Source organism: Pseudomonas sp. UBA3149, assembly GCF_002364655.1.
Lineage (GTDB): Bacteria > Pseudomonadota > Gammaproteobacteria > Pseudomonadales > Pseudomonadaceae > Chryseomonas > Chryseomonas luteola.
Genome location: NZ_DEYV01000005.1, coordinates 112655 through 226043 on the forward strand (window position 1 = coordinate 112655; position 113389 = coordinate 226043).

107 protein-coding genes, 1 tRNA gene and 1 pseudogene (2 of these 109 cut by a window edge) are annotated in these 113389 nt (G+C 55.7%); 67 read left to right on the top strand and 42 right to left on the bottom strand.

Features of this window, described 5'->3' with window-relative positions:
• The 3 genes in view from dapC to map are tightly spaced (at most 45 nt apart) and all read right to left on the bottom strand, a layout consistent with a single transcriptional unit that may run on beyond the window.
• A protein-coding gene (dapC, locus tag B3729_RS02295) for a succinyldiaminopimelate transaminase (RefSeq protein WP_286786938.1) crosses the window boundary here: on the bottom strand, positions 1-277 show its 5' portion. Its footprint begins 917 nt before the window's first position; only the first 277 of its 1194 coding nucleotides appear in the window; its start codon is at positions 275-277; its stop codon lies off the left edge, out of view.
• 45 nt (positions 278-322) lie between these two features.
• Positions 323-3022, bottom strand: coding sequence for a [protein-PII] uridylyltransferase (locus tag B3729_RS02300; RefSeq protein ID WP_286786939.1), 2700 nt, complete (start codon positions 3020-3022; stop codon positions 323-325).
• A 12-nt stretch (positions 3023-3034) separates the two neighbouring features.
• On the bottom strand, positions 3035-3817 hold the full coding sequence (gene map, locus B3729_RS02305; protein ID WP_010797376.1) for a type I methionyl aminopeptidase: 783 nt from the start codon (positions 3815-3817) through the stop codon (positions 3035-3037).
• Positions 3818-4097: 280 nt separating this feature from the next.
• On the opposite strand from map, the gene rpsB reads away from it, so the two are divergent.
• From rpsB to ispD, 23 genes are all read left to right on the top strand, one after another.
• Complete coding sequence (gene rpsB / locus B3729_RS02310; RefSeq protein ID WP_010797377.1) at positions 4098-4838, top strand: 30S ribosomal protein S2; 741 nt, start codon at positions 4098-4100, stop codon at positions 4836-4838.
• 123 nt (positions 4839-4961) lie between these two features.
• A complete protein-coding gene (tsf, locus tag B3729_RS02315; RefSeq protein ID WP_010797378.1) occupies positions 4962-5831 on the top strand; it encodes a translation elongation factor Ts in 870 nt (289 codons plus the stop codon).
• A gap of 190 nt (positions 5832-6021) precedes the next feature.
• On the top strand, positions 6022-6765 hold the full coding sequence (pyrH, locus tag B3729_RS02320; RefSeq protein ID WP_010797379.1) for a UMP kinase: 744 nt from the start codon (positions 6022-6024) through the stop codon (positions 6763-6765).
• Entirely contained in the window at positions 6762-7319 is a 558-nt protein-coding gene (gene frr / locus B3729_RS02325; RefSeq protein WP_010797380.1) for a ribosome recycling factor, read from the top strand. Before pyrH ends, frr begins: the two co-directional genes overlap by 4 nt.
• A 15-nt stretch (positions 7320-7334) precedes the next feature.
• A complete protein-coding gene (gene uppS, locus B3729_RS02330; RefSeq protein WP_010797381.1) occupies positions 7335-8090 on the top strand; it encodes a polyprenyl diphosphate synthase in 756 nt (251 codons plus the stop codon).
• Complete coding sequence (locus B3729_RS02335) at positions 8084-8899, top strand: phosphatidate cytidylyltransferase (protein WP_010797382.1); 816 nt, start codon at positions 8084-8086, stop codon at positions 8897-8899. Before uppS ends, B3729_RS02335 begins: the two co-directional genes overlap by 7 nt.
• Positions 8896-10086, top strand: coding sequence for a 1-deoxy-D-xylulose-5-phosphate reductoisomerase (gene ispC, locus B3729_RS02340; RefSeq protein WP_286786940.1), 1191 nt, complete (start codon positions 8896-8898; stop codon positions 10084-10086). Before B3729_RS02335 ends, ispC begins: the two co-directional genes overlap by 4 nt.
• A gap of 15 nt (positions 10087-10101) precedes the next feature.
• A complete protein-coding gene (rseP, locus tag B3729_RS02345; protein WP_286786941.1) occupies positions 10102-11454 on the top strand; it encodes an RIP metalloprotease RseP in 1353 nt (450 codons plus the stop codon).
• A 74-nt stretch (positions 11455-11528) separates the two neighbouring features.
• Complete coding sequence (bamA, locus tag B3729_RS02350) at positions 11529-13895, top strand: outer membrane protein assembly factor BamA (protein WP_286786942.1); 2367 nt, start codon at positions 11529-11531, stop codon at positions 13893-13895.
• Between the two features lie 41 nt (positions 13896-13936).
• The gene (locus tag B3729_RS02355; protein WP_074828089.1) at positions 13937-14440 is read left to right on the top strand and encodes an OmpH family outer membrane protein; all 504 of its coding nucleotides are present in this window, start codon (positions 13937-13939) and stop codon (positions 14438-14440) included.
• Complete coding sequence (gene lpxD, locus B3729_RS02360) at positions 14440-15504, top strand: UDP-3-O-(3-hydroxymyristoyl)glucosamine N-acyltransferase (protein ID WP_286786943.1); 1065 nt, start codon at positions 14440-14442, stop codon at positions 15502-15504. The genes B3729_RS02355 and lpxD overlap by 1 nt, the downstream gene beginning before the upstream one ends.
• Positions 15505-15546: 42 nt before the next feature.
• Positions 15547-15987: a 3-hydroxyacyl-ACP dehydratase FabZ gene (gene fabZ, locus B3729_RS02365; protein ID WP_010797388.1), complete on the top strand. Its 441-nt coding sequence runs from the start codon at positions 15547-15549 to the stop codon at positions 15985-15987.
• On the top strand, positions 15984-16760 hold the full coding sequence (lpxA, locus tag B3729_RS02370; protein ID WP_010797389.1) for an acyl-ACP--UDP-N-acetylglucosamine O-acyltransferase: 777 nt from the start codon (positions 15984-15986) through the stop codon (positions 16758-16760). Before fabZ ends, lpxA begins: the two co-directional genes overlap by 4 nt.
• Positions 16761-16828: 68 nt before the next feature.
• The gene (gene lpxB / locus B3729_RS02375; protein WP_286787080.1) at positions 16829-17962 is read left to right on the top strand and encodes a lipid-A-disaccharide synthase; all 1134 of its coding nucleotides are present in this window, start codon (positions 16829-16831) and stop codon (positions 17960-17962) included.
• Positions 17962-18600 carry a ribonuclease HII gene (gene rnhB, locus B3729_RS02380; protein ID WP_286786944.1) on the top strand — a complete coding sequence of 213 codons (639 nt, stop codon included), beginning with the start codon at positions 17962-17964 and terminating at the stop codon, positions 18598-18600. Before lpxB ends, rnhB begins: the two co-directional genes overlap by 1 nt.
• A gap of 176 nt (positions 18601-18776) precedes the next feature.
• Entirely contained in the window at positions 18777-22295 is a 3519-nt protein-coding gene (gene dnaE / locus B3729_RS02385) for a DNA polymerase III subunit alpha (protein ID WP_286786945.1), read from the top strand.
• 162 nt (positions 22296-22457) lie between these two features.
• Positions 22458-23408: an acetyl-CoA carboxylase carboxyltransferase subunit alpha gene (locus B3729_RS02390; protein WP_286786946.1), complete on the top strand. Its 951-nt coding sequence runs from the start codon at positions 22458-22460 to the stop codon at positions 23406-23408.
• A gap of 83 nt (positions 23409-23491) precedes the next feature.
• Positions 23492-24829, top strand: a complete 1338-nt coding sequence (gene tilS / locus B3729_RS02395; RefSeq protein ID WP_286786947.1) for a tRNA lysidine(34) synthetase TilS — start codon at positions 23492-23494, stop codon at positions 24827-24829.
• Between the two features lie 165 nt (positions 24830-24994).
• Positions 24995-26623: a CTP synthase gene (locus B3729_RS02400; protein ID WP_019364449.1), complete on the top strand. Its 1629-nt coding sequence runs from the start codon at positions 24995-24997 to the stop codon at positions 26621-26623.
• A 5-nt stretch (positions 26624-26628) separates the two neighbouring features.
• The gene (gene kdsA / locus B3729_RS02405) at positions 26629-27474 is read left to right on the top strand and encodes a 3-deoxy-8-phosphooctulonate synthase (RefSeq protein ID WP_019364450.1); all 846 of its coding nucleotides are present in this window, start codon (positions 26629-26631) and stop codon (positions 27472-27474) included.
• A gap of 79 nt (positions 27475-27553) precedes the next feature.
• Positions 27554-28843, top strand: a complete 1290-nt coding sequence (gene eno / locus B3729_RS02410; protein WP_010797397.1) for a phosphopyruvate hydratase — start codon at positions 27554-27556, stop codon at positions 28841-28843.
• Between the two features lie 163 nt (positions 28844-29006).
• A complete protein-coding gene (locus B3729_RS02415; RefSeq protein WP_010797398.1) occupies positions 29007-29285 on the top strand; it encodes a septum formation initiator family protein in 279 nt (92 codons plus the stop codon).
• Positions 29282-30013, top strand: coding sequence for a 2-C-methyl-D-erythritol 4-phosphate cytidylyltransferase (gene ispD / locus B3729_RS02420; RefSeq protein ID WP_074828112.1), 732 nt, complete (start codon positions 29282-29284; stop codon positions 30011-30013). The genes B3729_RS02415 and ispD overlap by 4 nt, the downstream gene beginning before the upstream one ends.
• Positions 30014-30017: 4 nt before the next feature.
• Here ispD and B3729_RS02425 read toward each other — a convergent pair whose 3' ends face one another.
• Positions 30018-31184, bottom strand: a complete 1167-nt coding sequence (locus tag B3729_RS02425; RefSeq protein WP_286786948.1) for a hypothetical protein — start codon at positions 31182-31184, stop codon at positions 30018-30020.
• Positions 31185-31482: 298 nt separating this feature from the next.
• The gene (locus B3729_RS02430) at positions 31483-32367 is read right to left on the bottom strand and encodes a LysR substrate-binding domain-containing protein (RefSeq protein WP_083397954.1); all 885 of its coding nucleotides are present in this window, start codon (positions 32365-32367) and stop codon (positions 31483-31485) included.
• Positions 32368-32471: 104 nt separating this feature from the next.
• Here B3729_RS02430 and B3729_RS02435 point away from each other — a divergent pair, with 104 nt between their 5' ends.
• The 8 genes from B3729_RS02435 (at position 32472) to rpoS (ending at position 39612) form a co-directional block, all read left to right on the top strand.
• Positions 32472-33584, top strand: coding sequence for an S-(hydroxymethyl)glutathione dehydrogenase/class III alcohol dehydrogenase (locus B3729_RS02435; protein WP_286786949.1), 1113 nt, complete (start codon positions 32472-32474; stop codon positions 33582-33584).
• A 60-nt stretch (positions 33585-33644) separates the two neighbouring features.
• The gene (gene fghA / locus B3729_RS02440; protein ID WP_286786950.1) at positions 33645-34496 is read left to right on the top strand and encodes an S-formylglutathione hydrolase; all 852 of its coding nucleotides are present in this window, start codon (positions 33645-33647) and stop codon (positions 34494-34496) included.
• Positions 34497-34580: 84 nt separating this feature from the next.
• On the top strand, positions 34581-35054 hold the full coding sequence (ispF, locus tag B3729_RS02445; protein ID WP_125889472.1) for a 2-C-methyl-D-erythritol 2,4-cyclodiphosphate synthase: 474 nt from the start codon (positions 34581-34583) through the stop codon (positions 35052-35054).
• Positions 35051-36109, top strand: coding sequence for a tRNA pseudouridine(13) synthase TruD (gene truD, locus B3729_RS02450; RefSeq protein ID WP_286786951.1), 1059 nt, complete (start codon positions 35051-35053; stop codon positions 36107-36109). The genes ispF and truD overlap by 4 nt, the downstream gene beginning before the upstream one ends.
• The gene (gene surE, locus B3729_RS02455; RefSeq protein ID WP_010797406.1) at positions 36097-36846 is read left to right on the top strand and encodes a 5'/3'-nucleotidase SurE; all 750 of its coding nucleotides are present in this window, start codon (positions 36097-36099) and stop codon (positions 36844-36846) included. The genes truD and surE overlap by 13 nt, the downstream gene beginning before the upstream one ends.
• A gap of 38 nt (positions 36847-36884) precedes the next feature.
• Positions 36885-37520, top strand: coding sequence for a protein-L-isoaspartate(D-aspartate) O-methyltransferase (locus tag B3729_RS02460; protein ID WP_167517287.1), 636 nt, complete (start codon positions 36885-36887; stop codon positions 37518-37520).
• A gap of 160 nt (positions 37521-37680) precedes the next feature.
• Complete coding sequence (locus B3729_RS02465) at positions 37681-38502, top strand: peptidoglycan DD-metalloendopeptidase family protein (protein ID WP_286787081.1); 822 nt, start codon at positions 37681-37683, stop codon at positions 38500-38502.
• A gap of 105 nt (positions 38503-38607) precedes the next feature.
• A complete protein-coding gene (gene rpoS / locus B3729_RS02470) occupies positions 38608-39612 on the top strand; it encodes an RNA polymerase sigma factor RpoS (RefSeq protein WP_010797411.1) in 1005 nt (334 codons plus the stop codon).
• Positions 39613-39864: 252 nt separating this feature from the next.
• Here the strand turns inward: rpoS and fdxA are convergent, their stop codons facing one another.
• Complete coding sequence (fdxA, locus tag B3729_RS02475; RefSeq protein ID WP_010797412.1) at positions 39865-40188, bottom strand: ferredoxin FdxA; 324 nt, start codon at positions 40186-40188, stop codon at positions 39865-39867.
• A 69-nt stretch (positions 40189-40257) separates the two neighbouring features.
• Positions 40258-42822 (bottom strand): DNA mismatch repair protein MutS, encoded by a 2565-nt coding sequence (mutS, locus tag B3729_RS02480; RefSeq protein WP_286786952.1) that lies wholly within the window; start codon positions 42820-42822, stop codon positions 40258-40260.
• 274 nt (positions 42823-43096) lie between these two features.
• On the opposite strand from mutS, the gene B3729_RS02485 reads away from it, so the two are divergent.
• A complete protein-coding gene (locus B3729_RS02485; protein WP_010797414.1) occupies positions 43097-43468 on the top strand; it encodes a YkgJ family cysteine cluster protein in 372 nt (123 codons plus the stop codon).
• Positions 43469-43480: 12 nt separating this feature from the next.
• Here the strand turns inward: B3729_RS02485 and B3729_RS02490 are convergent, their stop codons facing one another.
• The 8 genes from B3729_RS02490 to B3729_RS02525 all read right to left on the bottom strand — a co-directional run bounded on the left by B3729_RS02490 (position 43481) and on the right by B3729_RS02525 (position 49704).
• Positions 43481-43678 carry a hypothetical protein gene (locus B3729_RS02490; protein ID WP_010797415.1) on the bottom strand — a complete coding sequence of 66 codons (198 nt, stop codon included), beginning with the start codon at positions 43676-43678 and terminating at the stop codon, positions 43481-43483.
• A 131-nt stretch (positions 43679-43809) separates the two neighbouring features.
• Positions 43810-44046, bottom strand: a complete 237-nt coding sequence (locus B3729_RS02495) for a DUF2171 domain-containing protein (protein WP_010797416.1) — start codon at positions 44044-44046, stop codon at positions 43810-43812.
• 238 nt (positions 44047-44284) lie between these two features.
• A complete protein-coding gene (locus B3729_RS02500) occupies positions 44285-44497 on the bottom strand; it encodes a hypothetical protein (RefSeq protein WP_286786953.1) in 213 nt (70 codons plus the stop codon).
• Between the two features lie 60 nt (positions 44498-44557).
• A complete protein-coding gene (locus B3729_RS02505) occupies positions 44558-45544 on the bottom strand; it encodes a 2-hydroxyacid dehydrogenase (RefSeq protein WP_286786954.1) in 987 nt (328 codons plus the stop codon).
• Positions 45545-45556: 12 nt separating this feature from the next.
• A complete protein-coding gene (locus B3729_RS02510; RefSeq protein WP_286786955.1) occupies positions 45557-46861 on the bottom strand; it encodes an MFS transporter in 1305 nt (434 codons plus the stop codon).
• Between the two features lie 49 nt (positions 46862-46910).
• On the bottom strand, positions 46911-47840 hold the full coding sequence (locus B3729_RS02515; RefSeq protein ID WP_286786956.1) for a sugar kinase: 930 nt from the start codon (positions 47838-47840) through the stop codon (positions 46911-46913).
• A complete protein-coding gene (locus B3729_RS02520; protein ID WP_286786957.1) occupies positions 47833-48612 on the bottom strand; it encodes a sugar phosphate isomerase/epimerase family protein in 780 nt (259 codons plus the stop codon). Before B3729_RS02520 ends, B3729_RS02515 begins: the two co-directional genes overlap by 8 nt.
• Before the next feature lie 63 nt (positions 48613-48675).
• The gene (locus B3729_RS02525) at positions 48676-49704 is read right to left on the bottom strand and encodes a LacI family DNA-binding transcriptional regulator (protein ID WP_019364466.1); all 1029 of its coding nucleotides are present in this window, start codon (positions 49702-49704) and stop codon (positions 48676-48678) included.
• Positions 49705-49904: 200 nt separating this feature from the next.
• On the opposite strand from B3729_RS02525, the gene B3729_RS02530 reads away from it, so the two are divergent.
• The 3 genes from B3729_RS02530 (at position 49905) to recX (ending at position 52076) form a co-directional block, all read left to right on the top strand.
• Complete coding sequence (locus B3729_RS02530; RefSeq protein ID WP_286786958.1) at positions 49905-50381, top strand: CinA family protein; 477 nt, start codon at positions 49905-49907, stop codon at positions 50379-50381.
• Between the two features lie 109 nt (positions 50382-50490).
• Positions 50491-51537: a recombinase RecA gene (recA, locus tag B3729_RS02535; RefSeq protein ID WP_010797425.1), complete on the top strand. Its 1047-nt coding sequence runs from the start codon at positions 50491-50493 to the stop codon at positions 51535-51537.
• 74 nt (positions 51538-51611) lie between these two features.
• Positions 51612-52076 (top strand): recombination regulator RecX, encoded by a 465-nt coding sequence (gene recX, locus B3729_RS02540; RefSeq protein WP_286786959.1) that lies wholly within the window; start codon positions 51612-51614, stop codon positions 52074-52076.
• Between the two features lie 28 nt (positions 52077-52104).
• On the opposite strand, the gene B3729_RS02545 is transcribed toward recX, so the two are convergent.
• Together B3729_RS02545 and B3729_RS02550 are read right to left on the bottom strand one after the other, a co-directional pair.
• Complete coding sequence (locus B3729_RS02545; RefSeq protein ID WP_286786960.1) at positions 52105-53181, bottom strand: TIGR00730 family Rossman fold protein; 1077 nt, start codon at positions 53179-53181, stop codon at positions 52105-52107.
• Positions 53182-53328: 147 nt separating this feature from the next.
• A complete protein-coding gene (locus tag B3729_RS02550; protein ID WP_010797428.1) occupies positions 53329-53733 on the bottom strand; it encodes a quorum-sensing-regulated virulence factor family protein in 405 nt (134 codons plus the stop codon).
• 175 nt (positions 53734-53908) lie between these two features.
• On the opposite strand from B3729_RS02550, the gene B3729_RS02555 reads away from it, so the two are divergent.
• Positions 53909-54667: a tRNA-uridine aminocarboxypropyltransferase gene (locus B3729_RS02555; protein ID WP_286786961.1), complete on the top strand. Its 759-nt coding sequence runs from the start codon at positions 53909-53911 to the stop codon at positions 54665-54667.
• On the opposite strand, the gene B3729_RS02560 is transcribed toward B3729_RS02555, so the two are convergent.
• The gene (locus B3729_RS02560; RefSeq protein WP_286786962.1) at positions 54668-55567 is read right to left on the bottom strand and encodes a DMT family transporter; all 900 of its coding nucleotides are present in this window, start codon (positions 55565-55567) and stop codon (positions 54668-54670) included.
• A gap of 153 nt (positions 55568-55720) precedes the next feature.
• Between B3729_RS02560 and erdR the strand changes: the two genes are divergently transcribed.
• Positions 55721-56368: a response regulator transcription factor ErdR gene (gene erdR / locus B3729_RS02565; RefSeq protein ID WP_286786963.1), complete on the top strand. Its 648-nt coding sequence runs from the start codon at positions 55721-55723 to the stop codon at positions 56366-56368.
• Positions 56369-56423: 55 nt separating this feature from the next.
• Positions 56424-56804 carry a diacylglycerol kinase gene (locus tag B3729_RS02570; RefSeq protein ID WP_010797432.1) on the top strand — a complete coding sequence of 127 codons (381 nt, stop codon included), beginning with the start codon at positions 56424-56426 and terminating at the stop codon, positions 56802-56804.
• Here B3729_RS02570 and B3729_RS02575 read toward each other — a convergent pair.
• On the bottom strand, positions 56788-57735 hold the full coding sequence (locus tag B3729_RS02575) for a LysR family transcriptional regulator (RefSeq protein WP_010797433.1): 948 nt from the start codon (positions 57733-57735) through the stop codon (positions 56788-56790). The genes B3729_RS02570 and B3729_RS02575 overlap by 17 nt on opposite strands.
• A 197-nt stretch (positions 57736-57932) precedes the next feature.
• Between B3729_RS02575 and fpr the strand changes: the two genes are divergently transcribed.
• Positions 57933-58712 carry a ferredoxin-NADP reductase gene (gene fpr, locus B3729_RS02580; RefSeq protein WP_019364473.1) on the top strand — a complete coding sequence of 260 codons (780 nt, stop codon included), beginning with the start codon at positions 57933-57935 and terminating at the stop codon, positions 58710-58712.
• Positions 58713-58806: 94 nt separating this feature from the next.
• Here the strand turns inward: fpr and tsaA are convergent, their stop codons facing one another.
• The 3 genes from tsaA to B3729_RS02595 form a co-directional block, all read right to left on the bottom strand.
• Positions 58807-59508, bottom strand: a complete 702-nt coding sequence (gene tsaA, locus B3729_RS02585) for a tRNA (N6-threonylcarbamoyladenosine(37)-N6)-methyltransferase TrmO (protein ID WP_286786964.1) — start codon at positions 59506-59508, stop codon at positions 58807-58809.
• A 47-nt stretch (positions 59509-59555) separates the two neighbouring features.
• Complete coding sequence (locus B3729_RS02590; RefSeq protein ID WP_010797436.1) at positions 59556-59819, bottom strand: hypothetical protein; 264 nt, start codon at positions 59817-59819, stop codon at positions 59556-59558.
• Positions 59820-59897: 78 nt separating this feature from the next.
• On the bottom strand, positions 59898-62135 hold the full coding sequence (locus tag B3729_RS02595) for a heavy metal translocating P-type ATPase (protein ID WP_286786965.1): 2238 nt from the start codon (positions 62133-62135) through the stop codon (positions 59898-59900).
• Positions 62136-62203: 68 nt separating this feature from the next.
• On the opposite strand from B3729_RS02595, the gene cadR reads away from it, so the two are divergent.
• Positions 62204-62668: a Cd(II)/Pb(II)-responsive transcriptional regulator gene (gene cadR, locus B3729_RS02600; RefSeq protein ID WP_286786966.1), complete on the top strand. Its 465-nt coding sequence runs from the start codon at positions 62204-62206 to the stop codon at positions 62666-62668.
• A 73-nt stretch (positions 62669-62741) separates the two neighbouring features.
• Here the strand turns inward: cadR and rimO are convergent, their stop codons facing one another.
• Positions 62742-64067 (bottom strand): 30S ribosomal protein S12 methylthiotransferase RimO, encoded by a 1326-nt coding sequence (gene rimO / locus B3729_RS02605; protein WP_010797439.1) that lies wholly within the window; start codon positions 64065-64067, stop codon positions 62742-62744.
• Positions 64068-64289: 222 nt separating this feature from the next.
• Here rimO and B3729_RS02610 point away from each other — a divergent pair, with 222 nt between their 5' ends.
• The 6 genes from B3729_RS02610 to B3729_RS02635 all read left to right on the top strand — a co-directional run bounded on the left by B3729_RS02610 (position 64290) and on the right by B3729_RS02635 (position 70015).
• Positions 64290-64421 carry a hypothetical protein gene (locus B3729_RS02610; RefSeq protein ID WP_010797440.1) on the top strand — a complete coding sequence of 44 codons (132 nt, stop codon included), beginning with the start codon at positions 64290-64292 and terminating at the stop codon, positions 64419-64421.
• Positions 64418-65164, top strand: a complete 747-nt coding sequence (locus B3729_RS02615) for a metal ABC transporter ATP-binding protein (protein ID WP_010797441.1) — start codon at positions 64418-64420, stop codon at positions 65162-65164. Before B3729_RS02610 ends, B3729_RS02615 begins: the two co-directional genes overlap by 4 nt.
• A complete protein-coding gene (locus tag B3729_RS02620) occupies positions 65161-66030 on the top strand; it encodes a metal ABC transporter permease (RefSeq protein WP_286786967.1) in 870 nt (289 codons plus the stop codon). Before B3729_RS02615 ends, B3729_RS02620 begins: the two co-directional genes overlap by 4 nt.
• Before the next feature lie 13 nt (positions 66031-66043).
• Positions 66044-66934, top strand: coding sequence for a metal ABC transporter substrate-binding protein (locus tag B3729_RS02625; protein ID WP_286786968.1), 891 nt, complete (start codon positions 66044-66046; stop codon positions 66932-66934).
• 105 nt (positions 66935-67039) lie between these two features.
• Positions 67040-67951 carry an aldo/keto reductase gene (locus B3729_RS02630; RefSeq protein ID WP_286786969.1) on the top strand — a complete coding sequence of 304 codons (912 nt, stop codon included), beginning with the start codon at positions 67040-67042 and terminating at the stop codon, positions 67949-67951.
• A 165-nt stretch (positions 67952-68116) separates the two neighbouring features.
• Positions 68117-70015 carry a potassium transporter Kup gene (locus B3729_RS02635; RefSeq protein WP_122043222.1) on the top strand — a complete coding sequence of 633 codons (1899 nt, stop codon included), beginning with the start codon at positions 68117-68119 and terminating at the stop codon, positions 70013-70015.
• A gap of 53 nt (positions 70016-70068) precedes the next feature.
• Here B3729_RS02635 and B3729_RS02640 read toward each other — a convergent pair whose 3' ends face one another.
• From B3729_RS02640 to B3729_RS02655, 4 genes are all read right to left on the bottom strand, one after another.
• Positions 70069-70374 carry a hypothetical protein gene (locus B3729_RS02640; protein WP_010797446.1) on the bottom strand — a complete coding sequence of 102 codons (306 nt, stop codon included), beginning with the start codon at positions 70372-70374 and terminating at the stop codon, positions 70069-70071.
• 107 nt (positions 70375-70481) lie between these two features.
• Entirely contained in the window at positions 70482-71759 is a 1278-nt protein-coding gene (locus tag B3729_RS02645) for a virulence factor family protein (protein WP_286786970.1), read from the bottom strand.
• A complete protein-coding gene (mprF, locus tag B3729_RS02650; protein ID WP_286786971.1) occupies positions 71759-74422 on the bottom strand; it encodes a bifunctional lysylphosphatidylglycerol flippase/synthetase MprF in 2664 nt (887 codons plus the stop codon). The genes B3729_RS02645 and mprF overlap by 1 nt, the downstream gene beginning before the upstream one ends.
• A gap of 160 nt (positions 74423-74582) precedes the next feature.
• Positions 74583-74659: transfer RNA gene (locus tag B3729_RS02655), tRNA-Met, on the bottom strand.
• Positions 74660-74814: 155 nt separating this feature from the next.
• On the opposite strand from B3729_RS02655, the gene B3729_RS02660 reads away from it, so the two are divergent.
• The 4 genes and pseudogenes from B3729_RS02660 to B3729_RS02670 all read left to right on the top strand — a co-directional run bounded on the left by B3729_RS02660 (position 74815) and on the right by B3729_RS02670 (position 77745).
• A complete protein-coding gene (locus B3729_RS02660; protein ID WP_286786972.1) occupies positions 74815-75105 on the top strand; it encodes a hypothetical protein in 291 nt (96 codons plus the stop codon).
• Between the two features lie 359 nt (positions 75106-75464).
• Positions 75465-76418: pseudogene (locus B3729_RS24680) on the top strand (HAMP domain-containing protein); the annotation flags it as partial.
• Between the two features lie 132 nt (positions 76419-76550).
• A complete protein-coding gene (locus tag B3729_RS24685; RefSeq protein ID WP_409438609.1) occupies positions 76551-77276 on the top strand; it encodes a methyl-accepting chemotaxis protein in 726 nt (241 codons plus the stop codon).
• A 160-nt stretch (positions 77277-77436) separates the two neighbouring features.
• A complete protein-coding gene (locus B3729_RS02670; protein WP_286786974.1) occupies positions 77437-77745 on the top strand; it encodes a hypothetical protein in 309 nt (102 codons plus the stop codon).
• 3 nt (positions 77746-77748) lie between these two features.
• On the opposite strand, the gene B3729_RS02675 is transcribed toward B3729_RS02670, so the two are convergent.
• Entirely contained in the window at positions 77749-77988 is a 240-nt protein-coding gene (locus B3729_RS02675) for a hypothetical protein (RefSeq protein WP_010797452.1), read from the bottom strand.
• 141 nt (positions 77989-78129) lie between these two features.
• Between B3729_RS02675 and dinB the strand changes: the two genes are divergently transcribed.
• Positions 78130-79191 carry a DNA polymerase IV gene (gene dinB, locus B3729_RS02680; protein ID WP_286786975.1) on the top strand — a complete coding sequence of 354 codons (1062 nt, stop codon included), beginning with the start codon at positions 78130-78132 and terminating at the stop codon, positions 79189-79191.
• On the opposite strand, the gene B3729_RS02685 is transcribed toward dinB, so the two are convergent.
• Positions 79174-81429, bottom strand: a complete 2256-nt coding sequence (locus tag B3729_RS02685; protein ID WP_286786976.1) for a putative bifunctional diguanylate cyclase/phosphodiesterase — start codon at positions 81427-81429, stop codon at positions 79174-79176. The two genes, dinB and B3729_RS02685, sit on opposite strands and share 18 nt — an antisense overlap.
• 176 nt (positions 81430-81605) lie before the next feature.
• Positions 81606-84374, bottom strand: coding sequence for an ATP-binding protein (locus B3729_RS02690; RefSeq protein WP_286786977.1), 2769 nt, complete (start codon positions 84372-84374; stop codon positions 81606-81608).
• Positions 84375-84645: 271 nt separating this feature from the next.
• On the opposite strand from B3729_RS02690, the gene cysM reads away from it, so the two are divergent.
• From cysM to mazG, 4 genes are all read left to right on the top strand, one after another.
• Positions 84646-85545, top strand: coding sequence for a cysteine synthase CysM (gene cysM, locus B3729_RS02695; protein WP_010797456.1), 900 nt, complete (start codon positions 84646-84648; stop codon positions 85543-85545).
• 26 nt (positions 85546-85571) lie between these two features.
• A complete protein-coding gene (gene rlmD / locus B3729_RS02700; protein ID WP_286786978.1) occupies positions 85572-86918 on the top strand; it encodes a 23S rRNA (uracil(1939)-C(5))-methyltransferase RlmD in 1347 nt (448 codons plus the stop codon).
• A gap of 194 nt (positions 86919-87112) precedes the next feature.
• The gene (gene relA / locus B3729_RS02705; protein ID WP_010797458.1) at positions 87113-89356 is read left to right on the top strand and encodes a GTP diphosphokinase; all 2244 of its coding nucleotides are present in this window, start codon (positions 87113-87115) and stop codon (positions 89354-89356) included.
• 86 nt (positions 89357-89442) lie between these two features.
• The gene (gene mazG, locus B3729_RS02710) at positions 89443-90276 is read left to right on the top strand and encodes a nucleoside triphosphate pyrophosphohydrolase (RefSeq protein WP_074827801.1); all 834 of its coding nucleotides are present in this window, start codon (positions 89443-89445) and stop codon (positions 90274-90276) included.
• Positions 90277-90295: 19 nt separating this feature from the next.
• Here mazG and B3729_RS02715 read toward each other — a convergent pair whose 3' ends face one another.
• Positions 90296-91219, bottom strand: coding sequence for an aspartyl/asparaginyl beta-hydroxylase domain-containing protein (locus tag B3729_RS02715; protein WP_074827799.1), 924 nt, complete (start codon positions 91217-91219; stop codon positions 90296-90298).
• A gap of 259 nt (positions 91220-91478) precedes the next feature.
• Between B3729_RS02715 and B3729_RS02720 the strand changes: the two genes are divergently transcribed.
• A complete protein-coding gene (locus B3729_RS02720; protein ID WP_010797461.1) occupies positions 91479-92018 on the top strand; it encodes a DUF2058 domain-containing protein in 540 nt (179 codons plus the stop codon).
• 16 nt (positions 92019-92034) lie between these two features.
• Here B3729_RS02720 and B3729_RS02725 read toward each other — a convergent pair whose 3' ends face one another.
• From B3729_RS02725 to B3729_RS02735, 3 genes are all read right to left on the bottom strand, one after another.
• Complete coding sequence (locus B3729_RS02725) at positions 92035-93378, bottom strand: HD domain-containing phosphohydrolase (protein WP_286786979.1); 1344 nt, start codon at positions 93376-93378, stop codon at positions 92035-92037.
• A gap of 118 nt (positions 93379-93496) precedes the next feature.
• The gene (locus B3729_RS02730) at positions 93497-94141 is read right to left on the bottom strand and encodes a YciC family protein (protein ID WP_219652852.1); all 645 of its coding nucleotides are present in this window, start codon (positions 94139-94141) and stop codon (positions 93497-93499) included.
• A 35-nt stretch (positions 94142-94176) separates the two neighbouring features.
• Positions 94177-94755, bottom strand: coding sequence for a cysteine hydrolase family protein (locus tag B3729_RS02735; RefSeq protein ID WP_286786980.1), 579 nt, complete (start codon positions 94753-94755; stop codon positions 94177-94179).
• Between the two features lie 132 nt (positions 94756-94887).
• Between B3729_RS02735 and B3729_RS02740 the strand changes: the two genes are divergently transcribed.
• The 3 genes from B3729_RS02740 (at position 94888) to B3729_RS02750 (ending at position 97818) form a co-directional block, all read left to right on the top strand.
• A complete protein-coding gene (locus tag B3729_RS02740; protein WP_286786981.1) occupies positions 94888-96243 on the top strand; it encodes a Gfo/Idh/MocA family protein in 1356 nt (451 codons plus the stop codon).
• Between the two features lie 179 nt (positions 96244-96422).
• Positions 96423-97178, top strand: a complete 756-nt coding sequence (locus B3729_RS02745) for a DUF2076 domain-containing protein (RefSeq protein ID WP_010797466.1) — start codon at positions 96423-96425, stop codon at positions 97176-97178.
• Between the two features lie 133 nt (positions 97179-97311).
• Positions 97312-97818, top strand: coding sequence for an NYN domain-containing protein (locus B3729_RS02750; protein WP_112297893.1), 507 nt, complete (start codon positions 97312-97314; stop codon positions 97816-97818).
• 3 nt (positions 97819-97821) lie between these two features.
• Here the strand turns inward: B3729_RS02750 and B3729_RS02755 are convergent, their stop codons facing one another.
• Positions 97822-98295 carry an Lrp/AsnC family transcriptional regulator gene (locus B3729_RS02755; protein ID WP_197872657.1) on the bottom strand — a complete coding sequence of 158 codons (474 nt, stop codon included), beginning with the start codon at positions 98293-98295 and terminating at the stop codon, positions 97822-97824.
• Between the two features lie 295 nt (positions 98296-98590).
• Between B3729_RS02755 and yedA the strand changes: the two genes are divergently transcribed.
• A complete protein-coding gene (yedA, locus tag B3729_RS02760; protein WP_286786982.1) occupies positions 98591-99526 on the top strand; it encodes a drug/metabolite exporter YedA in 936 nt (311 codons plus the stop codon).
• Here the strand turns inward: yedA and B3729_RS02765 are convergent.
• On the bottom strand, positions 99510-100649 hold the full coding sequence (locus B3729_RS02765) for a glutathione-independent formaldehyde dehydrogenase (protein ID WP_074827779.1): 1140 nt from the start codon (positions 100647-100649) through the stop codon (positions 99510-99512). The two genes, yedA and B3729_RS02765, sit on opposite strands and share 17 nt — an antisense overlap.
• 308 nt (positions 100650-100957) lie before the next feature.
• On the opposite strand from B3729_RS02765, the gene B3729_RS02770 reads away from it, so the two are divergent.
• A complete protein-coding gene (locus tag B3729_RS02770) occupies positions 100958-102274 on the top strand; it encodes a DEAD/DEAH box helicase (RefSeq protein WP_286787082.1) in 1317 nt (438 codons plus the stop codon).
• A gap of 52 nt (positions 102275-102326) precedes the next feature.
• On the opposite strand, the gene B3729_RS02775 is transcribed toward B3729_RS02770, so the two are convergent.
• Positions 102327-102797, bottom strand: coding sequence for a hemerythrin domain-containing protein (locus B3729_RS02775; RefSeq protein WP_010797473.1), 471 nt, complete (start codon positions 102795-102797; stop codon positions 102327-102329).
• 136 nt (positions 102798-102933) lie between these two features.
• Entirely contained in the window at positions 102934-104169 is a 1236-nt protein-coding gene (locus tag B3729_RS02780) for a TIGR03862 family flavoprotein (RefSeq protein ID WP_286786983.1), read from the bottom strand.
• 129 nt (positions 104170-104298) lie between these two features.
• On the opposite strand from B3729_RS02780, the gene B3729_RS02785 reads away from it, so the two are divergent.
• Complete coding sequence (locus B3729_RS02785) at positions 104299-105624, top strand: NAD(P)/FAD-dependent oxidoreductase (RefSeq protein WP_139208851.1); 1326 nt, start codon at positions 104299-104301, stop codon at positions 105622-105624.
• Here the strand turns inward: B3729_RS02785 and B3729_RS02790 are convergent.
• The 3 genes from B3729_RS02790 to B3729_RS02800 are packed head-to-tail and all read right to left on the bottom strand — an operon-like array spanning position 105621 to position 108816.
• Complete coding sequence (locus tag B3729_RS02790; protein ID WP_150347842.1) at positions 105621-106547, bottom strand: histone deacetylase family protein; 927 nt, start codon at positions 106545-106547, stop codon at positions 105621-105623. The genes B3729_RS02785 and B3729_RS02790 overlap by 4 nt on opposite strands.
• 14 nt (positions 106548-106561) lie before the next feature.
• Positions 106562-107200, bottom strand: coding sequence for an exopolysaccharide biosynthesis protein (locus B3729_RS02795; RefSeq protein WP_233432208.1), 639 nt, complete (start codon positions 107198-107200; stop codon positions 106562-106564).
• Positions 107197-108816: a histidine kinase famiy protein gene (locus B3729_RS02800; protein WP_286786984.1), complete on the bottom strand. Its 1620-nt coding sequence runs from the start codon at positions 108814-108816 to the stop codon at positions 107197-107199. Before B3729_RS02800 ends, B3729_RS02795 begins: the two co-directional genes overlap by 4 nt.
• A gap of 287 nt (positions 108817-109103) precedes the next feature.
• Here B3729_RS02800 and B3729_RS02805 point away from each other — a divergent pair, with 287 nt between their 5' ends.
• The 5 genes from B3729_RS02805 to B3729_RS02825 all read left to right on the top strand — a co-directional run bounded on the left by B3729_RS02805 (position 109104) and on the right by B3729_RS02825 (position 113108).
• Entirely contained in the window at positions 109104-109700 is a 597-nt protein-coding gene (locus tag B3729_RS02805; RefSeq protein ID WP_010797479.1) for a GNAT family N-acetyltransferase, read from the top strand.
• A 16-nt stretch (positions 109701-109716) separates the two neighbouring features.
• Positions 109717-111324 carry a nitroreductase family protein gene (locus tag B3729_RS02810; protein ID WP_286786985.1) on the top strand — a complete coding sequence of 536 codons (1608 nt, stop codon included), beginning with the start codon at positions 109717-109719 and terminating at the stop codon, positions 111322-111324.
• Between the two features lie 118 nt (positions 111325-111442).
• A complete protein-coding gene (tesB, locus tag B3729_RS02815; RefSeq protein WP_286786986.1) occupies positions 111443-112303 on the top strand; it encodes an acyl-CoA thioesterase II in 861 nt (286 codons plus the stop codon).
• 161 nt (positions 112304-112464) lie between these two features.
• On the top strand, positions 112465-112659 hold the full coding sequence (locus B3729_RS02820; protein ID WP_010797482.1) for a hypothetical protein: 195 nt from the start codon (positions 112465-112467) through the stop codon (positions 112657-112659).
• Positions 112656-113108, top strand: a complete 453-nt coding sequence (locus B3729_RS02825) for an NUDIX hydrolase (protein WP_286786987.1) — start codon at positions 112656-112658, stop codon at positions 113106-113108. Before B3729_RS02820 ends, B3729_RS02825 begins: the two co-directional genes overlap by 4 nt.
• A gap of 46 nt (positions 113109-113154) precedes the next feature.
• Here B3729_RS02825 and B3729_RS24690 read toward each other — a convergent pair whose 3' ends face one another.
• On the bottom strand, positions 113155-113389 hold the 3' portion of the coding sequence (locus B3729_RS24690; protein ID WP_404627791.1) for a methyl-accepting chemotaxis protein. It continues 470 nt past the right edge of the window; the window shows 235 of its 705 coding nt (coding positions 471-705); its start codon lies beyond the right edge, outside the window; it ends in the stop codon at positions 113155-113157.

Sequence of the window (113389 nt, forward strand, 5' to 3'; positions counted from 1 at the left end):
GAGCCGCATCCATCCAGCCAGTCGGTACACGAAAACGCTGCTCGCACCACGTCACAATCGCTTCGCGCAAAGCAGGCAGTCCGGCTGTTGTTGGATAGACCGCCAGTTGATCAAGGTGCTCGGTCAGCGCTTTTGCGACAAACGCTGGGGAGGGGTGTTTAGGTTCGCCGATTGATAACGCGATGGCCTTTTTATCTGCCGGTGGCTGGACACCTGCCAGCAGCGTGCGCAGTTTTTCGAAAGGGTAGGGCTGGAGCAGGTTCAAGGCATCGTTCATATACAGGTCTCGCGAGTGCAGCCTGGCCTTAGGCTGAGTTGTCCATTAGATACTGATGCGTAGCAACGGCGTTTCTGAGCCATTGGCCCCGCTTAGGTTTTTGATCAGCGCTTGTTGAAGTTGCTCGCACAGCTTCGGATCCGACAGGGGCTGCCCTTGAGCATCCGTAACATAAAAGACGTCTTCAACACGCTCGCCCAACGTGGCGATTTTGGCATTCTGAACCGACAGGTCGAAATCCAGGAATATACCGCCCACGCGAGCCAATAGGCCCGGGCGATCAGGGGCGGTCAGCTCAATCAGGCTCACGGCGCGCTGAGCATCCGTATAGATATTCACGTGTGGCGCGAACGCAAAATGTTTGAGCTGACGAGGAACACGTCGGTTGATGATGTTGGGGTACTCTTCAGGTGTTTTTAGGGCCTGGATCAAGCCGCTTCTGATCTGCTGGATACGGGCCGGGTTATTGCCGATAGAGCCTCCGTCCGCGTCGAGTACAACATAGGTATCCAGGGTAAACTGGCTGGTGGACGTAATAATGCGCGCGTCCTGGATGCTCAGGTTCAGCTGGTCCATTGCCGCCACAGTCACGGCAAAGAAGTCGTGCTGGTCCTGCGCATAAATGAAGATCTGGGTGCCGCCTTCAAACTCGCGTTGGGTAGTCTCCTTGATCAGGATCAGCGGATTACCGTCATTGGGATGACTCAAAATAGCTTCGGTGTGCCACGCTACATCGCTGGCAGTGTGACGCAGAAAATAGTCGTCACCGAGCTGCCCCCATAGGTGTTCGGCATCATCCTGATCGATGCCATTACGCACCAGAATATCGATGGCTGAACTCTGTGTCTGGCGAATTTGCTCTTCACGTTCTACCGGATTCTCAAGTCCGCGGCGCAAGGCACGCTTGGTCTCGGTATACAGCTGTCGCAGCAGACTGGCGCGCCAGGAGTTCCAGAGGTTGGGGTTGGTCGCGTTGATATCTGCCACAGTGAGCGCATAGAGATAATCCAGATGGACCTGGTCGCCTACCGTCTGTGCAAAGTCATGAATCACCAGGGGGTCAGACAAATCCTTGCGCTGCGCTGTGGTCGACATCGCCAAGTGATTGCGTACCAGCCAACAGATTAGGTTGCTGTCCCATTCGGGTAGCTGATGGCGGCGGCAGAACGCTTCGGCATCTACGGCGCCCAGCTCCGAATGATCACCGCCTCGGCCCTTGCCAATGTCATGGTAAAGACCGGCAATATAGATCAACTCCGGTTTAGGCAGCTTGTTCATCACCCGCGTGGCCAGAGGATACTTTTCCGTCATCTCCGGTCGGTTCAGTTTGCGCAGATGCTTGATCAGATTAAGTGTATGCGCATCGACCGTATAGATATGGAACAGGTCATGCTGCATCTGACCGATGATTTGGCCGAACTCCGGCAAGTACAGGCCAAGAATACCGTAGCGGTTCATACGGCGAAGGTTGCGATGAATGCCTTCGCGGCTCTTGAACAGCTCGATAAATAAGCTGGTGTTGCGGATGTCATGTCGGAATTCGTCATTGATTAGATGACGGTGGTCGCGAAGCAACCGGATCGTACCCGCAGAAACACCCTTGATTTCCGGGTGCTGAGCCATCAGCACGAAAATTTCCAGCAGTGCAAAGGGGGTGCGCTTGAATACCTCCGGATGCGTAACCTCAATATAGCCGTCCCGTAACTGGAAGCGGCTGTTAAGAGGCTGCGTTGGCTCGCTTTCGTCATCCCGCAGGATTGCTTCCTCAAAGTGCTGCATGACAACATCGTTGAGCTGGGCAATGTCCATGACCACGCGATAATACTTCTGCATGAAGCGCTCAACGGCCAGCTTCGCATCGCTGTCTTCATAACCCAGGAGGCCGGCGATGCGGCGCTGATGATCAAACAGGAGGCGATCCTCAGGTCGGCCTGCCAGCATATGCAGGGCATAACGCACCTTCCACAGGAACTCCTGACTGGAAGCCAGCAGCGAACATTCGCTTTCAGTCAGAAAACCCTGGCCAACCAGCGCATGCAGGTTCAGCGTCCCGAAATGGCGGCGTGCAACCCACAAGAGTGCCTGGATATCACGTAATCCACCCGGTGAGCCTTTGACGTTGGGCTCAAGGTTGTATTCCGTGTCGTTGTACTTGGCATGCCGGGCTTTCTGCTCATCCCGCTTTGCCAGAAAGAAATCACGGCTGGGCCACATTCGCTTGGGGCTGGTTACATCCAGCATCCTCAGACGAAGGGCTTCCGGGCCGGCAATGGTACGGCACTCCATCAGATTGGTGATGACGGTCAGGTCGGCCCTGGCCTCATCCGCGCACTCCTGAACCGAGCGCACACTCTGTCCGACAGCAAGGCCAATATCCCACAGCAACGTCAGGAAGCCTTCAATGGCTTCCCGATGCGCTTCCTGATCTTCTGAGCCCAATAAAATGAGCAAATCGATGTCCGATTGCGGATGCAGCTCGCCGCGGCCATACCCCCCTACGGCGAGCAAGGCAATCTGTGCATTACCCCAGTTCAGTCGTTGCCAGGCTTCGCACAGTATCTGGTCAACGAACCAGGCTCGATCCTCAACCAGGCGACGCGTACTGCGCCCGGCTGAAAATCGCTCGTCCAATACCTCATTTGCCTTGCGGACCGCCTTTTTGAACGCGGCGATGGGGCTGGTCTTTAATGCGAGTTCAGCCTGGAACTGTCCGCGGTCGAACAGTTCGGGATCTACCTGGGGCATACCCGTATTACCTCATGCGGGGGTGCGGGAAATGGTTTCGTCTTTGCGCAGTGTCAGAATTTCATAGCCATCGGCGGTAACCAGTACGGTGTGTTCCCACTGAGCAGACAGCTTGCGGTCCTTGGTGATGGCCGTCCAACCGTCACCAAGCAGCTTGGTTTCAGCGCGGCCCTGGTTGATCATCGGCTCAATGGTGAAGATCATGCCTTCCTTGAGTTCAAGGCCTGTTCCAGCACGCCCATAATGAACAACCTGCGGCTCCTCATGAAAGCCCTTGCCGATACCATGACCACAATACTCGCGCACCACGGAAAAACCCTGTTTTTCAGCGTGCTTCTGAATGATTTCGCCAATATCACCCAGCCGGGCGCCGGGGCGAACAACCGAAATACCTTTATATAGGCACTCCTGAGTTACCTCACAGAGTCGCTTTGCCCACTCGGCCACTTCGCCGACGCAATACATCTTGCTGGTATCGCCGTGGTAGCCGTCTTTGATAACCGTGATATCCACGTTAAGGATGTCGCCTTTCTTGAGTGGCTTGTCATTGGGGATGCCATGACAGACGACATGATTAAGCGAAGTACAAATAGACTTGGGGTAGCCCTTGTAATTGAGTGGCGCCGGAATAGCCTGTTGCACATTGACGATATAGTCGTGGCAAAGCTTATTCAGCTCCTCGGTCGTAACGCCCGGCTTAACATGCTCATCCAGCATTTCCAGTACATCAGCCGCCAGTTGGCCGGCGATACGCATTTTCTCGATGTCTTCAGGGGTCTTGATAATAACGGTCATTAGAATCTCTAAGCGCTGCGCAGGCAGCCTGCATATGAACTAAAATAAGAGGGTTGGACAGGATTCTAACAAACCTGTCCTTCGTCACCATCCCAATCGCAGTAGTCTGCCATGGTTTAATTCAGCTGACTTCTGTGGTATAAAGCGCGGCGCTTTTCGGGCAATAGCCCTAAAACGCCCTAAACCCCACACACGTATCGGCACGATGGCCTGGGTGCTCTGCAAGGAGTTGGCCATTGGGATGCGTGGAGGCCCAACCCGACTTATTGAGGAAATATCAATGTCCCAAGTCAACATGCGCGACATGCTGAAGGCCGGTGTGCACTTCGGCCACCAGACCCGTTACTGGAACCCGAAAATGGGTAAGTACATTTTCGGCGCGCGTAACAAGATTCACATCATCAACCTCGAAAAGACTTTGCCGATGTTCAACGAAGCGCTGAGCTTTGTTGAGCGCCTGGCTTCTGGCAAGAACAAAATCCTGTTCGTTGGTACCAAGCGTTCCGCTGGCAAGATCGTTCGCGAAGAAGCTGCTCGTTGTGGCATGCCTTTCGTGGATCACCGCTGGTTGGGCGGTATGCTGACGAACTATAAGACTATTCGTCAGTCCATCAAGCGTCTGCGTGAGCTTGAAGTTCAGGCTGAAGACGGCACCTTCGGCAAGCTGACCAAGAAAGAAGCGCTGATGCGCACTCGCGATCTCGAGAAGCTCGAGCGCAGCTTGGGTGGTATCAAGGAGATGGGCGGTCTGCCGGACGCTCTGTTCGTTATCGACGTTGATCATGAGCGCATCGCGATCACCGAAGCGAACAAGCTTGGTATCCCGGTTATCGGTGTTGTTGATACCAACAGCAGCCCTGAAGGCGTTGATTACATCATCCCGGGTAACGATGACGCCTTCCGCGCTGTCCAGCTGTACCTGAGCGCCACGGCTGATGCCGTACTGCGTGGTAAGCAGAACGCAGGTGCAACACCTGAAGAGTTCGTTCAAGAAGCAGCGAGTGAAGCTGCTGAAGGCTGATTGACCCTGTCGTAAAGACTTGGACATTCAGTGAGCAGGAAGGGGGCTAGGCCCCCTTTTTGCCACTCAGAGAATTACTGCCCTAGGGCATTGGTTTAGACACTGATTCAAGAGGATTCGAGCATGGCAGAGATTACTGCGGCCCTGGTCAAAGAACTGCGTGAGCGTACCGGCCTTGGCATGATGGATTGCAAGAAGGCGTTGACTGCTGCCGGCGGCGACATCGAGAAAGCCATCGATGATATGCGTGCAGCTGGCGCCATCAAGGCGGCCAAGAAGGCTGGTAACATCGCTGCTGAAGGTGCGATTGCTGTCAAGGTTTCCGACGACAACAAGGCTGCTCTGATCATCGAAGTCAACTCCCAGACTGACTTCCTGGCTCTGCAGGATGACTTCAAGGCTTTCGTTGCAGATAGCTTGAATAAGGCGTTCGATCAGAAGCTGACTGATGCTGCTCCGCTGGTAGAGTCCCAGGAAGAGGCGCGTCTGGCGCTGGTTTCCAAGACAGGCGAAAACGTCACTATTCGTCGCCTGACTCGTGTAGAAGGTGATGTGATAGGTGCCTACCTGCACGGCCACCGCATCGGTGTTGTTGTTGCTCTGAACGGTGGTACGCCTGAGCTGGCTCGTGATATCGCGATGCACATTGCTGCAAGCAACCCTCAGTTCCTGAATCCTTCCCAGGTTTCTGAAGAAGCGATTGCCAAGGAAAAAGAAATCTTCCTGGCACTGAACGCAGACAAGATTGCTGGTAAGCCGGAAAATATTGTTGAAAACATGGTCAAAGGCCGTATCAACAAGTTCTTGGCTGAGGCAAGCCTGGTTGAGCAGCCTTTTGTAAAGGATCCGGAAGTTAAAGTTGGTGATCTGGCCAAGAAGGCTGGCGCTGAAATCGTTTCCTTCGTCCGTTACGAAGTAGGTGAAGGTATCGAGAAAGCCGAAGTGGACTTCGCAGCTGAGGTGGCCGCTCAGGTCGCAGCCAGCAAGCAGTAAGACGCTATCGATGCTGAAAAAGAGGCTGCCCGCCACCGCGTGCGGCCTCTTTTTTCAAGTAGCGAAGGTATGGGTTTTCTTTTTTATTTGGTAACGATCCCACTATCGATGCGTCACCGCTGACGTTCCGGTTCGGTAATGGGAAAATGATTTGTTTTTTATTATTTCAAATCGTCGCAGGAGAGACTGAATGGCTCAGCAGATGAGTGGTCGCCAACCCCGTTACAAACGTATTCTGCTTAAACTCAGCGGCGAAGCCCTAATGGGATCCGAAGATTTCGGCATTGACCCAAAAGTGCTTGATCGTATGTCCTTGGAGATCGGTCAGCTTGTTGGTATCGGTGTTCAGGTCGGGCTGGTGATTGGTGGTGGTAACCTGTTCCGTGGGGCTGCGTTGTCAGCCGCAGGTATGGACCGTGTTACGGGTGACCATATGGGTATGCTGGCTACCGTTATGAATGCGCTGGCCATGCGTGATTCCCTGGAGCGCTCCAATATCCCGGCAACTGTTATGTCAGCCATCTCTATGGTGGGTGTGACCGATCAGTATGATCGTCGTAAGGCTATGCGTCAGTTGCAGAACGGCGAGGTGGTTATTTTCTCGGCCGGTACGGGTAACCCATTCTTTACCACTGATTCGGCTGCCTGCTTGCGTGCTATCGAAGTTGAGGCTGATCTGGTGCTTAAAGCAACCAAGGTCGATGGCGTGTACACTGCAGATCCTTTCAAGGACCCGAATGCGGAAAGGTTCGATCGCTTGACGTATGACGAAGTGCTCGACCGTAAGCTGGGCGTGATGGACCTGACAGCAATCTGTCTGTGTCGTGATCATAAGATGCCGCTTCGGGTGTTCAATATGAATAAATCCGGCGCCTTGCTGAATATTGTTGTAGGCGGCGGAGAAGGTACTTTGATCGAAGAGGGCACAGTATGATCAATGAAATAAAGCAAGACGCTCAAAGCCGAATGACCAAGACCATTGAAGCGCTTGGTCACGCTTTCGCCAAGATCCGTACTGGACGCGCTCATCCAAGCATTCTTGATAGCGTTATGGTGTCCTATTACGGTAGCGACACGCCGCTGCGCCAGGTGGCCAACGTGACAGTGGAAGATTCCCGCACGTTGGCGCTGACTGTTTTTGATAAAAGCATGATTCAGGCTGTTGAAAAAGCCATCATGACTTCGGATCTGGGACTGAACCCAGCGACAGCCGGGACTACCATTCGCGTCCCGATGCCGGCTCTCACTGAGGAAACTCGAAAGGGTTTCACTAAGCAGGCGCGCCAGGAGGCTGAACAGGCTCGTGTTTCCGTGCGGAATATTCGCCGTGATGCGCTGGCTCAGCTGAAGGATCTGCTCAAGGAAAAGGAAATCAGCGAAGACGAAGAGCGTCGTGCGCAGGATGAGATCCAGAAATTGACTGATAAATATGTCGCTGAGGTCGATAAGGCCTTGGAGGCTAAGGAAACTGATTTGATGGCCGTTTGACGGCAGGGATGCAAGATGGGCAATAGCGACCCTAGTTCTGTAGTACCGCGTCATGTCGCCATTATCATGGATGGTAATAACCGCTGGGCTCGCCGGCGGTTACTGCCTGGAGTGGCAGGACATAGAGCTGGTGTCGACGCTGTTCGTGCGGCTATAGAAGTCTGCGCGGACGCCGGTGTCGAAGTGCTCACGTTGTTTGCGTTTTCCAGTGAAAACTGGCGGCGCCCGACTGATGAAGTCAGTGCATTGATGGAGCTGTTTCTATCAGCGCTTCGAAGGGAAGCCAAAAAGCTCGATCAGAACGGCATACGTCTTCGCATCATTGGAGATCGTTCCAGGTTTCATCCTGAACTGCAGCGTGAGATGGAGCAGGCAGAAGCCTTGACTGCTGGTCATACAAGACTGGTACTCCAGGTGGCTGCCAATTATGGTGGTCAGTGGGACATCGCCCAGGCGGCCCAGCGGCTGGCGCAGGCAGTCAAGGAGGGTACGCTTGAGCCTGAGCGGATAACGCCTGAGTTACTTCAGAACTGCTTGACCACCGCAGGCATGCCTTTACCTGATCTATGTATCCGTACGGGTGGAGAGCATCGCATCAGCAATTTCCTGCTCTGGCAATTGGCTTATGCGGAGCTATATTTTTCCGACTTGTTCTGGCCTGACTTCAAACATGAGGCTATGCGTAAGGCGTTGGCGGATTATGCGACGCGGCAAAGACGCTTTGGAAAGACCAGTGAACAGATTGAAGCAGAAGTGAGAGCATCATGCTAAAGCAAAGGGTCCTTACCGCTCTGGTGTTGCTGCCCATAGCGATTGGGGGCTTCTTTTTGCTAGAAGGTGGGATATTCGCTGCCTTTATCGGAGCGGTGGTTTCCCTGGGTGCTTGGGAGTGGGCTCGGCTTTCCGGGCTCGTCTCTCAGGCGGCTCGTGTAGGTTATGCAGCTGTAATTGCTTTCCTTCTTCTGCTCTGCTGGCAGATGCCTCAGCTGGCGTTGGCTATCCTGCCGATGGCAGTGGCTTGGTGGATTTTTGCTGCCGTGCTCGTAATGACCTATCCAGAAAGCGCTCATTACTGGAAGTCAACTTGGCGACGCCTTTTGATTGGTGTGGCTATCTTGGTTCCTGCCTGGCAGGGGTTGATCCTGCTGAAGCAGTGGCCTCTCAATAATTGGCTTATTCTTGGTGTCATGCTGCTGGTATGGGTGGCTGACATTGGTGCTTATTTTTCCGGCAAAGCATTTGGCAAGCGCAAGCTTGCTCCCAAGGTAAGTCCAGGTAAAAGCTGGGAGGGCATGATTGGCGGCCTAATAGCCAGTCTTGTGCTGACATTGGGTGTAGGTCTCTATCGCGGATGGGATGCCAATACTTTGATTAAGGCTCTGATCGGTGCTTCGCTAGTGGTCGTTATTTCGGTTGTAGGTGATCTTACGGAGAGCATGTTCAAGCGACAGGTAGGGCTTAAGGACAGTAGCCAGCTTCTACCTGGGCATGGCGGCATCATGGATCGTATTGATAGTCTGACCGCTGCAGTACCTCTTTACGCAGCACTTCTCTGGTGGTCGGGCTGGGGTGTTATGTGACTAGTCCTCAAAACATCACTGTACTGGGTGCTACCGGATCGATAGGTCTTAGTACTTTAGATGTCATTGCACGTCATCCTGATCGTTACAGAGCATTTGCGTTAACTGGCTATACCAGGCTCGATGAGCTCGGAGCGCTTTGTATCACTCATGAGCCGAGGTTTGCTGTAGTGCCGGGCAGCGCGCAGGCCGAAGCGCTGGAACATAGAATCAAGGCGGCTGGACTCTCGACGCAAGTGCTGGTCGGTGAGGCAGGGCTAAGTGAAGTATCAGCTCATCCTGATGTTGATGCTGTTATGGCTGCTATCGTTGGCGCGGCAGGTCTTAAGCCTACCCTTGCAGCCGTCAAGGCAGGAAAAAAGGTTCTCCTTGCCAATAAAGAGGCGCTTGTCATGAGCGGCTCCCTGTTTATGCAGGCTGTCAAAACGTACAACGCAAAGCTGTTACCAATTGATAGTGAGCACAATGCCATTTTTCAATGCCTGCCAGTAGGCTATGAAGAGGGACTGGTGGCAAAAGGGGTGCGGCGAATTTTGCTGACGGCTTCAGGCGGGCCTTTCCGTGAAACCTCATTGGACGTATTGCGTGACGTTACGCCTGACCAGGCGTGCGCGCATCCTAACTGGTCGATGGGACGTAAAATTTCAGTAGACTCTGCCACCATGATGAACAAGGGGTTGGAGTTCATTGAGGCCTGTTGGTTGTTCAATGCAAGGCCTGATCAGGTTGAAGTTGTTGTTCATCCTCAAAGTGTTATCCATTCGTTAGTGGACTACATTGATGGTTCGGTTCTTGCGCAGTTGGGCAATCCCGACATGCGTACGCCAATTGCTCATGCATTGGCATGGCCTGAGCGAATAGAGTCCGGGGTTAGCCCTCTTGATCTGTTTGCAGTAGCACGCCTTGATTTTCAAAAGCCTGATGAGCAGCGCTTTCCTTGCCTCAGATTGGCGAGAGAAGCTATTAGCGCAGGTGGCACCGCGCCTGCCATATTGAACGCTGCGAACGAAGTGGCAGTAGATGCCTTTCTAAACGGTAGAGCACGCTTTGATGAGATACCGCAGATCATCGAGGCTGTGCTCCAGCAGGAAACAATCTCTGCCGTAACCGATCTTGAATGTGTCATGCAAGCGGATCGCCATGCCAGGGACTCAGCCAATGTCTGGCTTGAGCGCCACAGGCGCTAAGCGCGGAGGAACGCCATGAGTGCACTGTATATGATTCTTGGAACCCTGATTGCATTAGGGGTGTTGGTTACTTTCCATGAGTTTGGGCACTTTTGGGTTGCTCGTCGATGTGGTGTCAAGGTCCTGCGTTTCTCTGTTGGATTTGGTAAGGCGCTATTTCGTTGGCATGACAGGCAGGGAACTGAGTTCGTAGTAGCAGCAATACCGCTTGGCGGTTATGTAAAAATGCTGGACGAGCGAGAAGGGGAGGTTTCTGCTGACCAGATCGACCAGACGTTCAATCGTAAGTCTGTATATCAGCGTATCGCTATCGTAGCGGCGGGTCCGGTGGCCAATTTCTTATTGGCTATCGTGTTCTTTTGGGCTCTGGCCATGCTTGGAACTCAGCAGGTCAAGCCTGTCGTCGGAAAAGTCGATGAAGGTAGTCTTGCTGCGCAAGCAGGCTTGCAGGCAAACGATGAAATCGTCTCGGTTGATGGGAAGGCCGTTTCCGGATGGGGTGAGGTCAACCTCAAGCTGGTTCGCCGTCTCGGTGAAACGGGTACGTTGGTCGTGGAAACTCGCGAGTCTGGTAACAGTCAGCAAGAAGTACATTCCATTCGGCTTGATGGTTGGCTCAAGGACTCTGATAGCCCGGACCCTATTGGATCTCTCGGCATACATCCATGGCGTCCGGCACTGCCACCTGTTGTGGCTGAACTAGATCCTGAGGGGCCTGCCTCCAGAGCAGGTATTCAGTCTGGTGATAGTATTGTTTCGGTTGAGGGTTCATCGGTTAACGACTGGCAAGAGGTGGTCGATTATGTTCGTGCCCACCCGAATCAAACAGTAAACCTAGTGCTTAATCGTTCCGGAATTGAGCGCTCTGTCCCAGTTATGCTTTCTAGTAAAGGTGATGCAAAAAGTGCCTCTGGCTACTTGGGCGCTGGTGTCAAGGGCGTGGAATGGCCCTCTGAAATGCTTCGGGAGGTCAGCTATGGCCCGCTGGAGGCCGTAGGTCAGGGACTTTTGCGTACTTGGACCATGAGTTTGCTGACGCTCGACTCGCTTAAGAAAATGTTGCTTGGGGAACTCTCGGTAAAAAACTTGAGTGGGCCGATAACCATTGCTAAAGTGGCGGGCGCTTCTGCCCAGTCAGGTGTCAGTGACTTCTTAAACTTCCTGGCCTACCTGAGCATAAGCCTTGGGGTTTTAAACCTGCTTCCTGTGCCGGTACTGGACGGTGGACATTTGTTGTTCTACTTCGTCGAGTGGGCAAGAGGGAAACCTGTATCCGAGCGCATTCAGGCGTGGGGTATGCAGATTGGTATAAGCCTAATTGTTGGTGTCATGTTACTGGCTCTGGTCAATGACCTTGGGCGTCTGTAACTCGCCGCTGAACGCTTAGTCTGCCGTATAAGCGGTAGGCTATTTATTTGTCAGTTGGAATAAAAAAGGGACTCATGAAACGCTTGCTGCTACCTGCGGTAATAGCCGCGCTGATGATCGGCGAGGTTCACGCCGAGTCCTTCACCATCTCCGATATTCGTGTAAACGGTTTGCAGAGGGTTTCTGCCGGAAGCGTTTTCGGTGCATTACCTCTTAACGTAGGCGATGCTGTAGATGATCGTCGCCTTTCCGATGCGACTCGCTCCCTGTTCCGTACGGGTTTTTTCCAAGATATTCAATTAGGGCGTGACGGTAACGTCCTGGTTGTGAGCGTAGTTGAGCGCCCCTCGATTTCAAGCATCACTATTGAGGGCAACAAGGCGATCTCAGAAGACGACCTTAAAAAAGGTCTTCAACAATCGGGTTTGGCTGAAGGTGAAATTTTCCAGCAGGCAACGCTGGAAGGTGTGCGCAATGAGCTGCTTCGTCAGTATGTTGCTCAAGGTCGCTATTCTGCCAATATCGAAACCGAGGTTATTCCGCAGCCACGTAACCGCGTTCAGTTGAAAATCAAAATCAACGAAGGTGAAGTGGCAACGATCTCTCAGGTCAATATTGTCGGAAATCATGTGTTTCCAGAGCAGGATCTAATAGATCTGTTCGAATTGAAGAAAAGCCATCTGCTTTCTTTCTTCAAAAACGACGATAAATATTCCCGTGAAAAACTTTCTGGCGATCTTGAGCGCTTGCGCTCCTATTACCTTGATCGTGGTTATATCAATATGGATATCACCTCGACTCAGGTATCGATTACGCCTGATAAGAAACACGTCTATATTACGGTCAACGTCAACGAAGGTGAAAAATACACCGTTCGGGATGTAAAACTTTCAGGTGACCTGAAAGTGCCGGAAGAAGAAATTCGCAGGCTGATGTTGGTACAGCCCGGACAGGTGTTCTCTCGAAAGGTGATGACTGGCACCTCAGATCTGATCACCCGCCGCCTCGGGAATGAAGGCTATACGTTCGCTAATGTGAACGGTGTACCGGAACCACATGATGATGACCATACGGTTTCGTTGACCTTTGTAGTCGATCCCGGCAAGCGTGCCTATGTAAATCGTATCAATTTCCGTGGCAATACCAAGACGGAAGATGAAGTCCTCCGCCGCGAAATGCGCCAGATGGAAGGTGGCTGGGCGTCCACTTACCTGATTGATCAGTCCAAAACCCGTTTGGAACGTCTGGGCTATTTCAAGGAAGTCAATGTCGAGACGCCGCAGGTTCCTGGCACTGACGATCAGGTCGACGTGAATTACTCTGTGGAAGAACAACCGTCTGGTTCTATTACCGCAAGTGTTGGCTTTGCTCAAAGTGCGGGTTTGATCCTGGGTGGATCTATCAGCCAGAGCAACTTCTTGGGTACTGGTAATAGAGTAAGCGTAGGCTTGACGAGAAGTCAGTATCAGACTCGCTACAATTTCAGCTTTACTGATCCATACTGGACCGATGACGGTGTGAGCCTTGGCTATAACGCCTTCTATCGCTCAACCAACTATGATGATCTGGATGTTGATATTTCCAGTTACTCCATCAATAGCCTCGGCTTTGGGGTAAATTTTGGCTATCCGATCAGTGAAACGTCTCGACTGAACTTTGGGCTTGGCGTTCAGCGTGATGAGCTTGACCCCAATAACTATACTGTCGACGAAGTTTATAAATTCATTGAACAGGAAGGGGATAGTTTCACTAACTTTAAAGCTTCGATCGGCTGGTCAGAGTCAACCCTAAATAAAGGCGTGCTGGCTACTCGAGGGCACTCGCAAAGTCTTTCTCTGGAAACAACAATTCCGGGAAGCGATCTGAGCTATTACAAAGTTGACTATCGTGGTCAGATTTTTGCTGGGTTAACGCAGAATACTGCACTTCGCTTCCATACCGAGCTGGGATATGGCGATGGTTATGGTTCAACCAGCGGCTTGCCATTTTATGAAAATTACTATGCTGGTGGTTTTAATTCAGTTCGTGGTTTTGAAGATAGCAGCCTTGGTCCGAGGAGTACTCCTGCTTCTGGAAGATATAAGGCTCAAGGTCAAGAAACAGATACCGATCAAGATCCTGAACCATTTGGCGGTAATGTGTTGATCACAGGCGGGGCCGAATATCTGTTCCCCTTGCCTTTCGTGAAAGATCAGCGTCAGCTGCGAACAGTGCTGTTCTGGGATGTGGGTAGTGTCTTCGACACCAAGTGCCGCTTGGTCGACAAGGATAGCGCCAGCTGTAACAAGGTCAGCTTTTCCAATATGGCAAGCTCCGTGGGCGTTGGCGTGACTTGGGTAACTGCGTTGGGTCCGTTAAGCTTCAGCTTAGGTATGCCAGTTAAAAAGCCTGATAATGCTGACACGCAAGTATTCCAGTTCTCGCTGGGCCAGACGTTCTAATTGATCCAACTCTATATCGCGTTTAAACGCAGGAGTGCATTGTGCGTAAGTTCTTCCGTTTCGCCTTGATCGCCGCCGCTGTTGTTGCCACCCCGGCTTTTGCCGAGATGAAGATTGCGGTGCTCAATTATCAGATGGCACTCCTGGAGTCGGATGCAGCAAAAAAATACGCTGTAGACGCTGAGAAAAAGTTCGGCCCACAGCTTAACAAGCTGAAGGCACTGGAAGGTGATGCAAAGAATATTCAAAGTCGCCTTGCTGCCGGGGGCGATAAAATGAAGGATTCTGAACGTGACCGTCTTGAGTCGGACTTCAAGCAGAAAGCGCGTGACTTCCAGTTTCAGTCAAAAGAGCTGAACGAAGCCAAGGCCGCAGCTGATCGCGATATGCTGAAGCAGCTCAAGCCGAAGCTGGATAAAGCGGTGGAAGAAGTATTGAAGAAGGGCAACTACGACATCGTCATCGAGCGTGGCGCTGTGGTTGATGCCAAGCCTCAATATGATATTACACGTGATGTTATCGAGCGGATGAACCAGAACCGCTAATGATGACCTCTACCGCTTACACTCTAAGGCAGCTGGCAGAGCGCCTTGGAGCTGAGCTCCGGGGAAACCCGGAGCTTCTCATTTCTGGTCTTGCGACATTGCAGGATGCCCAGCCCGAGCAGTTGAGTTTCCTTGCCAATGCCCAGTACAAGAAATATTTGGCTGACACCAAAGCGGGTGCTGTGATCCTGCATCCGACTGAGGTGGAAGGATTTTCAGGCAATTGCCTGGTAATCGCCAATCCTTACCTTGCCTATGCGCAGCTTTCCCATCTGTTTGATCGAAAGCCTCTGCCGAAAGTTGGTATTCATCCTTCCGCCCTGGTCGCTGAGGATGCTTTTGTAGACCCTACGGCAAGTGTCGGTGCGTATGCAGTTATCGAGTCAGGTGTATCGATAGGTGCAGGTGTTGTCATTGGAGCGCATTGCTTCGTCGGTGCTCGTAGTCAGATCGGCGAAAACGGATGGCTTGCACCGCGAGTTACGCTGTATCACGACGTTCGAGTTGGGAAGCGAGTGGTTATCCAGTCTGGCGCCGTTATCGGCGGCGAGGGATTTGGTTTTGCGAACCATCAGGGGCAATGGAAAAAAATTGCTCAGCTGGGTGGTGTCAGTATTGGCGATGATGTCGAGATTGGCGCCAATACTACTATCGATCGAGGCGCGCTGGCCGACACGATCATCAGTAATGGCGTTAAGCTCGACAACCAGATAATGATTGCTCACAACGTACAAATTGGTGAGCACACAGCGATGGCGGCTTGCGTAGGGATCTCGGGCAGTACCAAGATCGGACGCCATTGCACGATTGCCGGCGGTGTCGGCATGGTTGGACATATTGAGGTCTGCGATAACGTTTTCGTTACTGGCATGACCATGGTTACCCGCTCGATTACCGAGCCAGGCGCTTATTCTTCCGGCACGGCAATGCAGCCTGCTGCCGAATGGAGAAAAAGTGCGGCTCGTATCCGTCACCTGGATGATATGGCTCGGCGTCTGCAGCTTCTCGAAAAAACAGTAGCTGCCGTGACCTTACAGGATGACGCTGCTTCTGATGCAGAGTAACGCATCGGGCGTTTCCTTTTTTTTGAACAGGCCCCTCCAGATATGATGGACATTAACGAGATTCGCGAATACTTGCCTCACCGCTACCCGTTCCTGTTGGTGGACCGGGTAGTGGAGCTGGACATTGAAGGCAAGCGTATTCGTGCCTACAAAAATGTCAGCATCAACGAACCCTTTTTTAATGGTCATTTCCCTCAGCATCCCATTATGCCGGGTGTTTTGATTATCGAAGCAATGGCGCAAGCGGCAGGGATTCTTGGCTTCAAGATGATGAATTCTTCTCCGGCAGAGGGAACCCTGTATTACTTTGTCGGCTCGGATAACATGCGCTTTCGTCAGCCTGTTTTGCCGGGCGATCAGTTGCAGCTGGAAGCTCGTTTCATTAGTTGCAAGCGCGGCATTTGGAAGTTCGAATGCCAAGCAACAGTTGACGAGAAAGCGGTATGCTCTGCTGAAATTATCTGTGCGGAACGCAAACTATGAGTTTGATCGACCCTAGGGCGATCATTGAGCCAGGCGCCAAACTGGCTGACGACGTCAAGGTTGGGCCTTGGTCCATCGTAGGCGCCGATGTTGAAGTGGGTGAGGGCACGGTCATAGGCCCGCACGTTATACTGCATGGACCAACGGTCATCGGTAAGCACAACCGCATCTACCAGTTTTCTACGATTGGAGAGGACACCCCAGACCTCAAGTACAAGGGTGAACCTACGCGCCTTGTTATTGGTGACCATAATGTCATTCGCGAGGGTGTCACGATCCATCGGGGGACCGTTCAGGACCGTAGCGAAACCACTATTGGTGACCATAACCTGCTGATGGCATATGTCCACATCGGGCATGACAGTGTGATAGGCAATAACTGCATTCTGGTCAATAACACGGCGTTGGCAGGGCATGTCCATGTGGATGACTGGGCAATTTTGTCCGGTTACACACTGGTACATCAATTTTGCCGTATCGGTGCACACAGCTTTTCAGGTATGGGCACTGCCATCGGTAAGGATGTGCCTGCCTACGTAACGGTCTTTGGCAACCCGGCCGAAGCGCGCAGCATGAATTTTGAAGGCTTGCGCCGCCGTGGTTTTTCCAGTGAAGCGATTCATGCCCTCCGTCGTGCTTACAAGGTTGTCTACCGCCAAGGTTTGACGGTTGACGAAGCATTGAAGGAATTGGAGCAGGTTGCTCTTGAGTTTCCCGAAGTTGCAGTCTTCAGGGACTCTATAGTCAGCTCCACACGCGGCATAACACGTTAATCCTTTCAAGGCCGCAGATGCGGCCTTCAGTTTATATTGGCGCTATTAAAGAGCTGGGTATGTCTGCCTTGAATCGACCCTTGCGAATCGCTCTCGTTGCCGGTGAGGCTTCTGGGGATATTTTGGGCTCAGGCCTTATGAGAGCGCTTAAAGCACGGCATTCGGCTGTCGAGTTCATTGGTGTTGGCGGTCCGCGCATGGAGGCAGAGGGCATGAGCTCGGCCTTTCCCATGGAGCGACTCTCCGTCATGGGGCTGGTAGAGGTGCTAGGCCGGCTTCGAGAGCTTTTGCGACGTCGAAAAGAGCTTATCCAGACACTCATACAGTCCCGCCCCGATGTCTTTATTGGCATTGATGCGCCAGATTTCGTACTTGAAATGGAGCAGCAGCTTCGTGCCGCAGGGATACCGACTGTTCATTATGTCAGTCCCTCTGTCTGGGCATGGCGGCAAAAGCGTGTTCTTAAGATTCGTGAGGCCTGCGATCTCATGTTGACGTTGTTTCCTTTTGAAGCCCGCTTCTATGAGGAAAAGCAGGTTCCCGTGCGTTTTGTTGGGCACCCGCTGGCCGATACCATTCCGCTTGATCCTGATCGCATGCTTGCCCGCAAAGTTTTGGGCTTGCCGCCAGACGGGCCAGTCGTTGCTTTGCTCCCAGGAAGTCGTGGTGGTGAAGTTTCACGGCTGGGTGCTCTTTTTTTCGATGCCGCAGAACGGTTGAGTGCGTTAAGGCCTGATATTCAATTTGTATTGCCTTGTGCCAATGAGCATCGGCGTAAGCAGATAGAGTCACTACTTGAAGGCCGCTCTGTTCGTGTGATGTTGACTCAGGGGCAGTCACATGAAGTGCTGGCCAGCTGTAATGCTGTGCTTATTGCTTCAGGAACGGCCACATTGGAAGCAATGCTTTTTAAACGTCCAATGGTGGTCGCCTATAAGGTGGCTCCATTGACGTACTGCATCTTGAAACGGATGGTAAGGAGTCCTTATATCTCTTTACCGAACTTGCTGGCAGGCAAGCCTCTTGTTCCCGAGTTGATTCAGGACGATGCCACGGCAGAAAGATTGGTAAACGCGATATTGCCTCTTTTGGATGATCCCTCTATGCAAACAGAAGGATTTGAAGCTATTCATCACGCATTACGTCAGGACGCGTCACGACAAGCCGCAGATGCAGTACTGACGCTTATTGGGGTTGATTGATGCAATTGGGTTTGGATTTCACATTGGTGCAGGAATTGGTCGCAGGTGTCGATGAAGTAGGACGAGGTCCCTTATGTGGGCCTGTCGTTACCGCTGCTGTGATCCTGGACCCAGCACGTCCTATCCATGGGCTCAATGACTCTAAAAAGCTTACCAAGGCGCGCCGCGAGGCGTTGTTTGAAGAAATTCATGAAAAGGCATTGGCATGCTGTATCGCTCGCGCCGATGTTGATGAAATTGATGCGATCAATATCCTTCATGCAACCATGCTGGCAATGAAGCGGGCGGTTGAAGGACTGGCTGTTTTACCCAAGCTTGCCTTGATCGATGGTAATCGCTGCCCGGTATTGTCGGTTCCAAGTGCTGCGGTGATCAAGGGTGACAGTCAGGTGCCTGCTATCGCAGCAGCGTCTATATTGGCTAAGGTCTCTCGAGATCGGGAAATGGCAGAAATGGATCTGCTTTATCCAGGATATGGCTTGGCAGGTCACAAGGGGTATCCCACAGCTGAGCATCTTGATGCACTTAAACGGCTTGGCCCTACGCCTATACATCGACGCTCATTCGCGCCCGTGCGGGATGCTTTTGCTGCGTTGGAAGTCAGCGTGAGGCAAGTTTCAGGGGCTATGGCGCTCTAATCGAAGATTAAGAAAAAACGAACCGACGGACGGCGACGCCTGTATTTTCTAGGCTGAACAGTGTTGGCGCATTCATTTGCCTGAGCATGCATATCTGCTCATTCCTATCAAGCTTCTAGCTTGTCCTCCCGGTTAGTACAATTCCGGTTCGTTTTTGCATGATTGTCGGGGTTTCCATGACCGTATCCTTTGTTCACTTGCGTTTGCATACTGAATATTCGCTGGTTGATGGTCTGGTCAGGGTAAAGCCCTTGGTCAAGTCGGTAGCGGGGGCAGGCATGCCTGCTGTAGCTGTGACAGACCAGAATAATTTGTGCTCGCTGGTAAAGTTTTACAAGGCTGCTATGGGGGCCGGTATCAAGCCCATCTGTGGCGCCGACCTGTGGCTGGCCAATCCTGACGAGGAGGGGCCGCTTACCCGCCTGACCTTGCTGGTTATGAACAAGCAAGGCTATAGAAATCTGACTGAGCTGGTTTCGCGCGGTTATCAGGAAGGACAGCACGAAGGCCAAATCATTGTCCAACGTGAGTGGGTCAAGGCGGCTGCTGACGGCTTGATTGCGCTTTCCGGCTCTAAAGAGGGTGAGGTAGGGCTGGCCTTGCTGGCCGGTGACAATCTACGCGCCGAGCGGTTGTTAGGTGAATGGCTGGACGTCTTTGGTGATCGTTTTTACCTGGAGGTGCAGCGTACCCAGCGCGTCAATGATGAAGAGCATCTTCACGCCGCGGTTGCCTTGGCGGATCGTTGCAACGTACCGCTTGTAGCAACCAATGATGTTCGTTTTATCAAGCAGGAAGACTTCGAGGCCCATGAAACGCGGGTCTGTATTGGTGAGGGACGTGTACTCGATGATCCGTTGCGTCCTCGTACCTATAGCGATCAACAGTACCTCAAGTCTCCTGAGGAGATGTGGGAGCTTTTTAGTGATCTGCCAGAGGCCTTAGAAAATACGGTCGAAATCGCCAAGCGCTGCAACATTGAAGTGCAGCTTGGCAAATATTTCTTGCCTAATTTCCCCATTCCCGAAGGCATGACCATTGACGATTACCTGCGAAAGGTATCGTTTGACGGATTGGAAGAGCGCCTAGCGGTACTCCTGCCTAAGGAAACGCCGGATTACGAGGCCAAGCGGCAAGTCTATGTGGATCGCTTGAACTTCGAGCTGAATATCATCATTCAGATGGGGTTTCCTGGCTACTTCCTCATCGTAATGGACTTCATTCAGTGGGCGAAGAACAATGGCGTCCCGGTGGGGCCGGGTCGTGGGTCGGGTGCTGGCTCGCTGGTAGCGTATGTGCTGAAAATTACGGATCTGGATCCGCTGGCCTATGACCTGCTGTTCGAGCGCTTCCTTAACCCTGAACGTATTTCCATGCCTGACTTCGATGTCGATTTCTGCATGGACGGTCGTGACCGCGTAATTGATTATGTTGCAGGCGCCTATGGGCGTAACGCGGTCAGTCAGATCATCACCTTTGGCACCATGGCCGCAAAGGCGGTGGTTCGTGACGTTGCCCGTGTGCAGGGTAAGTCTTACGGTCTGGCCGACAGATTGTCCAAGATGATCCCCTTCGAAGTAGGCATGACGCTTCAGAAAGCCTATGAGCAGGAGGAGATGCTTCGTGACTTCCTCAAGGTCGACGAAGAGGCCCAGGAAATCTGGGACATGGCGCTCAAACTGGAGGGTATCACTCGGGGAACCGGTAAGCATGCGGGTGGTGTGGTAATCGCACCTACCAAACTGACAGACTTCTCTCCCGTTTCTTGCGATGAGGGCGGTAACGGACTGGTTACCCAGTTCGATAAGGACGATGTAGAGCAGGCGGGCCTGGTGAAGTTCGACTTCCTGGGTTTGCGAACATTGACCATCATCAAATGGGCAATGGAAACGATCAATCGAGAGCATGCTGCAAAAGGGCTCGATCCGGTTAACATCGACTTTATCCCGCTGGATGACAAGAAGACCTACGATCTCTTGCAGAAGGCGGAGACGACGGCCGTGTTCCAGCTGGAATCCCGCGGCATGAAAGAGCTGATCAAAAAGCTCAAGCCCGACTGCCTGGAAGACCTGATTGCATTGGTGGCCTTGTTCCGTCCGGGGCCGCTGCAGTCAGGCATGGTAGATGACTTCATCAACCGAAAGCACGGCCGTGCCGAGCTGGCCTATCCCCACCCCGATTATCAGTATGAAGGGCTCAAGCCTGTCCTGGCTCCTACCTATGGCATCATCCTGTATCAAGAGCAGGTTATGCAGATTGCCCAGGTCATGGGGGGCTATACCCTGGGTCAGGCCGACATGCTGCGTCGCGCCATGGGTAAGAAAAAGCCGGAGGAAATGGCCAAGCAGCGGGGCGGCTTTATTGAAGGTTGTGCCAATAATGGCATCGATGCTGAGCTTGCCGGTAACATCTTTGATCTGGTAGAAAAATTTGCGGGTTATGGCTTCAACAAGTCCCACTCGGCTGCCTATGGTCTGGTGTCCTATCAAACTGCCTGGCTGAAGGCGCATTTCCCTGCGCCGTTCATGGCTGCGGTGTTGTCAGCGGATATGCACAACACCGACAAGGTGGTAATCCTCATTGAGGAATGCCGCCATATGAAACTGCGGATCGATGCGCCGGATGTGAACATCTCTGACTTCAAGTTCACTGTAAATGAAGGTGGACGCATCGTTTACGGTCTTGGTGCTATCAAGGGGGTTGGTGAGGGTCCGGTAGAGGCGATTGTAGAAGCGCGCCAGGAGGGGCCTTTCAAGGATCTGTTTGATTTCTGCGACCGTGTCGATCTCAAGCGCATCAACAAACGTACCCTTGAAGCGCTTATTCGCTCGGGAGCGCTGGATCGCCTGGGGCCGCATTATCATGACGAGCTCAAGGCCTACCAGGCGGCTATCGATCAGAATCGCTCAGTGCTGTTGGCCGCAATGGAAGAGGCGATTGCGGCAGCCGAGCAAACGGCACGGAGCAATAACAGCGGGCATATGGATTTATTCGGGGGTGTATTTGCCGAGCCGGAAGCCGATGTCTACGTTAATCATTACAAGGCACGAGCGCTGACGCTCAAGGAGCGTCTGCGGGGAGAAAAAGAAACCCTCGGCCTGTACCTGACGGGGCATCCGATCGATGAGTATGAGGGTGAAGTACGGCGACTGGCTCGCCAGCGCATTGTGGACCTTAAGCCCTCTCGTGAAACCCAGACGGTTGCCGGCCTTATCGTCAATCTGCGTGTGATGAAAAACAAGCGCGGCGATAAGATGGGGTTTGTTACACTGGATGATCGCTCGGGCCGGATTGAGGCTTCGCTGTTTGCCGAAGCATTTCATGCTGCTCAGTCCTTGTTGCAGACTGACGCCTTGGTCATTGTTGAGGGCGAAGTCAGCCAGGATGATTTCTCGGGCGGCTTGAGACTGCGCGCCAAGCGCGTGCTGGGCCTGGAAGAGGCTCGCACCGCATTGGCTGAAAGTCTGCGCATCTCGGTTGCAAGCGATGCATTGAAAGGCGACCGTCTTCGGTGGTTGGCCGACCTCTGTACCAAGCATCGGGGCGCTTGCCCGGTTACGCTGGATTATCGAAGCCAGGATGCCAGGGCCCTGCTGCAATTTGGCGAGCAGTGGAGAATCGATCCTGGTGATGGCCTGATACAGGCACTACGTGACCAGTTTGGAAGAGAAAACGTCTTCCTGAACTACCGTTGATCCGAGCGGCGCGAGTGCCGCTCATTCGACCAAACCATGCCAATGGCCTCAAGGGTTGAGGCGGCAGATCTCGATAATTGATCTGCCGGCCTCGACCTGATCCGCCTGATCTTTTAAGGTAGGCGACCCGGCCGCTGGCTCAAGATTGCAAGACGGATACTCATGAACCCGAACTATCTCGATTTCGAACAGCCGATCGCTGACCTCCAGGCCAAGATTGAAGAGCTTCGCTTGGTTGGTAATGACAATTCGCTGAACATCAGTGACGAGATTGCCCGGCTGCAGGAAAAGAGCCAGGCACTGACCAAAAGTATTTTCGGTAGTCTGAGCAGCTGGCAGGTGGCTCGTCTGGCGCGTCACCCCTTGCGGCCCTACACGCTGGACTATATCAGCCATCTTTTCGTTGATTTCGAAGAGCTTCATGGCGACCGTCATTTCGCCGATGATCCAGCCATCGTTGGCGGTATCGCTCGGCTGGATGATCAACCCGTCATGGTCATCGGTCATCAGAAGGGGCGTGAGGTGCGTGAAAAGGTACGTCGTAATTTTGGTATGCCTCGCCCGGAAGGTTACCGTAAAGCCTGCCGTCTGATGGAAATGGCCGAGCGTTTCAAGATGCCGATTCTGACGTTTATCGATACTCCCGGTGCTTATCCGGGGATCGATGCCGAAGAGCGTGGACAAAGTGAGGCGATTGCCTGGAATCTGCGTGTCATGTCGCGTTTGAAAACGCCTATCATCGCAACCGTGATCGGCGAGGGTGGTTCTGGTGGCGCCCTGGCAATTGGCGTGTGCGACCAGCTGAACATGCTTCAACATTCGACTTACTCTGTGATTTCGCCTGAAGGCTGCGCCTCGATTCTCTGGAAAACTGCCGAGAAGGCGCCTGATGCGGCTGAAGCCATGGGCATTACTGCGGAGCGTTTAAAGGGGCTGGGTATTGTAGATACCGTTATCGATGAGCCACTGGGCGGTGCCCATCGTGATCCCGCTGTAATGTCTGCTTCCATTCGTGAAGCTCTGGTAGATCAGCTTGACATGCTCAAGAAATTCTCCAGCGAAGAGTTGTTGACGAGTCGTTACGAGCGTCTGATGAGCTACGGTATTTCCTGATCTGTCTCCACGTATGTCCGGCCCATGCCGGACATATGCTTAAGCTGTTTACATGAATAATGTGTATTCATTGATGGGCAGCCATGTCTCTTTCTGATGTCCCGCTTCCCCCTCTGGCTGACAACGTCCTGAAGGTCTTGACGCCCTATCTGCATGCCAAGCGATGGCATATCGCATTTTCAGGCGGCATGGATTCTTCGGTTCTTCTGCATGTTTTATCGCGGCTGTCCTTCTGCAGGCAGGTGCCGTCGCTACATGCCATTCATGTGCACCATGGTCTTCTCAAAGAGGCTGACGAGTGGGTGGAGCATTGTCGGCAGATGTGTGACCTGCTCCAGGTTCCCCTAAGCGTCGAGCATGTACAAGTGGATCAGAATTCAAGCCTGGAGCGAGCGGCCCGGGATGCACGCTATGCCGCCTTTGCGCGGCACGTTAGAGAGCATGAAGTTCTGCTAGTGGCTCAGCATCAGGACGATCAGGCGGAGACTCTGCTGCTAAGACTGCTGCGTGGAGCTGGGGTAAAAGGTTTGTCTGCCATGGCGACCTCGCGTGCAATGGCTGAGGGGCGCCTGGTAAGACCCTTCCTGTCTGTTCCTCGAGCTGAACTGTCACGTTATGCCTTAGCGGAAAAGCTGGAGTGGGTGGAAGATCCTAGTAACATACAGGTTGTTCAGGATCGTAACTTCCTGCGCCATGAGATTCTCACTCGACTGCGCTTACGATGGCCGCAGGCTTCAGCCAGCGTTGCCCGCAGTGCAGGGCATATGGCCGAGGCGCTGGCTATTCTTGAAGAGTGCGCTGCCATGGACTTGTCTGCCGCACAGACAGCTACTGCATTTCCTTGGTTGCCGCTTCCAAGTCTCGAACTTGAGATTATCAGGCAGCTGAGCGAGCACCGTCAGCGCAACGCACTTCGCCACTGGTTAGATCGATATAGCCGTATGCCAGATACTGATCATTGGGCGGGCTGGGTTGCATTGCGGGATGCCAGTCCCTCGGCCAGTCCCGTCTGGGTACTGGAAGGCGGTGAGATACATCGGGGGGCGGGACGGCTCTGGTGGTTACCGCATCAGTGGTTGGGCGCCGCCTGTGTGCCTTGTCAGTGGCCTGAAAAGGAGTCGGAGGTGGCGTTGGGTGGCAATGGACAAGTGTATATCGTTGGTCAGCGGCCCTCGGGATCACTTGAAGTCCGCTATCGTCAGGGAGGGGAAATCATGGCTGTCCCTGGGCGTGGGCACAGAGATCTCAAACGGCTCCTGAATGAGCATCATGTGCCGACGTTCTTGCGCGGCAGATTGCCGCTGCTGTTTTGTAATGGGCAGTTGATAGCCATTGCGAATCTGTCTGGACTCAGTGGTCCAGCCGATCAGCATTGGCGGTTCGAGTGGGTTCCTGCGACGAGTGGCCAGCGTTTGAGCTGAAAGGCACTTTGTTGTAGACTACGCTCCCGTCTTGTACCGCACTTGTTGTTTACGTAACAACCGGTGTGCGTTGGGCATGAAGTATTACCGTGCTCAACCGAGGCCTCTAGGCCTCCCTCGCTTCCCGGCGGCTTTCCGCCTAACTACAGATTTCTAGGAAAATTCATGACGCGCTACATCTTCGTCACGGGCGGTGTTGTTTCTTCATTGGGGAAAGGCATTGCCTCGGCTTCCTTGGGCGCCATTCTGGAAGCGAGGGGCTTGAAGGTCACCATGCTCAAGCTGGATCCCTATATCAACGTCGATCCAGGTACCATGAGCCCATTCCAGCACGGCGAAGTGTTTGTCACCCATGACGGTGCCGAGACCGATCTCGACCTGGGTCACTACGAGCGTTTTATTCGCACTACAGTGACTCAGGACAACAACTTCACGACCGGCCGCATTTACATGGATGTGCTGCGCAAGGAGCGTCGCGGCGATTACCTGGGCGCAACCGTTCAGGTAATCCCTCACATTACCGATGAAATCAAGCGCCGTATTATCAAGGGCGCAGGTGATGCGGATGTGGCGCTGGTCGAAATCGGCGGTACCGTAGGTGACATCGAGTCCCAACCCTTCCTGGAAGCCATACGCCAGTTGCGCGTGGAAATCGGCGCTCGCCGTGCCATGTTGATGCATCTGACGTTGGTGCCCTATATTGCAACCGCGGGTGAAACCAAGACCAAGCCGACTCAGCACTCGGTAAAGGAATTGCGCTCCATCGGCCTGCAGCCTGATGTTTTGATCTGCCGCTCCGATCATCCGGTAGACAGTTCTTCCCGCCGCAAGATTGCGCTGTTCACTAACGTGGAAGAGCGTGCCGTCATCTCTCTGGAAGACGTGGATACGATTTATCGTATTCCTTCCGTTCTGCATGCGCAGGGTCTGGACGATTTCGTGGTAGAGCGCTTTGGCCTCGAATGCGGTCAGGCTGACCTGAGCGAGTGGGATCGTGTGGTCGATGCCAAGCTCAACCCAGAGCGTGAAGTAACCATTGCCATGGTTGGCAAGTACATGGAGCTTCTGGATGCATACAAGTCGCTTATCGAGGCGATGACGCATGCCGGTATCCAGAGCCGTACAAAGGTCAATCTGCGCTATATCGATTCGGAAGATATCGAGCAGCAGGGTACCCATCTGCTCAAGGGCGTTGATGCGATCCTTGTGCCGGGTGGTTTTGGTCTGCGCGGTGTAGAAGGCAAGATTCGCACGGTTCAGTATGCACGTGAGAACAAGATTCCGTACCTGGGTATCTGCCTGGGCATGCAGGTAGCGGTAATCGAGTTCGCCCGTAACGTATTAGGCTGGACCGATGCCAACTCCACCGAATTTGACAAGTCTGGTCAGCACCCGGTGGTTGGTTTGATTACCGAGTGGCAGGATGCGTCCGGCGCTACCGAAATCCGTACAGAAGCTTCGGATCTGGGGGGTACCATGCGCCTGGGAGCTCAGGAGTGCCAATTGTCTTCAGGTACACTGGTACATGATTGCTACCAGCAAGACGTAATCGTTGAGCGTCACCGTCACCGTTACGAAGTGAACAACAACCTGCTGCCCGAAATCATGGCGGCGGGCCTGAAGGTCACTGGCCGTTCCGGCGACGGTGCATTGGTGGAGGTCGTCGAGGCGCCGGATCATCCCTGGTTTGTGGCGTGCCAGTTCCATCCGGAATTCACCTCTACCCCGCGTGATGGTCATCCGCTCTTCAGCGGTTTCGTGAATGCGGCTCTGAAATACGCTAATAAGGCTTGATGACTATGGCTCAGAAAACGATTCGTGTCGGTACTATCGAAGTGGCTAACGATAAGCCGTTCGTGCTGTTTGGCGGAATGAACGTGCTTGAGTCTCGCGATCTGGCGATGCAGATCTGCGAAGAGTACGTGAAGGTAACGCAGAAGCTGGGTATCCCTTATATCTTCAAGGCCAGCTTCGACAAGGCCAACCGTTCTTCGGTCAACTCTTTCCGTGGCCCAGGCCTGGAAGAGGGCATGAAGATCTTTGAAGAGATCAAGAAGACCTTCAATGTACCGGTTATCACGGACGTCCATGAGCCCTATCAGGCGGCACCGGTTGCAGAAGTATGCGACATCATCCAGCTGCCGGCTTTCCTGTCCCGGCAGACGGATCTGGTAGTCGCTATGGCTAAGACCAATGCCGTTATAAATATCAAGAAAGCCCAGTTCCTCGCGCCTCAGGAAATGAAGCATATCCTGAAGAAATGTGAGGAAGTGGGTAATGATCAGTTGATCCTGTGCGAGCGTGGCACGTCCTTTGGTTATAACAATCTGGTAGTCGACATGCTGGGCTTCGGCATCATGAAGCAGTTCGACTACCCGATCATTTTTGACGTGACCCATGCCCTGCAGATGCCTGGCGGTCGCAGCGATTCCGCAGGTGGTCGTCGTGCACAGGTTACCGATCTGGCCAAGGCCGGTTTGAGTCAAGGACTGGCAGGTCTGTTCCTGGAGGCACACCCTGATCCTGACAGTGCCAAGTGCGATGGCCCTTGCGCACTTCGATTGAACAAGCTGGAGCCCTTCCTGGCTCAGCTAAAGGCACTGGATGAACTGGTGAAGTCGTTCACTCCAATCGAAACCGCCTGATGCTCCGCTGAACTTAGTTCCAAATAAGAAGCCGAAGGTGCAGTTTGCACCTGACCAGAACCATGGAGAGCGTATAACAATGGCAAAGATCGTCGACATAAAAGGCCGGGAAATTCTGGATTCCCGCGGTAACCCTACCGTGGAAGCCGAGGTGATTCTTGATAACGGTATCGTCGGCAGGGCTTGTGCGCCCTCTGGTGCATCCACAGGATCCCGCGAGGCATTGGAACTGCGTGATGGCGACAAGAGCCGTTACCTGGGCAAGGGTGTTCTGACAGCCGTTGGTAATGTAAACGGCCCGATCCGTGATCTTCTTATTGGCAAGGACCCATCGGATCAGAAAGCGCTCGACAAAGCGATGATCGAGCTCGATGGTACCGAGAACAAGTCCAAGCTGGGCGCCAACGCCATTTTGGCGGTATCCCTGGCAGCTGCCAAGGCGGCCGCCGAGGATAAAGATCTGCCCTTGTATGCCCATATCGCAGAGCTGAACGGCACGCCCGGTCAGTACTCCATGCCGGTTCCGATGATGAATATCATCAACGGCGGCGAGCATGCCGATAACAATGTCGACATCCAGGAGTTCATGGTTCAGCCGGTTGGCGCAAAAAGCTTCGCTGATGCCCTGCGCATGGGTGCTGAGATATTCCATCACCTGAAGGCGGTTCTCAAGGCGCGTGGCCTGAATACTGCCGTGGGCGATGAAGGTGGCTTCGCCCCGAACCTGTCCTCCAACGAAGATGCCCTAGGCGCTATTGCCGAAGCGGTTGAAAAGGCCGGATACAAGCTGGGCACGGATGTAACTCTGGCCTTGGACTGCGCCTCCAGCGAGTTCTATGAAAACGGTCAGTACAGCTTGTCTGGCGAAGGCAAGACATTCGATGCTCCTGGTTTTGCCGATTATCTTGCGGGTCTGAGCGAGCGTTTCCCGATTATCTCTATCGAAGATGGTATGGATGAGTCCGACTGGGCTGGCTGGAAGGCGTTGACTGATAAGATCGGCAACAAGGTGCAGCTGGTAGGTGACGATCTGTTCGTGACCAATACCAAGATTCTCAAGGAAGGGATCGAGAAAGGTATCGGTAACTCCATCCTCATCAAGTTCAACCAGATCGGCTCTCTGACCGAGACGCTGGAAGCCATCCAGATGGCCAAGGCTGCTGGTTATACAGCAGTTATTTCTCACCGCTCGGGTGAGACCGAAGACGCAACGATTGCTGATCTTGCCGTGGGTACTGCGGCAGGGCAGATCAAGACCGGCTCACTGTGCCGTTCAGACCGGGTCTCCAAGTACAATCAGCTGCTTCGTATCGAAGAGCAGCTTGGTGCAAAAGCACCGTACCGTGGACGTGCTGAATTTCGTAGCTGAGTTCACAGTGAGCGGCGCAAGCCGCTCCGCTGTTGCGAAATGATGTGTTAAAAGAGCAGGATTGAAGTGTCGCTTATCGATATAGGCATCATTTCCTTCCTGCTCTTGTTTTAAGTATGTTCTCATTAGCTCACTTAACTTGTTGCTTTGAACCGTAAAGCCAATGCGTAGCCCTTACTGGTTGTTTCCTGTCCTGATCATTGCATTAGCCGGCCTGCAGTATCGCCTGTGGGTAGGTGATGGCAGTTTGGCGCAGGTAAAAGAGCTGCGTGAGCAAATTTCCAGTCAGGATGAGGAAAATAAGCAGCTGCTTGAACGCAACCGGATCCTCGAGGCGGAAGTTGCTGAGTTGAAAAAGGGCATGGAGACGGTTGAAGAGCGGGCTCGCCATGAGCTCGGTATGGTTAGAGAGGGTGAGACCCTTTACCTGCAGTCCAAATGATAAACACCTCATTACCTCTTTTCTGGGCCGTTATTCCGGCAGCGGGTATCGGTTCGCGCATGCGAGCGGATCGCCCCAAGCAATATCTGGATCTGGCGGGCCGAACGGTCATTGAGCACACGCTTTCTGCGTTATTGGATCATGCTTCCCTGCAGGGCATAGTCGTTAGCCTGGCGGTTGATGACAGATGGTGGCCTGGTCTTGTCTGCGCTACGGATAATCGGATTACCCGGGCTACTGGTGGGAAGGAACGTGCCGACTCTGTACTGAACGGCCTTATGCGGCTGGAAGCCTGCGGCGCATCTGATCTTGACTGGGTATTGGTACATGATGCAGCAAGACCTAATCTGGCTCAGAGCGACATTGATCGGCTATTGCAGGAGCTGGCTGATGATGAGGTTGGGGGATTACTGGCTATTCCAGTCAAGGATACGTTAAAGCGTGTCGACCCTTATGGCCGGGTTGAGGTGACAGTAGATCGTAGTGTCATCTGGCAGGCCTATACACCCCAGATGTTTCGATTGGGCCATCTGAGACAAGCGCTCAGTGATGCATTGGCTGCTGGCGTCATGATCACGGACGAAGCCTCCGCTATGGAGTGGGCGGGCTATAGACCCCGCGTGATAGAAGGGCGAAGTGATAACATCAAGATTACGCGGCCCGAGGATCTGGTCTGGCTGACGCAACTTTGGCATGAGCGCCGGCACGAACCGACGCCCACGACCTGACCCTTTAGAAGCGATACACTGCCGCTGCCCCCGTCTTGGACGGCATACGCTCACGGGGTACGACGACCACATCGCCGCCATGTTCCATGACGTAGGTGATCAGCTCATCCAGCACATCGGCTGTTTCAGCTCCAGCGGGTTTGGAGGGATGCAGCTCGCCACTTTCCCGATCAAGCAGCCCGGGTATCTGGCGATCAGCCTCTACCAGCAGCATGGCTACACGGCTTTCAGCAGTGGCTTTTCCAATTTCTTCCAGTTGATCGGAGGCCAAGCCTTGGCCACGGGATTCGCCGTATTGGTCAAGAATGCCATTCAGGCGCTTCAAGTACATAGGCTCCATGAGCTTCCAGCTTTCCTGGCGCAGCATTTCTGTATCCAGGGCACCCTGGCCGATAGAAATACCTTTTTCCAAAAGCTGCTGGTTGTGACTGACATGACGGAAAACGGTCTGATTTTCCGGGAGCGCAGCCAAAATAAGGGGTAGTCCGGAGGGTTTGGAGTGGTGTTCAGTAATGGCTCGGTCGACAGCTCTAAAAAAGCGCTCACAGTCGATATCGATCTGCTCTTGCTTACCACTTCCACCAGAGCCGTGAATCATGGGGTCGCCACGCTCGCTCGCTCCACCAAAGCCGTTGGTGTTACCAATCTGATCTTTGGGCGTTAGTTCTGAACCTAATGCCTCATCTTGATTGCGAGGTACTTCAGGCGCCAGCTCAACTTCATCCAATACGTCCCGGTTGCCTTCAAAGAGGCGTACCTGATTACGAGACAAGCACAGAATCTGGTAACGATCTGCTGACTGAGCAATACGAAGAATGGGCTTTAGATAATGCTGAGAGTTAACAAGGGCTACCTCAGGCACCTTGCGCTGCAACGGATAAACCATGAAATAGTCTTTGCCACCAAAGACGGCGACACCATCACGGGTGTGATTCCAGAAGTCGCGGTTATCAACCAATTCATCGAATGGCTTGAGTAGCGTATCGCTGGGAGCGTCGGGGAATTGCTGTTCCAGAGAGGCTCTCAGTTCGCGGACCAGATTCTTGAAGCGGATCGGGTCCTGCGTGCGCTCTGGGAAGCTCCGATGGGTAGGCATGTAAATCGATAGGCATGGCGGCTCATGCTTTTCCATTAGTTCAGCCAATGTTGCTTTGGTGATGGGTCCGTACATGGCGGCTTCCTCGCTATGGTTATGGAGGGTTCGTCAACTACGAATGAGCGTGGCACCTGGTATAGACCAGGCAGAGCCGGCTCCTCGCTGAATCTGGCAAGGCAGAACGTATCCGCTTCCGGCTTCACATCGCTTTGAAAGTATCGATGCAGAATGCTCAAGAATGCGGTGCCGTTCTGACCTCTGGGATTCGACTGTTTGGAGCATGACCCTTTCATGTTCCATATAGGTACGACGAGCCCGGCAACGGCGGGTTCCAACCGTTGGACGTATGGCGTCTCTGCTGGCAACTCTCGCGTCAGCTCTGAAGATAGGTGACCAGATTGCTTTTGAGGTAGTCCACCAGTTGCCTGACCTTCGGGGACAAGTGGCGCCGCTGTGGATACAGCGCCCATACGCCTGTGTTGGGCGGTTGCCGGTTTTCCAGCAGGGAGACCAGCTCCCCTCGTGTCAGGTGAGGAGCCACGTAGTAATCCGGCAGCTGGCACAGACCAAAGCCTCTTAGTGCCGCATCCAGAACGGCCTGGCCGCTGTTGCAACGCCAGTTTCCTGCAACCTTGATGGGGATTTCCCGTCCATCTTCCTGAAAGGTCCAAACATCGCTATTACCGATCAGGCAGTTATGCCGTGCCAGTTCTGACAGGGCATGGGGAGCGCCGAAGCGCTCGAGATAGCGTGGCGCAGCGCAAAGGTACATGATGCGAGGCGCAAGCTTGGTTGCTATGAGTTGAGAATCGTTTAGCCGGCCCAGGCGGATTGCCAGATCGAAGCCTTCCTGCACCAGGTCCAGCGTGCGGTTGGAAAGCTCTATTTCCAGACGTAATTGCGGGTGCAGTGCCATGAAGCTGTTTACCAGGGGGATGATAAAGCGCTCCCCGTAGGTCACTGCACATGTCATGCGCAGCAATCCCTTGGGCTCGCTGGACAGATCACTGACGGCCCGAAGTGCTTCCTCGCGGGCATCCTGCAGGCGTTGGCAATGCTGAAGAAAGGTCTGTCCGGCCTCGGTCAGCACGACACTGCGCGTGCTCCGATAGAACAGGCGTGTCTGCAGACGTTCTTCCAGTCGGGCGATTTGTCGGCTGACATGGGATGAGGAAACACCAAGCCGTTCGGCGGCCAAGCTGAAATGACCTGCTTCAGCAACCGCAACGAACTCATCCAAGCCTTCCCAGGCGCTCATGATTATCCCTGTATGGCAATAATATTTTGCAGTACGTTGGATTATTAACTGAATCAAAGCTCATACACTAGACGTACCGTATCACCAGATGGATGACGACCTCCATGATTAAATCACGCGCTGCTGTTGCTTTTGAGGCTAACAAGCCCCTTGAAATCGTTGAAGTAGATGTTGCCCCGCCTAAAGAGGGCGAGGTGCTGGTTCGTATCGTGGCGACAGGTGTCTGCCATACCGATGCCTACACACTGTCCGGCGCTGATCCGGAAGGTATTTTTCCTGCGATCCTTGGGCATGAGGGCGGCGGTATCGTCGAAGCGGTTGGTCCGGGAGTGACGTCCGTTGCCGTAGGTGATCATGTCATTCCGCTGTATACCCCGGAATGTGGCAAATGCAAGTTTTGCCTGTCCGGCAAGACCAACCTGTGCCAAGCCATTCGCGCTACCCAGGGCAAAGGACTCATGCCGGACGGCACGTCCCGTTTCTCTTATAAAGGCCAGCCGATCTATCACTATATGGGGACTTCCACGTTCTCTGAGTACACAGTATTGCCGGAAATCTCGCTGGCCAAGATTCCCAAGGAAGCGCCTCTGGAAAAAGTCTGCCTGCTCGGCTGTGGTGTTACTACCGGGATCGGTGCAGTACTGAACACTGCCAAGGTGGAAGAGGGCGCTACGGTAGCCATCTTCGGTTTGGGTGGTATTGGCCTGTCAGCGGTAATCGGTGCGACCATGGCCAAGGCGGGACGTATCATCGCCATCGACATCAACCCTACCAAGGCTGAAATTGCCAAGCAGCTCGGGGCTACGGATTTCGTCAACCCCAACGACTACGACAAGCCTATCCAGGAAGTGATAGTCGAGCTGACGGATGGCGGCGTGGATTACTCGTTCGAGTGTGTGGGTAACGTGAAGCTTATGCGTGCTGCACTGGAATGCTGCCACAAGGGATGGGGTGAGTCGGTCATTATTGGTGTCGCTGGCGCTGGTCAGGAAATTAGTACACGTCCGTTCCAGCTGGTTACGGGGCGTGTATGGCGGGGCAGTGCGTTCGGAGGCGTCAAAGGTCGCACCGAGCTACCGGGCTACGTCGATAAGGCCCAGAGGGGCGAAATTCCTCTGGATACCTTTATTACCCACACCATGGGGCTGGACAAGATCAACGATGCCTTTGATCTGATGCATGAAGGTAAGAGCATTCGTACGGTTATCCACTATTGATCATGCATGGGTCCGGCGTCTTGCAACGTCGGGCCTGTCTATGCCCATAAGGAGCTATCCATGAGCAATACGCTGGAATTGGTCTCATGCCAGAAGTCTTTTGGCGGCTGGCACAAGCGCTACAAGCATCGGTCGACGGTTCTGGGCTGTGAGATGACTTTTGCTGTCTATCTGCCTCCTCAAGCCGAGCAGAAAACACAGCTGCCAGCTCTGTACTGGTTGTCAGGATTGGCCTGCACCGATGAGAACTTCATGCAGAAGGCTGGCGCGCATCGAGTAGCTGCTGAGTTAGGACTGGTACTCGTAGCACCGGATACCAGCCCTCGTGGTCCGGACGTGCCCGATGATGCTGAAGGTGCCTGGGACTTTGGACTAGGAGCAGGCTTTTATCTAAATGCCACTCGCGAGCCCTGGGCCAAACACTATCGGATGCATGATTACGTTGTGAGGGAGCTGCCTGCTGTCATCGAGGCAAACTTCCCGGTGTCGGAGAAGCGTGGCGTAAGCGGCCACTCGATGGGAGGCCATGGTGCTTTGGTCTGCGCCTTGCGTAATCCCGGTTTCTATCGTTCGGTTTCGACTTTTTCACCTATCGTAAATCCGATGAATTGTCCTTGGGGGCAAAAGGCGTTTTCCAATTATCTGGGGGAAGACCGTTCCACCTGGGCTGAGTGGGATGCCTGTGCACTGATGGAAAAAGCGCAGGAACGACTACCTGTTCTTGTAGATCAAGGGGAACAGGACAGCTTTCTTTCCGAGCAGCTCAAACCAGAGGCATTGGAGCAGGTAGCTACCCGTGTCGGTCATCCCTTGACCCTGCGTCTGCAGCCTGGTTATGACCATAGTTACTATTTCGTTGCCACCTTTATCGAGGATCATTTGCGTCATCATGCCCGCGCGCTGATCGATTGATCGAACTTGCGTGTTCGGTAACGGCGACGTTTACGGATTACCCCGGTAGAATTGACGCCCTGATCCTTCAGGGCGTTTTTATTTATGCGAATTGGCCACGGCTATGATGTCCATCGTTTCGGTGAAGGTAACTTCATCACGCTGGGCGGTGTACAGATTCCCCACACTTCTGGACTGGTTGCTCACTCGGATGGTGACGTCGTTCTGCATGCCTTGGCAGATGCCCTGCTGGGAGCGGTTGCACTGGGCGATATCGGTAAGCACTTCCCAGATACCGATCCGCAGTTCAAGGATGCCGATAGCCGAGCATTGCTACGTCATGTGTTGGGTCTGGTCCAGCAAAAGGGCTTCAAGGTTGGTAACGTCGACGCCACGATTATCGCTCAGGCTCCCAAGATGGCCCCTCACATCGATGCCATGCGTCGTGTGATTGCAGAAGATCTGCAGGTTGAGCTTGATCAGGTCAATGTAAAGGCAACCACTACAGAACGCTTGGGATTTGTCGGGCGTGAGGAAGGCATTGCCGTGCATGCAGTAGCGTTGTTGCTTCCGGTATGACTGAAATCGAACTGCTAGGCCCGACGGCTCATGGACCGGCCTGTGGTACCGCTGTATTGAAGGCGACTGCCGAAGACTTTCAGGTGAACGAGGTGCTCGATATTCCCTTGGAAGGCGAGGGTGAACATCTCTGGCTTTGGGTCGAGAAGCGAGGCCTCAACACAGAGGAGGCTGCACGTCGTTTGGCGCGCGCGGCTGGTGTTCCGCTACGGGCCATCAGTTATGCAGGGCTCAAGGATCGACAGGCGCTCACGCGTCAATGGTTCAGCCTACATCTTCCAGGAAAGACCGACCCTGAGCTCAGCGCTGCTGAAGGCGATGCCCTGTGCATCCTGAAGCGGGCCAGGCACCGCCGTAAGCTTCAGCGCGGCGCTCACGCAGCCAATGGATTCACGCTCAGGCTGACCGAGCTGGCGGCTGACAGAGATAAGCTGGAGGAGCGGCTGAGCAAGATAGCCGCTGAAGGCGTACCGAACTACTTCGGACTGCAACGTTTCGGGTACGAGGGTGGCAACCTGGACGAGGCGCGGCATTTCGCACAGCAGGGCACGCTGCCCGAACAGCGTAATCGCCGTTCCCGCATACTGTCCGCAGCGCGTAGCTACCTGTTCAATCAGGTATTGGCGCAACGTGTTGTCGACGGAAGCTGGAATGTGGCCAGGGTTGGCGATCTGTTGGCCTTCACTGACAGCCGCAGCTTTTTCCCTGCGGGGGAGGCAGAGTGCTCCGACCCCCGGCTGGCGGCCCTTGACCTTCACCCTACCGGCCCGCTCTGGGGAGAAGGTGACTCACCTGCCAGTGGCGCAGTCCAACAGGAAGAACAGGGTGTAGCCGCCGATGCGGCCGGATTGCCCGCCTGGCTTGCTGATGCGGGACTTCGGCATGAACGGCGCATTCTTCGCCTCCCTATTAACGGTTTGTCATGGCATTATCCCGAGCCTGACATTCTGCAACTTGATTTCGTCTTGCCGGCTGGCTGCTTTGCTACCGTTGTAGTGCGTGAGCTCGTCTCGCTGGCCACGGCAGGACAGACGGATACTCCATGCGACTTTTGATTGCCAACGATGACGGCGTTCTTTCACCCGGCATTGCTGCCTTGCATGCGGCGCTGGACGACTATGCCGAGTGCACCGTGGTAGCGCCATTGACGGATATGAGTGGAATCAGCAGCGCCTTGACGCTGGATCGTCCCTTGCATCCACAACGGTTGCCTAATGGTTATATTGGTATAAACGGTACGCCTACCGATTGTGTGCATCTGGGCATCAACGGTCTGCTGGAGCATACGCCCGACATGGTCGTATCAGGTATCAACCTGGGCGCCAACCTGGGCGATGACGTTCTATACTCGGGAACGGTGGCAGCGGCACTGGAAGGTCGCTTTCTTGATCGTCCGGCTTTTGCCTTCTCGCTCTTGTCACGGCTTCCGGATAATCTTCCGGCGGCCGCGCAAATCGCCCGGCAGCTGGTCGAGGCCCATACGCAGTTTGATCTACCGCCGCGTACGGTGCTGAATGTCAACATACCCAACCTGCCGCTTGAACATATTAAAGGGGTGCGGCTGACCCGGTTGGGCCATCGTGCACGTGCCAAGCCTCCGGTCAGGGACGTTAATCCCAGGGGTAAGGAAGGGTACTGGATCGCAGTCGCGGGTGATGCTGAAGACAGCGGCCCGGACACGGATTTTCATGCGGTGATGCAAGGTTACGTATCGATTACGCCGCTACAGTTGGATCGGACCTTCCATGAAGGGTTTGCCGGACTGGCTGTTCTAGAGGAGATGTTTCGATGAATCAGGGGCAAGAGCATATGCAGCGTCATGGGATCGGCATGACTTCGCAGCGGACTCGCGAACGGCTCATTCAAAGGCTTTATGAGGAAGGCCTGTCCAATGCGCAGGTGCTGGAAGTAATTCGACGCACGCCCCGTCATCTGTTTGTCGACGAAGCCTTGGCGCACCGTGCCTATGAAGATACGGCACTGCCCATTGGTCATAACCAGACCATTTCTCAACCGTACATGGTGGCTCGCATGACCGAGCTGCTGCTGGCGGCCGGTCCGCTGGACAAGGTCATGGAGATCGGTACGGGATCCGGCTACCAGACTGCAGTGCTGGCTCAACTGGTTGAACGTGTGTTCTCTGTTGAGCGTATTCAGTCGCTGCAGGACCGAGCCAAAGAGCGCCTGGTCGAACTCAATGTGCGCAACGTCGTATTTCGTTGGGGAGATGGGTGGGAGGGCTGGCCAGCCCTGGCTCCCTATAACGGCATCATCGTAACAGCGGCGGCTCGTGAAGTGCCTCAAGCCTTGCTGGATCAGCTGGCACCGGGTGGACGTCTCGTGATTCCGGTAGGCGAGGGCGAAGAGCAGCAATTACTGTTGATCGAACGCCAGGAAGAAGGTTTTTCACGTCAAGTGCTCGATTCTGTGCGCTTTGTTCCACTTCTGAATGGACCGTTGGCCTGACCCCTTCGTCAGGGAACGATAGCATTGGCAATGGTCAATACAGCGGCCAATTCGGCTTGCGTTGACGTACAAGCTTTCTAAGGGGGAAGGAGTGAGGCTTCTTAAGGCCCGGCTGCGAGGGATTCGCAACGGTAGTGGGATCAGCTTGGTAGTGGCTCTGATGCTAAGTCTCGTCTTGTCAGGATGCTCCAGCTCCTCATCCCGAGGTGTACAAGTCGTTGATCGCTCCGGTGGTTCGGCAAATACATACCGTGTTACAAAAGGACAATATACCGTTCGGCGGGGGGATACCCTTTACGCTATAGCCTCCCGTAATGGATGGGATTGGCGAAGCCTTGCTGCTCATAACGGTATTTCTCCACCGTATGTCATCCATGTTGGCCAGAAAATCAACTTTGGCGGCAGCAGCTCCAGTACGGTCGCAACTACCTCTCGAAGACCCGTACAAACCGTGTCGTCTGCGCCTGTTTCTACCGCTCCGGCTAGTACGAACACGCCTGTGGCTACACCTGCACCCACCTCTCCACCCGTAACGCAGAGCGTTCCGGCTACGCCTCCGCCGGTAACGGCGCCTCCGGCGACTACACCAACTGTCGAGGTTGCCAAGACTTCTGCAGGCTGGGCCTGGCCCACTAAGGGCACCCTGATTTCCCGGTACTCCTCGAACGGCAGTTTGAATAAAGGCATTGATATAGCCGGAGATTTGGGACAGCCTGTTCTGGCGGCTTCTGGTGGAACCGTCGTGTATGCAGGCAATGGGTTAAGGGGTTACGGTGAGCTGATCATCATCAAGCACAACGAAACCTACGTCAGTGCGTACGGTCATAATCGCAGGCTTCTGGTTCGGGAGGGGCAACAGGTCAAGGTCGGGCAAACAATCGCCGAGATGGGTTCTACAGGAACCGACCGGGTGAAGCTGCATTTTGAGATTCGCCGGCAGGGTAAACCCGTAGATCCTCTGCAATATTTGCCAAATCGTTGACTCGTTGTCTGACCCGTTCCAGCGCTAGGGGGACGGGTTCAGGCGTAATCAGGGGGATTGATCACGCCCGGGCTTGTTGTCGAACTCAAGCAAGGGACATTGATCATGGCGCTTAATAAAAAAGAACCCGAGTTTGACATGAGTGACGAAGTGCTCCTGCTGGAAACTTCCGTCTCATTCGAAGAAGGGTCATTTGATGCATCACAGCTATTGGGTGATGCGCCTAAAGCACTTCAATCACGTACGTCCAAGCAAACCAAGCATATCGATTACAACCGGGCGCTCGATGCGACTCAGTTGTATCTCAATGAAATCGGTTTCTCTCCACTGCTTTCTCCTGAGGAAGAGGTTCATTTTGCGCGATTGGCGCAAAAGGGAGATCCCGCTGGCCGCTGCCGTATGATCGAGAGCAACCTTCGTCTTGTGGTGAAGATTGCTCGCCGTTATGTGAATCGGGGGCTGTCCCTGCTCGATCTGATCGAGGAAGGCAACCTGGGGCTGATTCGCGCGGTAGAAAAATTCGATCCTGAGCGTGGCTTCCGCTTCTCAACCTACGCGACCTGGTGGATCCGACAGACCATCGAGCGTGCCATCATGAACCAGACGAGGACGATTCGTCTGCCCATTCATGTGGTCAAGGAGCTTAATCTGTATTTGCGGGCTGCCCGTGAACTGGCGCAAAAGCTTGATCATGAGCCGTCGCCGGAAGAGATTGCCTGTCTGCTGGAAAAGCCAGTGGAGGAGGTGAAGCGGATGATGGGACTTAATGAACGGATCAGCTCTGTTGATGTGTCTTTGGGGCCTGATTCAGACAAGACGCTTCTCGATACGCTTACCGACGATAGGCCAAGCGATCCGTGCGAACTATTGCAGGATGACGACCTCAGCCAGAGCATTGACCAATGGCTGTCGGAGTTGACGGACAAGCAGCGTGAGGTGGTTGTCCGGCGTTTTGGCTTGCGCGGGCATGAAAGCTGTACGCTTGAAGAAGTAGGGCAGGAGATCAACCTGACCCGCGAGCGGGTACGGCAGATACAGGTCGAGGCCCTAAAGCGGTTGCGCGAGATTTTTGAGCGTAACGGCTTGTCGAGCGACTCGTTGTTTCAATAAGCCTTCTAATTGGCACTAAAGCCCGACGTTGAGTTGGGCTTTTTTATAGGCGCGCGAAAGCCATCGGCAACGTGATAACGAGGTGGCAGAGGTGGGTCACGGGAGGTTCGCTAACGCTCTAGGCAGCGGAGAAAGAGAGCGAGTTACAACGTGGTGCGGCAGATGAATAAACAAAGACAAAGGGCGAGTTAACTCGCCCTTTTAGATGCGTGCAACAAATGCAGCGCCTGAACAGCTGGGTTCAAGCCCTGATCAGCGCTCCAGGTACTGCAACTTGTTAGGCTTGCCGTCCCACTCTTCCGCATCGGCCAGCGCTTCTTTCTTCTCGGTGATATTCGGCCAGACTTCACAGAGATCACGGTTCAACTCTATGAATTCCTGCTGGTTTTCCGGTACCTCATCTTCAGAGAAGATAGCCTGTGCAGGGCATTCCGGCTCGCATAGGGCGCAGTCGATACACTCATCTGGATGAATGACCAGAAAGTTGGGGCCTTCGTAAAAGCAGTCCACCGGGCATACTTCTACACAGTCGGTATATTTGCATTTGATGCAGTTGTCGGTGACAACAAAAGTCATTATTAGAACTCCTCAGGCGGCTAGGCGCGGGATTTTAGCAGTATTAGGCCAATCCCCGTCATCGGGTTGTCAGATACGCTTTTTCCATTCATAGATAAGCTGCAACGCTTTAAGTGGCGTCAGCTCGTCGGGATTCAGTTTTTCCATCTCATCCAACAGCGGATGCGTAGCCGCTGCAAACAGATCGGCCTGCATGGGTTGAGGTGCCTGGCTGATCGTTTTCGGGGCTTCGTGGGACAGACTGGTCTTTTCCAAATGCGCCAGATGCTCACGGGCCCGCTGGATGACCTGACTAGGTACGCCTGCCAGTTGAGCGACCGCAAGGCCGTAGCTCTGGCTGGCCGGGCCGGGCAGAACATGGTGCAGGAAGACAATCCGGTCGTTGTGCTCAGTGGCGTTGAGATGCACGTTGGCTACTACTGGCTCGTTGTCTGGCAGAACCGTAAGCTCGAAGTAGTGTGTTGCAAACAGAGTGTAGGCCCGCAGCTTGGCCAGCTGTTCAGCAGCGGCCCAGGCCAATGACAGGCCGTCGAAGGTACTGGTGCCTCGCCCGACTTCATCCATGAGGACCAAGCTATGCTCGCTGGCATTGTGCAGGATGTTGGCGGTTTCACTCATTTCGACCATAAAGGTCGAGCGCCCGCCTGCCAGGTCATCACTTGAGCCAATTCGGGTAAAGATGCGGTCTACCAGGGACAGGCGGCACGCCGCTGCCGGTACGAAGCTACCGATATGTGCCAGGAGAACAATCAGGGCGGTCTGACGCATATAGGTGGATTTACCGCCCATGTTCGGGCCGGTAATGATCAGCATCCGCGTATCGTTATTCAGGTTCAGGTCGTTGGCTACAAACGGGGTATCCAGCACCTGCTCCACAACGGGGTGACGGCCCTGTGATATTTCCAGGCAGGGCTCATCGACAAAACTCGGTCGATTGAAGTCGAGGTTCAGTGCACGTTCGGCCAGGTTGCTCAGTACATCAAGCTCGGCCAAGGCCGCCGCGGTGTCCTGAAGGGGGGCAAGCTGTTCGATGAGGCTATCAATCAAGGCTTCGTACAGGACCTTTTCACGGGCCAGTGCACGGCTCTGGGCTGACAAGGCCTTGTCTTCGAACGCTTTCAATTCAGGCGTAATGAAGCGCTCGGCCCCTTTGAGCGTCTGTCGGCGAATGTAGTCAGCTGGTGCCTGCTCAGCCTGCATCCGGGGTAGCTCGATAAAGTAGCCATGGACGCGGTTGTAGCCAACTTTCAAGCCGGAAAGGCCGGTGCGAGCTTTTTCCCGAGCTTCGAGATCCATCAGAAACTGCCCGGCGTTCTCGCTCAAGGTCTGTAGCTCGTCCAGCTCGGCATCGTAGCCGCGCTTGATGACGCCGCCATCGCGGATGACTGCTGGCGGAGTGTCGACAACAGCGCGAGAAAGCGTATCCGCTAGTTCGGGATAGGTCTGGATGCTTTTGGCCAAGTCGTTGAGATGAGGCGCTACCAGATCCTGCATGCCGCGCTGTAATTCGGGGAGCGCCGAGAGCGCGTCGCGCAGACGGGCCAAATCCCGCGGGCGAGCCGTACGCAGTCCGATTCGGGCCAGAATACGCTCTATGTCGCCGATTTCTTTCAGTTGAGGCTGCAGCTGTTCGAAGCGGTATTGCTCCAACAGGCAGGTAATGGCGTCTTGGCGCGCCTGGATGACGCTGCGGTTGCGCAGGGGGCGGTTGAGCCAGCGAGTCAGAAGGCGGCTACCCATGGCCGTTTGGCAACGATCTACCACCGATTGCAGTGTATTCTCACGGCCGCCGGAGAGATTGGTATCCAGTTCCAGGTTGCGGCGGCTGGCGCCATCCAGAATGACCGTGTCGTCCAGGCGCTCGTGATGCAGGCTGCGCAGGTGATGAAGCGCAGTACGCTGCGTCTCTTTGGCATAGGCCAGCAGACTACCAGCCGCACCGATGCCCAGTTTGAGCTTGTCACAGCCAAACCCTTTAAGGTCCTGCGTACCGAACTGCTGGCATAAACTCTTGACGGCCGTGTCGCAGTCGAAGTCCCAGGGTGCTCTACGGCGAAGTCCGCGGCGCTTTTCGATAGGTAGACCCTGCGGCCAGTCATCAGGAATAAGCAGCTCGGCCGGGTTGAGTCGCTCGATCTCGGCCATGAGCGGCTCCCAGCCGGATAGCTCCTGAACAACAAAGCGTCCACTGGTGATGTCCAGGACCGCAAGACCGAACAGTTTGTGATCGCCTAGAATGGCGGCGAGCAGGTTATCGCGTCGCTCATCCAGCAGGGCTTCATCACTGACTGTGCCAGGCGTAAGAATCCTGACGACCTGACGCTCCACGGGGCCTTTGCTGGTAGCCGGATCGCCGATCTGCTCGCAGATGACTACGGACTCACCCAGTTTGACCAGTTTGGCCAGATACCCTTCGGCTGAGTGAAAGGGGATGCCCGCCATGGGGATAGGCTTGCCTGCCGACGCGCCACGGGCAGTCAGTGTGATGTCGAGCAGCTTGGACGCCTTTTTGGCATCATCATAAAAAAGCTCGTAAAAATCACCCATGCGATAGAAGAGCAGCTGCTCAGGGTGCTGATGCTTGATCTTCAGGTATTGCTGCATCATCGGCGTATGGTTGGAAAGGCTTTCCATACAGGTCATTCACTCGCGGGGTCGTTTTACAGGGTCGGCAATTCTACCGGATTTGTCGGTATCGTCGGGTAAAAAGCACCGGGTAGGAGGCTGTTGAGGCGTTAAACCCAAGCGATAGCCGGAAGCGGGTGATTGATGGATAAAGGCGCTATAAGCCTATCGTCCAGGAGGCACTAAATTTTCTCTCAACCCCTCTTCACAACGGCTTTGCCGCGAATAAAATGACGCTTCTCTCGCCGGCATTCGTCCGGTTTTTTCTGGTGTTCTGCCAAACATGTCGACCGATAATCCTTGCCTTAACTGCGGTGCCTGCTGCGCGTTTTTTCGTGTGTCGTTCTACTGGGGTGAATGCCGGTCCGCCGGTGGTCTGGTGCCGGATGAGTTGACGGTGGGGGTTACCCCTCACCACGTTGCGATGGTAGGTACTGATACCAAACCTGCACGCTGCGTCAGCCTATTGGGCGATGTAGGCTGCGGTACGCGTTGCACCATGTATGAAAGCCGACCGAGCCCTTGCCGTGAGTTCGAAGCCTCATGGATCAATGGTGAGCATAACGAGCGGTGCGATGCTGCGCGTGCGGCCTATGGCCTGCCTCCATTAACGCCGCCGTTGCAGCCTCATCAGTCGCCTGAGCGCGTGGCCTGATAGCCGGACGCTTCAACAGAGGCGGAAAAAAGCTTCAAGGGGGCTGCAAATGGAAAGGGCGCGGGTAATGATGGCGATGATCAGGCCCAGCATGCCCAATGTGCCTGCCCATAGCAGGGCCAAGCCGACAGGATGCTGATTTCTGGCGAAGCCTGTGATAAGCATGGCTGAAAACAGAATGATGAAAACAAGGGTGGTGTTGTGATTCATGATGATCGTCCGTCGGTGGCGGTCCGAAGTGTATGCCATTCGCCGCTCTAGAGGCGGCCTATCATCATGTTTGGGAAGAAATATCGAGGGGCCGGTATGAGCGACAATCGCTCATACCGGTAATGACCCGGTCAGGCTGCCTGCCAGGAGCGCTCGGCTTCGTCACGCGTCTTGACCAGTTGAATCTTGCCGCCTTCAACAGACTTCACCCAGGACAGCGGAATATAGTGGTGCTGGCCGTTGGCATCCTGATCCTGCTTGGTCAGCTTGATACGATCAGTGCCTTCCAGGTGATCGACTGTGCCAACGTGCTGGCCATCGGACCCTACAATTTCAGCGTGCTCTTTAATGCTGTTTACATCAACCATTTCATTCTCCTGTTGGGACGTGAAAGGGTGAGTTGCCCTCAAGCAACTCGCTTAGGCCCATTCAAGGTGCCTACTCAAGGTCCGACAGGGAGAGGCTTCGCTATGTTTCATGGGTGCGACGAGAGGTCGCAGAGGTTGCCGTGCTGTGAAAGTAGGATGACGGTTGCGTGATGAAAGGTGCGTTTCGAAGGTAGAAACGCCCGGATGATCCGGGCGTTTGAAAGCTCTGACAAGGTATTCAGATGCCTTCATCTCCTTGAAACTCTTCAACGGCGCGAACCACTTTGTCATGGTGGGACTCGCCTGCAGCCTCTGCCAGCTTTTCAATCGCCTGGGCAAGTGCCTCGAAGGCATCCCGGTAATAAGCAGGCTGATCTTGATCGGCCGCTTTGCCAGCCTGCATACGGGCTTGCTGGAGCAGTTCGGCAATTTCTTTTTTATTTGCAGCCATGGTGGTTTCCCTCATGTAATCGACAGACATTGGACAGCCGCTCGCGAGGTGGATTCACCTTCACTGGCTACGTCGTTCCCACGCCTCCCGATTGACCAGATCAGGCGGGCGCTTACCTGACAGGGCAGCCAGCAGATTGTCGACCGCGCAGCGTGCCATGCCTTCGCGCGTGCCATGGGTTGCCGAACCGATATGGGGTGTAGCGACCACATTGGGCAGGTTCAGCAGGGGGGAATCTGCCGGAAGCGGCTCCTTTTCGAAGACATCCAGACCGGCACCCTTGAGCTGCTGCTTTTGAAGCGCGTCGATCAGGGCCTTTTCATCAACCACCTTGCCACGGGAGATATTGATGAAAAAGCTTTCCGGTTTTAATAACGCGAACTCCCGCGCCCCGATAAGCCGCGTTGTTTCAGGGCTTAGCGGTACGGTGACACAAATAAAGTCCGCCTCGCTCAGTAGTTGGTCCAGGGAGCGGTATTGTGCGGCGAACTCCCGTTCGATATCCGGCTTGGGGGAGTGGCTGTTGTAGAGGATAGGCATGCCAAAGCCGAAGTGACCGCGACGGGCAATCGCCGATCCGATCCGGCCCATTCCTACTATTCCCAGCGTCTTGCCATGAACATCACTGCCGAAGAGGGGTTCCCCCAGGCTGGCCTGCCAGTCTCCCGCCTTGACATAGTTCGCAAGCTCAACCACACGTCTGGCGGTCGACAGGATCAAGGCGAAAGCTGTGTCAGCGACAGTTTCCGTCAGTACATCCGGGGTGTTGCACAAGAAAATGCCGCGGCGGGTAAGGTAATCGAGGTCATAGTTGTCGTAGCCTACCGATACGCTAGCAATGGCTTCTAGGTGAGGTGCCTTGTCCAGCAGTTCAGCGTTGAGTTTGACGCTGGAACCAATCAGGCCGTGCGCGTCTGGCAGGGCGTCTTCCAGCGGTGCCAGACCGTGCTTACCGGTTACATCGACATAGGTCAGCTCAGCTGCTTCCTGCAGGCGAGCAGTCAGCGCGGGTGAGAGTTTCTTGTAGGCAATGACACGCTTTTTCATGAGCAGTCCTGTTCAATGAGAGGTGGCCGTACGCATTGGCTGTGCGTTCTTGGCTGTTTCCTGGCTGGCAGTAGGAGCGGAACGCAGGAGCATGGTCAGCACGGCAGAGACAAGAAGTGCGCTGCCCATGAAGACATAGGACGCAGCAGGGGTACCGGTAACACCGTTCAGATAACCCACGATGTAGGAGCCAACAAAGGAACCCAGTGCTCCCATGCTGTTGATAAGCGCCATGGCTCCACCCGCCACGTTGCTGGGTAGGATCTCCGGCACGATGGCGAAGAACGGACCGTAAGGCGCGTACATGCAGGCACCTGCGATAACCAGCAAGGTGTAGGACCACCAGAAATGCTGAGTGCCCAGCATGAACGACCCTGCAAAAGCGAGGGAGGCGATCAGCAGGGGAGGCCACACAAAGCGTTTGCGGTTGAGGGTTTTGTCGGACATCCAGGAGATCGCCAGCATGGCAAGGACCGCCATCAGATAGGGCAGGGCAGATAGCCAGCCAGCCTCGACGATATCCAGCTGAGCGGCCTGCTTTAGAATAGACGGCAACCAGATCACGAACCCATATACGCCAATGCTCCAGCAGAAGTACTGGGCAGACAGCAGAATGACTTTAGGCGAGCGAAAGGCCTCCCGGTAATTCTTGACGGGTTTCATACCCACCTGTTCAGCCTGAAGCGCGCTCTCGAGGTCCTGCTTTTCCTGAGTGCTCAACCATTTGGCCTGTGCGGGACGGTCATCGGCCAGGCGCCACCAGATAAAGGCCCAGATAATGGCGGGAAAGCCCTCGATAATGAACATCCAGCGCCAGTTGAGGGTATGCACCAGGTAGCCCGAGACGACCGACATCCAGAGAATGGTTGCGGGATTACCCAGGATCAAAAAGGTATTGGCCCGGGAGCGCTCCGCACGGGTAAACCAGTGACAGAGATAAACCAGCATGGCCGGCATGACCGCTGCCTCAACCACGCCCAGGAGGAAGCGAATCGCAATCAGGGCTTGTACGTTTGGAATTACGCCGGTCAATGTGGCACAGCCGCCCCACAGGATCAGGCTCCAAAAGATCAGCTTTTTTACGCTGCGCTTTTCAGCGTATATCGCGCCAGGCACCTGAAAGAAGAAATAGCCAAGAAAGAACAGGGCACCCAGTAGCGACGACATGGCTGGAGTAATGGCCAGGTCATCAGCCATGCCGGAAGCAGCCGCGAATCCATAGTTGGCCCGGTCCAGATAGGCCAGGCTGTAGGTGATGAACACGATGGGCATGATGTACCACCAGCGGCGGGTGGCAATGGAGGAGGTTGCATTCATGACGATATACCTGTGGGCTTATTGTTGTTGTCCATGGGGTATCCAGGTGTTATGGCAGCTCGTGGCGGTAGGGCAGACCTTCCATATCTCCGATAACCTGTACGGCCTTTGCACCGATCCAGTTACCCCGGGCCACGGCAGCGGAAACATCCAGGCCCTCGAGGCAGGCACTGACAAAACCGGTTGCAAAGCCATCGCCAGCGCCGACAGTATCGACGACGTTTTCCACCGGATAGCCAGAAACGTGACCCTCGCTTTCATGGGTGCGGTAGTAGGAACCCTCCGGTCCCAATTTGATAGCAACCACCTGGGCGCCCTGGTTCAGATAGAAGGCAGCAATGTCTTCGGGAGTGTCATAGCCGGTAAGTAACCTGCCTTCGGCCAAGCCCGGCAGTACCCAGTGGGTCAGACTGGCTAGGCGGTTAATCTCCTCACGCATGCGGGCTTCGCTAGGCCAAAGGGAGGGACGCAGGTTGGGATCAAAGGACACACTACGGCCCTGCTGGCGTGCACTGTTCATCAAGTGGTAGGTCAGTTCGCGAAGCGAATCTGAAAGGGCGGGTGGAATACCCGTCGCATGCACGTGACGAACATCCAGCAGGGCGTCATCGAAGTCATGCTCTATCGATAGATGGCTGGCGGCTGACCCCTTGCGAAAGTACTCCACGATGGGATCACGGCCATCGATTTCCCTCGATTTGAACTGAAAGCCCGTAGTGTGCTTGGGGTCGATGGCAACCCGGCTGCAGTCGACCCCCTCGCGCTCGAGCGTTGCACGAATAAAGCGGCCCAGAGAGTCATCGCCTACCCGTGACAACCATTTCACTTTCAAACCCAGACGGGTCAGGCCAATGGCAACATTACTGTCGGCACCCGCGATACGTTTGCCGAAATGCTCGACGTCGGCCAGGTCACCGGGTTCTTCAGCCACGAACATTGTCATCGTCTCGCCAAAGGCCAGCACGTCGTAATCAGGCATGGTGCATCTCCTGCTGAGTGGTACCAAGACGGCCCAATGCCTCGACATGACGTTGGGTCTCGCGAACCACGTCGCCCTGCAGGGGAAATTCGATGGCGCGTGGCAGTCCTGTCTTGAAATGAGTAAATAGCCGCGCCCAGCGTTTCAGGTCCTCGGCTTCAGGGGGCATCGCATGAAGATGGCCGTTGCGCTCGCGAACAGCCTTGCAGTGGATGTACTCCACGTAGCACCCTAGTAATAGTGCGGCCGTTTCTGGTTGCTCGTTCTGCCAGTGCCAGTTGCCGACATCGAAGGTCATGCCGATAGGCAGTTTCATTCGCTGCACAACATCAAAAAACGTTTGTAAGGCCTTGAGTCGACCCCCTTGCGGAGTCTGGTCATTTTCAATCAGCAGGCGCACAGAGCTGGCTTCCAGCATGTGACCCAATGCTTCCATGTCACAGTAGGGTGTGAAGTGGCCAAGGGAGATCTTGAGCGTATGCGCTCCAAGGCGGGCGGCGCGTACCATCGCAGGCTGTAACTCACGGGTGGGTTGATGCTCGCCTTGTGACCATAGCTCGATGGGGACCGAGTAGACGCATTCCAGTCCCTGTGCAGCTATGCTGTTACCCAGGGCAGATAGCTCAGGTCGCATGTCATCGAACAGTTCGTCACGTATCTCGACGGTACTGGCGCCGGCTCCTGCTATCAGCGGAAGGAAATTTTCCTGACCGCGAGCGCGTACGGCATCAGCACCAAAGGCAGAAGTAGTCACTACGACATCAGGTTTCATAACGCCTCCTGAAACCGGTTTCATTGAAGGTCGAGCACAGTGTGCCGCCCCCACATTGTTGTTTTAACGTCGCGCCGGGGTAGAGCCGCGTACCACCAGTTCGGCCGGTAATGCCAGCGTCCGTGAGCTCGACACATCGCCTCGCAGGCGTTCCAGCAGATACTCCAATGCGGCTACGCCCAGCGCATGGGTTGGTTGAGCAATGGCGGTAATGCCGTCGCCTACCAATGGATACCAGTCAAGATCGTCCAGGGCGATTAGTCCAACCGATTCAAACGTTCTGTAACCTAATTCCCTGAGGCCTTTTGTCACAGCGAGCGCGGCAATGCCGTTCGCCGCCATGATGGCTTTGGGACCATGATTGGTATCGGAGAGAAAATGCGCGAGCTGCTCAAGTAGCGCAGCGCTGAAACCGGCGGAGGAGCTGACGCGCCCTCGCACACCCGCGCGGGGCGACAGGTAGTGAATGAAGGTTCGGGCGCGCTCTTCTCGTGAACTGGTTCCGTCCAGATCTTCGGTCACCATGAGCAGGTCGCGGTAGCCCCGCTCAAGCAAATGCTCAAGACCCAACCGAATGGCCTGTGTGTTATCCAGCCCAACGAGATCAGCATCCAGACCATCCAGCTTGCGATCAAGCAATACCATGGGCAGTTCTCGATGCAGTTGCTGAAGCTCTCGGGGATGGTGACCCAGCGTGTTGACGATCAAGCCTTCCACGTTATAGGACTGAAGCGCATTCAGGTGGCGCTCTTCCTGGAGGTCATCTCGATCAGTGTTACATACGATGAGAGAATAGCCATGCCGACGGCAGGCCGTCTCGACGCCATGCATGACAGCAACGGAATAGGGATTGAGCATGTCGGCTACCAGCATACCGATAAGCCGGCTGCGGCCGCGCTTGAGACCTCGCGCCATTTGATTAGGCTGAAAGCCAAGCTTTTCGATCGCCCGTTCGATGCGCAAGGCCAGCGCATCCGATAATAGCTGCCGATCCCCGCTGATGTAGCGAGAAACGCTCGCCTTGGAAACGCCTGCTTCCTGAGCGACCTGATTGATAGTGGCACGCGGCGGACGCATGCTTTGAAGAGGCATATCCAATGGGCCTGCTCCCTAATATTGTGGAGTTCTTGTCTATGGAACGACAGGCTTTGAAACCGGTTTCAGAAAACCATTTGTCCTTTGGCTTGGCAAGAGTACGCCTGGCTTGAACCGACGAGCGGCAGTCCTCATATAGAAAGCTCATAACCTTGTACAATAAAGGTTTCGCCTCGCCATCTTCTCAGGGCCACACAATGACTATCGATGAGTTATCAGCTGAGCTGGGCAAACGGTTATCGGCATTGAAGGCACAGGTCGTAACTGCCGAGTCCTGCACCGGCGGCGGTATTGCCGAAGCCATTACCCGCGTAGCGGGCAGCTCTGCCTGGTTCGAAGCGGGATTTGTGACGTATTCCAATGCTCAGAAGACGGCCCAGCTGGATGTGCCGGATCACTTGTTCATGGAGGTGGGCGCTGTCAGTCAGGCGGTTGTCGAGGCCATGGTACGTGGGGCGCAGGCACGCAGCGGGGCCCGGTTCGCTGTTGCGGTCAGTGGTATCGCAGGCCCGGGTGGCGGCTCCCTGGAAAAGCCTGTGGGAACGGTCTGGCTGGCGTGGGGAAACGGCTCTGACATCTACAGCGAGAAACGTCTTTTTCCTGGCGACAGAGCTGCTGTCAGGGCTCAAACCGTTGTGGCTGCACTGGAAGGATTATTGCGAATTTCGACATGAGAAAATCGCATCGAAAGGTAGCCAGCGAGCCCTACTTATGCTTTAATACTGTTCACATATACAGTGCTTTCCACGGCCGTCTGGCCTACCTTCTTGCGAGAGGATTTTAATGGACGACAACAAAAAGCGCGCCCTGGCCGCGGCCCTGGGTCAAATTGAGCGTCAGTTTGGCAAAGGCGCAGTTATGCGCATGGGTGATCATGAGCGTCAGGCAATTCCGGCCATTTCCACCGGTTCGCTCGGCCTCGATATCGCCCTGGGGATCGGCGGTCTGCCCAAGGGCCGTATCGTAGAAATCTACGGTCCGGAATCGTCGGGTAAAACTACGCTGACCCTGTCCGTCATTGCTGAGGCGCAAAAGCAGGGCGCAACCTGTGCCTTCGTTGACGCAGAGCATGCGCTGGATCCGGATTATGCCAGCAAGCTGGGCGTCAATGTTGACGACCTGCTGGTTTCCCAGCCGGATACCGGTGAACAGGCGCTGGAAATCACCGACATGCTGGTGCGCTCCAATGCTGTAGACGTGATCATCGTCGACTCCGTAGCTGCCCTGGTGCCCAAGGCGGAAATCGAAGGCGAAATGGGTGACATGCACGTAGGTCTGCAGGCGCGTCTGATGTCTCAGGCGCTGCGCAAGATCACCGGCAATATCAAGACCGCCAACTGCCTGGTTATTTTCATCAACCAGATCCGTATGAAGATCGGGGTGATGTTTGGCAACCCGGAAACTACAACTGGCGGTAACGCGTTGAAGTTCTACTCCTCGGTCCGTCTGGATATCCGCCGTACCGGTGCGGTGAAGGAAGGGGACGAGGTGGTAGGTAGCGAGACCCGCGTTAAAGTCGTCAAGAACAAGGTGTCTCCACCATTCCGTCAGGCTGAATTCCAGATCCTGTACGGCAAGGGCATCTACCGTAACGGTGAGATTATTGACCTGGGCGTACAGCTGGGTCTGGTTGAAAAGTCAGGTGCCTGGTATAGCTACCAAGGAACCAAGATTGGCCAGGGTAAGGCTAACGCGGCCAAGTTCCTGGAAGAGAACCTTGAAGTACGTAATGCGCTCGACAAGAGCATTCGCGAAAAGCTTCTAAGCCAGGCCCCCGTTAAAGGGGCGGCCACTGAAGAAGCCGAAGCGGGCGCTGACGCTGACTTCTAAGGTTCTGCCTGATAAAAGCCCTCGCTGTGCGAGGGCTTTTTTATTTCAGCCTGATAATTTTACGGGGCGTTTGAATGCCTATTGAACTCGATACCCCAGCGGCTGTTCGCTTGGCAGCCATGGATCTACTGGCCCGCCGAGAGCATGGCCGACAAGAGCTGGTTCGCAAGTTGCGTAAGCGGGGGGCAACGGATGAACTGATCAACGCAGCCCTGGATCGCCTGGCCGAAGAGGGGCTGCTGAGCGAGACACGTTATCTGGGTAGCTATATCGCAAGTCGTGCCCGGGCGGGTTATGGACCTGTTCGTATCCGTGAGGAATTGGCCCAGCGCGGTCTTGCCCGTGCTGATATCGAACAGGCGCTATCGGAGTGTGAGGAAGACTGGTCGGCCCATTTGCGTGATGTCTGGCAACGCAAATTCAAAGGCAAGCGCCCCGCTGACGCTAAGGAACGCGCACAGCAGGGACGTTTCTTGAGCTACCGCGGTTTCTCCATCGACAGCGTCAGCCGATTGCTGCGTGGCGCGCCAGATGACTGATAGGTCGGGCCCGGCTAACGCCTCTCGATTAGCGTAGCCAATGTTGTGGATCGTTCAGTGAATCCACCAACTCGCGCAGGCGCCCATAATCGCGGCCATTGAAGTTGAAGGAAAGCTGGCTCAGGTGAGCAAATTCCGGTTCGTCGATGTTGGTTTTGCCCGAGGCTTGCTGAGTGAAGTGCCCGCTTTTGCACAGGTCCGCAAAGTGCGTATCGATATGCGCCAGCGCCTCGGATGTTAGGGCATGGTTCAGACGCATCACGAATTGACCGTTCAGCCAGCGTGTCGAATGAAAGTTGCTGTAGAACCGGCTGATGATCTCTGCTGCCTCTTCCGCAGTATGCACCAGCGTTGCCAGTTTCAGGTCTTTGGGCAGGATATAACGCTCATCCGCCAGGTTCTTTTTCAGAAAACTGACCGCATCCTTCCAGAACGTACCCTCAGGTGTATCCAGTAGCACGACGGGTACGAGAGGGCTTTTGCCGGTTTGTATCAGCGTAAGGACTTCAAAGGTTTCGTCCAGGGTGCCAAATCCGCCAGGGCAGAGCACAAGTGCATCGGCTTCCTTGAGAAAAAACAGTTTACGTACATAGAAGAAGTGAAAGGACAGCAGGTGATCGGTGCCGTCCATGGTTTGGTTGGCCCGTTGTTCAAAAGGCAGGGTAATGTTGAAGCCCAGGCTATTGTCCAAGCCGGCACCTTCGTGAGCTGCCGCCATGATGCCGCCACCTGCTCCAGTGATGACCATCATGTCCCGCTGAGCGAGGGCTGAGCCAAGTGTGCGGGCCAGCACATAGAGTTCATGATCCACGGCCGTACGGGCTGATCCGAAAACCGTTACCTTGCGCCGCCGCTTGTATTGCTCAAGATGACGAAAGGCATTTTCCATCTCTCGCATGGTTTGCATCATGATCTTGGCATCCCAACGGTTGCGGTCTGCCTGGGCCATGCGAACCACGGTCAACAGCATGTCGCGATACAGAGACAGATTGGGACTGTTGGCCGGAACGGTATGAGCCAGCAGCTCATCGATCTTTTGGGAAAGGTCTTCGGCACTGACCTGTACATGACGAGACAGATAGTCGTCTTGTGCGTCTGGGTTCATCTGCATACTCCTGGTAGCCACTGCTGTGTAATCAAGCTGCCATTCCAGGCAGCGATTACCTTGCCTTTAGCATAGTCGTGGCGCGGAGTAAGAAAGGCAAATGCCTGTCTTGAATGGCCATGCCAGACGCGGCATGGCAAAGAAAGCTTACTTGCTCAGACCGCAATCGGCTGCTTCGAAGCGCTCGTTCGCAACCGGGCGATTGCTCTGGTATTCGGTAAAGCTGTACACCAACATGGCGCCACGGGCTAACAACTGGCGGTAGCCGGTGTTGCGGCAGACACTGGCGGCCAGCTGGGTGCGTACCGTCGCCGGGTTGGCTTCCATCTGATGCGCATGGCTGGCACGTACACTCAAATGATTGATGAGCTGGCGCCCTTCAACGGTATAGCCACGGTCAAGAATGTCTTCATTGATAGCGCGCGGAGTCCCCACGCTGCTTTCTTTCGCGACCTTTTGCAGCATCTGCGACAGTTCTTGTTCTTTCAGCGAGGCCGCCTGGGCCGCTGCAGGAAGGATGAAGCAAAGGGCGAGGGCAGTATAACGCAGCATTGAACTCTCCAACGTAGATCAGGCTCGCTTCGACCGCAGGGCAGCCGTGATGTTCGCAAGCAAAGGCTAATTGCGGTACGCAAAGGGTACTCCTGTGGTCGGCGCTTTCAAAATGCCAGATGTGTTCTGGACAGCCTTTGTTAAACTTGCCCACGTAAATCACGCAGTACTTCTCATGCCTTATATCCGCTCTGCCAATTCTTCTTCCAGTCCGCCAAATGCCGTAGCCCGGCTGCGTCATGATCGTCTGGCGCGCAGCAGCAAACCTTTTGTTGCCCGTGGATCCCGCGTTCAACGCTGTGAGGGTTGTCGCCTTGCGTTGCCTTACTGTTTCTGCGAGTGGCGACCTGCGGTCGAATGCGCGGCAGGCACGTGCCTGATCATGCACGATGTAGAGCCGCTCAAGCCAAGCAATACCGGATGGCTGATTGCCGATGTGGTCAGTGACAGTTTTGCCTTTGGCTGGTCGAGAACGGATGTAGATGACGCACTACTGGCCGTGCTGAGCGATCCTCAATGGCAACCCTATCTTGTATTTCCGGCCGAATATTCAGCGCCTGAACGAGTCGTGCAAACGGTAGAGCCAGTCCAGGGCAAGCGACCCTTATTCGTCCTGCTGGATGCTACCTGGACTGAAGCACGAAAGATGTTTCGTAAGAGCCCTTATCTGGATAGCCTGCCGGTGCTAAGTCTGAGCCCTGAAGAGCTTTCCCGCTATCGCCTGCGACGCTCTACACGAGGCGAGCACCTCTGTACGGCAGAAGTGGCTGCGCTTTGTCTGGAGCTGGCGGGTGAGAATAGGGCGGCGGCGGCGCTTGATGCCTATCTGGACGTGTTCAGTGAACGTTATCTCAACGCCAAACAGAATCGCCAGACAGATCCGTTCAGCCCGGCGCATCAGCGATTGCAGCCCTTCGTTGCCGCATTCCCCTGATCAGTTCGTCACCTTGGGCTCGACCACGGCCTTTCTGGGCCAGAGCTGCGCAACCAGCATGCCGGTAAACATGAGCGCACAGCCCAGATAGCCGCGGACGGTAAGCGACTCGTCCAGCAGCCAGGCGCCAAAAAAGGCCGCAAAGACGGCTTCAAGTGAGAAAATGATGGCCGCATGGGAGGCAATGGCGTCGCGCTGTGCAACAACCTGCAGCGTATAACCGATGCCGGCAGCTATGATGCCACCATACAGCAGCGCGGGAGCAGCCTGAATAATACCCTGGGTCTGAATCGGCTCGAACAGCAATGCCAGCGTCAGGCTGACCGCTGCACAGAATGCGAACTGAAGGATGGACAGTAGCATCGGATCATGGCGGCTCGCAAAATGCCCTACCACCAGCACATGCGCTCCCCAGGCAAAGGCGCCGGCCAATTGCAGCCAATCGCCGGAAGCTACCTTAAAATTCTCGCCTATGCTAAGCAGACACATGCCTGCCACCGCCAGGCAGGCACCTAGCCAAGTGCCTCTGCCGGTGCGTTCGCCAAACAGCAAACCCAGAATGGGGACTACAATCACATAGAGTCCGGTGATGAAACCGGAGTTGGTCACGGATGTGAATAGCAGGCCCACTTGCTGGAAGTTGATGCCAATGGAAAGCAGAACACCCATCAGGCAGCCGCCGATCACTACGCGACGGTCGAGGCTGATGGGTGTTCTGGCGCGGCGATGCAGCACCAGTAGGACTGGAATCAGTGTCAGTGCACCCAATGCAAAGCGAAGTCCCGTAAAGAGGAACGGACCGATGGAGTCCATGCCGGCGCGCTGTGCAATAAAGGCGCTCCCCCAGATCATGGCTGTGATCAGCATGAGAACATCGGCACGCAGGGCTTGGGTACGCATGATAGGCTCGCTTGGCAAAAGTCGCCACTCTGCCGGATGGCTGTGACTTTGGGAACCCTGTGATTATGGTCGCAAAGTGCCTTGACCCGTCGTCGGACGCTCGGCATTCTGAGCCGCTGAAATTACAGAATCATAATAAGGACCAATTTACCGATGGCCGCCTATCAGATCCTCATCGCGGATGATCATCCGCTGTTCCGTAGCGCCCTGCAGCAAGCCTTGACGCTTGGCTTGGGGCAGCAGGCACAGCTGGTGGAAGCGGCAAGTATCGCCGAACTCGAGGCTCAGCTGGCGCACAAGACTGACTGGGATCTGGTCCTACTCGACCTCAACATGCCGGGCGCCTATGGTTTTTCCGGACTGGTGCTGCTGCGCGGGCAATACTCACAGATTCCGGTAGTCATGGTCTCTGCTCAGGAAGACGCCGCTGTAGTGCAGCGCGCTCGGGAGTTCGGTGCCAGTGGTTTCATACCTAAATCCAGCGATCTGGAAACAATCCAGCAAGCCGTACGCCTTGTGCTGGATGGTGATACCTGGTGGCCGGCCCAAGGAGAGGGCGCTGCGAACCTCAGCGAAGAAGCCAAGGCCGCGAAGGCCGGATTATCCAGCCTGACGCCCCAGCAGTTCAGGGTGCTGACCATGGTATGCGATGGTCTTTTGAACAAGCAGATTGCCTATGAACTCAGCGTGTCGGAAGCCACAGTAAAAGCGCATGTAACGGCGATCTTCCGTAAATTGGGTGTGAGAACCCGAACGCAGGCTGCCCTGTTGCTGCAACAGCTCGAATCAACTCCAGGCTGATGAGTTTTCACGCTTTTTCGACACGCTACAGGCTAGTCTTCTATTGAGTCGCTGCATGGAGCCTGGTGTGATATCTCCCTATAAAGGCAAGACCGGCCTTAAACGTGTCATCAAGGCTACGGGCTATTCCCTGGCCGGTCTGAAGGTGGCTTTCAAAGGAGAGGCTGCCTTCCGCTCGCTGGTGCTGATGAGCTGCATCCTGATCCCGCTGGCCTTTTGGCTGGATGTATCGCGAGGCGAGCGGGCAATCATGGTGGGTGTCTGCCTGCTTTCGCTGATTGTTGAGCTGTTCAATGCCGCTATCGAAGCCGTGGTGGACCGGGTGTCGCTGGAATGGCATGAGTTGTCCAAGAACGCCAAGGACTTGGGCAGTGCGGCTCAATTCGTGGCAATGTGGATGATTGCAGCCGTCTGGTCGATCATTCTGCTGGGGTAGCACGCTCCTTAAAGGGGGCCAGCAAGATCTGGTCGCTACGTGCAATACCCTCGGTAAGCTTGCGACACAGTGCCAGGAATTCGGTCATGGCTGCCGTCTGGTATTTCTGGCGGTGCCAGATAAAACAGAACTGACGACGCAAATCCAGGCTGGGGGTTTCGATTGGAACAAGACTGCCGCGCTCGAAGGCATCGCGCAGGGCAAGCCTTGAGATGCAACCGATGCCCAGACCTGATTCCACTGCCCGAATAATGGCCTCTGTATGCTCCAGTTCCAGGCGAATATTCAGGGGCGCCGCATGATGACGCATGGCCTGATCGAACGTCAGGCGGGTGCCGGAGCCTTGCTCCCGAAGAATCCAGGCCTGATCAATTAACTCTTCCAGACCTACCGTTGGATGGTTGGCTAAAGGATGTTGCGGAGCACAGAAGATTACCAGCTCATCTTCAATCCAAGGGTGGACTTCAATATCCGCGTCCTGGCAATCCCCCTCAATCAGTCCCAGATCAATGTCATGGTTAGCCACGCGCTGTACGATATGCGCCGTGTTGTGAACATGCAGGCGCACCCGGCAATCGGGATGACGTTGCATGAAATCACCCAGCAGGAGCGTAGCCAGATAGTTGCCAATGGTGAGCGTGGCGCCGACCTCCAGTGAGCCGAATCCGGTCTTGCCCCGTAGCAGGTTCTCGATCTCGTCGCTGCGGTCGAGCAGGGCAACTGCCTTGGGCAATAACTGGCGGCCCAAGGCATTGAGGGTCAGCCGTTTGCCTGCACGGTCAAAGAGTTTGCAGTCGAACTGACGCTCTAGCTCTCCCAAGGCCGTGCTGGTTGCCGATTGTGAGAGCGCAAGCGTCTCTGCCGCGCGGGAAACACTTTCCAAGCGGGCGACGCCGACGAAGACTTCGAGTTGACGCAACGTGAATCTCATATCTGCTCACTGGATAACTGATATCCGAATTATTCATTTTACGGATATTCTTGCGTTATATAAAATGCCGCGCAAATGCGCTTGGTCGCGTCCTTTTTGTCAAACCCGATCCAGAGCGGTCACACGTGCAGGTAGTCCCGCCTCCGCGAGACAGAGCCGGGCATCAGCGTCTTTGGGCAGGTGATTAGGAGTTTTTCATGAGTAATCTGTACACCGAGCGCGTCCTGAGCGTTCACCACTGGAACGATACACTGTTCAGCTTCAAGACGACCCGTAATCCGGGGCTGCGTTTCGAGAACGGCCAGTTCGTCATGATTGGACTGGAAACCGAAGGCGGCCGTCCGCTGATGCGCGCCTACAGTATCGCCAGTCCCAACTATGAAGAGCACCTGGAATTTTTCAGTATCAAGGTTCCGGATGGTCCGCTGACCTCCCGCCTGCAGCACCTGAAGGAAGGCGATAACCTCATGGTTAGCCGCAAGCCTACCGGTACGCTGATTCTGAGCGACCTGAAGCCTGGCAAGCACCTTTATCTGCTATCCACCGGCACCGGCATGGCGCCGTTCCTGAGTACCATTCAGGATCCGGAAACCTATGAGCGTTTCGAGAAGGTGATTCTGGTTCACGGTGTACGTTATGTAAATGAACTGGCCTATGCCGACTTCATCACCAACGTACTGCCTGAACATGAATACTTTGGCGATATGGTTCGCGAAAAGCTGATCTATTATCCGCTGGTGACGCGTGAAGAATTCCGCAACATGGGCCGTCAGACCGACCTGATGCGCAGCGGCAAGTTATTTGAAGATATCGGCCTGCCTCCGATCAATCCTCAGGACGACCGTGCGATGATTTGCGGCAGCCCTAGCATGCTGGACGAAACCAGCGAAGTGCTGAACGAGTTTGGTCTGACCATCTCTCCACGTATGGGTGATCCGGGTGACTACCTGATCGAGCGCGCGTTCGTCGAGAAGTAAGCGTTACCCGCGTTATCGAAACCCGCCCTGGAGGCGGGTTTTTTGTGTCTACGGTAAGGGCTGATCAGGCGCAGGAAGGCTGTTTGACCCAGACTCAGTCATTATCTGCACGCTCGATATCCAGAATACGGATGACATTGGGCTCCGGATAATGCCAATGGACGTCTACATCCCATAGGCGAACACCATAACGGCGGTCAGGCGGCGGGATTTGATAAGCCGGGCGAGGGTCCTGAGTCAGGCATTGCTCAATCAGAGCGGCCAATGGCTCATTCAGACGCTTTCCATGCTGCTCCGCCTGCACGCGGGCTTCGTGCGTCCAGAGGACCGGAATCCCATCGGGAGGTGCACTGGCTATGGTATTAAAGGCAGTTGGAATTGCATCGGCGTAGGGCACGTAAGGCTTGATGTCCAACACCGGGGTACCGTCCAGCAGATCGATACCTGAAAGCCTGAGCCGGCCCGGCTCGATAGCGTCCAGTGTTACCACAGATTGCCCAATACCATTGGGACGGTGAGTGGCACGCGTCGCAAAGACACCCAGGGAACGGTTCCCGCCCAGGCGGGGAGGACGTACTTTAAGACGCGGTTTCTCTTCCAATGTCTGGTGAAAGAGAAACAGCAGCCAGACATGACTGACGTGTTCCAGCCCCTGTACAGCATCCGGGTGGTCGAACGGCGGCACAAACTCCAATATACCTCGGGCAGCCGGAGCCAAATGGGGCTGGCGAGGGATGGCGAACTTCTCCTTGAAACAAGAGCGGATATGGCCGATAGGGAAAACGCTATAAGTCATGGGGAGCGTCATAAGGGAGACAGGCTGGCTATTTTAGCCTGTCTGGCTCAAGTATGACTCTCACGCATAGCCTTTGAAGTATTCAGCTGGTTACGGCGAACACCACGGATGTTCATGAATGCCAGCCCCAGTTGCAAAACGATCAAGGCATACGCCTGCGTATGCAGGCCCCAGGTGATCCATAATCCATTGCTGGCAAGAAAGCACCAGAACCCAAGGTTTCGGCGGTTTTCACGTTGGGAAGCAACCAGCCACGCCGCGATCAGGGTCACGGCCATGGCTGGCCATTGCAATAAATCGATGTAATCCATGAAACATTCCTGCTGACAGACCTTATGCAGAGCGCTCTATCGGCAGGTGAGTTCCAACAGCGTGTCGGCGGTCATCCATCAATGGTGTCGAATCAGTCGCAGGCCGCTTGCAACCACAAGCAGGCTTGTACCCATGTCGGCGAAGACAGCCATCCAGAGCGTGGCCTCGCCCATGATCGTCAACGTCAAGAATATCGCCTTGATTCCCAAGGCTAGTGCAATATTCTGCATGAGAATGCGGTGCGTGCTACGGGAGAGGCGAATGAAGTCCGGCAGTTTGCGCAAATCGTCATCCATCAGTGCCACGTCTGCCGTTTCGATAGCCGTATCGGTACCGGCGGCGCCCATTGCAAAACCGATGTTAGCCCGAGCCAGAGCAGGGGCGTCGTTGATGCCATCGCCAACCATACCGATCACAGCACCGCTCCGTTGCTTTTGCTCCAAAATTGCAAGCTTGTCTTCGGGCAGTAACGAGCCATGCGCTTCATCGATGCCTACCTGACCGGCAATACGGTCTACGCTGTGAGGATTATCGCCACTGAGCACCAGGGTTTTTATGCCTAACGCATGAAGTGCTGCGACAGCGCTCTGGCTGGTTTCCTTTACTTGATCAGCAATGATGAACAGCGCCAGTACCTCCTGTTGGCTGGCAAGCGCCACCACACTTTTACCTGTCTGCTCCAGCGATTCGATACGGTGCCGTAGATTCTCGGAGGCCAGCCCTTCGCGCTCCAGCAGGCGGCGATTACCCAGAAAGTAGAGCTGATCCTCTATACGGCCTTGCACGCCTTGTCCTGCCCGGGCCGAGAAATCCTGTACGTCCTTTAAGGCAGTACCTTCTTGCAAAAGAGCATGGCTCAGAGCCTGTGAAGCGGGATGGTCTGAGCGCGAGGACAAACTGGCCGCCCATTCCAACGCCTGACTCTTCTGTCCGGTGAGTACGATGCGGTCGACCAACTGCGGCTTACCCTCAGTAAGCGTGCCGGTCTTGTCGAGGGCAATCCACTCAAGCTGGCGGCCTTGCTCAAGAAATGTCCCACCTTTCACCAAGATGCCATGTCGTGCGGCAGCCGAAAGCCCGCTGACAATTGTAACCGGTGTTGAGATGACCAAGGCGCATGGGCAGGCAATAACAAGCAATACCAGCCCTTTATATAACCACTCCAGCCAACCTCCCCAACCCAGCAGGGGAGGCAACAGGGCAACCGCAACGGCAATGAGAACAACCGCTGGCGTATACAGGCGGGAAAAGCGATCTACAAATCGTTGGGTAGGTGCGCGGGCGCCTTGAGCCTGCTCTACGGCATGGATAATGCGAGCCAGGGTACTTTCGTTGGCTCGATGGGTAACACGATACTCCAGGCTGCCCTCACCATTGATGGTGCCGGCAAACACGGTATCGCCGGGAGCCTTGTCGACCGGCAGGCTTTCGCCTGTAATAGGCGCCTGGTTGACACCTGACTGACCGGATTCCACCTCTCCATCCAATGCAATTCGCTCCCCCGGTCTTACCCGGATGAGCGCGCCGGGTTGGACCTGTTTGGCTGGCAGTGTTGCCCAAGTACCATCCGCCTGTCGTACGGTCGCGTTTTCTGGTGTCAATGCCAGTAATCCCTGGATGGCATTGCGGGCACGGTCCAGTGAGCGTGCCTCGATCACTTCAGCGATGGCAAACAGTACGCTGACCATGGCCGCTTCAGGCCAGTGGCCAATTAACAGGGCGCCGGTGACCGCAATGCTCATCAATGCATTGATATTAAGAGTGCGCTGCCTGATAGCGATCCAACCTTTGCGATACGCCGGTAGACCAGCCAGGGCAATGGCGGCCAATGCCAGAAATGCTACAGCGAACTCAGGCACAGTACCCAACCACTCACCGACTTCGGCTGCCAGGGCGGTAGCCAAGCCCAGGCCCAGCGGCCACCAGGGTTTTGCCGCTGGTACTGCAGGGGCTTGCTCATCACCTTTCAGTTCAACAGCCTGCATGCCCAGCCGATTGATCTGGGTCTTTAGCGGTTCTGCATCGGGGTAGCGATGGCGAACGCGTAGGCTGCGCTGAATCAGGTTGAATTCCAGTGCTTCGACCGCCTTCAGCTTGGCGAATGCATCACGGATCAGCTTCTCTTCAGTCGGGCAATCCATGGCATCGATACGCAGGCTTGTCCACTTGGAGTGATCAAGCACCTCGGGCTCGGTAACGCCCGGTAGAGGATTGGACTCAAGAGAAATCTTTGTATGACTGTCGCAGCAGGTCTTTACCTGAGGCTCACAGCAGGACGATGGTTTGGGTCCGCAACAGGATGGATCATGCGCCATGACAACCTCCATTGACGTTAGGGTTGTCATTGCACACCCTGTAGCTACTACAGGGTCAAGGAGGCGTTATGAAAATAGGTGAATTGGCCAGCCGAACGGGATGTTCCGTGGAAACCATTCGGTATTACGAGCGTGAGGGACTGCTGCCAGCGCCTGTTCGCAGCGCGGGAAACTACCGTCAATACAGCGAGGCCCATCTGGAGCGATTGACCTTTGTTCGGCATTGCCGCTCTTTGGACATGACACAGGACGAGATCCGTTCCCTGTTACAATTGCGGGATCAGCCTGAGCCGGACTGCTGTCGGGTCAATGATCTGATCGAGGACCATATTCATCATGTGGAGGTGCGCATTCGAGAGCTGACCGAACTGCGCAGACAGCTCATGGCGTTGCGTCAGCAGTGCTCGGGCAAGGTATCCAGCGATGTATGCGGCATCATTCGGGAGCTGCAACAACCCGCCGGACCTTCGGCGATCGAGGAGGTCTGTAGCCATGCGGGGCATGACCATGTGCCAGGAGTGCACAGACGATAGGGTAGGCCGGTCGGCATAGGGCACCCATAAAAAAAGCCCTGCAATCGCAGGGCTTTTCGGGGTTATGGCTGCGTTACAGCGTCTCGGCCCACAGGTCGTATTCGTCTGCGTCGGTTACGCGTACCCATACCTTGTCGCCTGGCTTCAGGTCGTGTTCGCTGTTGACGTACACATTGCCGTCGATCTCTGGGGCATCGGCATAGGAGCGGCCAATGGCGCCTTGTTCGTCGACTTCGTCGATCAACACTTCAATATCCTTTCCAACCTTCAATTGCAGGCGAGCCGCAGAAATGGCCTGCTGATGCGCCATGAAGCGCTCCCAGCGATCCTGCTTCACGTCATCCGGTACGGCACCTTCCAACTCATTGGCCGGTGCGCCTTCCACAGGGGAATACTGGAAGCAGCCCACACGATCCAACTGAGCTTCGGTCAGCCAGTTCAGCAGGTACTGGAAATCTTCCTCCGTCTCACCAGGGAAGCCCACAATGAATGTGGAGCGAATGGTCAGTTCCGGACAGATCTCACGCCACTTCTTGATACGGGCCAGGGTGCGGTCCTCGAAGGCAGGACGCTTCATGGCCTTGAGAACTTTGGGGCTGGCATGCTGGAAGGGGATATCCAGGTAGGGCAGGATCTTGCCCTCGGCCATCAGCGGAATGATGTCGTCCACGTTCGGGTAGGGGTAGACGTAGTGCATACGTACCCAGACGCCCATGCTGCTCAACGCCTCGCATAGTTCCAGCATGCGAGTCTTGACCGGCTGGCCATTCCAAAAGCCGGTACGATATTTGAGGTCGACGCCATATGCACTGGTGTCCTGGGAGATGACCAACAGCTCCTTGACTCCGGCCTTGACCAAACGCTGAGCCTCATCGAGCACATCGCCGATCGGGCGGCTGACCAAATCGCCACGCATGGACGGGATGATGCAAAAGCTGCAGCGATGGTTGCAGCCTTCGGAAATCTTGAGATAGGCGTAGTGGCGGGGGGTGAGCTTGATGCCCTGTGGCGGTACCAGGTCGACCAACGGATTATGCTCGCGCTTTGGCGGCACTACCTCATGGACTGCGGTCACCACTTGCTCATACTGCTGCGGACCCGTTACCGCCAGTACGCTCGGATGTACATCACGAATCGCAGATTCTTCCACCCCCATGCAGCCGGTCACGATGACCCGGCCATTTTCAGCCAGGGCTTCGCCGATCACTTCCAGAGACTCGGCCTTGGCACTGTCAATGAAACCACAGGTATTGACCACCACCACGTCGGCGTCCTCGTACGTGGGAACAACCTCGTAACCTTCCATGCGAAGCTGGGTCAGGATGCGTTCGGAGTCGACCAGAGCTTTAGGGCAGCCGAGGCTGACAAAGCCGACTTTGGGCGTGGCGGGGGTGGACATGGCTAACCTCAGGAGGTGCGCAGAACGCGCTGATGATCAAAAAACGCGCGATTTTAGCGGTGCGCGCCCGGACTGAGAAGAGGCATTTGGCGCTTTTACTCGGATTAACCTGCGCTTCGTCAGTTATCGGGTTTGGCTTGCCCGAGGCTGAACCGCTAGACAGGCATAACTAGTGATAGGGTATTTATTATGTTATAAAGTAACAATAACGAGGTGGTTTATATGTCATCGAATTCTTCCCTTACGTTCAAGACGTCCTTTCTGACCCAGTCTGCCTGGGCCCGTTTAGGGGTGTCGATCGTGCTGCTTCTACTGCTATGGGCTGCTATCCACTGGGCGGTATCCATCCCATGAGTGCCTGTATTTCATTAAATGACTTAACGGTTGCCTACGAGCGTCATCCCGCCGTACATCATGTGTCGGGTTGCTTTGAAGCGGGCAGCCTCACCGCTATTGTGGGCCCTAACGGCGCAGGCAAGTCGACTCTGATCAAGGCCATGGTCGGCATGCTGCGACCAGTAGGGGGCGGCGTCGACCGAAAGGCCTTGTCTGCCTCGGCCATCGGCTATCTGCCCCAAGCGGCTGAAATTGACCGAACCTTTCCGCTGACGGTTCTCGACACGGTTGCCATGGGCGCCTGGAGACGCATCGGCATATTCGGTGGAATGAGCCGGGGCCAGCTGCAGCAAGCCCATGAGGCGCTGATTGCCGTCGGGCTGGAAGGTTTTGGGCACCGCCTGATCGGTTCCCTGTCGGCAGGCCAGTTCCAGCGCGTACTGTTCGCACGGCTCCTGCTGCAGGATGCGTCAGTCATCCTTCTGGATGAGCCGTTCAATGCCATCGATGCACGCACGACCCGCGATCTGCTTGATCTGGTTCGGCGCTGGCATGGTGAGGGGCGCACCGTCATCGCTGTTCTGCATGATCTTGAGCAGGTAAAGCAGCATTTTCCCAGTACATTACTGTTGGCTCGCGAAACCATTGCCTGGGGGGATACCCGAACGGTGCTGACCCAGGAGAACCTGCGGCGTGCCCGGAATATGGCTGAGGACTGGGATGAACAGGCCGACGTCTGTGATGAGAGGCGCCGCGCATGATGTTGTATCACGCCTTGTTCGAGCCGTTTGTCGAGTTCGGATTCATGCGTCGCGCCTTGGTCGCCTGCATGGCGCTAGGGCTGGGCTCAGGTCCGGTCGGTGTATTGCTCATGCTCAGGCGCATGAGTCTGGTAGGGGACGCCATGAGTCATGCGGTCCTGCCGGGGGCTGCCATCGGTTTTCTGGTCGCTGGGCTTTCCTTGCCAGCCATGGGCCTGGGTGGGTTGGTAGCCGGCTTGGCCGTAGCCCTGTTGTCTGGGTTGGTCAGTCGTTTTACTTCGCAGCGTGAAGATGCCAGTTTTGCGAGCTTCTACCTGACTTCTCTCGCCGCGGGTGTCTTGATCGTCTCGCTAAGAGGCTCGAATATCGACCTGTTGCACGTCCTGTTCGGTACGATCCTGGCGATTGATGATGCCGCGCTCTATCTGGTAGGGGGCATTGCCTCTGTGACGCTTCTCCTGCTGGCCATTATCTATCGTCCGCTGGTGCTTGAGTGTTTCGATCCTGGATTCCTGCGGGCCGTAGGTGGCAAGGGCTCGCTTTATCACTTCCTGTTTCTGCTGCTGGTCGTGCTCAACCTGGTCGCAGGCTTTCAGGCGCTTGGAACACTTATGGCGGTCGGCCTGATGATGTTGCCTGCCACCGTAGCGCGCTTCTGGGCTCGCTCGTTGCCTGGACTGATGCTGGTAGCGAGTCTGGTTGCCATACTGTCCGGCTTTATCGGCTTGGTTGTTTCGTACCACCTGGGCGTGGCCTCGGGTCCGTCCATTGTTCTGACGGCCAGTACGCTTTACATCTTCTCGTTAATTTTCAGCCCTCTGGGCGTCGTTCGCCGTTTCTTCCCTAAACCCCACCTATCCCATTGAAAGGAGTCATGTCATGCGTCTCACGTTGTGGAGCGGGGCTGCTGCCTTGCTGTTGTCAGCGCTTTCCAGTTTTGCCCAAGCCAAGCCGGTAGAAGCCGTTGCGTCATTCACGATCCTGGCCGATATGGTTCACCAGGTAGGAGGCGAGCGGGTTCATGTCACCTCATTGATCGGGCCCAACGGCGATCCTCATGCGTATGAGCCGACGCCTGACGATGCCAAAGCGCTCAAGGCCGCCGATGTAGTATTTATCAATGGACTTCATCTTGAAGGCTGGATGGATCGTCTGATCCAGGCGTCAGGATACAACGGTACTCCTGTCGAGCTTTCGGACGGTATCAAGACCCGTATGCGGCAGAAGAACGGCAAGACCGTAGTGGATCCTCACAGCTGGAACAGCGCTGCCAACGGTATTGTTTATGTTCAAAACATCATCAAGGCCCTCAAGCGCGTAGACCCCGAAGGCGCTGATCAATACGAAGCCAATGGTCAACGCTATATCGATCAGCTAAAGGCGCTGGATGCGTATACCAAGCAGCAGATCGAAGCCGTGCCGAAGGCGCAGCGTAAGGTGCTTACCTCCCATAACGCGTTTGGCTATTTCGGTGATGAATACGGTGTGACATTCCTGTCTCCCCTGGATCTTTCTACCGAATCTGAAGCGTCTGCCCAAAAAGTGGCCAATCTGATTCGTCAGATCAAGGAGGAGCACATCACGGCTTATTTCATCGAGAACTCGAACGATCCGCGTCTGGTGCAGCAGATTGCCCAGGCAACCGGGGCTCGTGCCGGTGGCGAGTTATATGTCGAGTCGCTGTCCAAGGCGGACGGGCCTGCGCCTACCTATCTGAAGATGTTCCGTTACAACGTCAATAAGATGGTTGCAGCCATGAAAGGTGAGTAACGGGCTTCGTTTCATTCAGCCACGTAACAAGGCGTGGCAGATGGAACTCCTGAATCACAAGAGCCGTCCTTTTAGGAAGGCTCTTGCTTGAATCCGGAGAAAACAATGACGACTCGCCGCCGCTTCATGCAATATTCCCTGTGCGCCTCGTCGGCGCTGCTCTTGGAAGCCATGTTGCCTCGTCTTGTGCTTGCACAGGCTGGCATGCTGAGGCGGCAGATTCCCTCTACCGGCGAGCAACTCCCTGTCATTGGCCTGGGAACCGCCGATTCCTTCAATGTCGAAAGCACTCCACAAGCCTTAAAGCCGTTGGCTGACGTGCTTGACCGTCTATTTCAGGCGGGAGGCACTGTTATCGATACGGCGCCGAGTTACGAGAAATCCCAGGGTGTCATTGGTACGTTGCTGGCGCAGCAGGGACGTGCTGAAAAGGCGTTTCTGGCTACCAAGGTAGAAGGGCGCGAGAGCAGTATCGAAGAGATCCAGCAGGAAATGGCGGACCTCAAGGGCGCTCCCATCGATCTGCTGCAAGTGCATAGCATGATCAATTACAAGACGCTGCTCCCGTTGCTACGAGAGATGAAGCAGCAAAAAATGATTCGATATGTAGGGATTACCCATCACTCAGAAATGGCTCAGGACCAGATGATTGACCTGGTCGCTTCGGAGCCGATGGACTTCATTCAGATCAATCTCAATCCCCAAGATACCAAAGCCGAAGAAAAGCTGTTGCCTCTGTGTCAGGACAAGGGCGTAGCGGTCATGATCAACCGTCCGTTTCTGGATGGTCGGCTGTTCGATCGGGTTGCGGGCAAGGCGCTCCCGGGATTCGCGTCCGATATCGGATGTACCTCCTGGGCGCAGCTGATGATCAAGTACTCAATTTCGCATCCTGCAGTTACCTGCATTATTCCGGCGACCTCAAACCCGGCCCATATGGCGGAAAATGCACTGGCTGGAACTGGTGAGCTGCCCGATGAGTCCATGCGCAAGCGCATCGCGGAATATTTCCAGTAAAGTGTCAGGTAATCGCTGGACACTTTTAAGCAGGATTCAATACGCCGGGCAGGGTAATGACCATGCCTTGGTTGCGTTGTGCACACATATTCTTGGCAATCCGTACTTGATCCTGCCGCCACATCGGAGCAGGATGCGCCCGTTTCGATAAACCCGGAGTCTTGCATGAGTCAAGCTGCTTCCCAGGCCCATGGTGAAAAGGGAGCCTCGGCCATAGGTATGGCCATCGCGGCCGCGGGTATCGTCTATGGCGATATTGGTACCAGCCCGCTGTATACCCTCAAGGAGGTGTTTTCTCCTACGTATGGCCTGGTGCCTACCCACGATAGCGTCCTGGGTATCCTGTCCCTGATCTTCTGGTCGTTGATCTGGGTCGTGACGATCAAGTATGTCTTTTTCGTTCTGAGGGCGGATAACCAAGGCGAGGGCGGCATCATGGCCTTGACTGCATTGGCAAGGCGGGCGTCCGCACCGTTTCCAAAATTGCAAATGGTGTTGGTGCTGTTGGGGTTATTTGGTGCCTCGCTGTTTTACGGCGAAAGCATGATTACACCGGCCATTTCGGTACTGTCTGCTGTAGAGGGCCTGGAAGTAGCCTTTTCCGGGCTTGATCATATTGTGGTGCCAGCGGCAATCGTTATCCTGGTCGGACTCTTCATGCTACAGCGGGGCGGTACTGCCAAGATTGGCAAGCTGTTCGGTCCGGTTATGGTCCTCTGGTTCACCGTGCTAGGCGCATTGGGTATTTATGGCATTCTGCAGGCGCCTGAAGTCCTCAAGGCTTTGAACCCATGGTGGGCATTCAACTTTTTCATCGTACACCCCGGACTTGGCATCGCTATTCTGGGCGCTGTTGTGCTGGCGCTGACAGGGGCTGAGGCGCTGTATGCCGACATGGGCCATTTCGGCCGCAAACCTGTCGCGCGCGCCTGGCTCTTCCTGGTGCTGCCCGGATTGGTGCTCAATTACTACGGGCAAGGTGCCTTGGTTCTGATCGACCCAGAGTCTGTACGCAATCCTTTCTACCTGCTCGCACCTGAATGGGCATTGATCCCAATGGTCGTCCTGGCGACTTTTGCCACGGTCATTGCCTCACAGGCAGTCATCTCAGGTGCGTTCTCCATTACCCGTCAGGCAATCCAGCTGGGGTATGTACCGCGTATGCAAATCCTGCATACCTCAAGTCATGAACAGGGCCAGATTTATATTCCTGCCATGAACTGGGCGCTTCTGACAGGCGTTATCCTGTTGATCATTGGATTCGAGTCCTCTGGCAACCTGGCCGAGGCCTACGGCATCGCTGTCACGGGAACGATGCTGATCACAACCTGCCTGGTATCTTCGGTAGCGCTGCTGCTATGGAAATGGCCTCGCTGGTTCGCCATTCCGATGCTCATTGGATTCTTCATTGTCGACTCGCTGTATTTTGCAGCCAACGTTCCAAAAATCGTGGCAGGCGGTGCATTTCCTGTCATTGCGGGCATCATCCTGTTCACGTTGATGACCACATGGAAGCGCGGCCGGCAGATTCTGGCTGAACGGCTGGATGAAGGGGCACTACCGCTACCGATCTTTATCGGCAGCATCCGCTCCAATCCGCCTTTCCGTGCCAAGGGGACAGCCGTCTTTCTGACAGCGCGGCAAGACGCCGTTCCACACGCCCTGCTTCATAACATGCTGCACAATCAGGTATTGCATGAGCAGGTGGTGTTGCTGACCGTTATCTATGAAGACACGCCGCGGGTTCCTGTCAGCCGCCGTTTCGAGGTGGACAGCTACGGGGATGGGTTCTACCGTGTTCTCTTGCATTATGGCTTTATGGACGAGCCCGACGTGCCGGCTGCGCTCGCATTGTGTCACCTGGAAGACCTCGATTTCACGCCCATGCGGACGACGTACTTCCTTAGCCGTGAAACGGTCATTGCGTCGAATAATCGTTTGGGAATGGCTCGCTGGCGAGAGAATTTGTTTGCCTTCCTTATGAAGAATGCCAGCGGCAGCCTGCGTTTCTTCAACCTGCCAGTTAACCGGGTAATCGAGCTGGGTACTCAGATCGAGATCTAGCAGCCAAGTTGCAGATATAAAAAAGCCGCCTTGGGGCGGCTTTTTTATTGGGATCAGTTGAATACAGGTGGAGGCAGGGCATCCGGGTCGGTAATGAACGGCATCTCCCATGGGTCCAGCGATTGACCCAACTGGGAAAGCTCTTGCCGAACATTCTCGATAAAGCCTTTAAGCTGCAGCGGATCGCTGTACTGTGCAGCGGTCACCTCAGGGACCGCCAAGACCTCTTCTCCTTCATGCCCGATTACGCTGAAGCCAAAGCTGTCAGCCTGGGGGTTGGCTGAAATAACACAACCCAGCGGAGTGAAGGCATCTACAACCAGTTTTTCAGCAGCATCCAGCGAAAGGGGAGTGGTCATGGGCGTCCTCGTTCAAAGGTTGAGAGCCGGTAGACCATTGATCGCACGCGTTCTTTCCGACCATTCGTCTCCAGCCGCGGAGGTGATCCATCGGCTGGGCGTCCTGGTTACGGTGTGCGTGTACGAGTCTCGATGGCGTTTATCATGTGGCGTGCAAGCTTGTCGTAGTCATTATCGAAATGGTGACCACCGGGTAACTCAAGCTTTTCGAAATTGGCTCCAGGCTGCGTGCAACCGCTCTCGTCCTTTTCTTCCGCACCGTAAATACAGTAGATCTTGCTGGCAGGCACCTTGACCATCTCCGGTCCGGTTTGCATCTCGTCACCAGCCTTGCCCAGCCAGCCCTCAACCTGGATTTCAAAATCACCGCTACGGGCAAAGGCCAGCAGCACCATGGCCGATACCTGTTCCTGATCTGTTGCAGGTAAACGGTTATAGACCGCCGGAAGCAGATCCGCGCCAAATGAGTAGCCGGCCAGGACGAAGCGTTTCGCGCCCCAACGCTCACGGTATGTCTGCATCAGATGGGACAAGTCTGTCGCCACCTGTTCCGGGCTTTTGTGTTCCCAGAAATAGCGCAAGGTATCGATACCTACAACAGGCCACCCGTTTTCTGCCATGGTCTGTGCCGAATCACGGTCAAGATCACGCCAGCCACCATCGCCGGAATAAAAAAACGTCACTGTATCCTTGTGCGCGGCCGGCTCTTCAGCCGGGACTTCTACAACAGGGACATCGCCACCCTGGCCGAGCAGCTGACGTTGAAGCTGAGTACGTAAAAGCGTAACCAGCGGTGTGCCGTAATCACTGATAGTGGTATCGGCATTATCCTGGCCGCGAACAAAACGAGCAGTTTCATCGCCTGGGTTATCGTTCCAGGCCAGATGCCATTTACCGTGTTCGGCTTTCTGCGGCAGCGGATCAGAGCAGTCGGGCTCGTCGAGCTTTGTACCGACCGACAGGGCGCTGACCTTATCATCCTCTTGCCCGGCCAGCCAGCGCCAGGCCAATGATCCACCCGCATCGATGCCTGCCACCATGGTAGGTGCTCCGCCAAGATGGCTGATGGCGTCTTCCAGGCTGGCGCGTTGCGCGGCACATGCCTTGCTCTCGGGCAGCTCATACTGGACCAGCATGGCCTTGGTGTTTTTGGCCAGGGTTAGCAGGTCAGCATCGGATAGCTGCTGTTCAGCAGGGTTCGCAACAACGACTCGGGCCAGTGGCTTGCCGGCAGGCCTTGCGACGGTTACGACATTCTGATCGGCTTGTACGCGCACCTCAAGGCTAGCGGTACTGGGCCAGCGATGAAACCACCACCACAGTGCCGCTGCGGCAATGACAATGATCAACAGAAGAAAAAGCAACCCGCGTTTACGTCTAGTCATCAACGTTTTACCAGTCCTGTAATACCGCCCGCGATCAACGCAGCGGTGTCAGCCAAGGCGACCAAGGGATCAAGTCCTGCTGGAACGGCCAAATAGCGAGGCTCCCATTCCGGATCGAACTTATCTTTGAACCGTCTCAAGCCCTGAAAGTTATAGAACTGCTCGCCACGTCGGAACACCATAGCCCCTAGACGCTGGGTCAGAGGAGCACCACGGCGTGGATGCAGTCCCGCCAATGGCACCATCCCCAAGCTGAAGCGTTCCAGGCCTCGCTCCTTGAAGTGCAGGATAAGGCCGAGCATGAGAAACTCCATGGTTAGTTTGGGCGCATCAGCTGCCACTCGCATCAGGTCGATACTGGCCAGCTCTGGCCGATCGGTTTCCAGAAGATTAGCAAACGCTACCGCCTTCCCCTGAAACCGGACGACGGCAATGCGGAAGTGCTGCAAGTACTCCGGGTCAAAACGGCCAAGCGAAAAGCCCTTCTCGCGGACATGTTTACTCTCCAGCCAGATATCGGAGATAACTTTTAGCTCTTCGAGAGGTGCCTGACCCGGCTCATGGAACTCGATGAGCAGTCCATCCCGCTGGCCTCGGTTCCAGGTGTAGCGCAGGTCTTTCTTACCCTTGCTGTCCAGATCGAATGTCTTGAGATTGACGCGGGCTTCCTCACCTAACTTCAGTGCGGTGAGACCGATGTCCATGTAGAAAGGCAGATTCTCGGCACGAACCTGATAGAACACAGGTCGTGCATGGTGCATGTCGCATAGATCGCGAAATTTCCAGATCAACTCGGCTCGTGTCTGAGCGGAGCCGATGGGATCAAACAGGGCGATCATGCTACGGCCACGACGGCCATACATCAGGAAAGCATTTTCCGTTTCATGAAACAGCAAGGCCTTGTCGCCTGTCATGGCCAAGCCGCCATCAGGCTGCTCAGATGCTTTGACGGCGTCCAATGCCTTTTGCAGATCTTCTATGGTAGGCAGCGTAATTTCTGGCGGTGCAGCCCGCAAGAGCCAGCCGAGTGACAGGGCCAGTAGTAGCACCACGCTGCCCATGGCTGCTCGTGCACCTCGCGGGGCGCCTTCCTCCAGCGTAAATTGCCACCAGAGCTGGTTGTCGTAGGACGCATCCTGGTAAACAAACAGGAGCAACCAGATAGATGCCGCCACGACGCACAGGCTTGCAACGACGTACAGGGGTGAAAAGGGCAGTTCCAGTAAGCGGCTCCGGCGGTAGAAGGAGCGGCGGAACGTAGCCAGGAGGGCAGCCGTAATCGCCAGGATCGATGCCTCCTCCCAATCAAAGCCCTTTAGCAGCGAAAGCAGGGAGCCTACCAGCAACAGCACCAGGGTGAGTACCCAGGCGGCCGAGAGCCGCCGCCGCAGGCCTTGAGCCAAGAGTAGGCACACAACTCCGATCAGGCTGGCTCCCAGATGCGAGGCTTCAATAAGACGCTGTGGCAGCAGGAATCCGATACCCTTCAGACGCGTATCGATCTCTGGCGTAACGCCTGAAAAGAGCAGTACGACCCCTGAGAAAAATACCAGGACTGACAGAACGGGGGCTGCAAGGCCAGAGGCAACGCGGATGGCCGAGCTGCCAGATAGAAAGCGCTTTCCCTCGGTCAGCAGCAGGACAAGGCAAGCGATGACCAGGGGAAGCAATACATAAATGATCCGGTACAGCAGCAGGGCCGCTGCCAGGGGAGCTGTCCCGATCTTGTCCGAAAAAGCGGCTAGCAAAACGGCTTCAAATACCCCAACGCCGCCCGGAACATGGCTAAGCACACCTGCTGCGAGTGCCAGCAGATACACCAGCATGAATGCACCCAGCGGTGGTGCCTCGGGCAGTAATAGATACAGCACTGTGGCGGCAGCCATGACGTCCAGGGCTGTAATCACCAACTGCAGGGCGCTTAGCTTGAAGGTGGGTAAGCGCAGGGTCTTACGGCCCAGGCGGAACAGGCGACTATCAGGCGAAGGCTGCTCGTCTAGGGCTCGCTTGCGAAGGAATACAATGCCTATGGCATAGATCGAGAGAATGGCAATTGCAATGCCAGCTACCAGAGTAGGTGAAAGACGCAGGGCTGTGGAAGCCGAAGGCAAATCACTTAATGCTGCAACCGCAGCCAGAGGGGGCAATGCCGTTCCCAGCGACAGGCTGGCAAAGAAAGTCATCTGCGCCACTTCAATGGCGCTCAGGCCTTGGCGGGCATAGAGACGATAACGAACCGAGCCCCCAGATAGCATGGACAGCCCAACTGCATTACCAATGGCGAAGGCGGTAAGTCCACCCAGCGCCAGGGTCTTGCCTGGTAGATGAACGCCGGCGAAGCGACTGGCAGACCATTCGTAGCCAAGCAGAATGAGAAAGCCCACAGCCGTTGCCGCGACGGCCCCCATAATAGCGTGCGAGGGGATACCCAGCAGTGCAGTGTGGAGAGAGGGTAGATCAATACTGCTGACCAGATGCCAGCACACAAGCAGGGCGACGCCAAACAGGAGCAGTGTCAGGCCCAGCTCAAGAGGTTCTTTATAGGCCGTAATGCGCTCTAGCAGGCGCCAGGGCAATGCTTGCGGAGGAGAAGAAGGTGAAGATGAAGACGAAGAATCGGATGAAGAAACAGCAGATTTGTTTACAGGATCATTGGCGCTCATGAAAGCCCCTCAGGGAAACTGCGCGTCAGATTAGTCACATACAGACTTTTGCCAAGCCCTATGTATCAAAAAAATGGAAACTCTTTGAATATTGAAGGCTAAAAGGAATAAAAATTCGACACAAACAAAAAAGCCACTCGATTGAGTGGCTTTTTAAATTTGGTTGCGGGGGCAGGATTTGAACCTACGACCTTCGGGTTATGAGCCCGACGAGCTACCAGACTGCTCCACCCCGCTTCTGATGTGGCCAGTATACGGGTTTAAAAAATGATGTCAACAAAAAATTCAATGCTGACAATGATTTGCTGAAAGCCTTATCACGAGGACTTATGAATGCACCTTTATAGGTAGCGCATTGCCTAAAGAGGGTATCCCTTCATCGGAGTGCCGAAATGAAACCGCAATGGCTGATAAATACCTCCATGGCACTGGCTTTACTGTCACCGCTAGCCATGGCCCAAACGGCTGAATCAGGGCGTACCCCTCAGGACACCGCGCATGATCCACAGCATGTCGAAGTTATTTCACCAGAGGCGCAGGAGGCCGAGCAAAACCAGCGGGGCGTTGAGCTGCCGGAAAACAGAGTCAATCAAGGGGCTACTCGAAGCGATCCGCTTGCCCGGGAACGGCAAGAAATCGACAGCGATATGGAGCTTGATCGCAAGCAGCCGCTGAACAACTGAAATGAGGCCTGTATCCCGTTACCTGGACGAGCGCGATGAACGGCGACCAAAAAAGGATTTTTTGCATTGCCGAGGTGGTCATTTGAATAGGCTCTGGTTATTCCAGTGTCTCCCTGGCGGTTTCAACGTCGCTGTCGGCCGCCAGGGCTTACCTCTGCTCTAGAGCAAAGGCGTACCTGGTAACCTTTTTACCATTAAAGTTATCACGATAACGGTCGATAAGATCTGGACCTTCATGCCATTTCAACGGCTTGCCGAAATTGTTGTCCAGAGGCTGCGCTATGCTCCAACGTTTGAAATTTAGCCATAAGATATTGGCGACGGCCTCTATTGTGCTGATCGTCGCCTTCTCATTATTCATGAGCTATAACGATTACCTGCAGCGAAAGACGATTACGCAGGACCTGTCGTCCCGCCTGGACGAGCTGGGCACCAGTGCATCAGCAAATATCGTTAACTGGCTCAATGGGCGAATCACTCTGCTTGAAGGTGAGGCCCAGGCTATCCAGAACAATGCCTCTCCTGAGGGAGTGTTTTCCATCCTTGAGCAGAAGGCCTATCTCTCCAGCTTCGAGTTCACCTATCTGGGACATGCCGATGGTCAATTTTCCATCCGTCCTTACGATGAAATGCCTGCCGGTTACGATCCCCGTACCCGTGATTGGTATGTTGCCGCTCAGTCGCAGGGCCGATCCTTGTTGACGGAGCCTTATGTTGATGTGGGTAATGGAAAGCTGGTGATGACGCTAGCTACGCCTATCATGAAGAACGGCGCCTTGGCGGGTGTTCTGGCTGGCGATCTGAGTCTGCAGACGATGGTGGGTATCGTCAATTCGCTCGACCTGGGCGGTATCGGTCATGCGATTCTGGTGAATAGCGAAGGCAAGGTACTGGTCAGTCCCAGAAAAGAGGAGGTGATGAAAAACCTCGCTGAGCTGTTTCCCGCCGGTGCGCCTGCACTGGATGGCGCGCTCAAGCGGGTCGAGCTGGACGGCAAGCCTCAGCTTATGGTCTTCAAGCCAGTCACCGGTCTGCCATCGGTCAACTGGTACCTGGGCCTGATGGTTGATGAAGAGAAAGCCTACGCCCCGCTCAAGGAGTTCAGAACCTCGGCCGTGCTGGCCATGGTGATTGGCGTTGTGCTGATCATGCTGCTCCTGGGCGTGCTGATTCGCGTACTGATGCGTCCGCTCACGACTATGAGCCAGGCGATGCAGGACATCGCACAAGGAGAGGGCGACCTGACCCGGCGTCTGGCCATCAATAGCCAGGACGAGTTTGGTGTGCTGGCCGCTGCCTTCAACCGCTTTGTCGAGCGTATCCATGGCTCGATCAGCGAAGTATCGGCCAGTACCCGTCAGCTCAACGAGGTCTCCCGTCAGGTGCTGGCGGCCTCCAACTCCTCGCTGCACAACTCGGACAACCAGGCCGGACGTACCGGAAGCGTGGCGGCAGCCATCAACCAGTTGGGCGCCGCTACACAGGAGATTGCCCGCAACGCTGCCGATGCGTCCGTACAGGCTACCAGTGCCCGGCAGCAGGCCGAGGAGGGTCGCCGCGTACTGGGCCAGACCCTGACGGCAATGGAAACCCTGTCCACCAACATCAGCGCCTCCTGCGGCCGTATTGATGAGCTGAACCAGAAGACCACCCGCATCGGACATATCCTGGAGGTGATCCAGGGCATTTCCGAGCAGACCAACCTGCTGGCGCTCAACGCTGCGATCGAAGCTGCACGGGCAGGCGATGCTGGGCGTGGTTTTGCGGTGGTAGCGGACGAGGTGCGTGGTCTGGCACATCGTACCCAGAGTTCGGCCCGAGAGATCCAGAGCATGATTCAGGAGCTGCAAACCGGGGCGAGCGAAGCGGTTTCCACCATGACCGAAAGTCAGCGCTTCAGCGAGGACAGCATGACCATCGCGCAAAAGGCCAACGAGCGGTTGGGCTCGGTAGCCGAGCGCATTACCGATATCGATGGCATGACCCAATCGGTGGCGGCCGCTACGGAAGAGCAGAGCGCGGTGGTGGAGTCGCTTAATGTTGACATTACCGAGATCAACTCGCTCAACCAGCAGGGCGTGGAAAACCTGAACGCGACCCTGGGCGCTTGCCATGCCCTGGAGCAACAGGCCAATCGCCTCGATCAGCTCGTTTCAAGCTTCAGAATCTAACGATAGGGAGGCGGGCAGGTTTTCTCGTCTGTCTCTAATCGTTACCGCGGCGCCTCGGCTATCGGGGCGCTGCTGTTTATATGTGCCGATTCAAACCGTTCATGGTCTTAGCTTTCAAGACGCTCTATGCCGATACATTCATCTATTCGAGAAGCTGACCATGTACCTGATCCAGTTACTGCTGCCCCTTTATGACAACGATGGTCACGACCTCCCCAAAGCGCTGTTTGGTGAAGTTCGCAATGAACTCGTGGAAAAGTTTGGCGGATTGACCGCATTCAGCCAGGCTCCGGCGAAAGGACTATGGCAGGAAGACGAAAGCCATACGATACGGGATGAATTGATCATTTATGAGGTGATGGCCGACGCGCTGGAGCAGGTGTGGTGGCAGCAGTACCGGGCCTCGCTCGAGACCCGGTTTCGTCAGGAGACGGTGGTAGTCAGGGCCCACACTATCAGCCTATTGTAAGGTTTATTTATCCAGCTTTTTCTCGACTTCGTCCAGCTTACGGTTCAACTCACCGACCTGGCTGTCCAGCTCCTTGTTTGATACCGGAGTGATGACCTTATCGATGGTATGAGTGCCAGGCTCAGGACTTTCCAGATCGCTTACCGCCTCTTCGGGTAGCTTGCGCTGTGCATGAGCTTCGTCGCGTTTAGCGACCTGATCATGGTCATGGGACTTGTCGAGTTTATCCGTACGATCAGTCATGGCGGCTCCTGGTTATCGTAATGTTCTAGAATTCCGAGTGTCGCGAGGCCGCTAAAGTTTCGGAGAACCGCTGGGTGGGTAAGGGCGTATAGCGCATAATACAGGCGCAGCGGTGTTAGCGAGCCTGTCGAGCATGAGGGTATGACGCAGAGAAAAATCATCCATATCGATTGCGACTGTTTTTATGCCGCCGTCGAGATGCGTGACGACCCTCGCCTGGTAGGCCGGCCAATCGCCGTCGGTGGTACTCCCGATCGGCGTGGTGTGGTCGCAACCTGCAATTATGAGGCGCGTGCATACGGGGTGCGTTCGGCAATGGCCTCCCATCAAGCCCAGCGGCTGTGCCCCGACATCATCTTTGTGCGCCCGCGCTTTGATGTCTACAAGGCGGTATCGCGTCAGATCCATATGATATTTCGTGATTTTACCGATTTGATCGAACCGCTTTCCCTGGATGAGGCCTATCTCGACGTTTCGGACAGTCCGCATTTTTCCGGCAGTGCAACCCGAATTGCGCAGGAGATTCGCCGACGTGTGTGGGAAGAGCTTCATATCACTGTTTCAGCTGGTGTGGCGCCAAACAAGTTTCTGGCTAAGATTGCGAGCGACTGGCGCAAGCCGAACGGGCTGTTTGTTATTACCCCACCGGAAGTGGCCGCGTTTGTGGCTACTCTGCCTGTTGCCCGGTTGCATGGCGTAGGCAAGGTGACGGCTGAAAAGCTGACGCGCCTGGGAATCGAGCGGTGCGAGCAGTTGCTCGAGTGGGGACGCCTTGCATTGATCAAGGAGTTTGGTCTGTTTGGCGAACGGCTGTGGAATCTGGCTCAGGGAATTGACGAACGATCGGTCCAGGTGGATAGCCGACGTCAGTCGGTCAGTGTTGAAAACACCTTCGAGCATGACCTGCCTGATCTGGCCGCCTGTACGGCCCAGCTGCCCGCTTTGCTTGAAGAGCTGGCCGGGCGGCTTGGCCGACTGGATACCCATTACCGGCCGGAAAAACCTTTCGTCAAGGTCAAGTTTCACGACTTTACCCAAACCACCCTTGAGCAGGCCGGGGCTGGGCGGGATATCGATAGTTATCGACGGCTTCTGACCCAGGCCTTCATGCGGGGAGGCAAGCCGGTTCGCCTGTTGGGCGTAGGGGTAAGACTGATCGATTTGCGGGAGGGCGCCCGCCAATTGTCACTCTTTGAAGAGTAACCCGGGCGCCAGATACCGCTCGGTCAACGTGGACGCATCGACCGGACGGGAGAACAGGTAACCCTGGTAGAGATCGCATCCCAGGCTATCCAGGAGCGCCAGTTGTTCATTGGTTTCCACCCCTTCGGCAACGACTTTCAGATCCATCAGGCGCGCCAGGGCGATCAAGGTCTTGATCAGCGTTTCCTGGCGCTCGCTGCCAGGAACGTCGGCTAGGAAGGAGCGGTCAATCTTCAAGCTCGAAATAGGCAAGTGGGTCAGGCGGCTGAGTGACGAATAGCCAGTGCCAAAGTCATCCATGGTGAGTCGATAGCCGCTGGTTTCGAGGGTCTTGAGGTTGGTCAGCGTGGTTTCGTTTTCATGAAGCAGGCTGCTTTCAGTGATTTCGATTTCCAGGTCATGAGGGGTCAGCCCGTATCGTTGCAGGCAGCCGGAAAACTTTTCGGCCAGACCTTCCGTTGCGACTTCCTGAGCGGACAGATTGACTGCCACCAGTGGTGCGGTACCCAGGTCGCGTTTCCAGCGTGCAATCTGGGCACATGCCATATCACGAACATAGGCGTCCAGCGTATGGATCAGTCCACTTTCCTCAGCTATGGCGACAAACTGATCGGGCGGAACGGGGCGGCCGTTGGGGGCTGTCCAGCGTACCAGCGCTTCCACACTGTGAAGGTTGCCTTGAGCATCGACCCGAGGTTGATAGTGAAGAAAAAGGGCGCGGGTTTCGATGGCTTTTCTCAGCTCCAGCAACAGCTCGGTTCGCTCGAACGTGCGCTGCGCCAGGGTGGAGTCATAGGTGGGTAGCAGCGTATCGCCATGGGGATTCTTGAGCGCATGACTGCTACGTTCGATCAATTGCAGCGCATTGGTTGCATCCTGAGGATAGAACGCGGTTCCAAGATCAGGCGCCACATCAATAAGATGTCGGTCGATCTGCAAATGCGGAGGTAGGCTGCTCTTGAGTTCATGTAGCCGATCAAGGCCGATTTCGATGCTGTCCAGCTCGGTGAGAACCACCAGAAATGTGGCGCCCTTGAGGCGAGCTACCAGATTCTTTCGTGGCAAGCGACTCAGGTGGTGCGCAAAGGCTTGCAGGTACTGATCGCCGACGTCCAGGCCATACTTGGTATTGATGTAGGTCAGGTGAGGAAGGCGAATGGTCAGCGCGGCCAGTGGCTTCGAGCCCGCCTGGCCAATTGCCTGCTCCAGTCGCTTGATGGCGCCGCTGCGGTTCAGTACGCCTACCAGCGGGTCCAGAATGCTCAGGCGCTCGGAGTTACGCAGTTCGCTTTGCAAAGCATGCAGATGGGTAATGTCACGCAGTTTTACCAGTACATTCTGATTGGATGTCGGCTGACTGATACGAAGATTGAGCCAGCGAGGTTTAGTTCTACTCTGGACCTGCCATTCCTGCAGGGAGTCGTCCGGAACCAGTTTGACCGGCTCACCTTGTTCATTGCGTACTAGATTGCCCAAATAAACCTGACTCTCGATTACCCGCGCTGGTAGCCCCAGCAAGGCAGCCGCTTCGTCATTGAGTTTGAGGATCAGTCCATCGCTTCGGCAGAGCAGAAAGGCGCCCAGGTGGGAAAACACCTCATTGTAAAGTTGCTGGCTGTATTGTAGCGCCTGATTGAGCTGATGCTGGCGTCGCTGCGCATTGGCCAAGGTGGTTATGAGACGAGCAATGGCAAGCGGAATACACACGTTGAACAGCATGAACAGAAGCAAATGCAGGTAGTTGCGCGTGTAGTTCAATGACAGGTTGATGCCAAACAGATGAGGTATGGGGGTGTCGCTCAACAAAAGGTAAAGAGGCAGCAGATTGGCGACGCACAGCACCAGATAAACGCGCCAGTTGAAAAAGATCAGCGCCAGCAGCGGTGTGGCATAAATGATGAGGATGCCAGCCTTGGCCTGCTTGTAGTCGACGAAGAACAGGCTACACAGACCGAGTGCATATAGGACGAAGATCAAGACCGTACCGCTAAGCCGATAGGAGCGTGATCTGAAAGCGAAGAGGCTGAAGAAGGCGCCAAGAAAGACGGCTTCCATTATCAGAACGTAAGGGCGACCGGCCTCTAGTGCCTGATAGGTACAGTGGATGAAAATAAGGGCAACCAGCACGATACTGCTGAGCGCCAGTACACGCAGCGTGCTGGTTTTCCAGATAAAGTCAGGTGTTGGGGTTTGTCTGGATTCATCCAACAATAAAAAACGTCGGAGCCGATGAATCACTATAGATAGCCTGTCTGACAGTTAAGCGGCGGCGAATATCGCATACCGGATTTAAGGTGTCACGATAATGGCGCCACGGAATGGACGCCGTTTATCGAAAAGATAGCTGCCTACTATATAGTGTTTACAAAGGAGTGAAACCTTGAACAGTGAGTTGGCCTATTGGCACCACTCCGTTAAATAGGTGTTTTGGACATGGTCGAAAGCTGCACGATAGCGGCATCAAGTTCGTCCAAAATGGGCGATGAAGTAGGGGCGCCTTGTTTGAGCAGTGTCTCGCTCTGGTAGCACGCGGCTCGTAACTGAGGAACTCCACAGTAGCGGGTTGCGCCATGCAGGCGGTGGATCCGCTCGATTAGGCCGATGCGGTCACCATTCTCTCGGGCCGAGCGGATGGCTTGCCGGTCAGCTGCCAGCGAGGCGAGCAGCATGGTCAACAGGTCACTGGCCAAATCGGCCTTGCCTGCGGCCAGCCGCAGCCCTTCGTCTTCATCCAATATGGCCAGATTGGCAATGTCCGCTCCGGAAGAGGACAGCGGGCTCATCTCCTGAGTATCGTTTTGCTGAAGGCGCAGACCAGTCCATTTGAGCACCACCTGGGCGAGCTGCCGATCACTGATGGGCTTGGTTAAGTAATCATCCATGCCTGCCTGAAGCAGGGCCCGCTTCTCGTTGGACATGGCGTGGGCAGTCAATGCCACGATAGGTACCGGCGGATGTTCGCTTTCCACCTCCCAGGCGCGAATCGCTTCAGTGGCCTGTCGGCCATTCATGCCAGGCATCTGTACGTCCATGAAGATAAGGTCGTAGCGCTCCCTCTGTGCTGCCTCGACAGCGGCATAACCACTGTCGACACCCGTGACTTCAGCGCCAAGGTCGGTAAGAAGCGTTTCGACCAGCAGCAGGTTGGCGGGGTTATCGTCAACACAGAGCAGGCGAGGTGCGCGGTCAATTCGGGTATGGGCAGTATTTTCAGGACGAGTCGGCCGCTGATTGAGCAGCTCACCCACGGCGCGTTCCAGTTTACGGCTGCAAGCAGGCTTGGCCTGCAATTGGCAATGCACATCTGGCAAGGCTGCATGGAACACGGACTGATCGGTCGTGGGGCAGAAGATCAACGAATTACAGTCCAGCCGCTCCAGCTGCCAGACGCGCTCAGTCAGTAGATCAGGTGGCAGGATGCTGGAGCTTACCCCTAGCACGGCCAGCGTGATGGCGGCCTCGCTTTTCCGCTGCCTGGAAACGGCTTCCGTCAGCTGCTCAAGCGTCTCGAACTCGACCACCTCTAAACCGCAATCCTCCAGCTGATGGCGTAGCGATTGGCGTGTCAGCTCGTGTGGTTCCACAAGGCCTACGCGGCGGCCGGCAAAGGCCAGTCGGCGATGGGTTTCCAGCGGATTGCGCGATTTGGGCAGGTTGATGGTGATCCAGAATTCGGATCCTTCCTCGGGCTCGCTCTCCAGTCCAATTTCGCCGCCCATTTGCTCGACGAGACGTTTGGAGATGACCAGACCCAGGCCGGTGCCCCCTGCCTGTCGGGAGAGTGAGTTGTCTGCCTGGGTAAAGGCCTGGAAAAGCATGTCCCGATCTTGCTCGGAGAGACCAATGCCTGAGTCCTGAACACTGATCCGTAGCTGGGCATGGTCATCGTCTTCATCTTCCACCATGGCGCGGACAGCAATAGTGCCTTCGTGAGTGAACTTGATGGCGTTGCTGACCAGGTTGGTCAACACCTGGCGCAGGCGCTGGGGATCACCTACCAGATGGACCGGAGTGTCACGGTAGATCAGGCTGACCAGTTCCAGCTGCTTTTCATGCGCAGCTGGCGCCAGAATGGTCATGGTGTCCTGAATCATATCGCGCAGATTGAAGGGAATACTTTCCAGAACCAGCTTGCCGGCTTCGATCTTGGAGAAGTCCAGGATCTCATTGATGATGCCCAGCAGGCTTTCAGCAGAGTTCTGAATAGTGCCGAGATAATCTTGCTGCCGGGGCGTCAGCTCGCTTTTTTGTAGCAGATTGGTAAAGCCGATGATGCCATTGAGGGGCGTTCTGATCTCATGACTCATGTTGGCCAGGAATTCGGACTTGATCCGGCTGGCTTCCAGGGCTTCCTTGCGGGCGAGATCCAGCTCGATGTTCTGAATTTCGATGGTTTCCAGGTTTTGCCGCACATCTTCCGTGGCCTGGTCGATGTTGTTCTGCATTTCCTCCTGGGCGTTCTGCATGGCTTCGGCCATACGGTTGATCCCGTCGGCCAAGGTATCCAGCTCGTAACTGCCAAGGTCTTTGGGCAGGCGGGTTTCCAGCTGACCGTCCTTGAGATGACCCACGCCATCGCTGATGATGCGCAGGGGATGATTGATGCTGCGACCGATACGGACAGCTACCACGGCTGTCAGGCAGAGACCGAAGATGATCAAAAGGAGGCTGATCACCAGATTGCGGTAGCCGCGCAGGAGGGTGGCGTGGTGAGACAGCTCGATATCGATCCAGCCCAGCAGGTGCGAGCTGGGCATGTTGACCTCACCGGTAATGAGCTTGAGATGCCGGGCCTGAACGGGTAGATGGAAGTGTGTGACATCCAGACCGCTGCGCAGGCTGGCGGTCTCGCCATCGTCGTTACGAATGGCGATTGTCATACGAGGGCCGGCATGGGCCAGGATTTTCTGGTCGGCACTGATGAACTCGACAGCCCGTACATCGGCCTGATCAAGTACATCCTGGGCAATGCGCTGGAGCAGGACCCGGTCATCCCGAAGCAGGGCAGGCGCGGCCAGTGGTCCAAGCTGTTCGGCGATCAGTTGGCCGCGCTCTTCCAGCACCGTCCGCATGTCGGATAGCTGAACCCAGCTGAAGTAACCGCCCAGCACCATCGCCATGACACACGTCGGTAGCAGGCTCAGCAGCAGGATGCGGCCCTTGATTCCCAACTCGTTCAGCACTTACCCGTCTCCAGAGCAACAATGGGGGAAGTGTAAAACAGTTGTTTCGATTGCCGGGACGATTTTGTGGCGGATGGTCGCTAAACGGTTCTCCGCGGGAGTAAATAGGCCGAAAATGCTGGAGTCGTAGTGTCAGCTCACGGCCAGAGGCTGCGGAAAAGACGACCTGATATCGCCTTTATTCATCCCGCGCATCATGAGATTAGGGAACGCCCCTCATTTGCCGGTATCATAGAGGCCTATTCAAAGGCAGCGGAACCGAGCGAATTCCATGAGCGTGCAGTATCCGACCATTGCCGACTGCGTCGGCAATACACCGCTGGTGCGTTTGCAGCGCCTGCCCGGTGAGACATCCAATACCCTACTGGTCAAGCTGGAAGGCAATAATCCGGCCGGATCGGTAAAAGATCGGCCAGCCCTTTCGATGATCACGCGTGCCGAGTTGCGCGGTGATATCCAGCCGGGCGATACACTGATCGAGGCGACCTCGGGCAATACGGGCATTGCCCTGGCGATGGCTGCAGCCATCAAGGGTTATCGCATGGTTCTGATCATGCCGGATAACTCCAGCGCTGAGCGCAAGGCGGCTATGACGGCTTATGGCGCCGAGTTGATCCTGGTCAGTCGCGAAGAAGGCATGGAGGGTGCGCGTGATCTGGCGACCCGTATGCAGGCCGAGGGCAAGGGCAAGGTGCTGGATCAGTTCGGCAATGGGGACAACCCTTCTGCCCACTACAGCTCGACCGGCCCTGAAATCTGGCAGCAGACCGGCGGTAGCATCACGCACTTCGTCAGTTCCATGGGTACGACCGGTACCATCATGGGCGTGTCGCGCTACCTGAAGGAGCAGAATCCTGAGGTGCAGATCGTCGGACTGCAGCCGAGCGAAGGTGCCGCCATTCCCGGTATCCGCCGGTGGCCGCAGGAGTACCTGCCAAAGATTTTCGATGCCACGCGTGTGGATCGTATTGTCGACATGAGCCAGGAAGAGGCGGAAGACGTGATGCGCCGTCTGGCTCGGGAAGAGGGTATTTTCTGCGGCGTATCGTCGGGTGGTTCCGTAGCGGCTGCGCTGCGTATTTCCAAAGAAGTTGAGAATGCAGTCATCGTGGCGATCATTTGTGATCGTGGTGACCGTTATCTTTCTACTGGTGTTTATGATCCGCGTTAAACGCGGGTTTGATTCAAGAGAACAGTATGCGTGTAAAAGGGCTGCGTTTTCAGCCGAGCGGCGGTAGCCGGGCCTCGTCGGTTCCGGTCGGCAAGAAACAGCGCCTGACCATTGAGAAGATGGCCAATGATGGCCGGGGTATCGCCTATCTCGAAGGTCGGACCTGGTTCGTTTCGGGTGCCTTGTCATCGGAAACGGTTGAGGCGCGTGTGTTGTCTGCCAAAAGCCAGGTGGTTGAGGCGCGTGTGGAGCGGGTGCTTGAGCCTAGTGGCGAACGACGCCTGCCTTCGTGTGCCATGGCCGGTCGTTGCGGTGGCTGCACCTTGCAGCATATTCCGCATGAGGCTCAACTGGCCCTCAAGCAGCGTACGCTGGCCGAGCAACTACAGCGATTTGCCGGCGTGACGCCCAATGAATGGGCTGCGCCACTGCATGGCCCGGAGCTGGGCTATCGGCGTCGTGCACGCATCGCGGTGCGCTGGGATGCCAAGGCTCGCCGCCTGGATGTTGGATTTCGGGCGCTTGCCAGCCAGGATATCGTTCCGCTGGAGGCCTGTGGTGTGCTGGTTGAGCCATTGCAGCCTATCGCCAGAGCGCTACCGGCTTTACTTGTCGGGTTGGAGCAGCCACAAGCCATTGGTCACGTCGAGCTGTTTCAAGGGACGGCCTGCGCCATGCTGGTGCGTGTCACGCGTCCGCTCTCGCCGCGTGACAGCGATCATCTGCGCCATTTCTGCATGGAGCACTCGGTTCAGCTCTGGTGGCAGGCCGAAGGTGAGCCGTATCCCGACGAGCCCGAGGCAGCACTTAGCTACCAACTGGAGCCATGGAACCTGACGATTGCTTACCGTCCGGGTGATTTCGTACAGGTCAATGCATCGGTTAACGAGGCGATGATTGCACAGGCGCTTGACTGGCTTGCGCCGGAGCCGAATGAGCGGGTGCTCGATCTGTTTTGCGGACTTGGCAATTTCGCCCTGCCATTGGCGCAGCGTGTGCATGCCGTGGTTGGCGTAGAAGGCGTTTCCGTCATGACGGAGCGTGCGAGTAAAAATGCCCGGGCCAATGGCCTGGATAACGCGCACTTTTTCCAGGCAGACCTGTCGAAGCCGCTTATCGATGCGCCATGGTTTGGCCAGACCTTTTCATCCGTATTGCTGGACCCGCCACGTGATGGCGCGTTGGCCGTAGTGCAGCAGATGAAGCAATTGGGTGCACAGCGTGTGCTCTATGTGTCCTGTAATCCCGCTACATTGGCACGGGATGCAGGCGAACTGGTTCGTCAGGGGTATGTTCCTGTGCGGGCTGGAATCCTGGACATGTTCCCGCAGACGGCGCATGTCGAGGCGATGGTTTTGTTTGTAGCGAGGTAGGGGCAGGTCTAGCGAAAAGTAATGAATGAGGGTGAGTCCGGTGTGACTGTATTCGGGACTGTAATGGCCTTTTACATTCCGAGCACTCGCAGATCACCTGAATACGTGTTTTTTCGTTTAGCCTGAACCTCGCGTAATCGGCCAGTTGATGGCTGGACTTAAACGGCGCAATAAATAGCGCCGAGGAACGTAAGATGGTACAGGTCAGAGCGCATCAACCCGTCAATAATGATGGCAGCATCAACATCGAGGCATGGCTCGATCACGTCCAGAGCATGGACCCGAACTTCGAGCGTCAGGCCTTGCTGGAAGCATGCGAATTCGCTCGTGCGGCCGAAGCAGAGGCTGCACCCTCCGAACACTTGTGGGCTCCGGGTACCTCCAGTTTTCAGACGGGGCTAGAGATGGCGGAGATCCTGGCAGATCTCAAACTGGATCAGGATTCCCTTGTCGCCGCGCTGATCTACCGCGCCGTACGCGAAGGCAAGGCGAGCCTGGAAGAAGCTGGCAAGCGTTTCGGCCCGGTTGTGGCCAAGCTAATTGAAGGCGTGCTGCGTATGGCGGCGATCAGCGCCAGTCTCAATCCGCGGCAATCAATGGTGCTGGGCACCCAGGCCCAGGTGGATAACCTGCGCCGCATGCTGGTAGCCATGGTGGACGATGTCCGCGTGGCCTTGATCAAGCTTTCCGAGCGTACCTGTGCGATCCGGGCGGTCAAGAACGCCACGGATGAACGCCGCAACCGCGTCGCGCGTGAAGTGTTCGATATTTATGCACCGTTGGCGCATCGCCTCGGAATCGGCCACATCAAATGGGAGCTGGAGGATTTGTCCTTCCGCTACCTGGAGCCGATTCAGTACAAGCAGATCGCCACGTTGCTGCACGAGCGCCGGCTCGATCGCGAGCAGTACATTGCCGATGTCATGCAGCAGCTCAAGCAGGAGTTGGCTGCGACGGGTGTCAAGGCGGATATCAGCGGTCGAGCGAAGCATATCTATTCGATCTGGCGAAAAATGCAGAAAAAAGGTCTGGATTTCAGCCAGATCTACGACGTTCGTGCGGTTCGTGTGCTTGTTCCTGAAATCCGCGACTGTTATACCGCCCTGGGGATCGTCCACACCTTGTGGCGCCATATTCCCAAGGAATTTGACGACTATATTGCCAACCCCAAGGAAAACGGCTACCGCTCGCTGCATACGGCAGTGATCGGCCCTGAAGGCAAGGTGCTTGAGGTGCAGATCCGTACTCATGCCATGCATGAAGAGGCGGAGCTGGGGGTGTGCGCTCATTGGCGTTACAAGGGGACGGATGTCAAATCGGCCTCCAGCCATTACGAAGAGAAAATCTCCTGGCTCCGGCAGGTGCTCGAATGGCACGAGGAGCTGGGTGATATCGGTGGCCTGGCCGAGCAGCTGCGGGTAGATATCGAACCTGACCGGGTCTATGTGTTTACACCGGATGGGCATGCCATCGATTTGCCCAAGGGCGCTACTCCACTCGATTTCGCCTATCGTGTGCACACTGAGATCGGGCATAACTGTCGGGGCGCCAAGATTAATGGCCGCATCGTGCCGCTCAATTACACGCTGCAGACAGGTGAGCAGGTAGAAATCATTACCGGCAAGCAGGGTTCACCCAGTCGTGACTGGCTCAACCCGAACCTGGGCTATGTAATGACCTCGCGTGCCCGGGCCAAGATCGTTCACTGGTTCAAGTTCCAGGCCCGTGATCAGAATGTGGCTGCCGGGAAGGCCATGATCGATCGAGAGTTGCTTCGTCTGGCGCTACCGCCGGTGGACTACAACACGCTCGCCGAAAAGGTCAATTACAAGAATGCAGAGGATATGCAGGCTGCCCTGGGAGCAGGTGACCTGCGTCTTGCCCATGTCATGCATGCGGCTCAGCAGCTGGTCGAGCCAGAGAAGGAGACCGATCCACTTGATCTTCTGCAGCGCAAGCCGTCTCCGCACAAGTCGGGCAAGCGGGGCGATGTACAGATCAACGGTGTGGGCAACTTGCTGACTCAGATTGCCGGGTGCTGCCAACCGGTGCCGGGCGATCCTATTGTCGGCTACATCACGCTGGGCCGTGGCGTCACCATTCACCGTCAGGATTGCCAGAATGCGCTGCAGCTTTCCAGCCGTGAGCCCGAGCGTATCATTCAGGTCAGCTGGGGGCCGGTGCCTGTCCAAACCTATCCGGTGGATATCCTGGTCAAGGCCTACGACCGCCCGGGGCTGCTGCGTGACGTCTCGCAAGTGCTGCTCAACGAGCGCATCAACGTATTGGCAGTCAACACGCGTTCCAACAAGGAAGAGAACACGGCCAACATGTTGCTTACCATCGAAATTCCAGGGCTGGATGCGTTGGGGAGGCTCCTGGGACGTGTCTCCCAGCTACCTAACATCATAGAAGCCCGTCGTAATCGTGCCACCTGAGCCCCGCCGGAGCCGTGTATGACCATGAAAGGGTGAGCGTAAGCTCGCCCTTTTTATTGACCGTATTTCGATTGTAAGGACGACCTATGTATAGCCTCGACGATCTGCTTCATCTCATGGCCCGACTGCGTGATCCGCAGCATGGGTGTCCTTGGGATCTCAAACAGACCTACGCCAGCATCATCCCGCACACGCTCGAGGAGGCTTACGAGGTGGCCGATGCCATCGAGCAGGGCGACTATGCGCAGCTGCGTGATGAGTTGGGGGATCTGCTGTTTCAGATCGTCTACTACAGTCAGCTAGCCAAGGAAGAACACCGGTTCCTGTTTGCAGACGTCGTAGACAGCATTACCCGCAAGCTCGTGCGGCGCCACCCGCATATATTCCCCGACGGCGATCTCTATGGCCCTCTGGATCAGCCCCGTCTGAGTGAAGAAGCCATCAAGCAGCGCTGGGAGGAAATCAAGGCGCAAGAGCGTGCCGAAAAGGCCGAGGCGCCAGAGCAGCTCTCTCTGCTGGATGACGTTCCTGCTGTGCTGCCAGCGCTGTCTCGTGCGGCCAAGCTACAGAAGCGTGCAGCTGGAGTAGGTTTTGACTGGCCGGCCGCAGAACCCATCATCGACAAGCTGCACGAAGAGCTGAACGAAGTTATCGAGGCCATGGCCGAGCAGGATCATGAGCACATTACCGAGGAGGTTGGTGATCTGCTCTTTGTGGTGACCAACCTGGCCCGCCATCTCAAGGTCGATCCGGAAAATGCCTTGCGCGGTGCCAACAGCAAGTTCGAGCGGCGCTTCCGCTTCATCGAGCAGGCGTTGCGCGAGCAGGGTAAGCGTCCGGAAGCATGTGAGCTGGAAGAGCTGGATGCGTTATGGGATGCTGCCAAGGCGAAGGAGCGAGCGGCCAAAGCGCCCCGTTAAGCGCTTTGGCACAGATGGATCAGCCGAATATCCACTTCAACAGCAGGACAAAGACCAGGATGGCCAGTACAGGCTTGAGCACCTTGTATGCCTTGGGGTGGCGACGCTTGAAGCTGCGAACCATGCCACCAAAGGCATCACCGAAGCGCTTGCTGAAGGCATAGGCCTGGTTGATACCGCCTACACGTTCTCCATCAACGTTCTGAGGCGCAGTGGCGCTGCCCAGGAAATGGCTGACGCGACGGTTGATGGCAGTCAGCAGACGCGAGCGGAGCGGACGTTCGATATCGCAGAACAGGATGACCCGTGTCTGCTCCGTTTCGTTCTTGACCCAGTGCACGAAGGTCTCGTCGAACATGACGTCCTCACCATCCCTCCAGGCGTAAGGCTCGCCATCTACGTAGATCCGGCAGGCATCCGAATTGGGAGTCGAAAGTCCCAGATGGTAGCGTAGGGAGCCGGCGAAGGGATCACGGTGCGGGTTCAGATGGCTGCCGCCGGGCAGCAGCGCAAACATGGCACCTTTTACATTAGGGATGCGACTGACCAGTTCGACGGTCTTGGGGCAGAGCGTCTGGGCTGAAGGCAGCGGCTCGCCATACCAGGTCAGGTAAAAACGCTTCCAGCCCTTCTTGAAGAAAGAGCCAAAGCCCGCATCGTTGTTTTTCTCGGCGGCGCGAATATAGCCTTCGTCGAACAGGTGCATGGCCTCTTCACGAATGACCTCCCAGTTGTCCTTGAGCACATCCAGTTCCGGGAAACGCTCACGATCAAGGTAAGGCTTGGAGGGTACGCTAGAGAACAGATACATCAGGGAATTGTAGGGCGCGAAGACCGCAGAATGATTGACCAGCTGACGCAGGAATGGCAGGCGTGAGCGGCCGCGCAGATGTACGAACAGTACGCTGGCAACGAATAGGGCAAGAATAATAAAGGTAATCATGGGGCTCGGCTTTTCAGGTTGAGCTGGTTAGCAGGCTAAGCATTTCAGTGGCGTAGTGTGCCAATATTAACGCGCTGACTGTATGGTGGTGATTATTTCACTCTATACCCATGCTTGCACTGCGCAAAATCAATGTACAGGATGGTTGGCGAACATTGACGATTCCGATTGCCGGCTGGCCTAGGGGCCGACCGTCCGGGTACTATGCGTCTTTTAACGTAACATGCCCGCCCGACGGGCTTTAGAACGAGTTGCACCCATGAGTATGTCTTTGCGCGACCAGCTCCTGAAGGCGGGTTTGGTCAACGAGAAACAAGCCAAGCAGGCTACCAAGCAAAAGCAGAAGCAAACCCGTATGGAGCACCGCGGGCAGGCTGAGAAGGATGAGTCCCAGAGACTGGCTGCCCAACAGGCCCAGGCTGAAAAGCTTGCCCGGGATCAGGAGCTTAATCGTCAACAGGAAGAAAAGAAGCGGCGCAAGGCTGAGCAGGCTCAGATCAAGCAGTTGATCGAAGGGAGTCGCCTGCCAAAGCTTGAAAGCGACGATTACTATAATTTCGTTGATGAGAAGAAGGTCAAGCGCGTCCCGGTCAATGCCTTGATGCGTGAGAAGTTGAGCAAGGGTAGCCTGGGGATCGTGCGACACGAAGGCCGTTATGATGTAGTACCCCGCGCAACGGCTGAGCGCATCCAGGAGCGTGACCCACGTCGGGTCGTGCTGCTCAATGTGCAGAATGAAGCGCCAGATGCGGACGATCCCTATGCGGCGTATCAGATTCCTGACGATCTGATGTGGTAAGCCAGGATCCGGCCGCTTATGCGGCCGAGTCTCTTTGGGCAGGAAGCCTGGCAAGCACTGTGTAATGTCCGCCTTCGATTTCTTCGAATGCGATCAGTTTGTCAATCAGGGGCAAGGTCAGCACCTTACCTTCATTCAATAACAGCATGCCGTTATCAGCATGAAGGTTGCTAGCCAGGATCATGCCGGCCCTGAGCTGGTGTGTGCTCAGCGCATGGATATTAGGATCACCAATTCGTACGTGGGGCAGACAGTGTATGCAGGTCTTGATGAAGGGTTCTACCAGTTCAGGATCGTACAGTTTGCCTGCGTATTTGCGTATGAATAGCAACGCCTCATCGTGACTCAGGCGTCTATCCATAACCAAGCCCAGCTGTAGCTCGACGAAGTCGATGGCAAGCTTGAGTAACCGAGCGCCTAACGGAATTGCTTCACCCTTGAGGTGATCTGGAAAACCGTTACCGTCCCAGCGCTCCTGATGATGACGAATCAGGTGAGCGCTATCCTGCAAAGGCTCAAGCGCCATCAATAGGGATTCGCTCTTGGCCGGATAATGACGGTAGGTTTCTCGCTCGTTGGGATGCAGGTGTTCGTAGGGCGTGGTAATCAGCGCATCGCTCCACGGCAGTTTTCCAATGTTGTATAGCGCAGCCGCCATTGACAAGACACGCGTGGTGCTCTCATCGAACGTATATTGCTCGCAGTAGGCACGTATCAAGGCGATAACTTGCGCATTCGCTTGCTTGTCCTTGGGCAGTCGCTGGTTGATAAGTAGGGAAAAGACTTCCGTACTGGTGACATAACTGCGATGCAGCTCGGCGAAAGAGAGATCGAGCATGTCTGCCGTTTGCTGAAGCTCGGCAGTACGTGCCTCGACCCGTTTTTCCAGGGTCTCGTTAAGTTGGCGAAGCTGAGCGTTCTGGTCTCGAGTAAGCGCTTCGAGCCGATGCCGCTCATGTCGTGCCTGCTGATAGGCAAGTGCTTTCTGCACATTCAGCCGTAATTCCTCAGGATGCCATGGCTTGCTGAAATAGTGATAGATCTCACCTGCATTTATGGCATCGATCAATGTGGCAAGGTCTGGCTGGCTGGTCAGTAGAATACGCAAACAGCCGGGGTTGCGCGCTTGTACGGCAGCCATAAAGGAGGCGCCATCCACACCTGCGATAAGCGCGTCGGAAATAACCAACTCAATAGGGTGCTGATCCAGTAGTGCTAGCGCTTCTGGCCCATTATGGACGGCATAAACCGTACAACTCAGGCTGGCTAGTACAGCTTCAAGGTGAGAGAGGGTGCTGGGGTCTTCATCAACGAGCAGCACGGTAGGCGATGATACAGGGACAGTCAGGAGCTCGCTCATCGCGACATACTCCGCAAGGCTGATCAGGCGTATTTATTGTTATGGCGGGATCCAGCCCCGCCTGTATGGGAGGACCCGCCTTAAGGGTAGCGGCCGGCTGGCTTGAGACTTGATGGCTTCAAGACGAACGGTCAGCCATCATGAACAGGCGAAATATGGCGATCGAAGAGATGAGCTGGAGCAGACCAGACAGGCTCTGCAAAATGATTTGCAGGGCTGGCGTATCGCCAAATTGACTACTGATCCAGGCATCCAGCAGCCAGGCGGGTAGAAGCGTGATTAGGATCAGCGGCAGTAGGGTCAGGAAATGTCCGCGAGTCTTCTGGAAGCTGGCGCTCATGGCCTCCAGCGGGGCCATGCCACGCAGGACCAGCATGGGCTCGGCAAAGGCAAACTTCACCATGACCAGAAAACCCGGCACGATCATCAGCGAAAAGCCAAGTACGACCAGCGAGGCAACCAGACCCGCCATGATGGCGAAGCGGGGCCATAGACGAAGGGCATGACCCCACAGCTCGGTAATTGGAGGCATATGGCCGTGGCTACGGGCATTCAGAAACAGGATAAGTGAGCCGGTGTAGATCGGATAGAACATTACACCAACCAGCAGCTCCCAAAGGCCTCCTTCGGTCCCGAAGTGCTGAACCACCTGCCAGCGTGCCACGCTTTCTATGATCAGCCAGGGCAGGCAAAGGATCAGCAGCGAAACCAGGTGGCGAGAGAAGAAATACAGTGCATCGCGCAGGATATTGAAAGGTGTCATGACTCGCTTGTCCGATAAGAACGGAACGGCTTTTATCAGCCGTTTTCTGACAGGGTAAAACCGAGGCCTGACAGCAGCTGGGCTGTCGTCATGACGTCGGCATATTCTTGTTGCAGGTTGGACATGGCCATGGCGTGAACCTCTTCGGCGCTTCGGGGAGTGCCATAAAAGTCCGTCTTGGCAAAGGTGTAGCAGGCGTCCTCTACCACACGTGTGGCAAACCCCAGGTTGCTGGCCGTCCGGGCAGTTGCTTCCACTGAATTCTCGCTGGCTACGCCGGTAATCACAACCTGCTTGATGCCGCGGATATGTAGCCAGCGCTCAAGGCCGCTATGGATAAAGGCATCGGTAACGTTCTTCTCAAAGACCATTTCCTGGGGCAACGGGCACAAGCGTGGCTGAAACGCTGCCCCTGGCTGGCCCGGTGCGAAAACAGATTGCGGATCACGTGAGATATGACGCACATGAACGATCGGCCAGTGTTGTTCACGCCAGACCGTGAGCAGGGCCGCGATCCGCTGCTCAGCCTCGGGGTGGTTACGTGGTCCCAGCGCGGGTGACTGGATACCTTGTTGCTGGTCAATGATCAGTAGGGCGGCGGGCTCTGTGGTCATGAAAGCGCTCTAAGGTGGGGAGCTGGAAACTGTACACGCCCTTGGTCGGTTGTCCATGTCTTGTAACAAACGCGAGGAACTTGCGCGTTTTGCAGGCCTTCTGAACACAAAGCCTACTTTCAGGAGAGCCTTATGAGCAATGCGTCAGATGGTCTGGGCGGACGTCGTAAATTTCTCATGTATGCCGGACAGAGTGCGGTAGCAGCCGGTGTGCTTGGCCTGGCCAGCAACAGTGCCTGGGCCCAGAATACGGCTGGCGCTGCCCAGGCGGTGCCTACGGGCGGGGCGGGCCAGCCAGCGGCGCAGTTGCCCAAGCCCATTACACTGCCGCATATGCAGGAAGGCAAAAGCGACAAGACGGACATGCCGGTTCAACTCGGACGTGACCAGCGTGTCGGGGTTGCAGTTGTGGGCCTGGGAAGGCTGTCGCTTGAGGAGATCCTGCCAGCTTTTGCGTCCTCCAAGCGATGCAAGGTGACCGCGCTGGTCAGCGGAGATCGCGAAAAGGCAATGCGTGTCGCCCAGATGTACAACGTGCCCGAAAGCGGTCTCTACAACTACCAGAGCTTTGATCAGATCCGTGATAACCCGGACGTGCATGTCGTCTATATCGTATTGCCCAACAGCATGCACCATGAGTTTACGCTGCGAGCCGCCAAGGCGGGCAAACATGTCCTGTGCGAGAAGCCCATGGCCAATTCCGTAAAGGAATGCCAGGAAATGATCGAGGCCTGCGCTCAGGCCAATCGGTTATTGATGGTGGCTTATCGCATTCAGTATGAGCCGCGTAACCGCCAGGTAATGGAGTGGCTACGCAACGGAACCGGGCTTGGCACTGTGAAGCTGCTGGAGATGGCGAACTGTCAGAATCAGTCCAAGGAAAATGTGGACCAATGGCGGCACAAGAAAGCCTTGGCCGGTGGTGGGGCCTTGCCGGATATAGGCCTGTATTGCCTGAACACCGCGCGCTTTCTGTTGGGCGAAGAGCCGGTCGAGGTGTTCGCCACGCAGTACAGCTCGCCGGATGACGCGCGCTTCAAGGAAGTCGAGGAAGCCATGCTCTGGCAGATGCGATTCCCCAGTGGTGTACACGTGCAATGCATGACCAGCTACTCCACATTCAATTCCAAACGCTATCGGGTCGTAGGGGACAAGGGATGGGTAGAAATGGACCCTGCGTTTTCCTACCGGAACCTTCAGCTCAAGCGCAGTCAGGAGTCGCAGAACACGACGGAGTTCGTCGCGCCGGTGGTGGAACAGATCAATGCTCCGGACAAGAACCAGTTTGCTATCGAGATGGACCATTTCGCCGAATGCGTCGTAACCGGCAAGAAGCCTTACACCCCAGGTGAGGAGGGGCTACAGGATCAGCGCATCATGGAAGCCTTGTATGAATCGGCGCGAACCGGTCGGCCTGTAAAGCTGGATGAGGTCAAGCAGAAAGATGCCTTCCGCGGCACGCCGCCTAGCAAGGAGGCGTCGAGCTGAATCGATTCTGAATGGCTGCGGGGACAGGATTGAAATATCCGGGGCGGACCGGCATTTATAAAGGGCCGGTCCGCTGGTAGAAACCGATCTGCCAGCGGACCATGACTCGACATTCACGAACACCTGTGCAGGTCTACGGCGCCTGGGTTTTCGTTTCTTGGCCGTCTTCGGGAGGTCACATGCAATCTGAAGAGAAACAACTGATCGAAGGCCTGTTTACGCGCCTCAAGGATGCGGAGGCTCAAACCGCCAGCCGCGACGCTCAGGCTGAAGCTTATATTCAGGAACGCCTGCATCAACAGCCCGCCGCACCGTACTATATGGCTCAGGTCATCCTGATCCAGGAAGCGGCACTCAAACGTCTGGATCAGCGGGTGCGCGATCTGGAAGCGCAGGTGGCGCAGATGCAGCAGAACAAGCCGAGCAGCGGTGGCTTTCTGTCCAACCTGTTTGGTGGCGGCTCCCAGCAGGAGCAGTCGCGATCGCAGAGTCAGGCACAAGCTCAGGCACCTCGTGGTGGCTGGACCGACCCGGGCCCGCGCCAGGCGCCTTCCTATGGCCAGGCGCCTGGGTATGGTCAGCCTAATCCAGGGTATGGCTACAATGCCGCACCGGCTGCGCCCTCCAGAGCGGGCAGCTTTTTAGGGGGAGCAATGCAGACTGCTGTGGGGGTGGCCGGCGGTGTATTGCTGGCGGAAACTATTTCCAGCATGTTTCACGATTCCCAGCCGCAGGAAATCGTCAACATCATCAATGAAGAACCTGCGGCAGACTTGGCCAGCGATACTGGGGGCCAGGACAGTGGTTTGACGCCGGCCAGCGACGCTGGCGGCTATGATGATGGCTACGGTGACGGCGGCTTCCAGCAAGCCGACTACGGAAGCGACGACAGTGGCTTTTTTGACGATGGCGGGGATGACGATCAGTTCATCTAATCGACCGTTCGAAAGCAAAGGCAGCCCAATTGGCTGCCTTTGTCGTTTCAAGTGACCTATTCTGTAAAAACGGCTTCAGGCCGGTGGTAGAGGAGCGTATCGGGGCGGAGTGACCCGGATAGAAATGACCTTGATGTACGCGACGTTAGTCGATGGGAGTGTTGTGAAGAAGATTGCTGTGTTCGTCGATGTTCAGAATATCTATTACACGGTTCGCCATACGCATGGCTGCCACTTCAATTACGCGAACTTCCTAAAGGAAATCTCGCAACGGGGCGAACTGGTGTTTGCGTCAGCCTATGCCATCGAGCGAGGAGACAGCCGGCAACAACAGTTCCAGCAGATCCTGCGTAATCTGGGTTTTACGGTAAAGCTCAAACCCTATATTCAGCGCAGTGACGGTTCCGCCAAAGGCGATTGGGACGTAGGTATCACAATCGATGTGCTCGATGCTGCGCCCAAGGTCGATGAAATCGTCCTGGCTTCAGGAGACGGTGACTTTGACCTCCTGCTGGAGAAGGTCCGTGAGTGTTACGGCGTTCATACCCGTGTCTATGGGGCTCCTGGTCTCACGGCGCATGCCTTGATCCGGGCAGCGGACGAATACGTCGTCATCGAGGACGGTTTGCTGTTGCGCTGAACATCAGGCGCGGCGGATGGATCGAGCGTCCTCGACTACCGGATACAGTTTGGCTGGAGTCTGTCTTTCGAAAGGCGTCGATAGAATGATCGACGTCTTGCTCATGCCGTAGCGCATCAGCCGATCGATGAGCGCCTCCAGTTCAGCCATGTCTGCCACGGCTGCCCGCAGCACGATACAGGACTCACCCGTTACGCGATGGCAGGCGATAAGCTGCGGAATCGCGGCCAGCTCATCGAACAGTTTGTCGCTGCTGGTTTTGGTCAGTGTTACTGAAATCAGACATTCGATTGGTTGGCCAAGGGCTTTGAGGTTGACCGACGCGTGATAGCCGGTAATGACACCGCTGGCTTCCAGTTTCGCGACACGTTCTGCTACCGCAGGCGCCGACAGATTAACTCGCCGCGCCAGGTCGGCAAACGAGGCTCTGCCATTTTCCAGTAAGGCATTGATGATCTGTCGGTCATAGTGATCCATACGTCCTCCTGTGACGGTTTGGAAACCTCGCCTGTTTTATCAAAAGACCTTTGAAACGAAGGCGGGGGCGCAGAAAAAACAAGCTTATCGCATTAACGTGCTTGCTTGCTCTTTCTAAACTAATGGTCTGGTTCGTAAGCCGCTGATTGACTCTGACCGTATTCAGGATTGCACGCTGCGCCTGGCCGAGAGGGCCGCTTCCTATAGCAAGGAGCCTACTGCTTGAATACGTTTTCCGGTTCTTGATCACCTGTACGACTCAGCTACCAGGATTTCAATCATAAGAGTTGCCACCATGCCTGCCCGGAATAGCCGTTCGCTGTTGCTTTTGTTGTGTGCTTTTTTCGCGCTCTACGTTATTTGGGGCTCGACCTATCTGGTCATCCGCATCGGTGTCGAGTCGTGGCCGCCGTTGCTGATGGCCGGTCTGCGCTTTCTGATTGCAGGCAGCCTGTTGTTTGTCTGGCAGCTCTCCCGAGGAGCCCCTATGCCGACACGGCGTGAGTGGGTAGGCGGTGGGTTGGTTGGGTTTCTGCTGCTCAGTTGTGGAAATGGCGGTGTGACTCTGGCCGAACACTCTGGGGTTGCCTCTGGAGTGGCCGCGCTGGCGGTGGCTACGGTACCGCTTTTCACGCTGTGCTTTGGTCTGTTTTGGGGACAGCACAATACCCGGCTCGAATGGGCTGGGATTGGCTTGGGGTTCATTGGCATTTTACTGCTGAACCTGGGTGAGAACATGCAGACGACCCCCCTGGGGGCGGTGATTACCCTATTTGCAGCTGCCAGCTGGGCTTTCGGTTCAGTGTGGAGCCGTCATCTGCCACTGCCGGCAGGGCCGATGGCCAGTGCCGTCGAGATGATTGTGGGCGGAGGCATTCTATTCATTGGCAGCCGTCTCAGCGGTGAGCCGTTGACCACACCGTCGACCATGGACGGCTGGTTGGCGTTGGGGTATCTCATCGTGTTTGGCTCGATCATCGCGTTCAGCTCCTACATGTATCTGCTAAAACATGTACGACCGGCCGCAGCGACCAGTTACGCCTATGTCAATCCGGTCGTGGCGGTGCTACTGGGGATTGTGTTTGCTGGGGAAAGGATAGGTCAGGCGGAATGGATGGCCATGATAGTAATCGTGGCGGCCGTGATACTGGTCGGGCTTCCACAGTGGCGGGCGAGAGGCAAGGCTCGCAAAGCGAACCTTGCCGAGGCGGAAGTCAAGCCGCAGGCTTGAGCACCACTTTGGTCCAGCCATCGTCCCGGGCATCGAAATGCTTATAGGCGTCCGGGGCCTGGTCCAGCTTGAGGCTATGGGAGATGATCTTCGAGGGAGTGGCGCGTCCAGCATGAATCAGGGCGCTTAGGCGACGGTTGTAGGCCTTTACGTTGGCCTGACCTGTCCGAATCTGCTGACCCTTGAACCAGAACTGACCGAAGTCAAAGGCCATTTTGCCTTCCTTTGCCAGTTCATTCTGTGCGCCTGGGTCCTGCGGTATGAAAACACCCACTACGCCGATGCCTCCAGTTGCCTTGGTCGAGGCAACCAGATTATTCATGGTGAGGTGATTGGCTTCATGACCATGGCGGTCGCAGCATTGATAGCCCACACACTCGCAGCCGCGGTCCGTACCTCGGCCATTGGTTTTGTTGAGAATCTGTTCGACCGCCTCGCCTTCTGCGCCGTTGATGGCAATTGCTCCCAGGCGCTCGGCCAATGCGAGCCGGTCAGGATGCGTGTCGACCACGAAGACCTGCGAAGCCCCTTTAATCATGGCCGAGTGAGCAGCCATCAGCCCTACAGGACCGGCCCCGTAGATGGCGACTGATTCACCCGGTAAAAGGCCCGCCAGTTCGGTTGCATGCCAGCCGGTGGGAAAGATGTCGGAGAGCATGACGTAATCGTCCTCTTTCTCCTGGGCATCTTCGGGCAGTACCAGGCAGTTGAAGTCGGCGTAGGGGACGCGCAGCAGCTCAGCCTGGCCGCCTTCATAAGGGCCCATCTCCGCAAAGCCATATGCAGCACCCGCACTACCGGGGTTGGCGGTCAGACAGAATCCGGTCAGGCCTTTTTCGCAGTTCTCGCAAAAGCCGCAGCCGATGTTGAAGGGCAGGCATACATAATCACCGACCTTGACGCGATCAACACCCGAGCCGATTTCGACTACCTGACCCAGATTTTCGTGGCCCAGGATGCGGCCTTGTTCAAAACTGGTACGGCCTTCATACATGTGAAGATCAGAGCCACAAATGTTGGTAGTAGTGATACGCACCAGAGCATCTGTAGGTTTTTCGATCTTGGCGTCGGTGACATTCTTGATGCTGACATCACGAGGGCCGTTATAAACGACAGCTTTCATGGAGTCTCCTTGCTGGATTGTTCGATATCTGGCTGTGCCAGTCGAATTCATCAGATCCTTGATCGGTAAGGCCATACATGAGGGTTACCGCCTGAGACGTCCAGGGCATCCTTTAAGAGTTGGTCTGCACGAATAGCTGAGCGTTCAAGAAAAGATCCATTAAAGCGGCGTATCCCTCAAAACGGGGTACAAAAGCGTTCATTCGGCAGGGCAGGGGTCGGCGTTTGTCTACCGCTCCGATGGCCGCGCTCGACGCTACGTTGCTTGGCGCCTACAATTTCGTCCTTTTCTTCATTGCGGTTAGCGTCATGACTTTTGCCGAACTCGGCCTGATCGAGCCTTTGTTGCGTGTGCTCGACGCGCTGGAACACACCACTCCGACTCCGATCCAGGCTCAGGCCATTCCTGCGGTACTCAAAGGCCGCGATCTGCTTGCCGCGGCCCAGACGGGTACAGGCAAGACAGCTGGCTTTGCTTTGCCGACACTGCAGCGCCTCGTTCAGGAGGGCCCGGCAGTCACGGCGAATCGAGTCCGTGCATTGATTCTTGTGCCAACCCGCGAACTCGCCGAGCAGGTTCACACCAGCGTACGTGATTACGCGCAGCATTTACCGCTGCGTACGGCGGTGGTGTATGGCGGCGTCAGCATCAATCCGCAGATGATGAAGTTGCGTAAAGGGGTGGATGTGCTGGTCGCCACGCCAGGTCGTTTGCTGGATTTGTTCAACCAGAACGCTGTGCGCTTTGATCAGGTACAGACGCTGATCCTCGACGAAGCGGATCGAATGCTGGATCTGGGATTTTCCCGCGAGTTGGGCGAGATTTTTGTCATGGTGCCCCAGCGTCGGCAGACACTTCTTTTTTCCGCCACGTTCTCTGAAGCCATTCGTGATCTGGCCAAGCCACTACTGCGCGATCCGTTAACCATCGATATCAGTCCGCGCAACACGACCACCAAGAGCGTCAAGCAGTGGCTGATTCCCGTGGACAAAAAGCGTAAGGCGGAACTGTTCTGCCACCTCTATGCGCAAAAGCGCTGGGGGCAGGTGCTGGTATTTGCCAAGACCCGTAAGGGTGTCGACCAACTGGTGGAAACGCTGACGCAGGAAGGTATTCATGCCGAGTCGATTCATGGCGACAAGCCTCAACCGGCTCGTCTGCGTGCGCTGGCTCGGTTCAAGGCAGGTGAGGCGGATGTCCTGGTGGCGACTGACGTGGCCGCACGAGGTCTGGATATTCAGGACTTGCCGCTCGTGGTCAATCTGGATCTACCCATCGTGGCGGAAGATTACGTTCACCGTATTGGACGTACAGGGCGTGCCGGTGCGACCGGTGCGGCCGTTTCCCTGGTAGCTGCCGATGAAGTCGACCACTTGGCAGCCATTGAGACGCTGATTGGACAAACCATTGCGCGACGGGACGAGCCGGACTTCATCCCTGATCACAAGGTGCCGCAAACCGGCCCTGGTGGCGTTGTGATGAAAAAGCCGAAGAAGCCGAAGAAACCCAAGGTAGGCTCGGTGAGCGACGCTAAAAGCGGGAAGCCTCTGGGGCGCTGGATCGAGAACGACAAACCGTCGGTAAAGCCGGTTCGCAAGATGCCTGGGTTCGGCAAGAAGAAGTAGATGATCGTGCAGTCTCTGTAACACTGTCCGGCGTTACAGAGACTGTCAGGGCTCAAGCCGCTTTGCGTGCGTTGAGCTCTTGCTTGAGCGACTTTTTGCGCTCCTGCATTTGTGTGCCTAGCTCGTCCAGCTGGGACGCCAGCAATTCCTGGGCATCCTTGAACATCTCTTCTTCTTCCTCTTCGATGTGATGCTCAAGCAGTTCCTTGACCACTTTCACACGGCCAGAAAACTCCAGGCTATCAGGCGCTGTAGCCTTGATGTGCGGCAACACCAGCGAGTCGACTGCCCGATGCTCTTCAATCGCTTCGTAATACATCTTTGCTTCTTCTTTCTTGCCCGCCGCCTTGAACGCCGGATAGAAAATTTCTTCCTCGATATGCGTATGCAATGTCAGCTCGTGTTCAAGCTTTTGCACCAGATCCTGACGCTTTTTAACAGCGCGCTCGGAGGTGCTGCTCAGCTGCTCAAGAATATCGAGAATGGTTTTATGATCGTTTTTCAGGAGGTCGATAGCATTCATGGTCAGGCTCTCTCATCATAAGGATAAGCACGGTAGTAAGCCTCGTCACGGGCTCTATGAGAGCTGACCATGGGCATGACGAGGCGGTTCGGGGTATCCGACAGGAGGGCTGTGATCAAGGCCGCACAATAAACGGTTACCGGTTCAGCCAGGCTGCAGCACCCAGGCCGGCCGTACGGCCAGTAGCAAAGCAGGCCGTCAGCAGATAGCCTCCCGTAGGCGCTTCCCAATCCAGCATTTCACCGGCACAGAACACGCCCGGCAGGGCGTTGAGCATGAGCTGCTCGTTCAGCGCTTCAAACGGTACGCCGCCGGCCGAACTGATGGCTTCCTCGATAGGGCGGGGGCGGATTACAGTCAGGGGTAACGATTTGATCGCGGCTGCCAGATGCTGCATGTCATCAAACGCCTTGGCGGGAGCCAGCTCCCGCAGCAGGGCAGAGCGAGCGCCTTCCAGTCCGGCATGGGCACGCAGGTGATTGGCCATGGACTTGCCTTTGCGCGGCTTGCTTAGCGCCGCGGCAAGCGCGCTCTGTTCCTTGGTAGGCGCAAGGTCCAGGTATAGGGTGGCGGAGCCGGTACGAAGCAGTTCGGTGCGAATTTCAGCCGACAGGGCATAGACCAGACTGCCCTCAATGCCTGTCTCAGTCAGCACAAATTCGCCTTGGCGGCGAGTACCGTCTTTAAGCATCATGGCTACAGGCTTGATAGGCGAGCCGGCAAACTTGCTGCGTAAATGATCGCTCCACTGAGCGACCTCAAAACCGCAGTTGGCTGGTTGCAGCGGGACAAGAGCAATACCCTGTTCCTCAAGATATCCTGTCCACACCCCATCGGAGCCCAATCGCGGCCAGCTGGCTCCACCCAGGGCCAAGACTGTCGCCCCGGCGCGCAGGCAGGTTTCCCCAGCCGGAGTGGAAAAACGCAGGGCGCCGTGCTCGTCCCAGCCCAGCCAGCGGTGCCGCGTATGAATGCGAACGCCTGCTTCCCGCAGGCGATGCAGCCAGGCTCGGAGCAGAGGAGCGGCCTTCATGTCTGTGGGAAAGACGCGGCCTGAGCTGCCGACAAACGTCTCGATGCCCAGCCCATGAATCCAATCTCGCAAGCTATGACTGTCGAATCCGTCGAGGCAGCGGGAAAGGGCGGTTTCACGCTCGCGGTAACGGGAGCGAAAGGCGGGTTGGTCTTCGGCGTGGGTAATGTTCATGCCGCCTACCCCGGCCAGAAGAAACTTGCGTCCGACTGAGGGCATACCGTCATATACGTCTACTGTTACACCAGTACCGGCCAGAACTTCGGCAGCCATAAGGCCGGCAGGCCCACCGCCTATAATGGCGGCGGTACGGGAATGAGTAGGCACGTGTGGGGACATGACAGCCATCGCAGGTAGAGAAAGCCCGCCAGTTTACCGCGAAGTACCAGCAGAATCCCGCTGGTGTACGATTGAACAGGGCATGGCTCTTGCGTGACTAACTGATTATCGATGAACGGAGCGTGGTGGATGGGACCCGAGGTTGATCTAGTCAAGGCGGATAAGGCGCTACCAGCCAAGGTTCAGGTCGTTGTGATCGGCGGAGGCATTGCCGGGACCAGCGCGGCATTGGCGCTGGCGCGGGAAGGCATTTCCGTGGTGCTCTGCGAGAAGGGTTATATCGCTGGAGAACAGTCCAGCCGCAACTGGGGGTGGGTGCGCAAGCTGTACCGTGACCCCCGCGAGATTCCGCTGGCAGTTGAAAGTCTGAGGCTCTGGGAGGGTCTCAATGAGGTTGTACAGGGCGAAACCGGTTTTCGCCGCTCCGGCATTCTGTTTTCGTCCGAATCCGAACAGGAGGAGGCCGACTATGAAAAATGGATCAGTGTGGCGCGTCAGCATGATATAGACGTGCGCATGGTGTCTGGCAGCGAGCTCAAGCAGTTGCTGCCAGCCGGCGAAGTCAGCTGGAAAAGCGGTATCTATTGCCCTACCGATGGGCGCGCCGAGCCCCAGAAAGCAGCACCTGCGATCGCAACGGCGGCCCAGCGGTTCGGGGCTGTCATTCTGACCGACTGCGCCGTACGGGGCCTGGAGCTGTCGGCCGGGCGGGTCAGTGCAGCCATTACCGAGCGAGGCCGAATTGCCTGCGAGTCCGTAATTCTGGCAGGTGGGGCCTGGTCGAGCCGTTTTCTGAAGGACCTTGGCGTACGACTGCCACAACTCAAGGTACGCAACAGCGTACTGCGAACGGCGCCGCTGGAGGAGGGACCTGACTGTACGCTCTGGACGCGCGACGTGGCATTTCGCAAACGCCTGGACGGTGGCTATACCATTGCCAATGGCAGCGTGAATATCGCTTCGCTGGTACCCGACAGCTTCCGCTTCTTTCTAGACTTTTTACCGACCTTGAAATCGGAATGGTCGAGCCTGCGGATCCGGTTTGACGAGCGCTTCCGCCAGGAATGGCATGAAGGCAAACCTGTCCCGCTGGATCGCCCGTCTCCCTACGAATACATGCGCGTGCTGGATCCTTACCCGGACCCTCAGCAGAACCTGAACGCCATGAATCAACTGGTTCGTCAGTTTCCAGTGTTTGCCAAGGCACAGATCGCCCAGCAGTGGGCGGGGCTGATCGACGTAACCCCGGATGCCGTTCCTGTTATCTCCGAGATTGATGCAGTGCCTGGATTGGTTGTGGCGACAGGACTTTCCGGTCATGGGTTTGGCGTGGGGCCTGCGGTTGGGCAGCTGGCAGCAGACCTGGTAACAGGCGCCAGGCCGATCGTTGACCCTTATGAGTTCCGGTTTACCCGCTTTTCCGATGGCTCCAAGCCCAGACCCATGAAGCTCTAGCCCGGCGCAAGCCCACTGTCCCAGACCCTGGCGGCGCTGTGATGCAGGATGCCGTGCCGTCTGGCCAGCAGAGCTCGGTCCCGGTCGTAGCCGCCGCCAATCACGCCGACGACCGGGATGTCCCGGCTCAGGCAATGGCGGATGACGTATTCGTCCCGTGCAGCGATGCCTTCGTCCGTCAGCATGAGATAGCCCAGGGCATCGCTGGCATGCACGTCAACACCAGCGTCATAGAGCACAACGTCAGGCTGGTAGAGAGGTAACAGGTAATTCAGTGCTTCCTCAACGGTATGCAAATACCCTGCATCACCCATGCCCTTGGGTAATGGAATGTCCCAATCGCTCTGTGCCTTACGCGCCGGGTAGTTGGTCTGGCAATGCAGCGACACCGTGACGGCATCGGGAACATGTTCAAGAATCCGGGCAGTGCCGTCCCCCTGGTGAACATCGCAGTCAAAGATCAGAACGCGTCCCGCCTTGCCGCTTTCCAAGAGATACAGCGCCATGATGGCCAAGTCGTTGAAGATACAAAACCCAGCTGGGTAATCATGATGTGCATGGTGCGTGCCCCCAGCCATATGGCAGGCCAGCCCGTGTTGCAACGCCAGCTCCAGCGTCAATAGCGAGCCGCCCACAGCGCGAATGGTTCGTCGTGCCAGCGCCTCGCTCCAGGGCAGACCCAGCTGGCGCTGCTCGGCATGGGACAGCTCGCCGCCTATGTAGCGCTCGACATAGACCGGATCGTGAGCCAGGGCCAGCACTTCTGGCACAGGTAATTCCGGGCGGTACAGGTTGTCAGCCGTCACCAGTCCGCTTTCGCTCAAGTGCTCATAGAGCAGGCGAAACTTCTCCATCGGAAACCGATGCTCGGGTGGAAAGGGTGGGCTGTAATCGTCGTGGTAAACCAGAGGAAGTGCTGTCATGAAAAGGCTGATGGCTAAAGCAGGAGACTGATGAGCAGCCAGACGATACCGCAACAGAATCCGCTAGCCAGCAGGAATATAAGTCCATCACGGGCGATCAACGAAATAGCGAACGCCGTCATGGCGGCTCCGGCCGTGGTATTGGCGAAGGGCACCAGATCCAGAACCGGCATGCATACCGCGACCCCAATGCAGAGCAGCGCCGTGATGTGCTGGAAGATACCCTTGGTCAGGAAGGTCAGACGTGGTTTCAAAAAGCGATCCACGAAACGTGCGGTAGGGTGCAGCATGCGCAGTGATTTTCGTAGCTTGCCACGCGGAACCTGACGTTTCAGTGCCCAGCGCGGCAGCCAGAAATGCTTGCGGCCGATGAGCAGTTGTACGCTAACCAGAACGACATAGATCGAGATGACGGTGGCAACGCCAGGAATGCCCGTCAGGGGAGACAGGGCAATGATGCCTGCAAGCAGAAGAAGTGGACCGTAGGAGCGACTCCCGATGGCATCGATCAAGTGGCCCACGGAAACCTTTTCCGGGCTGCGCCCGACCTCTTCGAGGCAACTGAGAAAGGCTTCCAGACTGGCTGGTGAGTCACTTTCGGCGCTGCACTCGTAGTGATCGTCTTCCTCCATCACACCCTCATTGTCATTCATCCTGCTCCGTCCAGTATCTTCCTGACTCGACGCGCGAGTTCCAGGCGACCGTAGGGCTTGCTCAGCACTTCGAATTCAGAGGTATCCGTCTGCCCACGTTCCAGCGTGGTATCGGCATAGCCGGTCGTGAGCAGGACGCGGATATGAGGCCAGCGTCGGCGGGCTTCCTGGGCAAGCATTACGCCATTCATGCCGCCGGGCATGATCAGGTCGCTAAAGAGCATCTGGATATCGCCATGCTGCTCCAGGGTAGCCAGCGCTTCCTTGCCATTGTAGGCGACCCGAACCGAATAGCCGAACTCCTCAAGAATCGCCTGCGCCAGCGCTGCCACTTCTTCTCGATCATCCACAACCAGGATAGTCTCGTTACCGGGCTCCTCGCTGGTGCCATTGGATTCGGCAGGCTGCTGGATGATTTCACTTTGTGTCGTCGGGAAATACAGGCGGACCGTCGTACCCATACCGGCTTCGGAGTACACACGAACCGCGCCGCCGGACTGCTTCATGAAGCCATACACCATGGATAGACCAAGACCGGTCCCTTTGCCTTCTTCCTTGGTTGTGAAGAACGGATCGAGGACCCGTCCAAGCACCTCTGTTGGAATGCCCTCTCCGGTATCGGTAATGGCGATGCAGGCATAGCGGCCAGGAGTCAGGCCTCCGTAGGCCATATCCTCTGGCGTCACTTCAATGTTGCGGGTTTCGATCGTGACGCGACCTTCACCCCGCGATTCCATGGCGTCACGTGCGTTCGCTAGGATATTGATGAGTGCCATTTCGGCCTGGGTCGGGTCTATCTTGCAATTCCAGAGGTCAGGCGCCAGCCGAGTCGTTAGCTGATAGGGCTCTCCCAGCGTTCGATACAGCAGGTCGAGTCGCTCTTCAATCAGCTCGTTGATGTTCAACGTTCGACCGGTCAGGCGCTGCTTGCGGGCAAACGCCAAAAGTTGTTGCGTCAGTGTGGCCGCGCGATTGACCGCTTCCCGGGTGTTGTCGACATGGCGCTTGGCCTTTTCCCTGTCCATTTCCGGGCGATCCAGGTTGATCCGGAGAATGTCCAGATAACCCACCATGACTTGCAACAGATTGTTGAAATCATGGGCAATGCCGCCGGTGAGCTGACCCAACGCCTCCATTTTCTGGGATTGCCGCAAGGCCTCTTCGGCGTCATGGCGGCGGCTGACATCCAGTTGCGAGGCAAAGAAATACACCAGCTCGCCTGCTTGGTTGTAGACCGGAGAAATATACAAGGCATTCCAGAAGGTCGAGCCATCTTTGCGGTAATTCAATAACTCGGTATTGCATTCATGACGGGACTCGACGCTTTCGCGGATCTGTCGGATGGTCTCCCGGTCCGTTTCCGGGCCTTGAAGAAAACGGCAGTTGCGTCCCAATACTTCATGCTCTTCATAGCCCGTCGTTTTCAGGAAGGCGTCGTTGGCAAAAATAATGGGATTATCGTTCTGCCGTGGGTCGGTCACGACCATAGGCATGCGAGTCATTTTAACCGCAGCGAAAAAGATATCGCCGTGCTGGCTACGGACTTCATCTGGCATACCTTTTGCCACTTTATTGTGGTCATTAGTGGTGAAGTTGTCCGAATTCTTGGAAGTCATGTGTGTGCAGCAGCCTGAAAAGAACGCATTAATGATGTAGGACCATTCGCCGGCCATATTGCTCAGTGAAGGTCAATACATTGGTCGAATTTAGAGATGTAGTTGTTAGGATGCGGCTAAATGCCAAGTTTCGGCAGATACAGGCGATGCTGCCGACTGGCGCTCATGATGACGATTCCTGCCGATCTCGCCAAGCGGTAGCCATTATCAAAAAACCGAACCGGCTTTACGGAATACTCTGGCTTCACAACAGTCCCAACATCAAAGGACCTTAAAAGAGGGTGGAGATGAGCCAGGCCTATCCCAAGGTGTTACGTACCGAACGTTTGATTTTGCGCCCTTGGCGCAATGAAGACTATACGCCCTTCGCTGCACAAAGCGCTGATCCACGGGTAATGGAATTTTTCCCCAAATGCCTGAGTGAGGCTGAAACGCAGGCGCTGACCGAGCGTATCCAGGCGCATTTCCACGATCATGGCTATGGCTGGTGGGCCGTGGAGGTCAGGAACGGTCCGCCTTTCATTGGGTATGTCGGGCTTGAGCATTCCAATTTCGACGCACCTTTTACGCCAGCGGTCGAGATTGGCTGGCGGCTGGGTGCCGAATATTGGGACGAAGGCTATGCCCATGAAGCTGCCGAAGCCGCGCTTGCCTTTGGCTTCGAGCAGGTAGGCCTGGAAGAGATCGTGGCGTTTACCGTGCCTGAAAATGAACGCTCCCGCGGCCTGATGGCACGATTGGGTATGCAGTACGATCCGGCCGACGACTTTGAACATCCAAACCTGCCGGAAGGTCACCCCTTGCGCCACCATGTTCTGTATCGACTCAGCCGCCATCAGTGGATCAGTAGACTGGAAACCGGCGACAGCATGAATGCCTGTTAATGACAAAGAGGACTGCATGACCCCAGAAGACATCGTCAGAGCCTATCATTCGCTCAGCATGCACCGTCGTGAGGGCTATGCCCGCGGACCCGATGCGCTCGATTGGGCCAACCAACCTGCGCCATTCCGTCGTTATCGGGGATGCGAAGTCATTCCGTTACTGCGCCGTATGCTGGAGGATTCGCCTCTGTACGATGAGGTCTTTGCAGGCCCGGTAGGCGAGCCTGCCCCGCTGGATCCGGCCAATATCTCTCGGCTGTTTTATGACAGTTTGGCCATTTCCGCCTGGAAAGAGTCGGGCAGCAGCCGCTGGGCGCTGCGAGTGAATCCTTCCTCCGGCAATCTACATCCCACCGAAGCCTATGCCTTGCTGCCACCGGGGGTACTGAACGATCGTGCCTTGATGACACATTACACGGCCGATCTGCATGCCCTGGAAGTACGCGCCGAGCTCCCCGAAGTGCTGGATGAAGACATCATTGGCGCCTTGCCGCCGGGGAGCTTTTTGGTCGCACTGTCCAGTATCTATTGGCGTGAGGCCTGGAAATATGGCGAGCGAGCCTGGCGCTACTGTCAGCATGATATAGGCCACGCCTTGGCCGCCATTGCCATTGCTGCCGCCGCGCAAGGTTGGGAAACACGACTGATTCACGACGTGGCGGATGAAACGCTCGATGCGGCGTTTGGAGTTGATCGAGACGGCTTTGGTGAGCAGGAGCAAATGGAGGCGCTGCTCTGGATCGGTCCGCCGCAATCGGCCGAGCCTTCCTTGCCCGATAGTCTGTTCAAGCTGCTGAGTCAGTTGCAGCTCGCCGGTACGCCTAATCGACTTTCGCGAGAGTACGTAGAGTGGCCTGAGGTTGGGCGGATCGTTGCCGCATGCCGTGCGCCCAAGCGCTTGCCTTACGACATGCCTATTTCCCAGGGCGTAGTTACCCAGGAAAACGATCAGCTACTACTGCGGCCATTGCTGCATCAACGGCGTAGCGCGCAGTCCATGGATGGTCGGACGGGCATTCTGTCTGATCTTTTCTTTGCCTGGCTAAGGCGTACATTGCCGGAGCAGGCACCGGTGCCTTTCCTGACGTTGGGCAAGCCTGCTCAGGTCGATCTTCTGATCTTTGTAAATCGCGTTGTGGGGCTGGAACCGGGGTTATATTGGCTGGCGCGCAGTGAGGGAGAGCTCAATATCACCGCCCGAGCGGACTTACTCTGGGAGCGGGTAGAGGAGGCGGAGGGGCTCAGGTTGTTCCGGTTGCTCAAAGGAGATGCCAGTGAGCTGGCTGGCTTGCTTTCCTGCGGCCAGGACATTGCGTCTGACGGTTGTATCAGTATCGCAATGATGGCTCGTTTCGATGATGCCCTTGCCCAGGGGGCCTGGTGCTATCCGCAGCTATTCTGGGAGACCGGACAGATTGGACAGGTGCTTTACCTGGAGGCAGAAGCGGCAGGGCTTTCAGGCACCGGTATCGGTTGCTATTTCGACCCGCTGGTGCATGACTTGATAGGGCTTGCGGATACAACCTGGCAAAGCCTTTATCACTTCACCATGGGACGCGCGACCGTGGACATGCGTCTGACCTCGCTGCCCGCTTATCCCGCGCCTGAGAACGACTTTGCCTGATGGGTGGCGGAGTCCTGAAGGGACGTCCTGCCGCTGCCGTTTCCTCATCATGGGGCTACGGCTTCATGACTGACTTGCGTATGATTTGGCCATTATCAAAACGACCACGGAAAACGTGATGAGCACAGTGCTGGATGATCTTGTTGCCTTGTTAAGCCTTGAGTCCATCGAGGAAAACCTCTACCGCGGTCGTAGTCAGGACCTGGGCTTTCCACAATTATTCGGTGGGCATGTGCTCGGTCAGGCCCTGTCAGCGGCGAGCCAGACGGTGGATGCGTCGCGTCAGGTGCACTCGCTGCATGGCTACTTCTTGCGGCCTGGCGACGTGACGATTCCGGTGGTGTATGAGGTGGATCGCGTCCGGGATGGCGGCAGCTTTACGACTCGTCGCGTCACGGCCATCCAGAAAGGCAAACCGATTTTCTTTTGCAGTGCCTCGTTCCAGGGTCTGGAACCCGGTTTTGAACACCAGAGCGAAATGCCGGACGTGCCCGATCCAGACTCGCTGGCGTCCGAGCTGGACTACATCCAACAGTTTGCCCAGTTCATCCCGGAGCCTACGCGGGAAAAGCTGCTGGCGCCTAAGCCCATCGAGATTCGTCCGGTCAAGGTGACCCATCCGTTTGATCCAGAGCCAACAGCGCCCGCACGCCATGTCTGGTTCAGGGCCAACGGGCAGCTGCCGGACAACCCTGCGCTGCATCGATACCTGCTGGCCTATGCCTCGGACTTCAACCTGCTCCCGACGTCCTTGTTGCCTCATGGCATCAGCTACTGGAATAAGGAGATGCAGGTTGCCAGCCTTGATCACGCGATCTGGTTCCATCAGCCGCTACGGGTGGACGAGTGGCTGCTGTATTCCATGGATAGCCCGTGGGCCGGGGGCGCGCGTGGATTGTGCCGTGGCAGCATATACAACCGAGCGGGTCAGATTGTCGCCTCGGTTGCCCAGGAAGGGTTGATCCGCAAGCGCGTCTAAAAACAGTCGATATCTTGAAAAGGGCGGACGGGCTCCGCCCTTTTTATGACACATCAATGAAATTTCCTGTACGACCAGTCTTTTGGCGTCAGAAAAGGTTGTCATTTTGCGCTCCGCTGACTACTGTATAAATAAACAGTAAATAAGAGGAGGGCGTACCGATGTCTCCAGCAGACGATCTTTCCCAATCCCTGGCTATGGCAGACTCAGGCACACTGATGCAGCGCTACCGAGCGCTGGAGCTTGAGCACCGCTATCACCTGAGTGTCATCAAGGATTTGCGCTACCACATCACAGCGTTACAGAGGGAAAACGATCGGCTGAGGCGTCAGCTGAACCAGGTCGACGTGCGATGACAAGGCTGCCCTTGGCAAATAACGATGCTTCAGCAAGTCCGGTTAAGGCATGTCCGGTCGTACTGCGTCATAAAAGCGAACTGCAGATACTGGCGTTCGAGCACCCCTTGGCAGGGCTTCAGTTAATCAAAGGGTCTATCGAGCCGGGTGAACTACCTGCTGAGGCTGCGTTGCGGGAGCTATGGGAAGAATCAGGTATCCAAGTGCCCGAGTGGCCTGTGGATCTAGGAACATGGATCTCTGGCTATCAGGAGCAGGTATGGTCGATGCACCTGTGCGAAAGCGCGTACGAGTTACCTGAGGGCTGGGCCCATCGCACCACCGATGGAGGCGGATTGGAGTTTCGCTTTTTCTGGTACCCACTTGGTCGAGCCGCATCGTCCCAGTGGCACTGGGTATTTCGGGAAGTCCTAAAGGTCATTCACGACCGTGTTAGACGGATGGGTTGAGAAGAGGGTCCACTCCCTGGGTAAGGGAGTGGACAGCAAGGCAGGGTTACAGAATGAAGCGGGACACGCGTTCATTCAAATCACCGGCGTGGCTTTGCAGTGAGCGGGATTGATGCTCCGCCTGCACTGAGCTTTCAGCCAGGGTATCACCCAAGGATTTAATGGTTACCACGTTACGGGTAATTTCTTCCGTCACGGAGGTCTGCTCCTCAGCCGCCGCTGCAATCTGCATCGACATGTCCGAGATCAGCGAGGCCGACTGGGTGATCTGCTCCAGCGCC

What these genes read in the sequence shown, in the direction of transcription:
- B3729_RS02300 (WP_286786939.1), bottom strand. Translation starts at nt 3,022, where the DNA reads ATGCCCCAGGTAGATCCCGAACTGTTCGACCGCGGACAGTTCCAGGCT.
- map (WP_010797376.1), bottom strand. Translation starts at nt 3,817, where the DNA reads ATGACCGTTATTATCAAGACCCCTGAAGACATCGAGAAAATGCGTATC.
- rpsB (WP_010797377.1), top strand. Translation starts at nt 4,098, where the DNA reads ATGTCCCAAGTCAACATGCGCGACATGCTGAAGGCCGGTGTGCACTTC.
- tsf (WP_010797378.1), top strand. Translation starts at nt 4,962, where the DNA reads ATGGCAGAGATTACTGCGGCCCTGGTCAAAGAACTGCGTGAGCGTACC.
- pyrH (WP_010797379.1), top strand. Translation starts at nt 6,022, where the DNA reads ATGGCTCAGCAGATGAGTGGTCGCCAACCCCGTTACAAACGTATTCTG.
- frr (WP_010797380.1), top strand. Translation starts at nt 6,762, where the DNA reads ATGATCAATGAAATAAAGCAAGACGCTCAAAGCCGAATGACCAAGACC.
- uppS (WP_010797381.1), top strand. Translation starts at nt 7,335, where the DNA reads ATGGGCAATAGCGACCCTAGTTCTGTAGTACCGCGTCATGTCGCCATT.
- B3729_RS02335 (WP_010797382.1), top strand. Translation starts at nt 8,084, where the DNA reads ATGCTAAAGCAAAGGGTCCTTACCGCTCTGGTGTTGCTGCCCATAGCG.
- rseP (WP_286786941.1), top strand. Translation starts at nt 10,102, where the DNA reads ATGAGTGCACTGTATATGATTCTTGGAACCCTGATTGCATTAGGGGTG.
- bamA (WP_286786942.1), top strand. Translation starts at nt 11,529, where the DNA reads ATGAAACGCTTGCTGCTACCTGCGGTAATAGCCGCGCTGATGATCGGC.
- lpxD (WP_286786943.1), top strand. Translation starts at nt 14,440, where the DNA reads ATGATGACCTCTACCGCTTACACTCTAAGGCAGCTGGCAGAGCGCCTT.
- fabZ (WP_010797388.1), top strand. Translation starts at nt 15,547, where the DNA reads ATGATGGACATTAACGAGATTCGCGAATACTTGCCTCACCGCTACCCG.
- lpxA (WP_010797389.1), top strand. Translation starts at nt 15,984, where the DNA reads ATGAGTTTGATCGACCCTAGGGCGATCATTGAGCCAGGCGCCAAACTG.
- rnhB (WP_286786944.1), top strand. Translation starts at nt 17,962, where the DNA reads ATGCAATTGGGTTTGGATTTCACATTGGTGCAGGAATTGGTCGCAGGT.
- dnaE (WP_286786945.1), top strand. Translation starts at nt 18,777, where the DNA reads ATGACCGTATCCTTTGTTCACTTGCGTTTGCATACTGAATATTCGCTG.
- B3729_RS02390 (WP_286786946.1), top strand. Translation starts at nt 22,458, where the DNA reads ATGAACCCGAACTATCTCGATTTCGAACAGCCGATCGCTGACCTCCAG.
- tilS (WP_286786947.1), top strand. Translation starts at nt 23,492, where the DNA reads ATGTCTCTTTCTGATGTCCCGCTTCCCCCTCTGGCTGACAACGTCCTG.
- B3729_RS02400 (WP_019364449.1), top strand. Translation starts at nt 24,995, where the DNA reads ATGACGCGCTACATCTTCGTCACGGGCGGTGTTGTTTCTTCATTGGGG.
- kdsA (WP_019364450.1), top strand. Translation starts at nt 26,629, where the DNA reads ATGGCTCAGAAAACGATTCGTGTCGGTACTATCGAAGTGGCTAACGAT.
- eno (WP_010797397.1), top strand. Translation starts at nt 27,554, where the DNA reads ATGGCAAAGATCGTCGACATAAAAGGCCGGGAAATTCTGGATTCCCGC.
- B3729_RS02415 (WP_010797398.1), top strand. Translation starts at nt 29,007, where the DNA reads ATGCGTAGCCCTTACTGGTTGTTTCCTGTCCTGATCATTGCATTAGCC.
- ispD (WP_074828112.1), top strand. Translation starts at nt 29,282, where the DNA reads ATGATAAACACCTCATTACCTCTTTTCTGGGCCGTTATTCCGGCAGCG.
- B3729_RS02425 (WP_286786948.1), bottom strand. Translation starts at nt 31,184, where the DNA reads ATGTACGGACCCATCACCAAAGCAACATTGGCTGAACTAATGGAAAAG.
- B3729_RS02430 (WP_083397954.1), bottom strand. Translation starts at nt 32,367, where the DNA reads ATGAGCGCCTGGGAAGGCTTGGATGAGTTCGTTGCGGTTGCTGAAGCA.
- B3729_RS02435 (WP_286786949.1), top strand. Translation starts at nt 32,472, where the DNA reads ATGATTAAATCACGCGCTGCTGTTGCTTTTGAGGCTAACAAGCCCCTT.
- fghA (WP_286786950.1), top strand. Translation starts at nt 33,645, where the DNA reads ATGAGCAATACGCTGGAATTGGTCTCATGCCAGAAGTCTTTTGGCGGC.
- ispF (WP_125889472.1), top strand. Translation starts at nt 34,581, where the DNA reads ATGCGAATTGGCCACGGCTATGATGTCCATCGTTTCGGTGAAGGTAAC.
- truD (WP_286786951.1), top strand. Translation starts at nt 35,051, where the DNA reads ATGACTGAAATCGAACTGCTAGGCCCGACGGCTCATGGACCGGCCTGT.
- surE (WP_010797406.1), top strand. Translation starts at nt 36,097, where the DNA reads ATGCGACTTTTGATTGCCAACGATGACGGCGTTCTTTCACCCGGCATT.
- B3729_RS02460 (WP_167517287.1), top strand. Translation starts at nt 36,885, where the DNA reads ATGACTTCGCAGCGGACTCGCGAACGGCTCATTCAAAGGCTTTATGAG.
- B3729_RS02465 (WP_286787081.1), top strand. Translation starts at nt 37,681, where the DNA reads ATGCTAAGTCTCGTCTTGTCAGGATGCTCCAGCTCCTCATCCCGAGGT.
- rpoS (WP_010797411.1), top strand. Translation starts at nt 38,608, where the DNA reads ATGGCGCTTAATAAAAAAGAACCCGAGTTTGACATGAGTGACGAAGTG.
- fdxA (WP_010797412.1), bottom strand. Translation starts at nt 40,188, where the DNA reads ATGACTTTTGTTGTCACCGACAACTGCATCAAATGCAAATATACCGAC.
- mutS (WP_286786952.1), bottom strand. Translation starts at nt 42,822, where the DNA reads ATGGAAAGCCTTTCCAACCATACGCCGATGATGCAGCAATACCTGAAG.
- B3729_RS02485 (WP_010797414.1), top strand. Translation starts at nt 43,097, where the DNA reads ATGTCGACCGATAATCCTTGCCTTAACTGCGGTGCCTGCTGCGCGTTT.
- B3729_RS02490 (WP_010797415.1), bottom strand. Translation starts at nt 43,678, where the DNA reads ATGAATCACAACACCACCCTTGTTTTCATCATTCTGTTTTCAGCCATG.
- B3729_RS02495 (WP_010797416.1), bottom strand. Translation starts at nt 44,046, where the DNA reads ATGGTTGATGTAAACAGCATTAAAGAGCACGCTGAAATTGTAGGGTCC.
- B3729_RS02500 (WP_286786953.1), bottom strand. Translation starts at nt 44,497, where the DNA reads ATGGCTGCAAATAAAAAAGAAATTGCCGAACTGCTCCAGCAAGCCCGT.
- B3729_RS02505 (WP_286786954.1), bottom strand. Translation starts at nt 45,544, where the DNA reads ATGAAAAAGCGTGTCATTGCCTACAAGAAACTCTCACCCGCGCTGACT.
- B3729_RS02510 (WP_286786955.1), bottom strand. Translation starts at nt 46,861, where the DNA reads ATGAATGCAACCTCCTCCATTGCCACCCGCCGCTGGTGGTACATCATG.
- B3729_RS02515 (WP_286786956.1), bottom strand. Translation starts at nt 47,840, where the DNA reads ATGCCTGATTACGACGTGCTGGCCTTTGGCGAGACGATGACAATGTTC.
- B3729_RS02520 (WP_286786957.1), bottom strand. Translation starts at nt 48,612, where the DNA reads ATGAAACCTGATGTCGTAGTGACTACTTCTGCCTTTGGTGCTGATGCC.
- B3729_RS02525 (WP_019364466.1), bottom strand. Translation starts at nt 49,704, where the DNA reads ATGCCTCTTCAAAGCATGCGTCCGCCGCGTGCCACTATCAATCAGGTC.
- B3729_RS02530 (WP_286786958.1), top strand. Translation starts at nt 49,905, where the DNA reads ATGACTATCGATGAGTTATCAGCTGAGCTGGGCAAACGGTTATCGGCA.
- recA (WP_010797425.1), top strand. Translation starts at nt 50,491, where the DNA reads ATGGACGACAACAAAAAGCGCGCCCTGGCCGCGGCCCTGGGTCAAATT.
- recX (WP_286786959.1), top strand. Translation starts at nt 51,612, where the DNA reads ATGCCTATTGAACTCGATACCCCAGCGGCTGTTCGCTTGGCAGCCATG.
- B3729_RS02545 (WP_286786960.1), bottom strand. Translation starts at nt 53,181, where the DNA reads ATGAACCCAGACGCACAAGACGACTATCTGTCTCGTCATGTACAGGTC.
- B3729_RS02550 (WP_010797428.1), bottom strand. Translation starts at nt 53,733, where the DNA reads ATGCTGCGTTATACTGCCCTCGCCCTTTGCTTCATCCTTCCTGCAGCG.
- B3729_RS02555 (WP_286786961.1), top strand. Translation starts at nt 53,909, where the DNA reads ATGCCTTATATCCGCTCTGCCAATTCTTCTTCCAGTCCGCCAAATGCC.
- B3729_RS02560 (WP_286786962.1), bottom strand. Translation starts at nt 55,567, where the DNA reads ATGCGTACCCAAGCCCTGCGTGCCGATGTTCTCATGCTGATCACAGCC.
- erdR (WP_286786963.1), top strand. Translation starts at nt 55,721, where the DNA reads ATGGCCGCCTATCAGATCCTCATCGCGGATGATCATCCGCTGTTCCGT.
- B3729_RS02570 (WP_010797432.1), top strand. Translation starts at nt 56,424, where the DNA reads ATGGAGCCTGGTGTGATATCTCCCTATAAAGGCAAGACCGGCCTTAAA.
- B3729_RS02575 (WP_010797433.1), bottom strand. Translation starts at nt 57,735, where the DNA reads ATGAGATTCACGTTGCGTCAACTCGAAGTCTTCGTCGGCGTCGCCCGC.
- fpr (WP_019364473.1), top strand. Translation starts at nt 57,933, where the DNA reads ATGAGTAATCTGTACACCGAGCGCGTCCTGAGCGTTCACCACTGGAAC.
- tsaA (WP_286786964.1), bottom strand. Translation starts at nt 59,508, where the DNA reads ATGACTTATAGCGTTTTCCCTATCGGCCATATCCGCTCTTGTTTCAAG.
- B3729_RS02590 (WP_010797436.1), bottom strand. Translation starts at nt 59,819, where the DNA reads ATGGATTACATCGATTTATTGCAATGGCCAGCCATGGCCGTGACCCTG.
- B3729_RS02595 (WP_286786965.1), bottom strand. Translation starts at nt 62,135, where the DNA reads ATGGCGCATGATCCATCCTGTTGCGGACCCAAACCATCGTCCTGCTGT.
- cadR (WP_286786966.1), top strand. Translation starts at nt 62,204, where the DNA reads ATGAAAATAGGTGAATTGGCCAGCCGAACGGGATGTTCCGTGGAAACC.
- rimO (WP_010797439.1), bottom strand. Translation starts at nt 64,067, where the DNA reads ATGTCCACCCCCGCCACGCCCAAAGTCGGCTTTGTCAGCCTCGGCTGC.
- B3729_RS02610 (WP_010797440.1), top strand. Translation starts at nt 64,290, where the DNA reads ATGTCATCGAATTCTTCCCTTACGTTCAAGACGTCCTTTCTGACCCAG.
- B3729_RS02615 (WP_010797441.1), top strand. Translation starts at nt 64,418, where the DNA reads ATGAGTGCCTGTATTTCATTAAATGACTTAACGGTTGCCTACGAGCGT.
- B3729_RS02620 (WP_286786967.1), top strand. Translation starts at nt 65,161, where the DNA reads ATGATGTTGTATCACGCCTTGTTCGAGCCGTTTGTCGAGTTCGGATTC.
- B3729_RS02625 (WP_286786968.1), top strand. Translation starts at nt 66,044, where the DNA reads ATGCGTCTCACGTTGTGGAGCGGGGCTGCTGCCTTGCTGTTGTCAGCG.
- B3729_RS02630 (WP_286786969.1), top strand. Translation starts at nt 67,040, where the DNA reads ATGACGACTCGCCGCCGCTTCATGCAATATTCCCTGTGCGCCTCGTCG.
- B3729_RS02635 (WP_122043222.1), top strand. Translation starts at nt 68,117, where the DNA reads ATGAGTCAAGCTGCTTCCCAGGCCCATGGTGAAAAGGGAGCCTCGGCC.
- B3729_RS02640 (WP_010797446.1), bottom strand. Translation starts at nt 70,374, where the DNA reads ATGACCACTCCCCTTTCGCTGGATGCTGCTGAAAAACTGGTTGTAGAT.
- B3729_RS02645 (WP_286786970.1), bottom strand. Translation starts at nt 71,759, where the DNA reads ATGACTAGACGTAAACGCGGGTTGCTTTTTCTTCTGTTGATCATTGTC.
- mprF (WP_286786971.1), bottom strand. Translation starts at nt 74,422, where the DNA reads ATGAGCGCCAATGATCCTGTAAACAAATCTGCTGTTTCTTCATCCGAT.
- B3729_RS02660 (WP_286786972.1), top strand. Translation starts at nt 74,815, where the DNA reads ATGAAACCGCAATGGCTGATAAATACCTCCATGGCACTGGCTTTACTG.
- B3729_RS02670 (WP_286786974.1), top strand. Translation starts at nt 77,437, where the DNA reads ATGTACCTGATCCAGTTACTGCTGCCCCTTTATGACAACGATGGTCAC.
- B3729_RS02675 (WP_010797452.1), bottom strand. Translation starts at nt 77,988, where the DNA reads ATGACTGATCGTACGGATAAACTCGACAAGTCCCATGACCATGATCAG.
- dinB (WP_286786975.1), top strand. Translation starts at nt 78,130, where the DNA reads ATGACGCAGAGAAAAATCATCCATATCGATTGCGACTGTTTTTATGCC.
- cysM (WP_010797456.1), top strand. Translation starts at nt 84,646, where the DNA reads ATGAGCGTGCAGTATCCGACCATTGCCGACTGCGTCGGCAATACACCG.
- rlmD (WP_286786978.1), top strand. Translation starts at nt 85,572, where the DNA reads ATGCGTGTAAAAGGGCTGCGTTTTCAGCCGAGCGGCGGTAGCCGGGCC.
- relA (WP_010797458.1), top strand. Translation starts at nt 87,113, where the DNA reads ATGGTACAGGTCAGAGCGCATCAACCCGTCAATAATGATGGCAGCATC.
- mazG (WP_074827801.1), top strand. Translation starts at nt 89,443, where the DNA reads ATGTATAGCCTCGACGATCTGCTTCATCTCATGGCCCGACTGCGTGAT.
- B3729_RS02715 (WP_074827799.1), bottom strand. Translation starts at nt 91,219, where the DNA reads ATGATTACCTTTATTATTCTTGCCCTATTCGTTGCCAGCGTACTGTTC.
- B3729_RS02720 (WP_010797461.1), top strand. Translation starts at nt 91,479, where the DNA reads ATGAGTATGTCTTTGCGCGACCAGCTCCTGAAGGCGGGTTTGGTCAAC.
- B3729_RS02725 (WP_286786979.1), bottom strand. Translation starts at nt 93,378, where the DNA reads ATGAGCGAGCTCCTGACTGTCCCTGTATCATCGCCTACCGTGCTGCTC.
- B3729_RS02730 (WP_219652852.1), bottom strand. Translation starts at nt 94,141, where the DNA reads ATGACACCTTTCAATATCCTGCGCGATGCACTGTATTTCTTCTCTCGC.
- B3729_RS02735 (WP_286786980.1), bottom strand. Translation starts at nt 94,755, where the DNA reads ATGACCACAGAGCCCGCCGCCCTACTGATCATTGACCAGCAACAAGGT.
- B3729_RS02740 (WP_286786981.1), top strand. Translation starts at nt 94,888, where the DNA reads ATGAGCAATGCGTCAGATGGTCTGGGCGGACGTCGTAAATTTCTCATG.
- B3729_RS02745 (WP_010797466.1), top strand. Translation starts at nt 96,423, where the DNA reads ATGCAATCTGAAGAGAAACAACTGATCGAAGGCCTGTTTACGCGCCTC.
- B3729_RS02750 (WP_112297893.1), top strand. Translation starts at nt 97,312, where the DNA reads ATGTACGCGACGTTAGTCGATGGGAGTGTTGTGAAGAAGATTGCTGTG.
- B3729_RS02755 (WP_197872657.1), bottom strand. Translation starts at nt 98,295, where the DNA reads ATGGATCACTATGACCGACAGATCATCAATGCCTTACTGGAAAATGGC.
- yedA (WP_286786982.1), top strand. Translation starts at nt 98,591, where the DNA reads ATGCCTGCCCGGAATAGCCGTTCGCTGTTGCTTTTGTTGTGTGCTTTT.
- B3729_RS02765 (WP_074827779.1), bottom strand. Translation starts at nt 100,649, where the DNA reads ATGAAAGCTGTCGTTTATAACGGCCCTCGTGATGTCAGCATCAAGAAT.
- B3729_RS02770 (WP_286787082.1), top strand. Translation starts at nt 100,958, where the DNA reads ATGACTTTTGCCGAACTCGGCCTGATCGAGCCTTTGTTGCGTGTGCTC.
- B3729_RS02775 (WP_010797473.1), bottom strand. Translation starts at nt 102,797, where the DNA reads ATGAATGCTATCGACCTCCTGAAAAACGATCATAAAACCATTCTCGAT.
- B3729_RS02780 (WP_286786983.1), bottom strand. Translation starts at nt 104,169, where the DNA reads ATGTCCCCACACGTGCCTACTCATTCCCGTACCGCCGCCATTATAGGC.
- B3729_RS02785 (WP_139208851.1), top strand. Translation starts at nt 104,299, where the DNA reads ATGGGACCCGAGGTTGATCTAGTCAAGGCGGATAAGGCGCTACCAGCC.
- B3729_RS02790 (WP_150347842.1), bottom strand. Translation starts at nt 106,547, where the DNA reads ATGACAGCACTTCCTCTGGTTTACCACGACGATTACAGCCCACCCTTT.
- B3729_RS02795 (WP_233432208.1), bottom strand. Translation starts at nt 107,200, where the DNA reads ATGAATGACAATGAGGGTGTGATGGAGGAAGACGATCACTACGAGTGC.
- B3729_RS02800 (WP_286786984.1), bottom strand. Translation starts at nt 108,816, where the DNA reads ATGACTTCCAAGAATTCGGACAACTTCACCACTAATGACCACAATAAA.
- B3729_RS02805 (WP_010797479.1), top strand. Translation starts at nt 109,104, where the DNA reads ATGAGCCAGGCCTATCCCAAGGTGTTACGTACCGAACGTTTGATTTTG.
- B3729_RS02810 (WP_286786985.1), top strand. Translation starts at nt 109,717, where the DNA reads ATGACCCCAGAAGACATCGTCAGAGCCTATCATTCGCTCAGCATGCAC.
- tesB (WP_286786986.1), top strand. Translation starts at nt 111,443, where the DNA reads ATGAGCACAGTGCTGGATGATCTTGTTGCCTTGTTAAGCCTTGAGTCC.
- B3729_RS02820 (WP_010797482.1), top strand. Translation starts at nt 112,465, where the DNA reads ATGTCTCCAGCAGACGATCTTTCCCAATCCCTGGCTATGGCAGACTCA.
- B3729_RS02825 (WP_286786987.1), top strand. Translation starts at nt 112,656, where the DNA reads ATGACAAGGCTGCCCTTGGCAAATAACGATGCTTCAGCAAGTCCGGTT.